This is a genomic window from Stenotrophomonas geniculata (genome assembly GCF_034508895.1).
Taxonomy (GTDB): Bacteria; Pseudomonadota; Gammaproteobacteria; order Xanthomonadales; family Xanthomonadaceae; genus Stenotrophomonas; species Stenotrophomonas geniculata.
This window is the reverse complement of the sequence record NZ_CP140571.1, coordinates 282395-389825: the sequence shown is the minus strand read 5'-3', so window position 1 is coordinate 389825 and position 107431 is coordinate 282395. Positions and strand designations below refer to the sequence as shown.

Below are 107431 nucleotides of genomic sequence, written 5' to 3'. Positions count from 1 at the left end.
CGGCGCGCTTCTCCGGCACCAGCTACCCGGTGCAGGTACCGATCAGCGCCGTGCTGGCCGTCTACGCCCGCGAGACCGGGCAGGGCATGGCATTGCCGGATGACATTCCGGGCAACGAAACCGCGCCGACCAGCGACGAGCTGCTGCACGAGGAAGGCACGCCGCCGGACGATACGCCGCCGGCCAGTCCGCCGCCGAAGGGGCGCCCGAACCTGCGCGTGGTCAAGTAATGTTTCCGACGCCGCCCCGATGGGCGGCGTTTTCCTTTGCAGGATTTATCGGCGGGTGCCGGAATTGTGTGGGTGCCGACCGTTGGTCGGCACACCTTCAGGTCCTACACATCCTCGGCATCGTCCACATCTGCGCGGATCTGGCTGATCCGCGCCGCGCCCGGGCCAGTGAATGAGATCAGCTGATCGCCGCGCAGCACCATGCGGCCTACATGGCGATCGATGCCATCGTAGGAATACTCGAACTTGAAGGTGCGCTCGAAGCCGAGTCGGCCATCCTCGCCGCGCGACAGGCGCAGGCCGGTGGCGTGCACCGCCTGGTCCAACCATTGCACATCGGCGGCGCGGCAGGCATTGCGCCCCAGTTCGACCGCGCGCTCGGCGGCCGAACGTGCGGCATTCCAGAAGAAATAGATGATTCCGCCGGCAATCAGCAACAGCAGCAGGGTGGGCATGGCGTCAGCCGTCAGAGGTCGATCCCGCAAAGATGGCGGCGAACGCGCGCTGGATCAAGCGCCTCGCATCACCGCGTCGGTTGTGGACCAGCAGAGACTGGTTGAGGCGGCATGACGACCGGCTGCGGTGGCGCGGACTGCATTGGCGTCGCAGTTGGCGACGGCATCACCAGCGGTGATGTGGCGGTCAACTGCAGCAGCGCTGCCCAGTCCTGGCGGTTGAAGCTGCATTCGTCCTCGCGGCCGGGCGTGCAGCTGGGGTCGATGCCGGTGCTGTTGCGTTCGCGTGCCGGAGGCAACTTGATCAGCCCGGTGCGGTCCAGCTGCAGCAACCGCATCGCCACGGTGTTCATGACGTTGCCACCGACCAGGTACAGGGTCTGGTCGCCCCCCAGGTTGGCAGCCACCACCACTTCGCAATGCGATTTCCAGTGGCCCACCGAACCGTTGCCCAGCGCCTGCACCAGCCCGCTGTAGCTGAGCGTGGTGCTGCGGTCGCGCAGGAAGCACAGCAGGTCGCCGGGCGCGGGCTTGGCGGTGGCCGGGTCGACCAGCCGGTAGGGCACGGCCGAGGGGCCGCCCTGGTACGCGGCACGGATGTAGTCGATGTGGCGTGGCGACGTGTTGAAGCCGGGAACGCCGGACTGCACCATCACCCAGGAAATGAACGCGGCTGACCACGGGTTGTCGATCAGGAACGCGCGGCAGTCGCTGTCGGTGTAGCGCGTGCCCAGCGGCGCCAGGCAGCTGCTGGCGCCCGCGATGCTTCCCATTGCGTTGAGCGTGCCGCTGTTGCGCCAGTAGCCTGCCACGCGCTGCCAGGCGATCAGGCCGTTGTCGGCCAGGTGATCGCTTTCGGCCTCGGTGACACTGAGGCTGGCGGCGCGGCCATCGCGGTCGATGAAGGGCCGGTGCCAGAGCCGGTGCTCGTTGCAGGCAGTGTTGCGGATGGCCACCGCCAGCGGACTCAGGCCGAAGCGCGGTGGCACATCACAGGCTTCGGCGGCCGTTGCGGACAAGGGGGCTGCCGCGAGCAGCAGACAGGCAGGCAAGAGCATCCGGCGCATGCGCGGCTCCTGTGGGGGATGCCGGCAGCGTCGCAGAGGCAGGCGTGGCCGAGCCGTGAAGGCGTCCCGGATCGTGTAGAGTCGAGCCCATGCCCGGCTTATCGCGCGAAGCGCGTGCAGGGCGCGCCGCAGATCGAGAAGCAGCCGAGCGTGGGCTCGGCGCTACAAGGTCCCGTAGGCCTCAACCCGGCGGCGGGCCCAGCTTCAACGACAGGTCAATCGCCTGCACGTGCTTGGTCAGGCCACCAATGGAGATGCAGTCCACGCCGTCCTCCGCGATCGAACGCAGGCCACCCAGGCCCACGCTGCCGGACACTTCCAGCGGAATGCGGCCCGCCGTGATGCGCACGGCCTCGCGGCGCAGGTCCGGGCTGAAGTCATCCAGCAGGATGCGTTCGCAACCGGCTTCCAGCGCCTGGCGCAGCTGCGCCAGATCCTCCACCTCGACCACCAGCGGCAGCGCGGGCCATTGCCGGCGCGCGGCAGCCACGGCTGCGGGCAGCGAACCGGCAGCACGGATGTGGTTTTCCTTCAGCATCACTGTGTCGTACAGACCGAAGCGGTGGTTCTCGCCGCCGCCACAGCGCACTGCGTACTTCTGCGCCAGGCGCAGGCCGGGCAGGGTCTTGCGGGTATCGAGAATGCGCGTGCCGGTGCCGGCCACCGCCGCCACGTAACGCGCGGTGGTCGTGGCGGTGCCGGACAGCGTCTGCAGGAAGTTCAGCGAGGTGCGCTCGGCGCTCACCAGGCTGCGGCTGCGCCCATGCAGCAGGGCCAGCACGGTGCCGGCAGTGACCGCGTCACCTTCGGAGACACGCCATTCAATGCGCACCTCCGGGTCGAGCGCGCGGTGGGTGGCGTCGAACCAGGGGCGACCGGCGATCACCCCGTCCTGCTTGCACAGCAGGTACGCGCTGTCAGCCTGGTCGGGCAACAGCGCAGCGGTGACGTCGCCGCTGCCCAGGTCCTCGGCCAGCGCACGCGCGACATCGGCGGCGACAACGGCCGCATCCGGCGTCGGCAGCGCGCTCATGCGGCCGGGAAGTCGGCGATCTGGGCGGTGGGGATGGCTTCCTCGGCCAGCAGCACCGGGATGCCGTCGTCAACGCGGAAGACCTGCTTGCGGTCGCGGGTGACCAGCGCTTCGCGCAGCGGCTGCGCCAGCGGGTTGCCATCGGCCTTGTTCACCGCGCCGGCGGAAATGGCCTTGTTGAGGGCTTCCAGGCCCTTGCCATCCAGCAGGGACAGGGGCTGGCGGGTGTCCGGCGACACCAGCAGGTCGAGCAGCTTGCGATCCATGGTTCTTCGTCTTGCGTGGAAGATGGCTAGAATACGTCTTTAAGGCAGGTGACGGCCAATGACCCCCAACCCGATCGCGCCGCTTGTCGGCATCGTCATGGGTTCCCGTTCCGACTGGGAAACCATGCAGCACGCCGCCCAGAAGCTTGAAGCCCTGGGTGTTCCGTTCGAAGTGAAGGTGGTGTCCGCGCATCGGACGCCGGATGTGTTGTTCAGCTACGCCGAGCAGGCGGGCCCGCGTGGCCTGCGCGCGATCATCGCCGGAGCCGGCGGGGCCGCGCACCTGCCGGGCATGATCGCCGCCAAGACCGCCGTGCCGGTGCTGGGCGTGCCGGTGCAGTCCAAGGCCCTCAACGGCATGGATTCGCTGCTGTCGATCGTGCAGATGCCGGCCGGCATTCCGGTCGCCACCTTCGCCATCGGCAATGCCGGCGCCTCCAACGCCGCGCTGTTCGCCGCAGCGATGCTGACCAGCGACCAGCCGGCGATCGGCCAGGCGCTCGACGCCTTCCGTGCACGCCAGACCGAAGACGTGATGGCCCACGACGATCCGCGCCAATGAGCCTGACCGTCGGCATCCTGGGCGGCGGTCAGCTCGCCCGCATGATGGTCCTGGCCGGTGCGCCGCTGGGATTGCGCTTCGAACTGTACGACCCGGCAGCCGACGCCTGCAGCGGCCCGCTGGCGCCGCTCACCGTCGGTGCCTTCGATGACCGCCAGGCGTTGGCGGATTTCGCCGCCAAGGTGGACGTGGTCACCTTCGATTTCGAGAACGTGCCGGCCGACAGCGCGCAGTTCCTGGCCGACCGCGTGCCGGTCTACCCGCCGCCGGCTGCGCTGGCGGTGGCCCAGGACCGGTTGAGCGAGAAGACCCTGTTCCAGCAGTTGGGCATTCCGCTGCCCGCCTTTGCCGATATCCGCAGCCGTGACGAGTTGGCCGCGAAGGCCGCCGAGTTCGGCCTGCCGTGCATCCTCAAGACCCGCCGCCTCGGTTACGACGGCAAGGGCCAGTTCCGCCTGCGCAGCGAAGCCGACATTGATGCCGCGTGGGATGCGCTGGGTGCGCAGGTCGAACGTACCGGCCTGATCCTGGAAGGTTTTGTCGCCTTCCAGCGCGAGGTCAGTGTGGTCGCGGTGCGTGGCCGCGATGGCAGCTTCCAGGCCTGGCCGGTCACCGGCAACTGGCATGTCGACGGCGTGCTGTCGGCCAGCGTGGCCCCAGCCGTGCTGTCCGATGCCGAGCAGCAGGCCGCGATCGGCTATGCCCGCCGCGTTGCCGAGCACCTGGAGTATGTGGGCGTATTCGCGCTGGAGCTGTTCTGCCGTGACGGCGAACTGCTGGCCAACGAGATGGCGCCGCGCGTGCACAACTCCGGCCACTGGACCATCGAAGGCAGCGAGACCTCGCAGTTCGAGAACCACCTGCGTGCCGTGCTGGGCCTGCCGCTGGGCAGCACCCGCATGCTCGGCCATGCCTGCATGCTGAACTGGCTGGGTGCAATGCCGGACCCGTCGCCGGTGCTGGCCCAGGCCAGCGGTCATTGGCATGACTACGGCAAGGAGCCGCGCGAAGGTCGCAAGGTCGGCCACGCCACGTTGCGCGACGATGATGCCGCTGCATTGGCCGATGCGCTGGACCAGGTCGGCCTGGAGCTGGACCGCCAGGCCCAGGTGGCGCCGGCGGTACACGCGCTGCGCAATCGCTGAGCCCGGTAGTGCCGGCCGTTGGCCGGCAGTGCAACGCTGTGACGCGCCGGTGCAGGCATCGGCGCAACATTCCCGGTGGTAGCGTGGAGCTCCTTTCACAGGAGTCATCCCCATGCTCGACTGGAATGCCTACCGCAAGGAGCTTAAGGGCCGTATCGGCGAGATCGGCAAGCTCTCGCCGGACACGGTCAAGGGCTATGCCACGCTGGCCAACGCCGGTGCCCAGACCAACCACCTCGATGCCAAGACCCGCGAGCTGATCGCGCTGGCGGTGGCCGTGACCACCCGCTGCGACGGCTGCATCACCGTGCACGTGGATGCCGCGCTGAAGCACGGCGCCAGCCGCGAGGAGATCGCCGAGGCGCTCGGTGTGGCGGTGTCGCTGAACGCCGGTGCGGCGCTGGTGTACTCGGCGCGGGTGATGGACGCCGTGGCCGCGCACGAGAGCGCGTGATGCCTGATCTGTAGAGCCGAGCCCATGCTCGGCTGGCCGGACAGCAGCCGGGCATGGGCTCGGCTCTACAGGGCTCAGCGCAGCTGGCTTTCGGCAAATTCCCAGTTGACCATCTGCCAGAACGCGTCCAGATACCGCGCGCGATCGTTCTGGTAGTCGGTGTAGTAAGCGTGCTCCCAGACGTCGCAGCACAGCAGCGGGGTGCTTTCACCGGTCAATGGCGTGCCTGCATTGCGGGTGGCCTGCAGGCCCAGCTGCCCGCCCGGATGCTGCACCAGCCAGACCCAGCCGGAGCCGAACAGGCCCAGCGCGGTGCGGTTGAATTCCTCGCGCAGGCGCTGCACGTCGCCGTACTGGCGCTTGACCAGTTCGCCCAGTCGCCCCTGCGGCTCACCGCCGCCGCGCGGGCGCAGGCACTGCCAGTAGAAGGCATGGTTCCAGGCTTGGGCGGCGGCATCGAACAGCGTGCCCTGGGCGTGGCGGACGATCTCCTCCAGCGACGCTTCCTCCCACTCGGTGCCGAGAATGCCGGCGTTGACGGCATCCACATAGGCGCGATGGTGGCGGCCGTGATGCAGTTCCACGGTCTGTGCGGACAGGTGCGGCTGCAGGGAGCCGGGAAGATAGGGCAGGGCGGGCAATTCGACAGGCATGGACAGGTTCGTGGCCAGGGGGCGGCGGCAGCCGGTTCCATCCGCTTACAATGGCGGCTACCGTGGGCAGTCTAGCCGACCATCACGGTCGGTTTGTCCGGCGAAGCAAGGAGTGTGGTTGTGGCGGTAATGCAGCAAATCCAGGCCGAGGTCGATCGTTACCCGCTCGTGCTGTTCATGAAGGGCACCCCGCAATACCCGATGTGCGGCTTCTCCAGCCGCGCCGTACAGGCGTTGATGGCGGCCGGCGCAGTCACCCTGCGCACCGTCAACGTGCTGGAAGAGCCCGAGATCCGCGCCAACCTGCCGCGCTTTTCCAACCTGCCGACTTTCCCGCAGCTGTTCATCAACGGTGAGTTGATTGGCGGCTGTGACATCGTGCTGGAGCTGTTCGAAGCCGGCGAGCTCAAGCGCATCGTCGAAGAGGCGACCCAGGGATGAGTGCCTGGCCATCGACGTCACCGACCGACGGGGCGCTCGATGGCCGCCCGTTGCAGGATCGCGTGGTGCTGGTCGCCGGTGCCGGTGGCGGATTGGGCAGTGCGGCGGCAGTGGCTGCTGCGGCCGCCGGGGCCACCGTGGTTCTGCTGGGCCGCAAGCCTCGCCGCCTGGACCGTGTCTACGCCCAGGTGCAGGCGGTCGGCCCGGAGCCGCTGCTGTATCCGCTGGACCTGGAAGGCGCGGGCCCCGACGACTATGCCGAGCTGGCCCAGGCCCTGCAGCGCGAGCTGGGGCGCCTGGATGGCCTGCTGGTCTGTGCCGCTCACTTCCCGGGCCTGACCCCGTTTGAGCTGGCAGACCCAGCGAGTTTCGCCCGCGCGGTGCACGTCACCCTGACTGCGCCCGCGTGGCTGGCCCAGGCCTGCCTGCCGCTGCTGCGGCAGCGCGAAGATGCGGCGCTGGTGTTTGCGGTCGATGCCCCCGAGCGGGTCGGTCAGGCCTACTGGGGCGGTTACGGTGTGGCCCAGCACGGCCTGCGTGGCCTGATCGCCAGCCTGCACGACGAGCTCGGCCGCAGCCCGGTAAGGGTGAGTGGCCTGTACCCCGGCCCGCTGCGCACGGCCCTGCGGGCCCGGGCCTATTCCGTAGACCAGGACCCGGCCGCGCAAGGCCCGGAGGCCGCCGCCGCCGCGGCCGTGACCCTGTTGTCCGGTGCTGGCGCTACCTGGCGCGGCCAGATTCTCGATGCCAGCGAGGCGCCCCCCGGCGAGTAAATTCCGGGGAAAGGCGGAGTGAAGAACCCGTCACGATTGCGTTGCGATCCGGTGCCGTTTGTCGCACAACCGTCACATTGATGGCGTAGCGTGTTAATCTAGTGTTAACCGTTGTGGCTTCCTTCAGCCAAGCGGTAGGGAACCCCAGATAAATGTCCGACCAGCCACCCGCAGGGCTGTTTGGATGCGCTTTTTTTCCGCCATCGCCAACTCGCATCGAGGCTACCGAAAAATGACCCACCCACTCCGGATGTCCAAGCTCACCCTTGGTCTTGTGGCTGCGCTCGCCGCCGCTCCCGCCTTCGCCCAGAGCACCTCTGCCGGTGTCGGCGGCCAGGTGATGTCCGCCGCAGGCCAGCCTGTTGCTGGTGCTGAAGTCACCATCACCCACACCGAGTCGGGCACCGTTTCGCGTGCCACCACCGATGCGTCGGGTCGCTACAACGCGCGCGGCCTGCGCGTGGGTGGCCCGTACACCATCACCATCACCAAGTCCGGTGAAGGCACCAAGACCGAAGAAGGTGTCTACCTGAACCTGAACCAGGTCAACACGGTCAATGCCAACCTGGGCGGTGACCTGGCTGCCACCAACCTGGACGCCGTGAACGTTGTCGCCACCGCCGGCGGCCTGGACCTGTTCAGCGCCACCAAGATGGGTACCGGCACCAACGTGACCCGCGAAACGATGGACGCGCTGCCGTCGGCCAACCGCAACATCCAGGACTACATCCGCCTGGACCCGCGCATCTCGCAGGTCAGCAAGGCTGACGGTGCGATCTCGGCCGGTGGCCAGAACACCCGTTACAACGCCATCCGCATCGACGGCATCAGTGCCTCCGACCCGTTCGGCCTGGGCTCCAACAACCTGCCGACCGAGCGTCAGCCGGTGTCGATGGACGCCATCCAGGAAATCAACATCGACCTGGCCAACTACGACACCACCATCGCCGGTGGCACCGGTGCGGTGATCAACGCCGTGACCAAGTCGGGTACCAACGAATTCCACGGCACCGTGTACGGTTCGTACCGCGACAAGGACATGGTCCGCTCGCGCCTGGAAGGTGATCGTACGGATTTCAACGGCTTCAAGGACGAGAAGACCTACGGCATGACCTTCGGCGGCCCGATCGTCAAGGACAAGCTGTTCTTCTTCACCAACTACGAAAAGTATGAGCGCAGCGGCGGCGGCGTCAGCCTGAGCGAAAGCCCGTACAACAAGGATCCGGCGAAGGGTGGCATCAGCGACGCCGACATCTCGGCCGTGCAGAAGCGCATGGCGGAACTGGGTCATCCGGTCGGTAGCGTCAGCGACCTGAACAACAAGACCGAGATCGAAGAGTACGCGGTCAAGCTGGACTGGAACATCAACGAGAACCATCGTGCAGCCCTGCGCTACAACAAGATGAAGCAGGACGTCGTCCGCTTCCCGCAGGTCAGCAGCAGCGCGCTGTCGCTGAGCGACTTCTGGTACACCCAGCCGACCGAATACGAAACCTGGATGGGTGAACTGTTCAGCGACTGGTCCGAGAACTTCTCGACCGAGTTCAAGGTTTCGCACAAGGACTACTCGTCCAACCGTGTTGCGGCTTCGCACCTGCCGCAGATGCGCGTCCGCTTCGGCAACAACTCGCTGTACCTGGGTACCGAGCAGAACACCCACACCAACCTGGTCGAGTCGAAGGAACTGAGCGCCTTCGGTGCCGGTACCTGGTACGTCGGTGACCACACCATCAAGTTCGGTTTCGATTACACCGACAACGACCTGATGAACTTCTACGGCCGCAACCTGTACGGCGCGTATGACTTCCGTGACCTGGCCTCGTTCCTGAAGGGCACCGCGAACGGCTACCAGCTGCGCGTTCCGCGTCCGGGCGGCAGCCTGGATGACATTCCGGCCAAGTTCCACCTGAAGAACACCGGTCTGTTCATCCAGGACACCTGGGCGATCAACTACAACCTGAGCCTGATGTTCGGTGTCCGCGTGGACATCCCGGATTTCACCAGCCAGACCAAGTACAACGCGGACATCCAGTCCCGTTACGGCTATGACAACACCAAGCTGGTGGACAAGAGCCTGATCCAGCCGCGTGTTGGCTTCAACTACACCTTCGACAGCGATCGCCCGACCCAGCTGCGCGGCGGCGTGGGCCTGTTCGGCGGTGCTGCCCCGAACGTGTGGCTGGCAGGTGCGTACCAGAACACCGGCCTGAACTACGTCGAGTACAACGTTCCGGGTAATCCGGGTGGCTTCAGCGTCGATGCCGACAATCCGTTCATTCCGGACCCGTCGCGTATCGTTGCGCGCCAGAACGTCGACATCATCAACCCGGGCACCCGCCTGCCGTCGGTTTGGAAGGCCAACCTGGCGTTCGATCACGAGCTGCCGTGGTACGGCATCGTGGCGTCGGCCGAACTGCTGTTCACCAAGGTCAAGGATGGCCTGTACTTCGAGCGTCTGGACCTGACCGATGGCAAGGGCAATGGCCCGACCTACGTGTCCGCACAGGACGGTCGTGAGATCTACTGGAACGACAAGGGCCTGAACCAGGCCAACAGCAAGATCGACAACCGTACCGGTGACAATCTGGGCATGGAGAACGGCACCAATGGCGTGCTGAACCGCAACTACCGCCCGAACAACATCGGCGACGTGCTGCTCCTGCGCAACACCAACAAGGGCCGTGGCAGCCAGGCGACCTTCTCGCTGGCCAAGCCGCTGACCGAGAACTGGGGCTGGTCGCTGGGTTACACCTACACCCAGTCGAAGGAAGTGAGCCCGCTGACCAGCTCGCAGAACACCTCGAACTGGAACAACACCCAGATCCTGAACGCCAACGAGAACATCGCGTACAACTCGCGCTATGCGATCAAGGACCGTATCACCGGTACTCTGGAGTGGAAGCACAACTTCTTCGGTGACAACGCCACCCGCGTCGGCCTGTTCTATGAAGGCCGTTCGGGCCGCCCGTACAGCTACGTGTTCTACAACGATGCCAACGGCGACAGCGCAATCGGCAACGACCTGTTCTACGTGCCGAAGGGCCCGGGTGACGTGCTGTTCGTTGGCGGCGTGGACATGGAGAAGAAGTTCTTCGACTGGCTGGCGCAGAACCCGGAACTCGATGCCTATCGTGGCAGCACGGTGCCGGCCAACCAGCATCGCGCCAAGTGGGTCAACAGCTTCGATGTCCGCATCAGCCAGGAGTTCCCGGGCTTCGCGAAGACCCACAAGGGTGAGATCGCGCTGGACATCATGAATGTCGGCAACCTGCTCAACAAGAAGTGGGGCCTGATCGACGACTACGGCTTCTACGCCACCCGTCGCGTGGGCAACTTCGCGGGTATCGATCCGGCCACCGGCAAGTACGTGTACTCGTTCACCGGTGCGGACGATTCCTCGGTCCAGGAAAACAACAACGACAAGGGCAACACCGCCGTGTCGCGCTGGTCGATGCAGCTGACCGTGAAGTACAAGTTCTGATCCATCAGAGCTTGAAGCAGTAAGTGAAAACGGCCGGGGAAACCCGGCCGTTTTCCGTTCAGGCGAAAGTCCTTGCAGGTCACCTGGCATCGGCGTAGCATCCAGAAATGTGCGCGGTGCCAACGCCGCCGATGCGGTCCCGGAAAGGCGAACGCGGGAAGCACACATCCAACGGTCGGGCTTCCCGGCCGTTTTGCTTTTTAAGGGGGCGGCAGTACAGTCGGAAACCTTGAAGGAAGCGAAAAATTGGACATGACCACGAACGAAAAATCAGCCCGTGCACTGCCGGTGCAGGACGCGCGGATCTACCCGCGCGGTGGGCTGGATGTGCTGTCGCGGGCCGAAGTGGCCCGGCTGCGCGATGCGTCTGCCGGCGGCATGCACGAGCTGCTGCGCCGCTGCGCACTGGCCGTGCTGACCAGCGGCAGTGCTTCTGACGATCCGCGCGCGGCGCGCGATCTGTATCCCGATTTCGACATCCAGGTGGCGCAGCAGGATCGCGGCGTGCGCATCGACCTGGTCAATGCACCGGCGATGGCTTTCGTCGACGGCGAGATCATCCGGGGCGTCGCCGAACTGTTGTTCGCGGTGGTGCGTGACCTGGCCTACATGGCCATCGAGATGGGCCCGGCCTACGCGGCCGAGCTGGAGTCGTCCGAGGGCATCACCAATGCGGTGTTCGGCCTGCTGCGCAACGCGCGCATCCTGAACCCGGGTGACCCGAATCTGGTCGTCTGCTGGGGCGGCCACTCGATCTCGCGCGACGAGTACCTGTACACCAAGCAGGTGGGCTATGAGCTGGGCCTGCGCGGCCTGGACATCTGCACCGGCTGCGGTCCGGGCGCGATGAAGGGCCCGATGAAGGGCGCCACCATTGCCCATGCCAAGCAGCGCCGTACCGTGACGCGTTACATCGGCCTGACCGAGCCGGGCATCATCGCGGCCGAGTCGCCGAATCCGATCGTCAACCACCTGGTGATCATGCCGGACATCGAGAAGCGCCTGGAGGCCTTCGTCCGCATCGGCCACGGCATCATCGTGTTCGCCGGTGGTGTCGGCACCGCCGAGGAAATCCTGTACCTGCTCGGCATCCTGCTGCGCGAGGAAAACAAGGACCTGCCGTTCCCGCTGATCCTGACCGGCCCGACGGTGGCGGCGCCGTACTTCGAGCAGATCGACCGGTTCATCCGCCTGACCCTGGGTGATGCGGCCGCCGAGCGCTACGAGATCGTCATCGGCGACCCGGTGGCGGTGGCAAAGAAAATGGCCAACGGCATCAAGCGCGTGCGCGAGCACCGCCTGGCGCAGAAGGACTCGTTCTTCTTCAACTGGTCGATCGAGATTCCGTGGGAGTACCAGCAGCCGTTCGTGCCGACCCACGAGGCGATGGCCGCGCTGGACCTGCACCACGGGCGTGCCCCGCACGCGCTGGCGGCCGACCTGCGCCGGGCGTTCTCGGGCATCGTGGCCGGCAACGTGAAGGAAGACGGCATGCGCCGCATCGAGCAGTTCGGGCCGTTCCAGATCCATGGCGACCCGGACATGATGCAGGCCCTGGACGCGCTGCTGCGTGCCTTCGTCGAACAGCGCCGGATGAAGATCTCCGGCGAATACCAGCCCTGCTATCAGGTGCTGGCCTGAGTCTGCGCCGGCGCGATGGGGATCGCGCCGGTACAGGCAGGGGAGGGCGGGTCGTCAAGGCCTTGACGCCCGTCGCCCCGGAATGACCGTTCATCCTGCCGCCGCTTGCCGGTGGCAGGGCGATGGCCCATCGTGGCCATCAACACGCTGGGGAGCGTCCAATGTCTTTACGCCGGCAAAACGGCTTTACGCTGGTTGAGTTGATGGTCACGATCATGGTCCTGGCCGTGCTCGCCACGATCGCCTTTCCCAGTTTCCAGGGCACCCTGCGATCCAATCGCATCGCTACCGCGAGCAACGAGTTGATCGCTTCACTCGCATTGGCCCGCAGCGAGGCGGTAAAGAATCGTCGTGGTGCGGGTGTCTGTGCGTCGTCTGCGGGCAGTACATGTGATGGCAAAAGCTGGGCTGACGGCTGGCTGGTCTGGGCGGACACCAATGGAGATGGTGCGCTGAGCGCTGGGGAGACCGTGCTCCGCTACAGCGCCGGTCGGCCGGGTCTGACTACGGCGGGTACGCCGGATCTGTCCGTGGGTTTTGACCCACGTGGTCGCAACCGCGCGAATGCATCGCTGGACCTGACCCTGCGCCCGGACACCTGCGGCAAGCAACCGCTGCAACGAACGTTGCGCATTTCGCCGACCGGACAGGTCCGGCTGTTGAAGGAGGATTGCAAGTGAGGCCGTCCCGATCCCGTTCCCCGCGCGGCGTGCAAGGGGGCTTCAGTCTGATCGAAGTGCTGATCGCCATTCTCGTGCTTGGCGTTGGCCTGCTCGGTTTCGCGCTGATGCAGACCATGAACGTACGCTTCGTCCAGAGTGCCAACTACCGCACCCAGGCGACCAATCTGACCTACGAGATGCTGGACCAGCTGCGGGTGAATCGGAAGATGGCGCCGGTCTATGTCGGCGACTATACCGCCACCACGTCCAGCAAGAACTGCTTACCTCCCACCGGCAAGGACATCAGCAAAGACGCCTTCACCCTGGATTGGAGGTGCCGCCTGGGCAAGGCGCTGGGCGACGGCGCTACGGGGAAAGTAACCCGGAACGGTGACCAGTACTCGGTCAGCGTGAGCTGGGGGGATGAGCGCTGGAATGCCGATGCCGGTGACACCACGTTCACTGCCAGGAGCGGCTTGTGATGCGCGCCTCATGCTCTTCATCCCGACACATGTCGGGTCTTTCCATGGTTGAGCTGATGATCGCACTGGCCATTGGTGTGATCGTCATGCTCGGCGTGGTGCAGGTGTTTGCAGCATCGAGGGCGGCCTACCAGCTGTCCGATGGCCTGGCGCGGGTGCAGGAAAACAGTCGCTTCGCGATGGATGCCCTGCAACGCGAACTTCGCATGGCCGGGCATTTCGGCTGTGTCAATGACCAGGGGCGAAATACACCGGACAATGCCTCGCTGTTCAGTACCTTCGCAACGGCTCCGCATCCGGCGCTGGACTTCCAGACGTCGATCCAGGGCTTTGAAGCTACCGGAACCGCGCCGGGAGCGGCGGTTACCCTGACAGCCACACCCGCAACCGGCGGAACCGACTACAAGCCCGCGCTGCCTGCCGAGTTTGCTGCGGCCATGCCCAACCGAGTCAATGGCAGCGACATCGTGGTGCTGCGTTACCTGATGCCGGATGGTGTGCCGATCACCGCCATTGGCGGCGTTCCAGGCAAGCCGATTTTCAGTTTTGACAAAGCGCGCCTTGCGGTACTGCAGAGTGGTGTCTCCAACCCGGGGCTGTATGGTGCGGCCGACTGCGCCAGCGTCACGATCTTCCAGGCGCGCGCGGTGGACAAGGGCGCCGGCACCGTCACCTTTGGGGATGCGCCGAACAATGCAGGGAACTTCACCCGCCCGGTCACCACCGGTCAGGCGATGCTGCACCGTGCAGAAAGCGCGCTGTACTACATCGGCTATGACGCCGCCATTGCCCGTTCTTCGTTGTATCGCGTGCGCTTCACCGCCATCCCCAATGGCGCGCTGGTGGCCAATGCGCCGGAGGCACTGGTGGAGGGCGTAGAAAACATGCAGTTGTTGTATGGCCAGGACCGCGGGCTTACCGACGTTTATCCAACCGGTTTCATTGATCGCCAGGGCACTGCCGAAACGGTGCAGGGGTCTACCAATCCGGCCGCGAATGGTTGGCGTCGTGTCGGCGCCGTGCAGCTGGGGATGGTGATGTCCAGTCCGGATCCATCGGCGGCGCCGCAGGCCGACCAGAACGCTGCGCTCACTTCGCTGGGCGTGACGTTCACGGCGCCGGCAGACGGTCGCATGCGCGCTGTCTATCAAACCACCATCGCCCTTCGCAACCGCCTCTTTGGCAACTGAGGCTCGCATGTACACACGCCCGCGTCTTCCTTCCTTCACAGCACGCCGGCAGCAGCGAGGCGCTGTGCTGTATGTCGCCCTGATCATGTTGATCCTGCTGGCTCTTATCGGCATCGCCGGCATGCAGGTTACCGGTATGCAGGAGCGCATGGCGGCCAACTACCTGCGTTCCAATCAGGCCTTCCAGAACGCCGAAGCCGACGTGCGTACCCAGGAGGCGGCCATCAAGACAGCCATCGAAAGCGGCGGCGTTTTCGAGGCCAACCAGGAAGAATGCAGTCCGGTATTCGACCCGGCAACCTGGGCCGATGGCAAGACTGCGGCTGCGGCAATCCATACCCGGCGCCTTGATAAGTGCGTGATGGGCGGCGGAGGGACCGGCCTCGGGGGCCGGAAGAACGAAGAGACCGAAAACATCTACCAGATCACCGTCCTGGCCAGTGACGATCCGGCCAATCCATCTTCCAGCGCTGTCATCGATACGATCTTCATTCCATGAACACTTCGCGCCGCTTCTCCCGCATCGTCTCGACTCCCTGGCTGCGCGCGGGCGCTGCCGTTGCCGTGCTGGCTGGGGTGGGGGCGTTGGTCTACCCGCTGTTCGCTGCGCTTGGCGACTACGACATCGCGCAGGAGCCGCTGTACAGCAAGAAGACCCAGCCGCCGCTGATGATGATGGTGATGTCGCGCGACGAGCAGCTGTTCAACAAGGCCTACAGCGATTACAGCGACCTGGATGAGGATGGCACCCTCGACACCACATACCAGGATAAGTTCGATTACTCCGGTTACTTCGATTCCAACCTCTGCTATTCCTACGCCAGCGGCCAGTTCAAGGCCAGTGCACAGGCCGGCGGCACCTGGAAGCACAGCTGCGGTGGAAGCTGGTCCGGCAATTTCCTGAACTGGGCAACGATGAGTCGCCTGGACGTGATGCGCTACGTGCTGTACGGCGGCCATCGCATCACCGACAGCGCCGCCAGCACCGTGCTGGAGCGCGCGCAGATCCCCAACGATCTGCACGCGTGGGTAAAGGTATACAGCGGCAGTGATATCAACAGTTTCACCCCGTACAAGACCACCATGTCCTTCTGCAACGCCACCATCGAATCCGGTGGTGCACCGCTGATGCGCGCTGCGTCGGGCAACTGGGGCGAGTGGGCGGCCACCGCCAGCCGCCAGTGCATCACCGGCCGAAGCGATGAAGGCAAGGCTGATTCACCTGGCTCTGCCACCAACTTCAACGTCCGGGTTGAGGTCTGCGCCAGTGGCAGCGGAGCTTTCCCGGAGGCGTTCTGCCGCAAGTACAACGATGGCACAAGGGACTATCTGAAACCGGCTGGGCTGCTGCAGTCGTATGGCGAAAGCGGCCGTCTTCGCTTCGGTCTGGTCACGGGTACCTATGTCAATCCGCGCGATGGTGGCGTGGTGCGGCGGAACATCGGAAAGATCGCAGGCAACGGCACCGGATTCTGTGCGGCCGGCGACGAAATCAACTTGTCCAACGGTCAGTTCTGTAACAGCTTGTCCGGTGGTGCGGAAGGCATCATCAATACCATCTCCAACTTCCGTATCGACCAGTGGAACTGGAGCAATAACTGGAATGACTGCAACGACTACAGCATCCTCAACCGACAGGGCTTCGGTGACAGAGGTAATCTGACCGATCCGGGCAATGCCTCGAAGAAGTGCAGTGCCTGGGGCAATCCCCTGGCCGAGATGTATGCCGAAGCTGTGCGCTACATCAAGGGTGAAACCAAGGGCATCTACAGTGCGTCCGGAGACCTGAGCGGGCTGCCCAATGCGGTTGCCTGGAAGGATCCCTACCGCTCCCCGAACGATGGCGGCAACTCCTACTGCGCCACCTGCAACATCCTGGTGATGTCCTCAGGCCTGCCGTCGTTCGATAGCGACAACATCGGGTCGATCAATGGCCTGGCACCTGCGGCGTCGGCAACGGATGCGATCGGCAATCTTGAAGGCATTACTGGTGGCAGTTACATGGCTGGCCGCGTCGGCCTGACCGAGCGCTATGCCTCGATCAATACCCATGAGGACATCTGTCGCGCGGCCAAGGTTACTGGCCTGTCGCTGGTGCGTGGCATCTGCCCGGATGTGCCTTCCACGGAAGGCAGCTACCTGATGGCGGGCTTGTCAAAGGCCGCGGCCGAGACCGACCTTCGTCCGGGCGTGCAGAACAAGCCGGATACCTACAAGCTCACTGCGACCACCTATACCGTGGCCATGGCTGAGAGCCTGCCCAAGTTCGAGATTCCGGTGGGCAACGGCAAGATCACCCTGGCCCCACTGTGCCAGGCCAACAATACCGGTACGGCAAAAATCACCAGCAATGGCTGGCGCAGTTGCTTCCTCGGTTCTGTTGGTATCGGCACCAAACAGTCTACGGTCTCGCCGAATTTCGTCTATGGACGAACTTATCGCGCAGACGGCAAGGCTGGCAGTTTCTCGCTGGTATGGGAAGACTCGTTGTGGGGCAATGACCACGACAACGACGTTGTCTCCATGCTCAGCTACTGCGTGGGCGCTACCTGCAACGACGGCGACAACACGAATTTCCGCAACATCTGCTGGCGCTCCAGCAGTGCGGAGTGCAGCAACAATGCTGTACGCAATACCGTGGGCAGCGATGAGGTGCTGGTCCGCATTGAGAATCTTTCTGCCTATGCCGGCAACGCGATGCTCACCGGCTACACGATCGTGGGTTCGAACGCGGCCGACAACGTGCAGCGACTGGTACTGCGGCCCGGCGACAAGAACGGTTCGGTGCTGACGACCACCTCGGCTCCTCCGGCAGAATGGACAGGTGCCATTGTCCTGCGCTACCGCCTGGGAAGCGGCCAGGCCAATCAGTTGGAGAGCCCGCTGTGGTACGCCGCCAAGTATGGCGTGCCGGCTGGCAAGAAATGGGACAGCAAGGTGCCTGGCGTGCCGGACAACTATTTCCTGGCGCGCAATCCGGCCAAGCTGAAGTCTGCGCTGGAGTCGATCTTCGACAGTGCTGCCGCGGGCGAGGCGCCGGTGGGGGGCAGCGCGACTGGCGCCCGGGTCAACGCAGGTTCCTTCACCGTCTCGGCGCACTACACGGTACCGTCGGGATCCAATGACTGGACTGGCGATCTCATCGCCCGTCAGACCCTCTCCAATGGCGAAGTCGGCCCTGAGCTGTGGCGGGCGTCGACCAGGATGAGCGCTTCGGGCCGCAATATCGTGGTGTCGACTGCGCCGACTTTTGTGAACAAGTCCAATCAGTTGATTCCTGTAGCAGCGGCAGATTTCACTGCGGACAACATTCCCGGCCGCGACCGCGCCGAGAAACTGGGCAACCTGGGGCTCAATACCGTTCCCAACTGGTTCGGTTCGCATACGGTTGCCGATCTCGTCAGCTATCTGCGTGGTTCACCGGTCAGCGGGTTCCGTCCGCGCAGTGTACTGCTCGGCGACATCGTCAATTCCAGTGTCGAGATTGTTTCCACCCGGGATGACTACGGCTATACATCCTGGAAGGAGCAGGGCGGGATAGGCTGGAAGACCACACTGGGTACCCGCTACAAGGCCTATCTGACATCGAAGACTGCGTCTGGCGGCCCGCCCTCGATGGTCTATGTCGGGGCCAACGACGGCATGCTGCACGGATTCAATGCCGGCACCGGAACCGCGGCCGGCACTGAACAGTTCGCCTACATTCCCTCCACGTCGCTGCAGCACATGGCCGAACTGGCCAACCCTGCCTATGGCCATCGCTACTACGTTGACGGCGGACTGACGGCATCCGACGTCCACTACGGCGAGGCGTGGCATACGGTACTGGTAGGGACCACCGGCGGTGGCGGTGCCACGCGCGGCCCGTCCGCCACGGCAGTCGGTAACGGCTCGGTGTTTGCGCTGGATATCAGCAATCCAACGGCGTTCAACAGCGGCAACGTGCTGTGGGAGATTTCCGGCAAGACCGAATCGGACATGGGCTTCGCGTTCGGCAAGCCGGTGGTGGTGCCTGTCGCTGGCACTGATCCGAACGGCGCGCCGCGATTTGTTGCACTGTTCGGTAACGGCGTCAATTCGAGTACGGGCCGTCCTGTGTTGTATGTGGTCGACATCCAGAGCGGTGAGGTACTCAAGCGCCTGTATCCGAGCGGGGGCAAGTACGCGATCGCCAATGGCCTCAACCACGTCACAGCGGTGGCACTGCACAACAGCAGCAGCCTGGCCGATACCGTGTACGGTGGTGACATGCAGGGCAACATCTGGCGCTTCGATCTGCGGGGGGGCGACCCCACGGCATGGAATGTGTCGCTCAGCGGTACACCACTGTTCACCGCCATGCGCAGCGCGGTGGCGCAACCGATCACCGGAGCGATCCAGACGTCTGCGGGGCCGGGTGGGGGCGTCAGCCTGTTCTTCGGTACCGGTCGTTATTTCACCGCCGATGACAACGCCGTTACCCGCAATTCACCTGTGCAGACGCTGTACGGAATATGGGACAACCTCAGCGACGCGATCTCCAGCCGCGACGTGCTGGTGGGGCAGTCGATCAGTGCCAATGGTGCAGCATTCCGCGACATATCCAGCAACGCGGTGGACTATTCAACAAAGCGTGGCTGGTACGTTGATCTGATCGTGGATACCACGGTGGAGGGTGAGCGCTTCTTTGGATATCCGACGTTGCAGGGTGGCACCGTGATGTTCACCACGTATGTGCCTGGACAGTCCGTCTGCGGTACAGGTGGTGGCGTCAACTGGCGCTATCGGCTGAACATGGCCACCGGCCAGCCCGCGATGGGCGGCCTCACCGACGAAGTGGGGGGGGATCCGCTGTGTGGCGCGAATTGTGGCGCCGGGGCGTTGACTCGCGGCGGCGACGTCGCGACGGGGGCTCCTGTGCTGGATACACAAGTCAGTACATCGATGCGCAAGGGCTGCGACCCCAGCGATCCGAAGTGCTCGGTCGATGGTTCGATTGACCGGTGCATCGTGACGCTGAACACTCCGGGCGCGGATACTGCATACGGCCAGCGTGCCTGCGGTCGCCAGTCCTGGCGGCAGATCCGCTGATGACCATGAACATGAGATCGCCCATGCACGCACCCTCAAGCCGCCGCTTTGCAGCTGGGTTCACCCTGATCGAGCTGATGATCACCGTAGCCGTGATCGCCGTTCTGGCAGCCGTAGCCCTGCCGTCCTACCAGCGTCATGTGCTGAAGACCAACCGGGCCCTGGCCAAGGCTGATCTGGTCGAGATCGCACAGCTGCTCGAGCGCTACCATACGGTGCAGAACAGCTATGACGGTTTCTCACTGCCGTTCAACCAGTCGCCGCGCCAGGGCAACAAGCGCTACACGCTGTCCCTGAACGGCAAGGCCACGGCCAGCACCTACACGCTGCAGGCGGTGCCGGAAACCGGCCAGGACAAGGATGTGTGCGGCACGCTGACGCTGGATCAGGCCGGACGCAAGACTCCGGACAAGAAGACCAATGCGGAGTGCTGGTAGCGGTTGAGCATCGCGGCTGGAAAAAGGGCTTGCGCTGGCCGCCAAACGCTGGCTAAAATGCGCACCCCGCCCGAATAGCTCAGCCGGTTAGAGCACTTGACTGTTAATCAGGGGGTCGTTGGTTCGAGTCCAACTTCGGGCGCCAGATTCGAAAAAGCCGCGAGAAATCGCGGTTTTTTTCGTTTCCGCGATGGCATTTCAGTTTTCAGCAGGGGATCGGCCTGCGCGGGCGCTGGCTCCTGACCCGCCCGGGGACGCTGATGATGACGCGGCTGTGCTCCTGTCCATTCATGCACAGCACGATGGACTGGTTGGTGCCGGCATTGCGGCCGTCGGGCCGGAACCGGATGTCGGGCCGATGATCGCTGGTGCGCAGGTCGACATGACGCTGGCGTGCCCTGTGCACATGCAGTTCCCTTGCGGCGCCGGTCGCGCTGTTGGCCGGTTCGACCTGCACCCGCCAGCCCTGGCTCCATGCCTGGTCACATCTCATGCCATCCGACGAACCGCAGACCGTCACGCGGCGGCGTTCGGTGATGGCGGCGTTGCGTGCCATCGACAGGCTCGCGACCAGTTCGGCGCGCAGCGTTTCCGCCTGGAAGTGCCGCAGCGTGCGTTGCCAGGGGCCCCACGCCAAAGCCAGCAGGACAGACAGCACCATGACGGCGGTCAGCAGCTCGATCAGATGGAGGCCGCGGTGGAGCCGGGCAGGGCGAAGACGAAGAGACATGCCTCCAGCCTCGTTCCGTGCTCGCGCATTCACCATCGGCCAACGCCGCGGCTGCCTGCCCGGAAACCCCTCAGCTGGCCGTCACCGCTTGCCCCGTATACTCACCCTTCCCGGGAACTGGCAACACCATGAGCGACCGTTTTGAACTCGTCTCGCCGTATTCGCCGGCGGGCGACCAGCCTGATGCCATCGCAAAGCTGACCAGCAACTTCGAAGCGGGCATCGCCAAGCAGACCCTGCTGGGCGTCACCGGTTCGGGCAAGACCTACACCATCGCCAACGTCATCCAGAACGTGCAGAAGCCGACGCTGATCATGGCGCCGAACAAGACGCTGGCGGCGCAGCTGTATGGCGAGTTCAAGGCATTCTTCCCGCACAACGCGGTGGAGTATTTCGTCAGCTATTACGACTACTACCAGCCGGAAGCCTACGTGCCGTCGTCGGACACCTTCATCGAGAAGGACAGTTCGATCAACGAGCACATCGAGCAGATGCGACTGGCGGCGACCAAGACCCTGCTGTCGCGCCCGGACGCGATCGTGGTGGCGACGGTATCGGCGATCTACGGCCTGGGCGCGCCGGAAGACTACCTGTCGTTGCGCCTGATCCTGTCCAAGGGCGAGCGCATCGACCAGCGCGATCTGATCAACCACCTCACCCAGCTGCAGTACACGCGCAACGAGTACGAGCTGCAGCGCGGTACGTTCCGCGTGCGTGGCGAAGTGATCGACGTGTTTCCGGCCGAGTCGGACAGCGAAGCCCTGCGCCTGGAACTGTTCGATGGCGAGGTCGAGAAGATCACCCTGTTCGACCCGCTCACCGGCGAGACGCTGCGCAACATGCAGCGCTTCACGGTCTACCCGAAGACCCACTACGCCACCACGCGCGAGCGTGTGCTGGCAGCGATCGAGACGATCAAGGTCGAGTTGAAGGAGCGGCTGGAGCAGCTGTACGCACAGAACAAGCTGGTCGAAGCACAGCGCCTGGCGCAGCGCACCCAGTTCGACCTGGAAATGATGGCCGAGGTCGGCTTCTGCAACGGCATCGAGAACTACTCCCGGCACCTGACCGGCAAGAATGCCGGCGAACCGCCGCCGACCCTGTTCGACTACCTGCCGGCCGACGCGCTGCTGGTGATCGACGAATCCCACGTGACCATTCCGCAGATCGGTGCCATGTTCAAGGGCGACCGTTCGCGCAAGGAAACGCTGGTCGAATTCGGGTTCCGGCTGCCCTCGGCGCTGGACAACCGGCCGCTGCGCTTCGAGGAGTGGGAGGAGCGCTGCCCGCGCAGCATCTATGTGTCGGCCACGCCGGGCCCCTACGAGTACCGCGAGGCCGGTGACGAGATCACCGAGCTGGTCGTACGTCCCACCGGCCTGATCGACCCGGTGGTGGAGATCCGCCCGGTGGGGACCCAGGTCGACGACCTGATGAGCGAAGCCAACGCGCGCATCAAGGCCGGTGACCGGGTGCTGGTCACGACGCTGACCAAGCGCATGGCCGAGAACCTCACCGAGTACCTGACCGAGCACGGGATACGCGTGCGCTACCTGCACTCGGACGTGGACACGGTCGAGCGCGTGGAGATCATCCGCGACCTGCGCCTGGGCAAGTTCGACGTGCTGGTGGGCATCAATCTACTGCGCGAAGGCCTGGACATGCCGGAAGTGTCGCTGGTGGCGATCCTGGATGCCGACAAGGAGGGCTTCCTGCGCTCGACCGGCTCGCTGATCCAGACCATCGGCCGTGCCGCGCGCAACGTGCGCGGCAAGGCGATCCTGTATGCGGACAAGATCACCCGTTCGATGCAGGCCGCGATCGATGAGACCGACCGTCGTCGCGCCAAACAGGTCGAGTACAACGAGGAGCACGGCATCGTGCCGCGCTCGGTGGCGCGCCCGATCGTCGACGTGCTGGAAGGGGCGCGTTCGGACGCCGCCGAGAAGGAAGCAAAGAAGGGCAAGGGCAAAGGCAGGCCCGGCGTTGCCGAGGAGGGGAGTGACTATCGATCGCTCAGCCCGGCCCAGCTGGCGTCCCGTCTCAAGGCACTGGAACAGCAGATGTACCAGCACGCCAAGAACCTGGAGTTCGAGGATGCCGCCCGCGTGCGTGACCAGATCCGGCAGCTGAAGGAAGCGAGTCTGGGCTGAACGCGGCAGTGCAGCATCTTCTTCACAAAAGTGTTGCGCTTCACGGCCGGCATCCGTAATATACGCGGCCTGCACCGACGCAATCGCGGACGTTCAGAAGCAAAAACGGGCGGTTAGCTCAGCGGTAGAGCACTACCTTGACATGGTAGGGGTCACAGGTTCGAACCCTGTACCGCCCACCACGAAGTCTCCGGAAGGGGGCTGTCGTGAACAGCAAAGCCCGGCCCTGGCGCCGGGTTTTTACGTAGCAAGGCCAGCTTTCGGGCGGCAAGAACAAGATGGGCGGTTAGCTCAGCGGTAGAGCACTACCTTGACATGGTAGGGGTCACAGGTTCGAACCCTGTACCGCCCACCACCTGGCTCCCGGCATTGCCGGTGCAGCGGTGGATCACGATGGAAGCCGGCCCTGGGCCGGCTTTTTTCGTTTGCGCCGGTGGGTTGCAACCCGCGATCAGTGTTGGGCCACCCATTCGTCGATGCTGATCATGCGCTGCAGCCGCCAGTGCCCGTCCACGCGTTCCCAGACCTGCGCGAATCGCGCCGAGCCGGCGTGCCGCTGTGGGGCGTCGGCCTGCAGCGGCTGATTGTCCACGCGCAGTACGCGATCCTGGCGCAGCCGGTACAGCTGCAGGGGGGCCGGGGCCGCTTTCCGATCCGGCATCGATGATGTTTCTGCCTGCCCAGCGTCGGCCTGCAGGATCTGGCTGCGCAGGGAGGGATCCCCTGCGTCGGTATCGCAACCGAACAGGCCAGCGCACAACAGCAGCAGGGCAAGCATCGGCATGGCACGGTGCTCCGGAGAAGGGAGTCCAGCGTGGCACTGCCCCCTGCGGTGTGAAACCGGTATGCGACGAAAGCCGGTAAAGCGCGCGCCAAGGCGCCCGGGGAAGGATGAATCCGGGGCCGGAAGTGCCGGGCCGCCCCTGGAGGCGGCCCGGCGCGGTGCCCAATGTGCGGGTGGGCACCGATCATCGCCGCAGGGCTGGCTCAGCGCTGCGGCACCTGCAGCAGATCAGCGGGGCCGACCTGCGGTGCGGCTTCGATTACAGCGGATCACAGCACAGTAGCTGGCCAGGCTTGCCCGAGTTGCCGAACGGGCAGCTCGGATGCGGCTCGCACCCGGGCGCATAGCCGGTTTTGGGGGCGACGGCGAAGGCCTGGCTGGCACCGAATGCCAGGGCCGCAACAACGACGATACCGGCGACGGACGAAAGTACGTTCTTTCCGATCATGTGTATCTCCTTGGTTGGCGTTGTGGTGTTGCAGTTGCCGCAGGCACCGGGGTGCCGGTTGTGGCGCGGATGCGGTGAACGATGACGCGCGCCGACGCGGCGCGCGGCAATCAGGGCAGTGCAGGGGCTGGCGTCAGCGAGTTCATGGCGGCGCGCACCACCTGCTCATCAAGCTGGCCCACATGCTTGTAGGTCACGCTGCCATCGGTGGCCAGCACCATCAGCATCGGCGTGACCGTGGCGCGGTAGCGCTTGGACGCATCGCCTTCACTGTCAATGGCGATCGGGAACTGCAATACATGCTGTCCGGCGTAGTCGGCCAGTTGGTCGTAAGGGGGGAGTCCCACGCCGATCAGTTCACTGCGGCCGCGTGCTGCTGCGATCTGTTGCAGCTGTGGCATCGAGGCCAGGCAGTAGCGGCAGGTGGTGGAGAAGAAGTAGAGGATCTGAGGTGCGTCGCGCGCGCCGCCGATGTTGACGTGAGTGTGCTGGGTCGTGCGCAGCGCCAGTGCTTCCGGGCGACTGCCCAGGCCGAGACCATGTGCTTCCAGCCGCATGTTCTGCAGTTGGGCAGCCATCTGCGCGTTGATCTGCCGGAGCTGGTGGTTCTGCCATCCCAGCGCGACGATCAGCGCGGACAGCAGCAGGGCGACAACGGGGAACAGGACGCGCTTGAGCATCGATCATCCTTGAACACAGCGTTGGGCCGAACATACCGGAACGGGCGCGCGGATTGTTAAGGTGTTGCCCGCACGTCCGCAGAGGCGCCGCGTGTACTAGAGTGGTGCCTGCGCGGTCAGGCACGCGCACCCCGCAACCACCACCAGGACCAAACACCGATGAGCGATCACGTTCCGGTTTCCCGGCCCAATCCCATCCTTGAGCTGCTGTTCGGCGGCAACATGCTGGAGGGTACCTTCAAGGCGGTGATCTGGGTGGCCCTGCTGGCGGCCGTGCTGGCGTGGACCACATTCCGCTGAGTCTTCCCGCTGCCCTGCAGCGCCGGCAGCGTTGCTGGCCTGCGCTCAGGCGCTGAAGGCCTGGCGCAGACTGCGCAGGGTGGCCTGGCGATGTTCCTTTGCGGTTGCTTCGCCCATCTCAAGCTCCTGCAGGCGCAATCCCACCAGCATCATCGACAACGCATAGCCGCGTGCCGCATCGGCAGCACGCGAAAGGCCAAGTGCGCGGCGCGTCAACGCGTTTACGTGTTCCAGGTCCGGCAGCAGCCCCAGGTAGGCGCGCTCGGCGCTGTCCAGGTCCGGGGCACGCAGGATCGCGTGCGCTTCAGCAGCAGGGGAGACGGAGGCCATGGGGGGTCCTTGTCCGTTGCGGGCGCTCGATCAGAACGAGCGCATCAGGGAAATGAAGGCCGACGTCTGCGTGCCGCGACGGGCCATCGGGCTGTCCTCTACGGCATCGCCGAACCACTGGTTGGCGACGACGCCGGTCGCGCGCCACTTCGTGCCCAGGGGCGTGCTGACCGCGATCTGCAGGTTCGGTGATGTCGCGCTGCCCGGGTTGTACGCGGCAAGTCCCGAGCGCAGCGCTTCTTCGTCGGTGATGCCGTAGTAGTAGTCGAGCAGGCGCGCACTGGAGTGCACCACGCCGACCTTGGGCACCCAGGTGAAGCGACCGGCCTGGATCGGATAGCTGTAGTGCAGGCGCGATTCCATGCCACCTCCGTGGCCCGTGACCTCGCGCATCACGCTGGCCTCGACGATGCCCCAGTCGGCGCTGTATTCACCATTGATGCCGGCCATGGCGGACATCTGCCGGCTGTGCAGGCGACGCAGCTGAGGATCGTTCACGTCGTCGGTCTTGAAGCGCAGCGTGTAGGGCGTGACCGCCGCCGACAGGCGCAGGCCTTCGCGCTTGTACAGATACATGCCCAGCGAGCCCGGGCTGGCGAAGAAGCGCTCGCCCTGCCAGGCAATGGACGGTACGACCAGCGGCTTGACGTCGTAGTGGGCGTAGGCCCCTGAGGTCGCGCCGGCACTGATACCGGCCTGCACCCCCGGGTTCCGGTCGGCGGCGTGGGTGATCAACGGGAGGCCGATGGCAGCGGAGAACAGCAACGGGCGCAGCAGGGTCGGGGACAGCGACGGCATCGATCAGCCACTTTGCGGGGGATGGCTGTGCATGGTGCGGGCATAACATTGTCAGAACATTGCGCCTTGGCATTCGGCACGCGAAGGCGCCCAAAGCCGGCGCCAGGCACTATGATCGGCACCGTTTCCGGTAGCCGAGCCCCTGATGCGCATCCTCCTGGTCGAAGACGATCCCGATCTGTCCCGTGCCCTGCAATCGGGCCTGGAGCGGCAGGGCGTGGTCGCCGACGTGGTCGGCAGCCTGGCCGAAGCCGCGATCGCGCTGCGCGAGCCGGTGCACCAGCTGATGCTGCTCGACCGCCAGCTGCCCGATGGCGATGGCGTGGCTTTCGTCGCCACCGCGCGCGCGCTGCGCCCGAACCTGGCGGTGATCATGCTGACCGCCAAGGGCACGCTGTCGGACAAGGTCGAGGGGCTGGACGTCGGTGCCGATGACTACCTGGTGAAGCCGGTGGCGATCGAGGAGCTGATGGCGCGGATCCGCGCGGTCTCGCGCCGGCCCTCGGCGATGGTGACGCCAAGCCTGCATCTGGGCCGGCTGGAATTCGACTTCGAATCGCTGCAGGCGCAGGTGGAGGGCCAGCTGTTGGCGCTGCCCCGGCGCCAGGTGCTGGTGCTGCAGGCGCTGGCGATGCGACAGGGACGCACCGTCACCCGCAGCGCGTTGGAGGCGGCAGTGTACGGCTTCGATGACGAGATCCAGTCCAATGCACTGGACGCGCATATCTCCAAGCTGCGCAAGGCGCTGCAACAGGCCGGGGCCGGCGTGGAGATCCATGTGATCCGCGGCGTCGGCTACCTGCTGGCGGAGGCCTGAGATGGCACGTCCGATCCGCTCCATCACCCTGGGCCTGGCCTGGCGGTTGTTCCTGGCGCAGGCCTTCACCGTGCTGTTCGCTGTGGTTGCGTTGATCCTGACCTGGGGTGACAAGGACACCTGGGGCATGGACATGTTCATGGCCGAGGCGGTGGCCAAGGCGGTGCACAGCGATGGTGGCCGGCTGGTGCTGGACCAGGCGCGCTGGGAAAAGCTCGATGCCAGTGCCGGCGGCAACCTCTGGTTCGCGGCAGTCGACGACAAGGGGGTCTGGTTGGAGCGCGGCACGATTCCGGCGATCCACGCGCCGCTGCTGGCGCGGTTGCCGACGCTGGGCGCGACCGAACTTGGTTCGCTGGTTCCGCCCTACCTGGATGTGGCGCGGGTGATGATCCGCAACGAGGATGGACGGCGCATCACGGTGATGGTGGGCGGGGCACCGAAGGGCGGGCTGCTGGATGGCGCGCTGATGGTGCTGCGTCTGATCGGCCTGTGGTTCTTCCTGCCGCTGATCGTGGTCACGCTGCTGGTGATGCCGACCGTGATCCACCGCGCGATGCGTGGCGTGCGCCGCTCCGCGCAACAGGCCAAGGAGCTGGATATCGGCCAGCCGGGTGCGCGGCTGGATGCGCAGCTGGTGTCGACCGAGGTCGCGCCGTTGGTCGAAGCCTTCAACGACGCGATCGACAAGGTGCAGCAGGGCTATGCGGCGCGTGACAAGTTCCTTGCCGATGCCGCGCACGAGCTGCGTGTGCCGATCGCGGTGGTGCAGGCGCGTCTGTCGCAGCTGCCGCAGGGCGAGCTGAAGTCGCAGCTGCTGACCGACGTAGCGCGGCTCGGCAACGTCGCCGAGCACCTGCTTGACCTGCAGCGACTTGATCGCAATGTCGGCGCACTGCAGCGGCTGGATCTGGCGCTGCTGGTGCGTGAAGCGGCCGCCGATCTGGCGCCGCTGGTGGTCGGTGCCGGCTACGGCTTCGAAGTGGATGCACCTGAGATGCCGGTGTGGATCCACGGCGACAGCCTGGCGTTGGGACGGGTGATCGCCAACCTGGTGCACAACGCCATTGTCCACGGCGGCGGACGCGGCACCATCTGCGTGCGCCTGGATGCACGTGGCCTGCTGGAAGTCAGCGATCAGGGTGCCGGTATTCCGGTGAGCGATCGTGAAGCGATCTTCGAGCCGTTCCATCGCCTGCGCGCGGCGGGCAGTGGCAGTGGCCTGGGCCTGCATCTGGTGAAGGAAATCGTGCAGCACCACGGCGGCTCGGTCAGTGTCGGCGAGGCCGCTGGCGGTGGTGCCAGCTTCCGGGTCAATTTCCACCGCGGCACCGTCCGGCGCTGACAGCCGCGCGGGGAAAACCCCGATAGGCAACTGTCGCGCCCGGCGGCAGGCTGCTGGAATGGTTTCCGAACGTTCCGCGCCGGCCCTGTTCGGCCCCGGCTGCGCCGCCGGCCTGGTGCTGGGCGCGCTGGCCTGCGTGCAGATGCCGGCGTTGCTGCCGCTGTGGCTGAGCGTGCCGATGGCGGTTGCAGGCGGCGCGGGCTGGCTGCTGCGCTGGCGAGGCCGCACCTGGGCTGCAGTCATGCTCGGCCTGGCATGGGCAACAGTGCACGGGCAGTGGGCCCTGCACGACCAGCTTCCACCCGACGCGCCGCCGCAGGATGTGCAGGTGCGCGGGCGGGTGGCCGATCTTCCGCAGAGAGGCCCCGGTTACACGCGTTTCGTGCTGCACGTGGAGGAGGCCGATACGCTGCCAGTGCTGCGCGGCAAGCGCCTGCAGGTCACCTGGAACGACCCGTGGCGCGGATCGTCAGCGCACGAGGCCGGCGGGCGCCATGCGGTTCGTGCCGGGGCGCATTGGCAGATGTCGTTGCGCGTGCGTGCGCCACGCTCGCGGATCAATCCCGGCGGCTTCGATGGCGAACGCCATGCATTGCTGCGTGGTATCTCCGGCAATGGCACGGTGCGCGACCCGGGCGCTGCCCGTGAGCACGCGCCTGCGCAGGGCCTGCCGGCCTGGCGCGAGCGCAGCAGTGATGCCATCGCCACGCAGGTGGCACATCCTGCCGCGCGGTTCGTGCAGGCCTTGGCCCTGGGCGACACCCGCGGCCTGTCCGATGCCGACTGGGAACACCTGCGCGCGCTGGGCCTGACCCATCTGGTCGCCATTTCCGGATTTCACGTGGGCGTGGTGGCGGGTTTCGGCGTGCTGCTGTGCCGCGTGTCGTGGTGGCTGTGCCCAGTGCTGGGACGGTACTGGCCACGGCCGCAGGCGGCGGCATGGGGCGCGGCGCTGGCCGCAGCCGCCTATGCCGTGGCAGCCGGCGGCGCGCTGCCAACGGTGCGTGCGGCGCTGATGATCGGGCTGGTGGCACTGGCCCGTGCCGGACGTCGCCCGGTGGGTGCGGGGCAGGGGCTGGCCCTGGCCGCGATGGTGATGCTGTTGCCGGCGCCGCTGTCGGTGCTGTCGGCCGGGTTCTGGCTCAGCTTTGGCGGCGTGCTGTGGCTGCTGTGGTGCCTGCCGCGAACCGGGCCGGAGGGCGCCGGTGGGGGCCTGCGTGGCTTCCTGGCCGCGCAGGGCGTGGCCAGCCTCGGCCTGTTGCCGCTGTGCGTGGCCCTGTTCGGCGGCACCGCGCGCTTGGGGCCGCTGGTCAATCTGCCGATCATTCCGTGGTGGACCCTGCTGGTGGTGCCGTTGTCGTTGCTGGGTACCGCGCTGCAGGTGCTGCACGACGGTGCCGGGCGCTGGGCTTGGCGTGCCGCGGCCTGGCTGTTCGAGCTGAGTTGGCAGGCGCTGCAGCCACTGGCGCTGCACCCGCAGGCCATGTGGTGGTTGGCTGAGGCGCCGCGCTGGGCGGTACCGGCGGCACTGGCCGGGGTGTTCTGGTGGCTGCTGCCACGCGGCGCCGGCGGTGGCCTGGCGGGCCTGCTGCTGTGCCTGCCGCTGCTGTGGCCCGCCCGGCATGCACCGGCCGAAGGAGAACTGGAGCTGCTGGTGCATGACGTAGGGCAGGGCGCTGCGGTGCTGGTGCGTACGGCGCGGCACGCGCTCTGGTACGACGTGGGGCCGCCGACCGGCGGCGAAGGCAACGAGCGGATTCTGGTCCCGGCGCTGCGCGCGCTCGGCCAGGGGCCGCCCCGGCAGGTGATGCTCAGCCATGACCATCTTGATCACACCGGCAGCCTGTCCAGCCTGCGACGGCAGCTGCCCGGACTGCAGCTGCTGGCGCCACCGGGCAGCGCCATCGCTGGCGCCACGCCCTGCCAGCAGGGGCTGCGCTGGCAGTGGGACGGGGTAGATTTCCAGGTCCTGCACCCGGCGCCGGGCAGCCGTCAGGCCGAGAACGAAGACAGCTGCGTGCTGCGCATCGCCAGCCGCCACGGCGTGGTCCTGCTGCCGGGTGACATCGGCCGGCCGGCCGAGCGGACGCTGCTGGAGGCGTCTCCGGCAGCGCTGAAGGCGGATGTGGTGCTGGTGCCGCACCATGGCAGCGGCGGCAGCTCCAGCGCGCCGTGGGTCGAGGCTGTAGCGCCACGGCTGGCGGTGGTCTCGGCCGGGCACCGCAACCGCTTCGGGCATCCTCGCCAGGACGTGGTCCAGCGCTGGCAGGCGCAAGGGGCCGAGGTACTGGCCACGGCCGATTCCGGGGCGATCCGCATATGGCTTGGCGCACAAGGGCTGCAGCTGCGTGAACAGCGCATCCACGCATCCCGCTGGTGGGATGCCGCTGGGCGGGCGCGGTCGGCTGCTATCCTATCGCCGATCGAACAAGCGGCCGTTGGGCCGGAGGGTTGAAACGTGTGGGAACTGGTCAAGGCCGGTGGCTGGCCGATGGTGCCGCTGCTGCTGTTGGGCGTACTGGCTTTGGCGATCATCCTGGAGCGTTTCTGGTCCCTGCGGCGTACTGAAGTGCTGCCGCCCGGCCTCGGCCAGGAAGTGCGCAACTGGGCGGCACGCGGCAAGCTCGACCCGGCCCACCTGCAGACGCTGCGCGCGAACTCGCCGCTGGGCGCGCTGCTGGCTGCCGCACTGGAAGCCCGCAACCGCCCGCGCGACCAGATCCGCGAGCGCATCGAAGACACCGGCCGCCACCTGGTGCACCGCATGGAGCGTTTCCTCAACGCGCTGGGTACCATCGCTTCGGCCGGGCCGCTGCTGGGCCTGCTGGGCACGGTGATCGGCATGATCCAGATGTTCCTGGGCATCCTCGACCACGGCGTGGGTGATGTGAACCAGCTGGCCGGTGGTATCGGCAAGGCGCTGGTGTGCACCGCCACCGGCATGATCGTCGCCATTCCGGCGCTGATGTTCCACCGCTACTTCAAGGGCCGCATCCACGGTTACGTGGTGGAGATGGAGCAGGAAGCCAGCGCGCTGCTGGATACGCTGGATGGCCGACCCGGGGTGATGAACCCTGCTGCTGCCACGCGCCCGGCCGGCGCGGCGACGGCGAAGGCCTGATCGATGCGTATCGGCAACGACCGATCCCAGGATGAGCCGCATATCGACCTGGTGCCACTGATCGACGTCATCCTGGTGTTGATCATCTTCTTCGTGGTCACCACCACCTTCGACGCGCGCTCGACACTCCAGGTGGAGCTGCCCACGGCCAGCCAGCAGCCCAGCAATGAGCCACCGCGCTCGTTGAGCGTGCTGATCAACGCCGAAGGCCGCTACTTCATCAATGACCAGGAAGTGCTGCGCAACGACGTCGAGTCGGTCAAGCAGACCATCGCGGCCGTTGCCGGCAGCGACCGCACCCAGCCGGTGCTGTTGCGTGCCGATGCCCGCACGCCCTATCAGGCCGTGGTGACCGCGCAGGATGCGCTCGGTCAGCTCGGCTTCCGCCGTATTGCCATTGCAACAGCACCCGAGGTGCGTCCATGAGTTCCAAACACGCGCCGGTGTGGCCGATCTACAAACGTCTGCTGGGATACACCCGTGCCTACTGGGGCATGATGGTCGCCGCTGTCATCGCCATGGCGGTGGAGTCGGTGGCCGGCTACCACTTCACCAAGCTGATGGAGCCGCTGGTCAACCGCGGCTTCGTCAATCCCGAACCGAAAATGGCGGTGATCCTGCCGCTGACCATCCTTGGCCTGTTCCTGATGCGCAGCGCCGCCACCTGGGTGAGCGACTACGCGCTGGCCAAGACCGGTCGCAGCGTGGTGCGTGACCTGCGTGAACAGGTGCTGGCCAAGTACCTGCACCTGCCGTCCTCGCATTTCGATACCGAATCGACGCCGGTGATGGTCAGCCGCCTGAACTTCGATACCGAACAGGTCACTCAGGCCAGTGCCGATGCGCTCAAGACCGTGGTTGCCGACACCCTGACCATCATCGCCATGCTGGCGGTGATGCTGCAGATGAGCGTCAAGGTGACCGTGGCCATGCTGGTGGTGGTGCCGATGATCGGCGTGATCGTGTCCTACGTCGGCAAGCGCTACCGGCGCATCAGCCGTGGCATCCAGGACGGCATGGGCACGATGGCGCAGACCGCCGAGCAGTCGCTGGCGGCCCAGCAGGAAGTGAAGGTGCACGGCACTCAGCAGCACGAAATGTCGCGCTACTCGCGCCTGGCCAACCGCATGCTGGCGCTGAACATGAAGGTGGAAATCACCCGTGCCGGTGCCTCCAGCGTGGTCCAGTTCCTGGCCGCGCTGGCGCTGGCGGTGATCGTCTGGGTGTCGACCCGCGAAGCACTGGCAGGCCGCCTCAATGCCGGCCAGTTCATGGGCCTGATGATCTCGATGACGGCGATCATCCCGTCGCTGCGCCGCCTGACCAGCGTGCAGTCCTCGATCTCCCGCGGTGTGTCCGCCGCCGAGCGCCTGTTCGACATCCTCGACATGCCGGTCGAGCGCGACGATGGCCGCAACACGGTGCAGCGCGTGCGCGGCGAACTGGCCTTCGAGCACGTCATGCTGCGTTACCGCGAAGACAGTGGCATCGCCCTGGACGACATCAGCTTCGTGGCCAAGCCGGGTACGGTCACTGCCATCGTCGGTCGGTCCGGCAGTGGCAAGACCAGCCTGATCCGGCTGGTGCCGCGCTTCTATGAACCCAGCGGCGGGCGCATCACTCTCGATGGCGTGGCACTGGATGACTATCCGCTGGCCGACCTGCGTCGCCAGGTGGCGATGGTCGGGCAGAAGGTCATGCTGTTCGATGACACCATTGGCGCCAACATCGCCTATGGCATGGACGCGACCGATGAACAGATCCGAGCGGCGGCCGAAGCCGCAAACGCCTGGGAGTTCATCGCGCGCATGCCGCAGCAGCTGCAGACCCCGGTGGGCGAGAACGGCGCGCTGCTGTCCGGCGGCCAGCGCCAGCGCCTGGCGATCGCCCGCGCGATCCTGCGCGACGCGCCGATCCTGATCCTCGATGAAGCCACCGCAGCGCTCGACAACGAATCGGAGCGCCTGGTGCAGGACGCGCTGCAGCGATTGATGCCCGAGCGCACCACGCTGGTCATCGCGCACCGCCTGTCGACCATCGAGCATGCAGACCAGGTGCTGGTGATGGACCACGGTCGCATCGTCGAGCGCGGTACCCACAAGGAGCTGCTCACCATGGGTGGCCTCTACCAGCATCTGCACAGCATGCAGTTCCGCGAAAGGCAGGACTGATGGCCGGCAAGGGTACCCAGACCCCGCCGTACTGGTACGACGGCAGCCCGGTTCCGTGGGCGATGCGCCTGCTGGCGCCGCTGTATGCCGGCGTCACCGCGCTGCGCCGGCGCGCCTATCGGCGTGGCTGGCGCAAGCGCTACACGCTGCCGGTGCCGGTCATCGTGGTTGGCAACATCACCGCCGGTGGGACTGGCAAGACGCCGCTGACCATCGCGCTGGTGGAGCGCCTGCGTGCCGCCGGCTGGAAGCCGGGCGTGGCCAGTCGTGGCTACGGCCGCGAAGATGCCGACAAACCGCTGTGGGTGAAGGCCGATACGCCGACTGCCAAGGGCGGTGACGAACCGGTGCTGATTGCCTGGAAGACAGGCGTGCCGGTGCGCGTGGACAGTGATCGCGTTGCTGCTGGCAAGGCGCTGATCGAGGCCGGCTGCGATGTGATCGTCTGCGACGACGGCCTGCAGCACTACCGGCTGGCGCGCGACATCGAGATCGAAGTGGTCGATGCGCAGCGCCGCTACGGCAATGGCCGGATGATTCCGGCCGGACCGCTGCGCGAGCCGGTCAGCCGCGCCAGCGAGTGCGATTTCCGCGTGGTGAATCTCGGCCAGGCCGATGAGGAATCTGCGGCCCAGGCCTGTGGTTTCGGCCAGTGGCCGATGGCCCTGCACATCGACAGCGCGCAGCCGCTGGCCGGTGGCCGTGCCCGTCCACTGTCGTACTTCAAGGGCCAGCGTGTGCACGCCGTGGCCGGCATCGCCCACCCGCAGCGCTTTTTCGACATGCTGCGCGCGCGAGGCATCGGCGTGGTGCCGCACGCCTTCGCCGACCATCAGGCCTATCAGCCGCAGGACCTGTCCTTTGGCAGCCAGCTGCCGGTGCTGATGACCGAAAAGGACGCGGTGAAATGCCGGGCGTTCGGCAATGACTGGCACTACGCGGTCCCGCTGCGCGCCGAGCTGCCTGCCGCGTTCTGGGTGGCGCTGACCGACCGCCTGGACAAGCTGCGACCGAACTGAGTGGCACGGCGGCGCTTGCATTCATGCGCCGCCGGCCGCATTCCCGTTGTAACGAGCCTGCCGAGTACCGCCCCATGACCGAATTCGTCGTCGCCATCCCGGCCCGCTATGCCGCCTCGCGGCTGCCGGGCAAGCCGCTGCGCCTGCTGGGCGGTGAGCCGCTGGTGCTGCATGTGGCGCGCCGCGCGCTGCAGGCCGGTGCCGGCGAGGTCTGGGTCGCTACCGACGATCAACGCATTGCCGACGCACTGTCCGGCCTGGCCGAAGTGAAGGTGGCAATGACCGCCACCTCGCATGCCTCCGGCACCGATCGCCTGGCCGAGTGCGCGCGCATCGCCGGCTGGGCCGATGACACCGTGGTGGTCAACCTGCAGGGCGACGAGCCGTTTGCACCCGCTGCGGGTATCCGTGCGGTGGCCCAGGCGCTGGTTGACGGCAATGCGCCGATGTCGACCCTGGCGACCGCCGTGGAGGATGCAGAAACCCTGTTCGATCCGAACGTGGTGAAGCTGGTGCGCAACGCGCGCAACGAGGCGATGTACTTCAGCCGCGCGCCGATCGCCTGGCATCGCGATGGCTTCGCACGCAGCCGTGACACGTTGCCGGCCGGTCACAACTGGCTGCGTCACATCGGCATCTACGGTTATCGCGCCGGTTTCCTGCAGCAGTTCGCGGCGATGCCGCTGGGCCAGCTGGAGCAGGTCGAATCGCTGGAACAGCTGCGCGTGCTGGAAGCGGGCTTCCCGATCAGCGTGGCGATCTCGCCCGAACCCTTCCCGCCGGGCATCGACACGCCCGAGGACCTGGAGCGCGCCGAAGCACTGCTGCAGACGCTGGCGGCACGATGAAGCTGCTGGTCGTCTGCCTCGGCAACATCTGCCGTTCGCCGATGGCCGAAGGTGCGCTGCGCGCACGCCTGGAGGCCTCGCCGCTGGCCGGACGGGTGCAGGTGGATTCGGCCGGCACCGGCGACTGGCATGTGGGCGAGCCGCCGGACCGGCGTGCGATCGCCTGCGCGGCCGGGCACGGCGTGGACATCGGTGGCCTGCGTGCACGCCAGCTGCAGGCTGTGGATTTCGAACGTTTCGACTGGATCCTGTGCGCCGACGAGGCCAACCTGCGTGATGCCGGCCGTATCGCCACGCCGGCCCAGCGCGAACGCTTGGCACTGTACCTGCCATGGTCGGGCGGAGAGGGCCGGGTGACGATCCCGGATCCCTACACCGGCGGCAGTGATCATTTCGAACAGGTCTGGACATTGGTGGACAATGCTGCAAAACGTGCCGTGGCACGACTGTTGCATGACGCCGACTCCGGCATAATCGGGCCATGAACGTCCAGCCCGTCCCGGACCTGCCCGAGTTCGCCACCTGGCTCAATGCCACCCCCTGCACCCTGACCGAACTGCGCGGTCGGCCGGTGGCGCTGTTGTTCGTCAACGCCGCCTCTGCGTGGAGCGCGCAACGCCTGGCCGAGTTCGGCCAATGGCTGTCGCGCCACCCCGGCAAGCTGCAGCCGCTGGTGCTGCAGGTGCCGCGCTTCGACTTCGAGCGCGACGCCGGTGCCGCACTGAAGCTGTTGCGTCGCCAGGGCCTGACGATGCCGGTCCTGCTCGATGCGGACTGGGATGGCTGGCGCCGCTTCGGCGTCACCGCCTGGCCAACCCTGGTGCTGCTGGATGCGCAGGGCCGCGAACAGCAGCGGCTGGTCGGGCAGGGCGCACCCGGCGAACTGGAGCGTGCCTTGAATGCGCTGTGCGAGGGTGCGCCGTCGGCGCCGCCGCGTGGCGGTAGCGAGCTGCATCCGGAGCCCCGCCAGGCACTGTGCTTCCCGCTCGGCCTGGCGGTCAGTACCGAGCGCCTCTACATCGCCGACAGCGGCCATCACCGCATCCTCGAATGCAGCCATGGCGGCCGCATCCTGCGCCAGTTCGGCCTCGGTACCGCCGATTTCATGGACGGCAACCTCGCCGAAGCGGCGTTCCACCGCCCGCAGGCGCTGGTGCTGGAGCGCGATGCGCTGTACGTGGCCGACACCGGCAACCACGCCGTGCGCCGCATCAACCTGCTGACCGGCATCGTCGACACGCTGTGCGGCAATGGCCGCCCCGGTGCGCCGGTGGAAGGTCCGGTCGCGCAGGCCCGGCAGGTCTCGCTGGACCATCCGGTCGGCCTGGCCATCGCCGACAACCAGCTGCACATCGCCATGGCCGGCGACAACCGCATCTGGAGCTACCACCTGGGCCAGCGCAGCCTGCAACGGCGCGCCGGCAGTGGTTCCATCGACGAGCGTGATGGCAGCGGCCATCTGGCCGCGTTCGCACAACCGACTGCGCTGGCCGTAGTGCAGCAGGCGCTGTACGTGGCCGATGCACTGGGTTCCTCGATCCGTGCACTGCAGCTGCGCGGCGACCTGGTGCAGACGCTGGTCGGGCAGGGGCCATGGCGCTTCGGCAGCGAAGACGGCCCGCGTGCGGACGCCAGCCTGCAGTTCCCGCAGGCGATCGCGCTCAGCCCGGATGCGCCGCTGTTGTGGATTGCCGATACCGGCAACGGTCGCCTGCGCACGCTGCGCCTGGGCGGTGGCGAACTGACCACCCAGCCGCTGCCGCGCCGCCTGCATGGCCCGGCTGGACTGGCGGTGGGCGCAGGTGCGGTGTGGATCGCCGAGACCGACGCCCATGCCGTGCTGCGCTTCGATCCCGACAGCGGCGTGCTCAGCGAAGTGCCGATCAGCGAATGACCGACGTTCCCGCTCCGGTCTTCGACGGCAAGGCCTTCGCGGCCCAGCTCAGCACCGCTCCCGGCGTGTACCGCATGTACGCGGCCGACGACACCCTGCTGTACGTCGGCAAGGCCCGTGCGCTGCGCAACCGCGTCGGCAGCTATTTCAACGGCAGCCCGAAGAACGCACGAATCATGTCGATGATCTCGCAGATCACGCGCATGGACGTGACCGTGACGCGCTCGGAAGCCGAGGCGTTGCTTCTGGAAAACCAGCTGATCAAGTCGCTGTCGCCGCGTTACAACGTCTCGCTGCGCGACGACAAGACCTATCCGCATGTGCTGCTGACCCGCGAGGACTGGCCGCGCATCGCCCTGCATCGCGGCCCGCGCGCCATTCCCGGTCGCTATTTCGGGCCGTATCCCGGCGTTACGGCGGTGCGCGAAACGCTGAACCTGATGCACAAGCTGTTCAAGCTGCGCAGCTGCGAGGACAGCGTGTTCCGCAACCGCTCGCGGCCGTGCCTGCAGTACCAGATCGGCCGCTGCAGCGCGCCCTGCGTGGAGCTGGTACCGGCGCCGGACTACGCCGAGTCGGTGCGCCGCGCTGCGCTCTTCCTGGAAGGCAAGAGCGACGAACTGACCCGCGAGCTGGGCGAGCAGATGCAGTCCGCCAGCGAGGCGCTGGAGTTCGAGCAGGCCGCGCGCCTGCGCGACCTGATCTCCTCGCTGCGCAGCATGCAGACCCGCCAGTACGTGGACGGCCGCGCCGCAGATCTGGACGTGCTGGCGGTGGCCATGCATGGGTCTCAGGCCTGCGTGCTGCTGCTGGCCTTCCGCGATGGCCGCAATCTCGGCACCCGCCCATTCTTCCCGCGCACCAACGGTGAGGAGAGCCCGGAGGAAGTGCTGGCCGCCTTCGTCTCGCAGTACTACATCGAATTCGAGCCACCGCGCGAGATCCTGCTGGATCGCGAGATTCCCGACGCCGACCTGCTGGTCGCCGCGCTGTCCGCCTCGGCCGAGCGCAAGGTGCAGTTGAAGTGGAACGTGCGCGGCGAGCGTGCCGGCTACGTGGAGCTGGCCAGTCGCAACGCGCAGCTGACCCTGGCCACCGAGCTCAACAGCCGCAACGCGCAGCACGCGCGCAGCGATGCACTGCGCGACATGCTGGGCCTGGCCGAGCCGGTCAAGCGTGTCGAGTGTTTCGATATCAGCCACACCCTGGGCGAGGCCACCGTGGCCTCATGCGTGGTGTTCGACGCCGTCGGTCCGGTGCGCGCGCAATACCGCCGTTTCAACATCAGCGGCATCGAGCCGGGTGACGACTATGCCGCCATGCGCCAGGCCATCGACCGCCGTTTCCGCCGCGCGGTGGAAGAGCAGGGCGTGCTGCCGGATGTGCTGCTGATCGACGGCGGCGCCGGCCAGCTGGCACAGGCGCAGGCCGCACTGGCCGACCTGGGCGTGGAGGGCGTACTGCTGGTGGGCGTGGCCAAGGGCGTGGAGCGCCGCGCCGGCCACGAGGCGCTGGTGATGCCCGACGGCCGCGAGCTGCGCCCGGGCGCGGCCAACCCGGCGCTGCAGTTCATCCAGCAGGTGCGCGACGAGGCGCACCGCTTCGCCATCACCGGCCACCGCGGCCGCCGCCAGAAGGCGCGGATGACCAGCAAGCTGGAGGACATCCCCGGTATCGGCCCCCGCCGCCGCGCCAGCCTGCTCAAGCATTTCGGCGGCCTGGTCGGCCTGAAAGCCGCTGGCGAAGCGGAAATCGCCAAGGTGGAAGGCATCAATGACGCCCTCGCGGCACGTATCTACGCTAACCTGCACGGGTTGGCCACGCCTGATGCGGCCGAGTAGAGAGAGAAGCACGCAAGCATGAAGTTGACCCTGCCCACCTGGCTGACGTTGTTGCGGATCGTGATGATCCCGGTGCTGGTGCTGGTGTTCTACCTGCCCTACACCTGGACCAACTTCGCTTCGGCGGCGATCTTCGGCCTGGCCGCGATCACCGACTGGCTCGATGGCTGGATCGCCCGCCGCTACCAGTTGGAGTCGGCATTCGGCGCCTTCCTCGACCCGGTCGCGGACAAGCTGATGGTGGCAGTGGCACTGTTCCTGATCGTGCAGGGCCACCCGACGCCGTGGATGGCGTTCTGGGCGGCGGTCATCGTCGGCCGCGAGATCGCGGTGTCGGCGCTGCGCGAATGGATGGCCGAACTGGGCCAGCGCGCGAAGGTACGCGTGGCGATGATCGGCAAGGTCAAGACCACCGCGCAGATGGTCGCGCTGCTGTGCCTGCTGTATTCGGTGGCCCCCAACGTGCCGGTGGAAGACATCTGGATGGGCTGGCCGGTGTTCCACATCGGCGACTGGACCCTGGCGATTGCCGCGGTGCTGACCCTGTGGTCGGGCCTGCAGTACCTGCACGCCGCCTGGCCGAGCCTGCGCGAAGACGAGCGCGCCGCACGCGAGCGCTCGCGGCAGAAGAAGCTGGGCAACTGACCCCATCGATGCGCGTATCCACGCATGGCGCGGATACGCGACGCCGGGCACCTCGCAGACCCTGAAAAAAGCGCTTGACGGCATCCTTGGAATAGGTAAAATTTCGCCTCCCAAGCGGGAATAGCTCAGTTGGTAGAGCGCAACCTTGCCAAGGTTGAGGTCGCGAGTTCGAGTCTCGTTTCCCGCTCCAGATTCAAGAAAGACGCTCCCGCAAGGGGGCGTTTTTCGTTTGCGTAGAACCCGCTTCATCCCCACTTCACCGTCACTCCTTCGCCTCACCACGCGGCAGTTCGAAGCTGCATCTCCGTTCCTCCAGGACGATGCAGCCATGCTCCACACTCCTTCCGCCTACGATCACGACGTGGTCATCGTCGGCGCCAGTTTTGCCGGTGCCGCCTGCGCACTGGCTGCTGCCCAGTACGGCCTGCGCGTCTGCGTGCTGGAACGCAAGGCCGACCCCGGCGAGCGCCTGCACACCACCGGCATCGTGGTGAAAGAGGCGATGGAGCAGACCTGGCTGGGGCGCATGCCCGAACATCTCGTGCAACGCGTCGCAAACGTGCGCCTGTATGCGCCGAATCTGCGCAGCGTGTTGCTGGCCGCGCCGGGCTATTACTTCCTCACCACCGATACGCCGAACCTGATGCGCTGGCTGGCCAGCGAGCTGCGCGCGAACGGTGTCGACCTGCGCCTGCAGCAGTCCTTCACCGATGCACATCGCAATGGTGACGGCTGGCTGGTGGATGGGGCGGGGCGATGTGCCTATCTGGTTGGCGCTGATGGCGCACGCTCACGTGTGGCACAGCGCACCGGGCTCGGCCAGGTGCGTGACAACCTCTACGGCGTCGAACGTGAGTTCGCCGGCCTGCATGTCGCGCAGGGCGACGCGCTGCATTGCTTCGTCAGCAAGCGCTACGCGCCGGGTTACATCGGCTGGGTCGCGCAGAATCCGACCGGCCTGCAGGTCGGGTTGGCGTTGCGTCATGACCCGCAACAGGTGCGGCCGCCGGATATTGAAGGTTTCCTCGGCCACGTGCGCGATGGGGTCGGCATTCCGCCTTCGGCGCGTCCCTCGGCCACCCGCGCCGGACTGGTGCCCTGCGGCCGGCCGGATGGGCCGATCACCGGCCAACGCGTGATCCTGACCGGCGACGCGGCGGGCATCGTCTCGCCGCTCTCCGCCGGGGGCATCCACTCCTCGTGGCGGCATGGCTGGGCGGTCGGCGAGGCGATGGCCCGCCATCTGCGTGGGCAAGGACCGGAAGCGGAACGGGTGGCGCGGCAGGTGGCTCCGGCGTTCCATGGCAAGCGCCTGCTGCGCTGGGCGATGGATCATCTGCAGGCCGATTGGCCGCTCGATGCACTGCTGCATACAGCGGCCATGCGCCGCATCGCCGAACAGGTCTACTTCCATCGCCGCGGGCTGCGCACGTGAAGGGAACAGGCAGGCGCGCCTGAACGCCATCCTTCACGTCACGTGAAAATTCCTGTTGACGCCGTGCAGCAATATCGACACAATAGCGCTCCTTCGACGCAGGTCGAACGGAATCTGCGGGAATAGCTCAGTTGGTAGAGCGCAACCTTGCCAAGGTTGAGGTCGCGAGTTCGAGTCTCGTTTCCCGCTCCAGATTCAAGAAGAACGCTCCCGGAAGGGGGCGTTTTTCGTTTGTCATGAAGTTGGCCGGCAGGGCCGCTACAGTCGCGCCAAGGCATCTTCATGGCGGGCGTGATATCAGTGGCCCGGCGTGACGAATCCGACGTCAGTGTCGCAATCGGAATGGCGGGGCGTATCGGTCGTGGGGATGGCCGCAGGCGCGGGGCTCGGGGAAGGTGGCAACAAGACGCAATGGCCTGGATGTCGCACCAGCGTTCCGTGCGTCGCATGCAGTGAAAGGCTGGCGAAAGGCCAATGCCATCGTTGCCTGAACCGCACGCGTGCTGTGACCTTTTTCGGACGATTTCTCCATGTTCGCTCCACAATCGCACGGTAGCCTTCATGCTCCTTCTACACGTTGGCGGGCTGGTGGTCAGGCGTATCACTTCAGTGGCAGTGCCCAGGACAGGGCGTGGACTCTCCCTGCAGGCAGTGCTGCGCCCCGGCGCGTTGTTGGCAACCCTGGCCCTGGCGGGTTGCATGTCGGTGTCCGTCCCGGACTTGCCTGATCGCACACCCAGCGCCTGGACCCAGGTGCCGCAGGGGCAGGGTGTGGCGGTGGACGCCAGGCAGTGGTGGAAGGTGCTGGCCGACCCGGCGCTGGACGGACTGGTGGACCAGGCCATCGCCGGCAACCTCGACCTGCAGCAGGCCACGCTGCGGCTGCAGGCCGTGCGGATCGTCGCCGGCACCTCCGACTCGCGTTTCCTGCCGGAAATCTCGGCCAGCGCCAAGCAGGTGCAGGACGCCGCCGCCGTCGATACCTACTTCCATGCCGGCATCGAAGCGATCTGGGACCTGGGCCTGTTCGGCGCCGCCGAAAGCGCGCAGCTGAGCGCGCAGGCCTCGGCCGGCAACGCCGAGGCGCTGCGCAATGCCGCACAGGTGGCGGTGATTGCCGACGTGGTGCGCAGCTATCTGGACCTGACCGTGGCACAGGCCCAACAGGACCTGCTGGCCCGGCAGCAGACCGTGGACGACCGCGGTGAACAACTGGCCCTGGTCCGCCAGCGCCTGCGCCTGGATGAGCCCGGCGAGCTGGACCGCCTGCGTGCACGCCAGGCCGCCACCCGTGCCGCCATCGCACAGGCTCGGGAAAACGCCGACAACGCGGCCCGCGCGCTGGCATTGCTGCTGGGCCGTGACGGCCCGGATCCGGCCTGGCGCGCGTATCGCACGCCGCCGAAGCTGGGCACATTCTCGCTGCAGCAGGTTCCTGCGGATCTGTTGCGCCATCGTCCGCAGATCCTGTTGGCCGAGTCGGAGGTGATGCAGGCTGCGGCCAGCAAGGGTTCGGCACGCGCCGCGATGTATCCGCGGGTCAGCCTTGGCGGCTCCATCCTGTATGCCTACAACCTTACCCAGAACGCCCGCTCCAATTCCGATTCCAGTCCGTCGATCGGCCCGTACGTCGATATTCCGCTGTGGGACTGGGGTCAACGCCGCGCGCGCTTCCAGGCCGATGAGAAGCAGCTGGACGCCGCATTGCTCGGTTACCGCAAGGCGGTGCTGGAAGGCGTGAGCGAAGTGGAAGGTGCGCTCGGCAGCCTGGCGCGCCAGGGCAGCAGCATCCAGTCGCTGCGTGTGGCCAATGATGCCGCCGACCAGCAGGTCAAGCGCCAGGCGCGGCAGGTGCAGCTGGGTTTGTCCAGCGAGTTCGATGGGCTGGACACGCAGCGTGCGGCACTCGCCTCGCAGGCCGACCTGATCGGCGCGCAGGGTGCACGCGTGCTGGCCTTTGCGTCGCTCTACCGTGCCCTCGGCGGCGCACCGCTGCCGGTCGAGGGGGAGGGCGAGCAGCAATGATCGCGCTGGCCCGCAAGACCCTGGCCTATGAGTGGCGCCGGTTCCTGCCGGTGGTGCTGGCGATGTGTTTCGCCGGCGTGCTGCTGATCGTGCAGGCCGCACTGGTGCTGGGCATCTTCGGTACCGCCGCGATCTATGTGAAGGCATCGTCGGCCGACATCTGGGCCGGTTTCCCCGGCACCCAGAGTGTCAACTACGGTCATGCGATCAGCGCGGATGTTGAAAGCCACCTGCGCATGGACCCGGATGTCACCCGCGTCGAACCCTACGAGTGGGTGGATGGCGAGTGGCGTTCCAGTGCGCAGGGCACCGGCAATGTGTCGGTGTACCTGTCCGGCATTTCCACCCGCGACGACGCGATGATGTTCGCGCGCATCCTGCCCGCCGACCTGCGCGCGCAGCTGCGCGAGCCGGGTGCGGTGATCGTCGACAGCGCCGACCTGGACACGCTGGGCGTTGACCTGCAGAACAACCGGGCCTGGATCAACGGCAAGGCGGTGCGTGTGGTTGCCGCGCAGCCGGGCCTGCGTGGCCTGGGGGGCGTAAACGTGCTGGCCTCACTCGACACCGCGCGTGCCATCGCCGGTACCGACCCGCATGAAGGCAGTACCTACTTCTTGGCCGGGCTGCGCTCGCCCGATCTGGCTGACCGGGTGCGAGACCGCTTGTCCGCGTCGATGGGTCGGGCCACGCCGGTCGAGTTCTGGACCGCGCCGGCGTTCGCCAGCCGCTCGCAGCAGTACTGGCTGTTCGATACCGGCGCCGGCATCGCGGTGTTGTTCATGGCCGTCATCGTCTGCTTCGTCGGCGCGGTGATCACCAACCAGTCGTTCGCCTCTGTGGTGGCCGGCTCGGTGCGTGAGTACGCCACGCTCAATGCACTCGGTGCAGGCCGCTATGCGCTGGCGCGGGTGGTGTTCGAGCAGGCCTTGCTGATCGGCGGCGTGGGTATGTTGCTGGCGGCGGCCTTCAGCACCGTGGTGCTGTTGATCGCGCAGACCCAGCGCGTTCCGGTGCAGCTGACACCGATGGTGATCCTCGGCTGCGTGGCGCTGGTGGCGGTGATGGCCATGCTCTCCAGCATCATGGCGGTGCGCAGTGTCGTCCGCTCCGATCCATCGTTGCTGCTGCGTTGAGGACCGGCCGATGACTTCCTTGCGCGCCGTCGCCCCGACTCTGCGGGCCGATGCACTTGAAAAGGGCTTCATGTCCGGCGACGTGCAGGTGCCGGTGCTGCGCGGGCTGTCGCTGGACATCTACCCCGGCGAGCTGACCCTGGTATCGGGCCCGTCGGGTTGCGGCAAGAGCACGCTGTTGTCGCTGCTGTCCGGCTTGTCCGCGCCCGATGGTGGCCGTGTGCACGCACTCGGCCAGGATGTGGGCCACATGAGCCGCAGCGAAGTGGAGCGTTTCCGCCTGCACCATGTCGGCTTCGTGTTCCAGGGCTTCAATCTGTTCCCGGCACTGACTGCGCTGGAGCAGGTGCAGCTGCCGCTGGGCTACCGCGGGATGAGCAATCGCGAAAGCGAGCCGCTGGCCCGCCGTGCGCTGGAAGAGGTTGGCCTGAGCCACCGCAGCCACATGCGACCGGCGCAGCTGTCCGGTGGTGAGAAGCAGCGTGTAGCCGTTGCCCGCGCCTTCGCCAAGTCGCCGACGCTGATCTTCGCCGACGAACCCACCAGCGCGCTGGACGCCGAGAACGGCCAGCGCGTGATCGACATCCTGCATCGCTACGCACGTGCGCATGGCGCCACCGTGCTGTGCGTGAGCCACGATCCGCGCCTGATCCGGCACGCCGATCGGGTGATCGCCATGGAAGACGGCATGGTCCGTGACGACCGCCGCCAGAACGAAACTGTAGAGTCCGCCCCATGACCAAGACGTCGCACCTGCTTCCCCTCAGCCTGGCCCTGTCGGCGGCATTGCTGCTCGGTGCCTGCTCCAGGGAGGCGCCCACCCCGGCATCTGCACCCTCAGGCAAGGCGGACACTGCCGTCGCCAGCAAGGTCGCCGTAGCGCGGGGCATCATTGACGTCGAAGGCGGGCTGATCGCACTGGCGCCGCCGGTGGATGGCTCGATCACTGCCGCACCGGTGAAGGAAGGTGCCACGGTGAAGAAGGGGCAGCTGCTGCTGTCGCTGGATGGCGCCCTGCTGCAGCAGGAAGTGGCAATGGCCACCGCCGATCTGGCGTTGGCCAATGACCGCCTGAAAGGCAGCCAAGCGCAGCTGCGCGAACTGGAGCGCAACGCCACCCGCCTGTCCACGGGCGCCAGAGAAGGTGTGTCCTCGAACCAGCAGGCCGACGCGGCCAAGCAGCAGTTGGCCGGTGTGCGCGCCGACGTCGACGTGGCCGGTGCGCAGGTCGACATGGCCCAACACAAGCTGGAACACGCCAGACTGAAACTGCAGCAGATGTCGTTGAGTGCACCGGAAGCCGGCACCGTGGTCGGCCAGGTACCGGGCCTTGGCGCATTCGTGCAGGCCGACAAGCCGGCGATCTCGCTGTTGCCGGCGCGTCCGCTGCAGGTGCGTGCCGAACTGAGCGCCGCCTATGCCGATGCCGTGCAGGTGGGCATGAAGGCTACCGTCGTGCCGGACAGCGATGGCGCCGAGAACACCGGCACGCTGCCGCCGGCACGCGTGGTGCGCATCAGCCCGGTGTTCGCGCAGGCGCGCCTGCCTGAAGACGCAGGGCGTGGCGTGGCCAAGGTGGTGGAGTGCGTGCTGGAGTTCGACGGGCAAGCCAAGGCGCGCTTCGGCCAGCACGTGCGGGTGGAGTTCCTGAAGTAGGCCGGGCGTTGGGTGGGGCCGTCTATGGGCCCTTTCGATGCCTGAGTGCCCGCCACGCGCTCACCGCCGACACCGCGCACAGTGCCAGTAGCAGGCCCACGTCCAGCAGCAGCAACCACAGCAGGTGCATGCCATGCACCGGCGGCTGGTGCATGGCCGACAGCATCCACGGTACCGACCACGCCAGCAGCAGAACGAAGGCGATCAACAGGCGCAGCCACAGTCGTTTCAGTCGCCACGGCCGCACGATCAAGGCGGCCACCACCAGTTCAACCGTACCCAGCAACGCGAACACGATGACGGTGCTGGTCGGGTAGGGCAGCTCGGCGCCTTCCAGGTGATGCAGCAGCCAGTAGTCCGGGGTGAAGCCGACATTGACCAGCGCGGCGATCAGCGCCAGCCATGTGAGCGCGACCAGCAGCCAGAACAGGCGGACGTAGCGTCTAGGCATCGGCGGTGCCCGTGGTGGTGGGCAAGTGGCTACGTGATGCATGGCGCACGGATATGGCGATCGCGGCCAGTGCCAGCAGGCCGGGCCCGACCGTGAAGTACAGCAGACGCAGCGGGTGGTTGTGCATCAGTGTCCAAGTTGCGAATGCCAAGGGAATGGCCAGCACCAGCAGCTTGGCGAAGAGCGGCCGCAGCACTGCGATCAGCGGCTGCGCGCCAATGAACATCCAGAACAGATAAAACTGGGCGATGCCCAGGCCGATGTCCCGATGGGAAGTGAAGCCGAAATGGTCGCGATACCCGTTCATTCCCAGTGGTATCAGTGCCCAGTACAGCAGGGCCACCAGCAGATGCAGCAGCAGGGCGATCAGCATGGGCGAGCCGCGAAGGAGCATGGGCGCAAGGGGCTGGGCGGGGCAGCGTACCTCAGTGCGGACGCCTGTGACCGCATGGTGTGAAGACTGTTGACGGCGTGAAGGAATTTGGACACAATAGCGCTCCTTCGACGCAGGTCGAACGGAATCTGCGGGAATAGCTCAGTTGGTAGAGCGCAACCTTGCCAAGGTTGAGGTCGCGAGTTCGAGTCTCGTTTCCCGCTCCAGATTCTACAGGGCCCCGGTAGGGGCCTTGTTTTTCTCTCGCCACGGCAAGGCGGGGCACGTTGGGCCACAAGGCTTTACGCGCAGTCAGAAAAGTGAAATCGCTGGTGTGTTTTCCGGATTTCCGGTAACATGTCGGCTTACGCGGGAATAGCTCAGTTGGTAGAGCGCAACCTTGCCAAGGTTGAGGTCGCGAGTTCGAGTCTCGTTTCCCGCTCCATGTTCCGACAGGCCCCATCTTGGGGTTTTGTCTTGTCAGGGCTACGTTCCTGGCGCGCAGTACGTTGGCCTCATGGCAGAGTGGCTATGCACCGGATTGCAAATCCGTTTACAGCGGTTCGATTCCGCTTGAGGCCTCCAAATAAACCCCTGATTCGTCAGGGGTTTTTCTTTTTCTGGCGTTTAGGGGGAATCTGATGATCCCCTGATTTGGCCGTGAAATCATCGGTCTGCCACCCGTCGTTGGGTGGCAAACTCGCGTTAACATGTGTCGAGTGCGTTTACGTCAGTGCCCGCGGTCTAGCTCATTGGCCTTAGGGCTGTGCTACTGCCCTCGGCAGGGGGCAAGGAGATGGGTCACAGGAGCGTCGGCCGCAGTCGCCAGTGGCGTGATCCTGAAAGCGGGTCAGTATGAAAATTGAACATGGAGAGTACGTATGGCACTCAGTTCCAACAGCATCATTCACTTCACCGACTCTCTCGAAAAATTGCTGGGAATTCTTCAGCAAGGATTCATTGTCAAGTATTGTAGGGAAACGTTCTCCCTAAAGGGTGAAGAGGAAACGCTACATGTCCCGATGGTGTCCTTCTGCGATATTCCGTTTTCTCAAATAAAGAATCACATCGATAGTTACGGGTGCTACGGTGTTGGACTGAGTAAAGATTGGGCAATAAGGAACCGACTTAATCCCGTTCTGTATGTCCAGGATGAATCCAACTTGGCCAGAAGCTACTATGCATTGATGACGTTTCTTCATTCGAAGGAGACGGCTGGCGAGATCGATAAAGTCCCACGTAGACTGGGTATCGATATCGTTAGATACATAAAAAATTACGAAGGGATTCTTGCAAGAAGGGGAAAGGAGCCCATTCCCTACCGATTCTCGGATGAACGAGAATGGCGCTATGTTCCAGAGATTGTTGATGGTGAGCATCCGGTTTACACGAGCGATGATTTCGACGACGCGACAGCCAAAACTGCGAACGAGTCTCTGAGAGAATTGACGTTGACCTTTGAGCCGGGCGACATAAGCTACATAGTCATTGCTCGGGATGAGGAAATAAAGCGCGTGGCGGCTCTTCTTAACGAGAAAAATTACGAAGCCTACACGGTGGCCCAAGCGCAGCGGCTAATGACAAGAATTATTACCAATGAGCAGATTCAGGGTGATTTCTAGTTGGCCGGTGCCATTTGTTTGTGGTTCGGGGCTGCGGTCTACACTTGTAATTGAACTTTGAGCTCGGAGTAGATGGTAACCAAGCGGCGCCGGGGCGAGTCCTGGCAGTACACGATCAAACGGGCGGGCCTGCTTCCCCAGCCGGTCTACCTGAGCTTTTCCTCGGAGGCGGAAGGCGACGAGTACGTGCGCCGCCTCGAGGCGCTGCTCGACCGTGGGGTGGTGCCGGAGGAGCTGACCAACACCAAGGCAGCCGAGAAGGATCTACGCAGCCAGGTCAGCGAGTATCGGAGTGCGCAGCACATCTCGGTCGATGACGAGCAGCTGCTGCCCGTCCTGCTCTCGCGGCTGCCAATCGGCATTACCTTGCCGCAGCTGACATTTGCGTGGGCGACCGAGTGGGTCACCACCATGAAGCGTGAGCAGAACCTCGCGCCTTCGACCATCCGGCACTACGTGGGTGCCCAGTCGCGCGCCTTGGATTGGCTGGCTGTGCACGGGGCGTTGCCAATGAATCCATTGCGGCTTCTGCCCCGGGGCTATTCGACGTACACTGCCGACGACAAGATAGCTGTGAAGCGCATCGACGGTGAAGCGAAAACTGACCAGGAGCGTGATCGCCGTCTGGAACCTAGTGAGGAAGAACGCATCCGCGAGATCCTAGCCGGCGCAAAGCCGCCGGGACGGCAGCGGCCGCTCGATCTGCCGCAGCGAGAGGCGTTGATTTTGATGTTCGACATGGCGTTGGAAACGGCCATGCGCATGCGGGAGATCTACACGCTAGAGCGCAGCCAGCTCGATGTGGCGCGGCGCACTATCTTCTTGGACAAGACAAAGAACGGTAGCAAGCGTCAGGTACCCATGACCTCGGTACTGCTGGCGAAGCTTGCGGCGTATGAGGGTGATTACGATGGCCGGCTATTCCCATTCTGGGCGGGCGAGCGTAGCCCGCTGGCCCTGCGGCGAGTATCGAGCAAGTTGTCGCGCCAGTTCGAGCGCATCTTCGTCGCGGCCGGATGCGCGGATCTGGGCTTTCACGATCTGCGTCACGAAGCGACGAGCCGACTGTACGAAAAAACCACACTGACGGACATCAAGATCGCGAGCATCACTGGGCATCGCGATCCGCGTCAGCTGAAAAGGTATGCCAACCTGCGTGCTTCCGATTTGGCCGATCAGCTCTGGTGATCGGCCTGCTCGTAGGCGCGAAGGTCGGGCAGCTTGATGCGACGCGAATTGCTCGCACGTCTTGTCTGCCCTAGTGGGGGTGAGTTCGCTGTAGGCCGCATGCCGATCGCCGACTTCTTTCGCTCGGCGGCCTGCCTGCGCCCTTCCGAACGCAGGAACTCGATCAGGTCCTCGCGTAGCATGACTGTGTGCTTCTGGTTAAGGCGCACAGCGGGCACTTCGTCTCGATTAATCAGATTTATCATTGCTTCATGGCCAAGCCGCAGCAGAGTGGCAGCTCCATCCAATCCCAGGGTCTCCTCCTTGGAGTTCTGCATGTATCGAGCACTAACCTTCATAGCGCTACCCGATGTGATGCCTGTGATCTAACTGAAGTAACAGCCTCATCCTTTGCTGATGCCGACGGGAATTGATGTCGAGGCCAAACGAATAACGTGGCAGAATGTAAGTTGGATGAAGGGGGGGCTTGGAATGGAATTCGTTGATGCGCTGAGTGAATGCTGGTGGCTTGGAGAGAGTTGCGTTCCTAGGTGGGAGGCATGGGCTGCACTTGGTGGGATTGCTGCTGCGATTGGCAGCCTCGCCGCTGCGACTGCGACGTACTTTGCTGTGGTGCATCCGCATCGGCGGCGCCTGCTTGAAGCACAGTCCGCACTTGTTGCTGCGCTTAGGGCATTTGTCCCTGAAATGAGTGCGATGTTGTTCGATGTTGAACGCTCCAAGTTCATCTTGGATGAATTCAATAAGGCGGGAGATAGACGGGATGTCTTGCGAATGCTTCGGGCGCTTCCCTTGAATGTGAGTTTTCCCGCCATCTCTCCGACTCCAGAACATTTGGAGATAGTTGATAAGCTCAACGCGCTCCAGGCGGTAGTTCGCCGGTGGAACACGTTTATTGGCGGAATTCCTGAGCCTAACGATGAAAATTATGGCTATCTCGACCATCTCAAAGAGTTTCTTCCAAGGCATTTTGAGTTCGCTCGTAACGATCTCGTCTCGTCGATTCGTGATGTCGCGGAATTGATTCAAGAGGAGCTGCCTAATCAAGAGCTTCGCATCACTCACCTCCTTGAGCGTGCTAAGGAAATGGATGGATCCAGAGTCGCTTGATTGAGCCGCTGTGCTGCGCGCTTCAGCATTGAAGTGAGTCATGCGCGCCTCTGTTCCGTCTGAACATTCGAGTCTGGATTCGCGGTTAGGATGGCCCGGAGAGGGGGCGGGCTCACGCTGTTGCCCACCATTGCGACGGCGCGGCTGTTGCTGACCTGTCGTCCATCCTGCGTGCGATCGATGATGTAGCTGGCCGGGAAGCCCTGGGCGCAGAACAACTCGCGCGGCTTGAGCATGCGCAGCCCGATATCCACGATCACATACGGCACACCGCTCAGGTGCACCGTGACCAGCGCCTGCCGGTCCTTCGTGGTGATGGTCGCCAGCGGCTCGCCAAGGTCGCCATGTTGTCCGCCCGTGCCGTAGTAGCGCATCAGGAAAGCGGCAACGCGCAGTGCGCCGGCTTCCTGCTCAGGGCTAAGGACGCACTCGATCACCCCATGATGAGTTGCACCAGCGCAGATGGTGCTAAGCGGGTCAGTCGTGGTCGGGCCGTCCAGGTTCCTGCGCAGCGTCACCAGGTGCGCGGTCGTGAGACGCTGGTGGCTGCCATTAGCGCAGATGGTCGGCATCGGCTCATCGGCGGCACTGCCGGCGCCCTGGTAGAACCCGCCGTTGGCATGTTCCAGAAACGCTGCCATGACCCCCATGGCATGGGCGGCGTCGGCCGGCCGGCCGAGCTGCGCCAGCGCCGCTGGTGATGGTCGGCATCGGGCGGCCTGTATGCGCGCCATCGCTGGTGCCCCGGAACTTGACGAGGGAGGCTGCGGCGAGGGCATAGCCGCCGCTGCCACTGGCGGTGATGGTGCCAGCAGGCTCATCGGTCGGTCGAACCCCGGCGCCCCAACGCTTTACGCCTCCCGGCTCGCCTTCGCCGTGTGCGGCCTGCACCAGCATCGGCGCCACGATCGCGTGTGAGCCGCCGCGCGGCCAAGCCGTGATGGTGCCCAGCGGATCGCCTCCGGAAGCGACGCCGTTGGCGGACGCGTTCGCGCACTGCACTATGTTGGGCGACACGATCATCATCTCGCCAAGATCGGCAGCAGTGATCGTAGGCATCGGTTCTCCGCTTGGCGAACACCGTGATCGAGTGCCTGTCATGGTAGGAGTGCGTGCGGCGCTACGATCGCCCTGGCACGCTGTTCTACCTCGATCCGCCGTATTGGGAAACGGAGGGTTACGGTGTCGAGTTCCTCTTCGCGGAGTATGAAGCCATGGCCGAGCTGATGCGCACCTCGGCCGGGCGCTTTGTGGTCTCGATCAGCGACCACCCTGAGATCCGCGAAGTGTTCGCCAGCTTCGACCTGGTGCCGCTGCAGCTGGATTACACCATTGGGGGTGGACAGGGCCGGGGGCGCAAGTTCAGCGAGTTGATCATCAAGAGCTGTGATGATCGCCAGGCCGCGCTGCTGTAGGGCTCAAGCGACTGGTCCCAGCTGCCCTTGGTCTTCAGCCCCTAAAGAAATGTCGGTGGTTGCGGCCGAGATCGACCGGGCTGCGCTTCCCTTCCCTGAACCGGCAGTTGCCCTCATCATCAAACACCGTGGTATGTATTGGCAGATCTGTTCAAAGGGAGGTATGTGTGAAGATTCTAAAAAAGGACGCTTATGTGGTTGCCGCTGCCCCAATTTTTGCGCTACTTGGTGCCTATTTCTACGAGTTGGGTCGCTATGCATTTTTTGATGTTTCCCCGATACTCATAGATCTGCCGACCATTCGGGTTCTAGTTGCTGGGCTCTTCGTTGCCGCGTTTTTTGCTATCTTGTCCAGCTTCATTTTGTCCGTAATTAGGCGTCTTCGTAAGCGCGGGGTCGTGTCAAACTTTGTTAGCTGGTTTATCGCTACGTACCTTTGGCTAGGCTTGCCACTAGCGTTGGTGTCTAAAACTCCCTATGCCTTCTTTTCGACATTCGTCCCGCCTTTGGTTATAGCGATTTTTCCTGCGGTGGAATATTGGAACAATGAGCGAAAAATCAAGAGGGGGCCGCTGGACTCGGTAGAAGTGGAGGGTGAAAAAGAGGATGAATCTCCGTCATCAAAAATCACACTGGTTTCCTTTTTGATCTTCTATGGCCTTGCTCTGATTAGCTCTTTAGGTATCGCTCGCGAGAGGTTCTTTGCGAACAACGCGTGCACGGACGGAAAGATCGTGGTTGCGATAAATGGAGATAACATGATCTTGAAGAATTTTGATCCAGCGACGGGCGCTCTATTGGAGGGCGCGGTCGTGAGGAAATTGGAAGGCGCTGAGTTGCGCAAGTGTTCGCCAGGAATTGAAGGGAAGGCTGGATTTGAAGGGTGGATGCACGATGGGATGCTTGTGGGGAAAAAAGCGAATTAGTGGAGCATGGTCGGCGCAATTTCTGATCTGCCCGTAGTCGAACCCTGCAGGCCCTTGGCAATGGCCCAGAACGGCAGCAGGCCCCCCAAGCCAAACGGGCCACCTGCCGGGCTTCGCCGCGATCCAGGATCACCGTTGCGCGCTGAGTCGGGGCCAGGTTGTAGCTGGGCTGGATCTCTGCCAGGTCAGGGGCAAGGTCAACCAGCCCCGGTTGGCCGAAGTCGATCACGGGGAGCTGGACGAATCGGCCGCACATGGCCGGGTCGCCGACGCGTTCGCAGGATCTGCGACGGCCGGTCCTATCCTTCCGGCCATGCTCCCCTCGCGCGGCTACCAAGGCTTCCGCTCAGCACCGCCACCCTCTGGCTGGGTCCAGATGGAAGACGGCTGGGTGCTGTGGTGGAGCGGCCGGCAGATCGCCCACGTCGTGCCGGCAAAGGACGGCGGGGTTCGTGTGCACCTTGATGCCAGGAAGATGCGGGATACCGAGGACGTGCGGGCCGCCAGCATGGCCCAGGGCAAGCGCTACGCAGAGCGATGGTGTGCGATCAGGCTCTACCCCGAGTTGCGCCTGCGCGCGGCTGTGGCCCGGTTGTTGGACGCCAGGCCGAGCGAACCGCTCGATCCGCTGCCCGGCTTACCGCAGACCCGAGAGCAGCAGCAACAGGCCCGGCGTCTGGCCGAGGCCGGAGCTGCAGAGCTGGCGCGAATCAAGGAAGCGCTGGAACCGCGCCGACCGCCGAAGGAGACCAAGCCCCGCCCGAAGGACGCCCGCAAGGCTTGGATGAGGGCTGGGTTCCGGGGAATGCGCGGTTGGTAGTAGGTTCCCGAATACAAGGTTCCGTCCCATTGCAGGAGTAGGTCCTTGGCACCCTGCCTCCTGAATTGAACTCAATCTAAGCTATTGACTGCAATGCACAGTCCGCCAGCCTTCTAAGCTGGCTGCCAGTCGGCTATTCTCCGTCCTGATCAAGTGCAGGGGGCGGGGCGTGGATTTCCCGGGCGAAAAACTAATAATTCGTTTGTTGGACATCATTGAACGCAATGGCATATCGCCATTTGTTGATTCATTGAAGGCGAGGCGCGATGGCATGGCAGCTATCGATGTCCAGCGAGAGCATATGCTAATGCTCGCAAAGGTGGAGGATGAAATAGCCGTCCTCAAAAGCAAGAGCGTCGCTTCTGTAAGCGGGGAGGGTAGTCCTGCGCCACTAAAGTTGGCCCCGCCTCAAGTTCCGGCTTCTGATGGGCCGCTTCGCACCCTAGCTGGTCACGCCAATGCCGCATTTACTTACCAGGCAGTGCGACAGCTTCGTAAGGAGATCAACGTCGGAAAGGCGATCGCATATGCTGCAGATGCCTTGATGGAGGGTGACGTCCAGACACCCCGGGAAGATCCAAGTCCAGACTGGTTGGAGCGCTGGCGTGAAAACGCTAGTGGTGTTTCCGTCGAGAAGATGCAGGAGCTTTGGGGGCAAGTGCTGGCGCGCGAAGTTCGGAAGCCTGGATCGATGTCGCTCAGGGCAATGGAGGTGCTCAAGAACCTGGAAAGCAGCGACGCAGCGCTAATCGAGAGGTTGGCGCCATTTGTTGTCGACACTAGATTCGTACACAAGAGTAAAAATGCAGCCCAGAGTTGGCTTGCCTTCGGCGAGGCCTTGGCGCTTCAAGAGCTAGGGATAATCGTGGGCGTGGGATCCGTTGGGGTGGCTTTGACACTCACATCAGCGTCGGATAGCAGGTTCGAGCTGGGGGTGTCATTTGGTAAATATGCTTTGAATTTGATTGCAGATGACCCGAGTACTGAGCTGAAGTTGGTAGGCTATAAGGTCACCAACATCGGGCGGGAGATCATGGCGCTTGTGCAGTTTGAACCTAATCTTGACTACGTGAAAGAAGTCGCTTCCGTATTCAAGAGTCAAGGTGTATCCGTTCACTTTGGCCTAGTTGATTCCGATGACGGCAATGAGACCTATTTCCTCCGCGATCCAGTTTTACTTTAGTGCTATCCGTAGTTGACATTTCAACGTTTGTAAGTGTGGGTGGGTGGACTTTCAATCTCTCGCTCATCCTCCGCTTGAGGATTTCCCAATCATGAAGTTAACGAATCCGCTGCAGGCCACGAGCATGAATTTTGCATCAACAAAAGTCAGGTTGTCCTCCTCCATCATGGCATGGCGAATTCCTTGAGCGTCTGAGGTGTATCCGTAGAGCGACGAAAGGCCCTTTCGGAGTGCGTTATGCATTTCGCCATTCTTCTCAATAACGTTAAGCGCTTCGCCAAGGCTGGCTTTGGGGTTATTGGTGATGTGCTTTGCCATAGTCTCTACTGCTGATATTGACTCCTTGATCGAATTTCTGTAATCGGGGTTTGTCCGGTCAGACATCAGGGCAAGGGCTGTGCGTAGATGTAGGGTCGCACCTGTAGGGGTATCTTCGCGATTTATTGCTTCTTCGATGCTTGATATTTCTTGGGTGTCTGTGATGGCCGTAAACTTGTTATCGACAAGTCTATACCCTGACATTTCTCTGCTGAGTGCGGGGCTGATTCTTGCCCTAAGCATCGTTTTGTAATAATCTGGAAGTGTCCCGGTAAGCGAAAATTCCAGAAGCTCATAAACGTCGTTCCATTCAATTTCGAAGAAGTAAGTTCGAACGTCTTGTGCCAAGCTATCGTAGCCTTGGGGAATCTTATCAACTGGCTCATGAAGCAATTCATCCCACAGTGCACGAAAATACGGCATGAGCAGAGAACTGTTCGAGAACGCCGTGTTCTTCCCCGGGCCAATGACGCTGCCCTGATATGCGTTCCACAAAGCGACTCGCAGAGCTCTATCCATACCGTTGAGCTGGATCTCAACCCTCACCGGCTTCAAACCCATTCGTTGCGAGAAGAGCATTTGAACGTTCCATTTTGGCAGGCGTGTAGCGAGTCTAGACGTTGAGGCACGATCACTCCATGGGCTTACAAGCATTGGGTGGCAAATGGGGCGTCAGGCTTCCGTATGTTGTGGAATTTTAAGAATTAACTGTGGATTGCAAATCCGTTTACAGCGGTTCGATTCCGCTTGAGGCCTCCAATTGAAAAGCCCTGACCTCGGTCAGGGCTTTTTGTTTGCCTGGATACCAGCACGCGCCCGGATCGATACCCGCTACAGCCGGGCCAGCGCCTGCACCGTGGCCTGGGTCAGCGGCTGGGGCAGGGCATCCAGCGCGAACCAGCCCAGCCCGGTCTGAACCCCCGGCTCCTGGATGGAGGCCTCGGCACCCGCAGCTGCCCGAGCCTCGAAGATCGGCGCGACCCAGTGCTGCGCGAGCGCCGGCTCGAAATGATCGGCCACGCACAGCAGGCGCAGCAGCGTCACTTCCAGCGCCGTTTCCTCGCGGATTTCGCGGACCACGGCGGCCTCCACCGTTTCCATCCAGTCGACTTTGCCGCCGGGCAGGCCCCAATGCCCGCGCTCCGGATCGCGTCCGCGCTGGATCAGCAGGATGCGGCCGTCGGCATCACGGACGACGGCGCCGCATCCAACGCGGGGAATCTGCAGTTCAGTCATGGCGGAGAAGGAGAATGAAAAAGGACGTTCCACATTCTTGCATGCACGCCGCATCAGTGGACCCGCGCTACGCTGGGCACCTGTGCATCAACAGCTTCACGAGGGTGTCGCATGCTCATCCGGCAACTCAGCGCTGACGACGCCGAGATTCTCTGGCAAGCGCGGTTGCAGGCGCTTTGCGAGTCGCCTGCGGCGTTCCTGTCCACGCTGGCCGAGGCGCAGAATGACTCGGCGGAGGTGATGCGCGCCCAGCTTGCTGATCCCGGCACGCGCCACTTCGGCGCTTTCATCGACGGCATGCTTGCGGGCTTCCTGCGTTATGTACGCCCGATGCGAATGGCGCGACGGCATACGGCAGAAGTGCACAGTGTCCATGTGGACACCGACCATCGTGGCCAGGGTGTCGCCCGCCAGCTTCTTCTTGCAGCGTTCGCGGCTGCGCGCGCGGAAGGCATTGAATCGCTCTCCCTCACGGTGCTGGCGGACAATACTGCCGCGCGCGCGCTGTATGAATCGCTGGGCTTCAGCGTAATTGGCACAGAGCCGCGGGCAGTCAAACGCGCGGGCAGCTACGCGGATATCGTCTCGTACTGGATCTCGCTGTGCTGATGGTGAAATGTTGCCGCGGGTACGGTCATGTTTCCGTGGCACGATGAGGCTGGACACATGTTCCAGGAAGACAGGGCAATGCACGTTCAGGTATCCAGCAGGGAGCGCGTGGCGCCGGATCACCGTCACCAGGCGGAGGATCTGCTCCGCGAGGCGTTCCCGGACATGCAGGGCGACGGCTATGCCATCCCGGGGCCGGTCGCTCTGGTCCTGGCGATGGAAGGTGATCAGGTGGTCGCCCACCTCGCACTGTACGAACGCAACGTATTGCTGGACGGCGAGCCGGAACGCATAGGCTTGATCGGCGGCGTGGTGGTACGCGTTGACGTTCGCAGGAAGGGCATCGCGTCACGCTTGATCGAAGCTGCGCACGCCGAGTTGCGCCAACGCGGTATCGATTTCGCCGTGCTGTTTGCCCTGGATCATCGGCACTACGCCTCTGCGGGCTATGTGCCAATGCAGAACGAGACCTGCTTCATCGAAGGCGGTCACGCGCGCCGTTTCGTCTATCGAGGCGGCATGGTGGCCGCGCTGGGGGAGCGCCGCTGGACCACGGCCTTGCTCGATCTGCAGGGCGAAACGGTCTAGAGAGCTAGACAGAAGCCCCCACGGGCGTCTCCGCGCGGAAGTTGCGCCCGACCGGTTCGCTTACGCCCAGGTAGTGGCGGAACAGGTAGATCAGCGGTTTCCAGTGCGCAACGTCGATGTGCTGGGTGCCCGCCACGGTGATCGCTTCGTGCGCATGCACGCAACGGATCCGTCCCTCAACGATCACGAAGCCCTGGCCGTCATCCTCGCCGGGCGGGTGCATCGCCATCACGCTGACTTCCACCTGCAGCGGGCACTCGGCAATCGCCTCTGGCGCGACGTGGGTGGAGGCGACTGCGCTGAAACCCCCCAGCGCGAACTTGTCGCGCACGTGCACGTAGCCCACCGCCTGTTTGGCAGTGGGCACCGGATCGCAGCCTGTCGCCCGCGCGATGGCCTCGACCTGTGCGGCCTGCGCGGATGAGGGGAAGTTCATTACGCACTCGTTGCGCAACTGCAGGTTGCGATAGCCCTGACCCTGCACGCCGATGCCCAGCACCACCCGGTTGCCCAAGGCCCAGAACGAAGACAACGGACTGATGTTGCTGCTGCCATCGTCGTTCAGCGTGGTCATCAGCAGCACCGGTGTGCCGGGATACAGGACCGAAGGGGTGATGCGGCGGCGGGGGATCGGAGCGGCTTTCACGGCAGGCCTTGCACTATCGGGGTGTCCACTGTGCCGTGGCAGCGGGTGCCGATGCTTCGGCCTGCATCGAACTGTCGGCGCGCAACGGCGTGCCACAATGCGGGCATGGTCCACACCTCCGGTTCCCTTGTCAGCGTCGGTGCCCTGGTCGGTGACCAGGCGCGCGCGGCCATGCTGCTGCAGCTGATGGATGGGCGTGCGTATACCGCGACGGAGCTGGCTCGTGTGGCCGGAGTGACACCGCAGACGGCGAGCACGCATCTGCGCAGGCTGATTGAGGGCGATCTGCTGGTCGCCGTCGCGCAGGGGCGACACCGCTACCACCGGCTGGCCTCGCACGAGGTTGCCGACATGCTGGAGGGCATCCTGCGCGTTGCCGACCGCACGCCGTCCTGCACGGTTTCCGCATCACGCAGCATGCCGGCGTTGCGTCAGGCGCGGAGCTGCTATCGGCATCTGGCCGGCGTGCACGCGGTGGCGATCACCGACCGCTTGCTGGGGGCAGGACACCTGGTCCCGCACGAGGGGCATTGGCAGGTGAGTGTGGAGGGTGCAGCGTTCCTGCGGGAGCTCGGCCAGCCGCTGACTGAACTGTTGCGGCTTCCCGTGACGGTCAAGCCTGCACGCTATTGCCGAGGATGCCTGGATTGCACCGAGCGGCGCCCGCATCTGGCCGGGCTGGTCGGCGAGGCGATGCTGGACAGCTTCGTGAAGAACGATTGGCTTCGGCGGATTGAGGGCCGACGCGAACTGCGGCTGACGCAGCCGGGGCGGGAAGCACTGTGGAAGCGGTTCGGCCTGGCGACATAAGTGCCCTGCCAGTCTCATTCGCCCACGACATGGCAAGGCGCTATGGTCGAGTTCCAAGTCTTAGGGAGCTGCAATGGCGAGCAAGGACATGAACGATCGCGGCACGCTGGCGGTACGCCGGCAATGAGCAAATCTTCTGTGGAAGTACGTTGGCTGACGTTCCGGCTGATGAACGGCCAGTCGATTGGACCGGATCGACTGAAGGATGGATGGGTGATTGCTTCGGAGACCCGCCACTGCGGGGTACGCCGCGAGTCCATCGAAGGCGCGGGCGTGGTTTACGCGCTGTATGCACCGGCCAACCTCGCCTCACCGCGGCGCGCGGAGATGCGCATGCGCGAATTCCTGATGAGCTCCGGCTACACCTTCACCATGGGCACGCTGGGCGGCTGACGCCGCTGGATCCCATGCGGGCATTGATTCCGGCGCTGCAATGGCAGCGATCGGCGTGCCGGCGATGGCCTGCGTATCGTTCGGGCGCATCAACCATGCACGCACGCGCAGCGCCGGGCGATCGTCATGACGCAGCGTAGCTTCGACCAGTTCGATGGTGCGACCAGCGCGCAGCACCTGTACGTCGGCCTCCATCGCTTCGATCGGAATGGTGCCGAGCAGTCCTTTGGGTGGGTCCCTGATGAACTGCGGCACACGCCGGCTCAGTGCTGGACCGTCTTCAACGCATCGACAATCTGTGATCCAGAGAAGCCACAATGCCCTTCGCCCACTGGCGGCAGCACGCGCGGCAATGGTCGCGCGCCAGCCCGTGCGGCCATCTGCGGATACACCGCCTGCATGTGCGGCACGATGGTGGGGTCGTTGTGGTTGAACTGGATCGCCAGCGGTCGCTTCACCGCGCCGGTCAATGCGAGCGCATTGCGGACATGCGCCTGCGCCGCAGGCACGGGATCGATGCGTTGCACGCCGGCATTGAACGCGGCGTCGTCACCGAATCCGCTGTACATCACACCAAGGTTGCCGACCGGCATGCCGCCGCTGCGCGTGGCCAGTTCATGCAGGACCAGTGCGTGCAGGCTGATCGTGCCGGCCAGTGCATCAGCGGAGACCTGCAGCCGCTGCGCCAGCAATGCAGCGTGCAACGGATCGTGTTGCAGAGCATTGGCGATGCCCTGGTACAGCTCACCCTGCGGCAGCATGGCTGCTTCGCGCGATACCAACCCGGTGCCCGGCAGCCCCTCCGCCTTGGGGAAGAAGTAATCGAATGCGACCAGCGTGGTCAGCAGATCGGTCGCGATCTGTTCGCCACTGAGATTGGCGCCGCATAGCGACACACCACCGGCGTAGTGTTGCGGGAAGCGCTCGAGGCTGCCAATGGTCACGGCACCGCCCATCGAGAATCCCAGCATCCAGGTGTGGCGTACATGCTTGAGTTCAGCCACTACCTGCTGGCGCAGGCGTTCCGTATCGGTGATCGCATCGGCCACCGCCCAGCCCTGGCTGGCATAGGCACTCTGCGCGACCGCGTAACCTGCTGCCAATAGTGGCGCAGTGCTGTCATTGGCCGCCATGGGTACGGTGCGCGGCACGCCGACCGGTTCATAGCCATGGGCCAGCATCACCAGCTCGCCATTCCAGTTCGCTGGCACATCCAGCCGCCAGGGCGCGCCCTGCAGTTCGCCGCTGAGCATGCGTGCCGCCGTCGGCGGTGCAGCCAGCGATGTCATCCAGGGCAGCAGGCAGAGGGCAACAGCGCATCGAAGCAAGGGACGCATCGGGGTCATTCCATGCGGGAATGGCGCCGAGCATAGATCCCTGAGCCACCTTGCGCGCGCTGCACTGCCGCAGGGCATTGCCGGCCGACCGTGCTGCGCTCTACGCTGGCGGCATGGCCCTGCACAGCACTGCGTCGATTATCCGCATTCCCCACGGGAAGGCGGGGTAGCGCGCGGTCGTCACGGCCATGCAGCCCGCCCGGGAAGGCGGGCTGCATGCAGCGCTCTCCCGGGTAGTGGAATCCACCCAGGAGAACGCAGATGCACGACTTTTCATCGAACGACCCTGCGCCGACCCTGCACCTGGTGTGCGGCAAGATCGGTGCCGGCAAATCCACCCTGTCTCAGCAGCTGGCATTGGCGCCGCGCCACGTATTGATCAGCGAAGACGCATGGCTGGCGGCGCTGTACCCGGGCGAAATCCATTCCATTGCCGACTATCTGCAGCGCGCAGCTACGTTGCGCACCGTGCTGGCCGATCATCTGCGTGCATTGCTGCAGGCGGGTGTTTCGGTGGTGCTCGATTTTCCATTCAATACGCCAGCCAGCCGCGCGTGGGCACGTGAAGTGTTGTCGCCGGCTGGCGCTGCATATCAACTGCATTTCCTCGATGTTGCCGACGAGGTCTGCAAGGCGCGGCTGCGCGCGCGCAATGCACTCGGCGAGCATCCGTTCCAGGTCAGCGACGAGGAGTTCGAGCAGATCACCCGCCACTTCGTTGCACCAGCTGCGGAAGAGGGCTTTGTGGTGACGCGCTACACCCAGGCAGGCCCGGCATAGCGCGGTCGGTTCAGTCGACGAAGGCCGGCTTGCCCTCGGTTGTTTCGGTGGTGCTCGATTTTCCATTCAATACGCCAGCCAGCCGCGCGTGGGCACGTGAAGTGTTGTCGCCGGCTGGCGCTGCATATCAACTGCATTTCCTCGATGTTGCCGACGAGGTCTGCAAGGCGCGGCTGCGCGCGCGCAATGCACTCGGCGAGCATCCGTTCCAGGTCAGCGACGAGGAGTTCGAGCAGATCACCCGCCACTTCGTTGCACCAGCTGCGGAAGAGGGCTTTGTGGTGACGCGCTACACCCAGGCAGGCCCGGCATAGCGCGGTCGGTTCAGTCGACGAAGGCCGGCTTGCCCTCGGTAGCGGTCTGCACCAGCGTCCCGCGGAAGGTCTCGACCAGCGGGCGCAGGTTGATGCGGTGCCAGGCCGCCCACAGCGGTGTGCGGTAGCTGAACCACGGCAGCTCGCGCAGCACCACGCCCGCCGGTGCCTGGTGGTCCAGGCTGCGCTGAATGGTGGTCAGGCCCAGCCCGGCGGCGACCAGACCGAGCGCGGCCAGCGGCTCGGTCGCCTCCATGGCGATGGTCGGGGTGAAACCGGCCTTCGCGCAGGCGGCGATGAAGGTGTCATGGCGCAGCGCGCTTTCCTTGTGCATCACGCCGATCCACTGCTGGCTGGCCAGATCCTCGGGCGTGATGGTCTCTGTACTGGCCAGTGGGTGGCCGGCCGGCAGCGCCAGCAGCATCGGATCGTTCAGCACCTGCGTGGCGTCCAGGTCCGGATCGTCGAACGCCGGTGGTTCGCAGACCAGGGCGATGTCCAGGCTGCGTTGGCGCAGGCCTTCCAGCTGCACGTCCGACTGCTGGTTGTACAGCGCGATGTGTACCGCCGGGCGGTCGCCGCGCAGTTCGCGCAGGGCGGTGGGCAATACGCCGGAGTGCATCGCGTATTCCAGATAGCCGATGCACAGGCCGCCTTCGTCGCCGCGGCCCAGCCGACGTGCCAGCGATTCCAGCCGGTTGGCGTGGGTCAGCAGGGCGCGCGCCTCGGCCAGGAAGGTGCGGCCATCGGCGGTCAGCCGGATGCGCTGCTGCGAGCGTTCGAACAGCTGCAGTTCCAACCGTTCCTCCAGCTGGGCGATCTGCCGGCTGAGCGGGGATTGGGAGATGTGAAGGCGCTCGGCAGCGCGGCCGACGTGTTCATCTTCGGCGACGGCCACGAAATAGCGCAGTTGGCGGAGATCGAGCATAAGACCATTCGGGACTCAAGATTGATAAATTATGTCTTGGACAGTCTGATCGGGCAAGCCTAGCCTGTGCCTCAACCTCAACAACCTCCCCAAGGGGAACCCCATGAGCATCAACACTCTGCTGGCTGGCAAGACCCTCGGCTTCGGTACCGCGCCGCTGGGCAACATGTTCCGTGACATCCCGGAAGCCGAGGCCCGGGCCACGGTGGACGCGGCCTGGGAACAGGGCACCCGCTACTTCGACACCGCCCCCTTCTACGGCGCCGGCCTGGCTGAGATCCGGCTCGGCGACGCGCTGGCCAAGCGCAACCGCGACGACTTCGTGCTCAGCACCAAGGTCGGCCGGCTGATCCTGGATGAAGTGGAAGACACCAGCACCCGTGATCTGGGCGAGAAGGGCGGCCTGTTCGTCGCCGGCCGCCCCAACAAGCTGGTCAATGACTATTCGGCCGATGCCACCCTGCGCTCGATCGATGACAGCCTCAAGCGTCTGAAGACCGATCGCCTCGATATCGTCTGGGTGCACGACATCGCCCAGGACTTCTACGGTGATGAGTGGCTGTCGTACTTCGAGACCGCACGCCGCGGCGCCTTCAAGGTGCTGACCCGCCTGCGCGAGGAAGGCGTGATCAAGGCCTGGGGCCTGGGCGTCAACCGTGTTGAGCCGATCGAGTTGACCCTGGACCTGGATGAAGCCCGTCCGGATGGCTTCCTGCTGGCCGGCCGCTACTCGCTGCTCGACCACGAGCGTGCGCTGCAGCGGGTGATGCCCAAGGCGGCCGAACGCAACACCGGCATCGTGGTCGGCGGTCCGTACAGCTCTGGCGTGCTGGCCGGTGGCAGCCACTACGAGTACCAGAAGGCGTCGCCGGAGATCTTGGCCAAGGTCGAGCGCATCAAGGCCATCGCGGCCGAGTGCGGCATCAGCATCAAGGCGGCCGCCCTGCAGTTTTCGCTGGCCAACCCGGCAGTGGCGGCGGTGATCCCGGGCGCCAGCCGTCCCGAGCGCATCGCCGAAGACTACGCCGCACTGAAGGAAGTCATCCCGGCCGGGTTCTGGCAGGAACTGCGCGCCCATGGCCTGGTTGCGGCCAACGCCCCGCTGCCGATCGACAACATCTGAGTACCAAGGAGATCTTCCCATGGCAACTGCATCTGTATCCATCACCGTGCCGACCCCGGCCGACCTGGTCTGGAACCTCATCGGCGGCTTCGATTCGCTGCCCGACTGGCTTCCGTACATTCCCCGGAGCGCGCTCAGTGAAGGTGGTCGCGTGCGCCATTTGGCCAATCCCGATGGCGATGCCATCGTCGAGCGCCTGGAAGCCTTCGACCAGGCCGATCGCAGCTACACCTACTCGATCCTGCAGGCGCCGTTCCCGGTCACGGGCTACCGTTCCACCCTGCGCGTGGTCGAGCAGGGCAGTGGTTCGAGGATCGACTGGTCCGGTGAGTTCACCCCGGTGGACGTCAGCGACGAAGCGGCGTCCGCGCTGTTCGAGGGCATCTATCGCGATGGCCTGAAGGCACTGGAAACCACGCTGGCCGGGTGAATGCCCGTGTGGTGTTGACCGCATGCAGACGCCCCGGCCGGTCCGGGGCGTTTGCGTGTCAGTGTGTGGGCGCCGGTCCACCGCAGGCGACGCGATGCATGGGAAAGTCCATTGCCTGCTTCGGATTGTCCTGCGCAATCTCGATGCGCGCATGCGCGCGCTGGTCGTCGAGGCGCTGGTAGTGGATACGCTGCGGGAAGTCGTTGGCGGGATTCTCGAACACGGCTTCATTGCCATCGACCCGGGTGGCGTTGAAGTCTGTGGCGTTCTGGCCAGAGGGCAGGGCGGTCAGCACCAGGCGTCCATCATCATGCTGGCGCAGCTGCATGAACTCGAAGCCCACCGTGCGGCCGTCCCGCAGGGTGCGGCTGCTGCCGAACAGGGTGTTGCCAGCCAGGGTGGACCACTGCTCGCCGGCACCGGCCGGCTGGCCATCAAGCTGCCAGCAACCGGCCAGCCAGGCCAGGTGTTCGATCTTCGAGGGTGAGGCGGACAGTGCGTGCGGGGCCGCGAGCAGCAGCGGCAACAGGGCCAGGGCGATGCGGAGCGACATCGGTGCCTCCATGCGCGGGAATGTGCGGCCTGTATAGCGCCCGGGGGATCACGCGGCCAGTGCCGTCCCTTCCAGTGCTGATTCCGATACGATCTGTCGCATTGAGCCATTTTTGATTGACCCGGAGTCCCGCCATGGTCGACCGCCTCGCCATCCTTCTTGAACGCTTCGCGGTCACGGCTTCGGTGTTCCATGCCGGCGCGCTGTGCGGCATCAACACGCTGGAGGGTGAGGATGAGGCGGGTCAGTTGCACCTGGTGCGGCGCGGGCCGCTGCAGGTCAGTCACGGGCAGCAGACCGTGCAGGTCGAAGTGCCGAGCCTGCTGCTGTATCCGCGGCCGATGCCACATCGCTTCAGTACCGACCCGCAGCAGGGCGCCGACATGGCCTGCGCCAACCTGCATTTCGAGGGCGGACGGCTCAATCCGATCAGTGCTGCGCTGCCCGATTTCATCTGCTTGCCGCTGGCCGACCTGTATGGAGGCAACGCGGCGCTGGAACTGCTGTTCGAAGAGGCGTTCGAGCAGCGCTGCGGGCGGGCAGCGATGGTCAACCGGCTGTTCGAGGTGGTGATGATCCAAGTGCTGCGCCAGCTGATGGAAGGTGGCGAGATGCGCGGCGGCCTGTTCGCCGGGCTGGGTCATCCGCGGCTGCGGCTGGCATTGGTGGCGATGCATGAAGCGCCCGCACAGTCCTGGACCCTGGAAGACCTGGCCGAGGTCGCCGGCATGTCACGCAGCGTGTTCGCCGCCAGCTTCCGCGAGGCGATGGGCACCACGCCAGGCCAGTACCTGCAGGGGTGGCGGGTTGGGCTCGCGCAACAGGCGCTGCGGCAGGGGCGGCCGCTGAAGCGGATCGCCGACGATGTGGGCTATGGCAGCGAAGCGGCGTTGTCGCGCGCGTTCAAGGCGCATACCGGGCAGTCGCCACGGGAATGGCGCGGGCAGGCGCGGGCCAGCGCGGCCTGATCGGTCAGCCCAGCACCAGCCGGACGAGCTTCATGCCACCGAACAGACCGGCCAGGCCCAGCGCCACCGAGCCACCGGCATACAGTGCCGCCAGCCCATGCTGGCCACGCTGCAGCAGCAGGCCGATCTCCAGCGCGTAGGTGGAAAACGTGGTGTAGCCGCCGAGGATGCCGGTGGCCAGCAGCAGGCGCAGCTGCGGCGAGGCGCCATTACGCATGGCGAAGACCTCGACCACCACGCCCATCAGCAGCGCACCGCTGATGTTGATCAGGAAGGTCGACCAGGGCCAGGGACTGCCGACCGCCACCCGCGCGCCGATCAGGTTGCAGGCGTGGCGCAGGCAGGCGCCGATGCCGCCGCCGACGAAGACCAGGAAATAATTGTTCAATGCTTGCATGGCGTGCCTCGAATGCGGGTTCGCAGGGTCAATGGCGAACGCCGAGGGCAGGCACGACCTGCCGTCGACGAACACCGGGTTCGTCCTGGCAGGAGCCATCAGCCTTCTCAGGCGGTTATCGGGGGAGCCCCATCCCCATCGTGGTCCATGCTATCAGCGGCGGTGCATTCACGTCATCGAGGTCGTCAGAACGCGAGCCACCTTGCTGCGGCTGAAGCCATCCATCAGCAGTTCGAACGCGAGCAGATCCAGCGCCGCATGGCGGCGGTGGTCGATCTCCAGCCCGTTCTCGGCCACCAGATGGCTGACCAGCTCGTAGGCGTCCTGCCAGACATCCAGATGGGCCTGGCTGGGGATGTAGGCACTGCCGGGCTCACCGACGCCGAGCCCGCTGACCCCGTACAGCAGTTCGCGGGCGTCCAGCTTGGCCGCATCTGCGATGCGGAACAGCTGTTCGGCTTTCACGTGCGAGGCGCTCACGTGATCGTTGAGCCAGTTGCTGATGGTTGCTGTCGTTGATTTGGCGGCGCGTGCCAGATCGGCCGGGCGTGGGTGCCCCGCTTTCTTCATGGCTGCCGCGAGTCGTTGGCCGAGAGTATTCATCTATGCAAGCCAGCTTAACGCGTGGATTGCGAAGAAGCCTTGTCGCAAGAATCAGTCTGGTTAACAGAAGGACCGACCGTGACCGAATTCTGGAGCAAGCGGCAGGTGCGCACCCGGCTGGGATTCCGCACCGACGCCGAACTGGCACGCTTCTTTGGCATAAGCCGTTCCGCAGTGTCGCAATGGCCGAGGGACTTCCCGATTCCGGCCCTGCGGCAATACATCCTGCATCAGCGCTATCCGAACCTGTTCCCCAGGACAGAAGCGTCGGTGGGCGAATCCATCTGACTTGCGCCGCCTTTTGTCGCATCTAGCACGCTAAGCGCCTTCTGCTAAGTATGCTTAGCAAAATAGGTAAGATCGATCGATCTGAGAATCACAATCGGCGCCATCTACTGGAGGTGTCGGTCTCTGGGTCCCGCTTACTGTCGGCTTCACCCCATCCGGGGGGGGCGGGTCCCCGTATGTAGTTTCGTGAACGATTAATAATTTCAATCACGAAAGTCGCTGCATGTAATTGACCTGTCGTGAAATCTATGACTAATTGGAGTCAACCAAGCGTGAAGCCTGGGAGTCTTTCAGTAGCACGCAAGTGAGTCGGTAGACCGTCAACAATGCAGAACAAGTCCAACGGAGGTCGTATGGAATACGGCATGCATGGCTTGGCTGAACGGGTACGCCGCGAACTGGAAGCCAGTTACCACAAACACGGATGCGGTCCGGCGTTCTGGGATACCTACCAGCAGGTGCTGGACCGTCTGGTCCCGCAGGGGACCGAGCGTACCGAAGTCACCAACGAAATGGCGCTGATCATCGAACAGCTGGGCATCGTCCGGCGTGCGCAGCTTGTGCCGCCGCACGCCAACGGGGCGCGTTGATTCAGAGCAGGCGCCAGGCGCCGCAGGCAAGCAGCGCCAGCAACAAGGACAGCAGGGCCAGGGTCCGGGGTCGCCACAGGCGCTTCGGTTGTCCAGCCATCGCCTGCGGACTGCAGTAGCGCACCAGCCCCGGACCGAAACCGGCCCGGTGCTGTTGTTGTGCGCAGGCCTCCAGGCAGGCGCCGCAGGCCAGGCAATCGGCCTGCGGCCCCTGGCGGATGTCCAGCTGCATCGGGCAGGCGGTGACACAAGCAGCGCAGTCGATGCAGTCACCGAGGCGGTCGGCGCTGAAGGTCGGCATCGGTCCGGCCAGCAGCGGATGCGCGGCGCGGAATACGTAGTCCTGCGCAGTGGTCGGGTCGAGCAGGCCGCGGCCACGGCCCAGTACTCCGCCAAGCCCGGACGGACGTGGCCCGCGCGGCTCACCGCGACGGGCGTCGTACAGCATGCGCGGTGTGTGCGGATCGGTCAGCAGCGGCTGCATGCGTGCGAACGGGCACAGCGAACGGCAGACCTGCTCGCGCAGGAAACCGGCATTGCCCCAGGTCGCGGCTGCATAGAACAGCACCCAGAAGGTTTCCCAGCGGCTCCAGCCGGCGTGGGGCGCAGCGGTCACCAGTTCGGCGATGGGGCTGAACAGGCCGACGAAGGTGATCCCGGTCCACAGCGACAACAGCCCCCAGGCCAGCTGGGTGGCCGGGCGTACAGCAGGTGCAGGCAGCATGCGGGCCGCGCTGCGGGCGATCCAGTCGAAGGCGCGCCGCCACAGGGTCTGCGGGCAGGCATGGCCGCACCAGATGCGCCCGGCGAGGTGGGTAAGCAGCGCAAGGCCCACCGCCAGCACCGCCAGCAGTCCGATCAGCACGCCGGCGTCGCTGGGCCACAACGTCCAGCCAAACAGGTCGAATCGCCGCGCGTTGATGTCCAGCAACAGCGCCTGGCGACCCTCCCAGCGCAGCCACGGCAGTGCGTAGAACAGCGCCAGCAAGGCGGCGCTGAGCGTGCCGCGCCAGTGCCAGGGACGAGGGATCCGGGTGCAGGACGTACTCATCCCAGCGGCAGCTCGTCGTCGTCATCGCTCGGCATCGGCCGCTGCAGGTACCAGGTGACCGCGCTGGACAGTGCCGTCACCGACCAGAACATGAAGAATCCCGCCGTATAGCCCAGTTCGCGACTGATGGCCGTGCCCGGGAAACTGATGGCCTGCAGGCGCAACGGATCGACGAAGGCGAAGAACACCACGCTGGCAACGCCGGCGGCGATGAAGCTGGGCCAGAGGATGGCGCCCCACTGCTGGATCAGCCTCTGGCGGCGGTTGGGAGAAGGTCTGTTCATGCTGTCCCGGATCGAAAAGTGGGCGGCGCGTATACTTCGCCAAGGCTGGCGCGGCATCCGCAGGGCATGCTTCCTGCAAGCGTGCCAGCCTAGGTGCAGCGGACTGCGCCGACATTGATCTGGATCAACGGCGCTGCCGCCTGGGTGCGGCACACTGCCGGCACGCTTTGGGTACCCCGATGAACGCAACACCGCCGCCTGTCCTCCCCGTCGCCTCGCCCGGGTTGTGCACCGAGCAGGAAGTGACCCGCCTGGTTCACGATTTCTATGCCCGCGTGCGTGAGGAAGAACGGCTGGGACCGGTGTTCGAGGCGCACGTCCACGATTGGCCTGAGCATCTGGCGCAGCTGGTCGACTTCTGGTCGGCGATGCTGCGCGGTACCCGCCGCTTCAAGGGCTCGCCGATGTCCAAGCACATGGCCATCGAGCTGGACAAGGACCTGTTCGACCGCTGGCTGGTGCTGTTCCGGATCACCACTGCCGAATGCAACAACCCGCCGATGCAGGAACTGGCCAACGACGTGGCCGCGCGCATCGGTGACACCTTCTGGAAGCGCTACCAGATGCTGCGCTGGCCGCAGGTGGGCCTGCCGGTGCTGGGGATCCCCGGCAAGGATTGATCTGGGTCAAGGCGGCGCAGGCCGCCCGGCGCGATGCTGGCGGCATGGACACGTTCTCTCCCGCCGCCGGTGGCCTGGCCTGGACCTTCGACCCCGACCTTCTGCGCCGGCACGACCGGCCGGGCCCGCGCTACACCTCGTATCCGACCGCGCCGCATTTCCATGATGGCTTCGACGCGCCGGCGCTGCGCCAAGCGATCTCCGACAGCAACCAGCTGGCCCGCGCGCTGTCGCTGTATGTGCATGTGCCGTTCTGTTCCAGCCCCTGCTTCTACTGCGGCTGCAACCGGGTGATCACCCGCGATCGCGGTCGTGGCCACAGTTACGTCTCGCGCGTGCTGGCCGAGGCCGACCTGTTGGCGCCGCAGTTCGATGACGGCCGCGAGGTGATCCAGCTGCACCTGGGCGGTGGTACGCCGAACTTCCTCGATGCCGAGGCGATGACCATGCTGGTGGAAGGGTTGCGCCGGCGCTTCGATTTCAGTGATTCGCCGCAGCGCGATTTCTCGATCGAACTCGATCCGCGCTTCATCGACACCCGCGACGTCGCCATGCTGGCGCGGCTGGGCTTCAACCGGGCCAGCCTCGGCGTGCAGGATTTCGACCCGCAGGTGCAGGAATCGATCAACCGCATACAGGGTGTGCAGCAGACGCTGGATATCCTGCGCGCCTGCCGCGACAGCGGCATGCGTTCGGTCAACGTTGACCTGATCTATGGCCTGCCGGGGCAGAGCCTGGAAGGATTCGGCCGCACCCTCGAACGGGTGCTGGCGCTGCGCCCGGATCGCCTGGCGGTGTATGGCTACGCGCATCTGCCGCATCTGTTCCGCGCGCAGAAGCAGATCGACGAAAGCCGCTTGCCTTCGCCGGAAGACAAGCTGGCGCTGCTGGGCCTGGCGGTGGAGAAGCTCTCCGCGGCTGGCTACCAGTACATCGGCATGGATCACTTCGCACTGCCGGAAGAGGATCTGTCGCGCGCACAGCGCGCCGGCCAGCTGCATCGCAACTTCATGGGCTATACCACCCACGCCGATACTGATCTGCTTGGCCTGGGCGTGAGTGCGATCAGCCACATCGGTGCCACCTACAGCCAGAATCCGCGCGATCTGCCGTCGTGGGAGGATGCGGTGGACCAAGGCCAGCTGCCGGTCTGGCGCGGCGTGGCGTTGAGTGCCGACGACCAGCTGCGTGCGGAACTGATCCAGCAGCTGATGTGCCAGGGCGAGGTAGATGGCGTGCTGCTGGGGCAGCGTCACGGTGTGGATTTCGAGCAGTACTTCGCCGAGGACCTGCGTTCGGTGCAGCGGCTGCAGGAAGACGGCCTGGCCGAATACCGCGATGGCGTGGTGCGTGCCAGCGAACCTGGGCGGCCATTGCTGCGGTTGCTGGCGATGTGCTTCGACCCGTACCTGCGTGCCGCACATGAGCAACCGCGTTACTCGCGGGCGATCTGAAGGTAGCGTGTGCTGCGCTCGCGTGGTGCCCGGAGCCGGAATCGAACCGGCATGGGGTTGCCCCCGGCGGATTTTAAGTCCGATGCGTCTACCAGTTTCGCCATCCGGGCCTGCAGCGCGGCGCCGATTGTAGCCCACCTGCGGTGCCGCGACCGGATTGCATCACGGCGGCGGCGTGCTTAACTGTCGATCGCATTCATGTCATAGTCCCTGCCATCGTTCCCAGGGGGGGGAGCCACCTGATGTCGCTGCACGCGATTGCCTATGCCAGTGAGGCCCGCGCCGATCTGCAGACAACCGATCTTGACCGCCTGCTGGCCGACGCCACGGCATTCAATCGTGTAGCCGGTGTCACCGGTGTCCTGATGTTCGACGGAGCACGCTTCCTGCAGTATCTCGAGGGCCCGGAGGACGGCATCGATTCGGTGTTCCAGCGCATTCTCAACGCGCGCAGCCACGTGCAGCTGAAAGTGCTGTGCCGTGCACCCGTGGTGCAGCGCGCATTTCCGCGCTGGTCGATGGGCACGCGGCGGATCGAGCCGGAGCTGCTGGCGCAGATTGTCGATGCCGCGTGGCCCGGCTTCCTGCTTGGCAGTGGTGGATTCGAGCGCCTGCTGCAGGCCTGGACCGGCGCCGACGGTGAACTGGAACCGGCCGCGGTGGCGTTGGGGTCCTGAGCCCGCCTTGGCGGCAGGGCGCCGGGGCCGGTAGGCTGTAGCCTTTCTGGCGCAGGTTTTCCGGAGTGGTGCAGCAGATGAGTGTGTTGGCCGAAGCCATGGCAGCGTATGTGCGATCGCATCCGTTGCACGGGATGTGCCGATGAGTGCGCCGGTTGCGGCGGCCAGCGCCCCCCGGTTTGCGGTGATCGGCCTGGGTTATGTCGGCCTGCCTTTGGCGGTGGCGTTTGGCCGGCAGTGGCCGACGTTGGGCTTCGATATCGATGCCGGTCGCATCGCCGAGCTGCGCAGCGGCCAGGACCACACGCTGGAAATGGAAGCCGACGAGCTGGCCAGTGCGCAGCGGCTGCAGTTCGGCAGTGATCCGGCATTGCTTGATGCCTGCAATGTCTACATCGTCACCGTGCCGACCCCGATCGATGCATACGAGCAGCCCGACCTGGAGCCCCTGCGTTCGGCGACACGACTGATTGCCAGTCATCTTCGCGCCGGCGATCTGGTGATCTACGAGTCCACGGTGTACCCCGGCACCACCGAGGAAGTGTGCGTGCCGCTGCTGGAGCAGGGGTCGGGCCTGCGCTTCAACGAAGACTTCTATTGCGGCTACAGCCCGGAACGGGTCAGTCCCGGCGACCGCCAGCGGCGCCTGGCCGACATCCGCAAGATCACGTCCGGCTCGACACCGGAAGTCGCTGCGGTGATTGATGGTCTGTACCAGCGCATCATCGCCGCCGGTACGTTCCCGGCACCTTCGATGCGCGTGGCTGAGGCGGCCAAGGTGGTCGAGAACATCCAGCGCGACGTCAACATTGCGCTGGTCAACGAGCTGGCCCTGATATTCGATCGGCTCGGCATCGATACCCAGGACGTGCTCGACGCCGCCGGCAGCAAGTGGAATTTCCTGCCGTTCCGGCCGGGGCTGGTCGGCGGTCACTGCATCGGCGTCGATCCGTATTACCTGCTGCACAAGTCCGAGAGCGTGGGCTACCACCCGGACCTGATCCACACCGCACGGCAGGTCAACAACCGCGTCGGCGAGCATGTGGCGGCGCGGGTGCTGGCGATGCTGGCCGAGCGTGGCCGTGTGCCGGCGGACGCACGCATCCTGGTGCTGGGCGTGACCTTCAAGGAGGATTGCCCGGACCTGCGCAACAGCCGCGCGCTGGAACTGGCGCAACGGCTGCGCGATGCCGGCGCGCAGGTAGAGGTCAGCGACCCGTGGGTCGGCCCGGCGGCATTGACCGGCGAGGGCCTGGATTGGCTGGCCGAGCCCGGGGCAGGGCGCTATGACGCAGTGGTGCTGGCGGTGGCCCACGCCCGTTTCAAGGCGATGGATGAATCCGCAATCCGGGGGCTGTTGGCGCCGGGTGGCCTGGTCTACGACGTGAAATCGGCCTGGCCGCGCAACGTGGTTGACGACCGCTTGTAAGCCCGGGCAGTGAACGGCGCGGTAGACTCGGGGGCAGTTGCAACCGAGGAAAGCCATGCACCGGTATATCGTCTACCTGCTCGCCATCCTGATGTTCCCGATATGCCTGTGGCTGGCCACGATCTGGCCGGCCTGGTATTGGGGCGTCGGCCTGACTGCCGCGATGGTGGCGCTGGGGACCTGGGATCTGCTGCAGAAGCGCAGCACGCTGCGCCGCAACTATCCGGTGATGGCGCACTTCCGCTACGGGCTGGAATCGATCGGCCCGGAGATCCGCCAGTACTTCGTGCAGAGCGACCTGGAAGACGTGCCGTTCTCGCGCCAGCAGCGGGCACTGATCTACCAGCGCGCCAAGAACGAGATGGACACGGTGCCGTTCGGCACCCTGCGCAGCACCTATGCGGTGGACTACGAGTGGATCAATCATTCACTGGCACCGACCGCCATCGCCAAGCATGACTTCCGCGTGTTGATCGGCCCGAACTGTGCCAAGCCCTATTCGGCCAGCGTGTTCAACATCTCGGCGATGAGCTTCGGTTCACTGTCGGCCAATGCCATCCGCGCGCTGAACGAAGGCGCGCGCCAGGGCGGCTTCTATCACGACACCGGCGAGGGTTCGATCTCGCCCTACCACCGCGAGATGGGCGGTGACCTGGTATGGGAGATCGGCTCGGGCTACTTCGGTTGCCGTGACGAGAAGGGCGGTTTCAGCGAGGAGCGCTTCGTTGCCAATGCCACCCATGACCAGGTCAAGATGATCGAGATCAAGCTGTCGCAGGGCGCCAAGCCGGGCCACGGTGGCGTGCTGCCGGCGCCGAAGGTGACCGCCGAGATCTCGGTGACGCGTGGCGTGCCGATGGGGGTGGACTGTGTGTCGCCGTCGCGTCACTCGGCGTTCTCGACGCCGGTCGAGCTGCTGCAGTTCGTCGCCCGCCTGCGCGAGTTGTCCGGTGGCAAGCCGGTCGGCTTCAAGCTGGCCATCGGCCACCCGTGGGAGTGGTTCGGCATCGCCAAGGCGATGCAGGAAACCGGGTTGCTGCCGGATTTCATTGTGGTCGACGGCGCCGAGGGCGGCACCGGTGCGGCACCAGCCGAATTTGTCGACCATGTCGGCGTGCCGATGCACGAGGCGCTGCTGCTGGTGCACAACACCCTGGTCGGCCTCGATCTGCGCGATCGCATCCGCATCGGTGCGGCTGGCAAGATCACCAGTGCGTTCGACATCGCGCGGACCATCGCGCTGGGGGCCGACTGGTGCAATGCCGGCCGAGGCTTCATGTTCGCGCTGGGCTGCATCCAATCACTGAGCTGCCATACCGACAAGTGCCCGACCGGCATCGCGACCCAGGATCCCGCACGCTGGAAGCATCTGGATGCACCGGACAAGGCCACTCGTGTGTACAGCTACCACGAGCACACGCTGCATGCCTTGAAGGAACTGCTGTGTGCCGCGGGCCTGAACGACCCGGCTGAACTTGGGCCGGAGCACATCCTGCGTCGTGTTTCGCCGGTGGAGATCCGTTCGCTGGCCTCGCTGTACCGTTACCTGGAACCGGGCGAGCTGCTGCACAAGGTGCCCGACCATGCGGTGTTCCATGCGTTCTGGGCCGATGCACGCAGCGATTCCTTCCAGCCGCCGCCGAAGATCCAGGCACTGCGCGCCAGCAAGTCGCGATAACGTGTTGTGTTGTAGAGCCGAGCCCATGCTCGGCTGATCTTCGTTCCAACATCGCGATGCGTGATCGAGAAGCAGCCGAGCATGGGCTCGGCTCTACAAGGAGGCGCCATGCAGTTCAGGACCGGCACCATGGATGACGTGGCCATGTTGTGGGCGCTGCGCACGCGTTGCGTGCGCGAGACCTGCAGCAGCCATTACCCGCCCGAAGTCATTGCGCCCTGGTCTGCCTCGCCGCCACCGTCGCAGTACGCGCGGCTGTTGTCGCAGGGTGGCTGCGTAGTGGCCGAGGACGAGCAGGGCAGTCTGCTCGGCTTCGGCGTGTTTGATGCCGATGCCAATGAAGTCGACGCGTTGTTCGTCGATCCGGATCGTGGCGGCAAGGGCATCGGCCAGGCGCTGATGCAGCGCCTGCTGGCGATGGCCGATCCTGAGCGTGAGGTGGTGCTGTCGGCCTCGCTCAACGCCGTGCCGTTCTATCAGCGGCAGGGGTTCATCAGTGTGCGCGAAGAGGCCTACCCGCATCCCAGCGGCATGGCGCTGGCTTCGGTGAGCATGCGCCGGCCGTGGTGAGTGCTCGTTTTCTGCGTTCTGTAGAGCCGAGCCCACGCTCGGCTGCTTTTGATTCAAGCCGAGCGTGGGCTCGGCTCTACAGGTAGCGCAGCCGAGCATGGCTCGACGCTACAAGGCCGGTTTCAGCGCCCGGCCAACCACCCGATCACGCCTTCCGCAGCACGCAGGCCACTGGCGTAGCACGCGGTCAGCAGGTAGCCCCCCGTCGGTGCCTCCCAGTCCAGCATCTCGCCGGCACAGAACACCCCGGGCACTGCCCGCAGCATCAGGCCATCATCCAGCGCACCCAGGCGCACGCCACCGGCGGTGCTGATCACTTCGGCCATTGGCCGGGGACGCAGCAGGCGCAGCGGCAGGCGCTTGAGCGTAGCCGCCACAGCCGGCAGGTCGTTGCCCGCTTCTTTACCCAGAATCTCGAACACCAGTGCGGCTTTCACTGCATCCAGGCCGGCCTGGCGGCGCAGGTGCTCGCCGAAGCTGCGGCCCTTGCGCGGGCGTGACAGATCGGCCAGCAGGCGCGTCTCGTCACGGCCCGGCACCAGGTCCAGCCACAGCATCGCGTGGCCATCGCGGTTGATGGTCTCACGCAGGTCCGCCGCCAACGCGTAGATCAGGCTGCCTTCGATGCCGTACTCGCTGGCCACGCATTCGCCCTGCAGCGACTGTGGCTGTCCGGCCAGGTCGATCCAGTGCGCGACCACCGGCTTCAATGGCGCGCCGGCATTGCGCTGGGCGAAGAATGGGGTCCAGCCCACGTCGAAACCGCAGTTGGCCGACTGCAGCGGTGCGATGTCCACGCCACGGGCCTGCAGTGGCGCGACCCAGGCGCCGTCGCTGCCCAGCTGCGGCCAGCTGCCGCCGCCCATGGCCAGCAGGGTGGCATCGGCATGTACTTCAACGGCGCCGTCTTCGGTTTCAAAGCGCAATGCGCCTTCATCACTCCAGCCGATCCAGCGGTGGTTGGCGTGCAGGCGCACACCCTGCTCCTTCAACCGACGCACCCAGCCGCGCAGCAGCGGCGCTGCCTTGCGGTCGACCGGGAACACGCGGCCAGAGCTGCCCACGTAGGTCTCCACGCCGAAGCCGGCGGCCCAGTCACGCAGTGCCTGCGCGTCGAAGCCATCCAGCCAGCTGCAGACCACGGCAGCCTGCTCGCGGTAGCGGCTGTCGAACAGCGGGCGCGGATCGGAATGGGTCAGGTTGAGTCCGCCCTTGCCGGCGATCAGGAACTTGCGGCCGGGCGATCCCTTGGCCTCGTACAGGTCGACCTCCAGCCCAGCGGCGCGCAGGCGCTCGGCGGCGAACAGGCCGGCCGGGCCGCCGCCGATGACGGCGACCCGCTGGGGCAGTGCGGTATTACGGTTTGACATCGAGCAGCTCGACGTCGAACACCAGAGACGAGCCGGCCGGAATCGGGCCAACCCGGCGGTCGCCGTAGCCGTAGTCCGGTGGGATCATCAGCGTGCGCTTGCCGCCGACCTTCATGCCGGCCACGCCCTCATCCCAGCCGCGGATGACCTGGCCGGCGCCGAGTGCGAAGGTGAACGGCTCGCCACGGCTGACCGAGCTGTCGAAGGTCTTGCCGTGCTTGGTCTCGGTGCGGTTGTCATAGATCCAGCCGGTGTAGTGCACGGTGACCTTGTTGCCGGCAACGGCCTCGGTGCCGGTGCCTGGGACGGTATCGATGCGCTCGAAGGTGGTCAGGGTGCCACCCGGCGGCGGGCCGGACGGTTCGGTCGAGCAGCCAACGGCGGCGAGGGACAGCAGCAGGGGAAGCAGCAGGCGGCGCATCGGGCGTCTCCGGAAGGGCGCAGGGCGAGGGCGGCAAGGGTAGCGCATCGGCGCCGGGTATCATGGGGGCATGGCAAAACTCCTGCTCAATCTGCGCAATGTCGGCGACGACGAATATGCCGATGTCTGCACGCTGCTCGACCAGCACGGCATCGCCTGGTATCGCACCGAACCCAGCCCCTGGGGCATTTCCAACGGCGGCCTGTGGCTGCGCGAGGACGCCGATCATCCGCGTGCGAAGGCGCTGATGGCGGAGTACCAGGCCGAACGCGGGCCGCGCATCCGTGCCGAGCGCGAGCAGGCGTTGCGCGAGGGCACGGCGGAGACCTTCGGTAGCCTGTTCCGGCGCCGACCGGGGTATGTGGTGCTGGTGCTGCTGGCGATGGCCGGTGCGGCGGCGCTGGTGCTGCTGCCGTTCGTGCTGTTGCGGGGGTAAGGGGGTTCGGCCGGGTTGCACCCGGCACCCGCAGAGGCAACGGCAACGTCAAAAGCCGGGCTTCAGTGGGAGGGCGGGGCGGTGTGGGCACGCGGGGGACGGCAAAAGCTGCTCCTGCGTGCCTCGTAGAGCGCCTTGCTCGTGTGCGCTGTCCTGCGCACACGGCAAGACCGGGGTTGGGCATCCTGCCCAACCCGCCCGGCGCATGCCCCGGGCCCATGGCGCTCTGCGCCCCCGCCTGCCCACACCGCCCCACCCCTGACAGATTCCGGGTGTCTGCCGGGCTTGGGGTCGGATCCCTCTGCCGTGCAGAGGGCTCTGATCCCTGAATCTGTCTGTGCGGGCAGGAGGCGCTAAAATGGCAGGATGATCGCCAATACCGCCGCTTACCATTTCGCCGTCATCGACGCTCCCCAGGCCCTCTGCGACCAGCTGCTGGCGCGTGCCGAGGCGGCGGAGCTGCGCGGCACGATCCTGGTGGCGGGCGAGGGGCTGAACCTGTTCCTGGCAGGTGCGCCAGAGGCGGTCGAGGGTTTCTACGTGGCACTGCGTTCCGACGCGCGCTTTGCCGATATGCGGGTCAAGACCAGCCTCAGTGAGCATCAGCCGTTCGCGCGGCTGAAGGCCAAGGTGAAGGACGAGATCATCAGCTTCCGCCGTGACGACGGCCAGCCATTGGACTATCCGCGCGCGCCGGCGATCGATCCGGCCACGGTGCAGCGCTGGTTGCGCCAGGGGCATGATGACGCCGGCAAGCCGGTGGTGATGCTCGATACGCGCAACCTGCAGGAAGTGGAGTACGGCACCTTCAAGGATGCGCTGGTGCTGCCCATCCACAAGTTCACCGACCTGCCCGAGGCGCTGGCGCCGCACCGCGAAGCGCTGAAGGACAGCACCGTGGTCAGTTTCTGCACCGGTGGCATCCGCTGCGAGAAGGCCGCGCTGTGGATGGTCAATGACGGCATGGACAATGTGCTGCAGCTCGATGGCGGCATCCTCGGCTACTTCGAGGAGGTGGGCGGCGAAGGCTACGAAGGCCGCTGCTTCGTGTTCGATGAGCGCGTGGCGCTGGACGCCGAGCTGAAGCCGATGGTGGACCAGCCGCTGCCGGAGCCGCGCCCCAGCGCGTTCTGACCGCGCTTCTGTAGCGCCGAGCCCATGCTCGGCTCTACACGATCCGGTGGGCGCTGAACCTGCCCCCACGGGAATCAGCATCCCGCCACCGTCACTGGCCGCGGCGCCGGGCCGTCCCCATGCATGGGGGATCCTGTGACGGAAAAACGCCTGATGATCCCGTTGTCGATCCTTGACCTGGCCCCGGTCTGCGAGGGCAGTGACACCACAGCCGCTTTCGCCAACATGCTGGAACTGGCCCAGCACGCCGATGCGCTGGGCTACCGCCGCTACTGGCTGGCCGAACACCACAACATGCCCGGCATCGCCAGCGCGGCCACCGCTGTGCTGATCGGCCATGTGGCCGGGGGTACAAAGCGCATCCGCGTCGGTGCCGGCGGCATCATGCTGCCGAACCATGCCCCGCTGCAGGTGGCTGAGCAGTTCGGCACGCTGGCCTCGCTGTATCCGGATCGCATCGACCTCGGCCTGGGCCGCGCGCCGGGCACCGATCAGCCGACCGCGCGTGCACTGCGCCGCTACTTCGACAGCGCCGACCAGTTCCCGCAGGATGTGCGCGAGCTGCTGCACTACTTCGAGCCGGTACAGCCCGGGCAGGCGGTGCAGGCGGTTCCAGGTGGTGGCCTGCGGGTGCCGACCTGGATCCTCGGTTCCAGCCTGTTCGGTGCGCGCATGGCCGCCTCGATGGGCCTGCCGTATGCGTTCGCCTCGCACTTCGCGCCCGACGTGATGGACGAAGCGCTGGCGGTGTACCGCCGCGAGTTCCGCCCTTCGGCCGCGTTGAAGCAGCCGCACGCGATGCTGGCCCTGAACGTTGTCGCCAGCGACAGCGAAGCCGAGTCACGCCGCCTGTTCACCAGCCAGCAGCAGAGTTTCGTCAATCTGCGCCGTGGCCGGCCGGGCAAGATTCCGGCGCCCATCGACGACATCGAATCGTTCTGGGAACCGCATGAAAAGCTGGGGGTGGAGCGGGCATTGGCCTGCACCGTGCTGGGTGATCCGCAGCAGGTGGCCGAGGGCATCGCCGCCTTCGTCGAACGGCACAAGCCCGACGAACTGATGCTCACCGCCAATCTGTACGACCACCGCGCACGCCTGCGTTCGTTCGAACTGGCGATGCAGGCCTGGCACGCCCGCCACGCGGGCTGAACAATTGCGTCACGGCCTGTTGCGGCCGATCCGCGTCTGATGGGGGCTCCCACTTCTGGAGTCCCCACCATGGCCGAGACCCGTGCCGAACACATTGCCCAACTGGCCGAGCTGATCAAGGACGTGGAGGTGGCCATGTTCACCACCACCGGCGTCGACGGGCGACTCTACAGCCGGCCGCTGGCCACCCAGCAGGTCGCCTTCGACGGTGACCTGTGGTTCGTGATCACCGGCGACAGCCCGAAGGTGGCCGAGATCGCGCTCGATCCGCGGGTCAACGTGGCCTACGCCTCGCCCTCGAAGAACACCTACGTGTCGGTGGCGGGGCGGGCACGCGTGGTCGATGATCGCGCGAAGATCGAGGAGCTGTGGTCACCGGCGATGAAGCTGTTCTTCCCCGGTGGCAAGGATGACCCCAACCTTCGCCTGATCCATGTGCGCGCCGACAGTGCCGAATACTGGGATGGCCCGGGCACTCTGCTGGGCACGGCGCTGAGCTTCGTGCTGTCTGCAGTGCAGGACGAGCCGACGGCGTTGGCCGACAATGGATTCATCGATCTGCGCTGAGGGCTTCGGCCCGCCGGGCCATGCCCGGCGGGCGCTGCAACAGCAATCAGAACCAGCGCTGGAACAGTTCCACCGTATAGCCCACCAGCTGCCCCGAACTGAAACCGAAGAATGCGATCGCTGCCAGCGCCGCGATCCAGTTGAACAGCATCAGCGCGCCATCGCGTTCCAGCAGCGCCAACGAGAACAGCAGCAGCTGGAAGCCGAACAGGAAGTTGGTGAAGGGAATCGGCAGCGACAGCAGCAGGCCCAGCAACACCAGCAGCAGGCCGCTGAAGGCGTGGGCGGGCAGCGGTGTCAGCAGTTGCGGCATGCGTGGTTTCAGCATCTTGTCCAGGCGCCGAAGCGGGCGGTCGATGCGGTCCAGGAAACGGTGCATGGTGCCGCGCTTTGGCCCGCGGCGGGCGATGAAGCCCGGCAGCCAGGGGCGGCGCAGGCAGCACAGCATCTGCAGGCCGATCAGCATCACCAATGGACCGCTGACCGCGCCGCCCATGCCCGGAATCGGAATGAACGAGGGCAGGATCGCCACGAACAGGAACACGCCGAACGCGCCCTGCTGCAGGTTGCACAGGATCTGGCCCAGCGGCATGTGCTCGGCCGGATCGCCGGAGGCGAACATCTCCAGCAGGGTGCGGATGCCCTCGTTGCGGTAGGCCGGGCGCTGGGCGCCCGGGCCCTGGCCGGCCTCAGGCGGTGAGCTCATCGGCCTGCTCGTCGGACAACGTGCGCAGCAGCAGCTTGTCCACCCGCGCACCGTCCAGGTCGACCACTTCGAAGCGCCAGCCGGCCCAGTCGAAGTACTCGCCCGCGTGCGGAATGCGGCCGAAGTAGTGGATGCACATGCCGGCCAGCGTGTAGTAGTCGCCGTCCTCGGCGTCGGGCAGGTCGTTGCTGCCGATCAGTTCGCGCACGTCTTCGATCGGCAGTGAGCCGTCCACCAGCAGCGAGCCGTCCTCGCGGGTCACCACCAGCGCATCTTCGTCGGCGTTCTCCACCGCCTGCAGGCGGCCGACCACGGCACCCATCAGGTCACTGATGGTCACCAGGCCCTGGATCTCGCCGTACTCGTCCACCACCAGCGCCATCGACTGCTGTTCCTCGCGGAAGATCTCCAGCAGCTTCATCGCGTGGGTTGATTCGGAAACGTACAGCGGTTCCCGCAGGGTCTGGAACAGCGCGTTGTCGCCGCGCGCCATGCGCGTGGCCAGCGATTTCAGTTCGAGCACGCCGACCACGTCCATGTCGTTGTCGCGGTACACCGGGTACCGCGAGAACTCGTGCTCGGCCATGATCTCCAGGTTGCGCTCCAGCCCGGCCTGGGTGTCGAGCCAGGCGATGCGGTTGCGCGGGGTCATCAGGCTGTCGGCGGTGCGGTCGCCCAGGCGCATCACGCGGTTCATCATGTCGCGCTCGTGGGCGTCGATCACCCCGGCCTCGTGGCTCTCGGCCACCAGCATGCGGATCTCTTCTTCGGTCACCGAGGCGACTTCATCCTTGCCCAGGCCGAACAGCCGCAGGACCAGCTGGGTCGTCTTGGACAACAGCCAGACGAAGGGCAGGGCCAACCTGGCCAGCCAGCTCATCGGCATGGCGACCAGGCCGGCAATGGCCTCGGAGCGGGTCAGGGCCAGACGCTTGGGAACCAGTTCGCCGAAGATCAGCGTGATGAAGGTGATCAGCGAGACCGCCAGGGCGGTGCCTACCTCGCGCGCGTACGCAAAGCCGGGCATCAAGCCCTGCAGCCAGCCGGCGATCGCGTCGCCGATCGCATCACCGCCGAGGTAGCCGGTCAGCACGCCGATCACGGTGATGCCGATCTGCACGGTGGACAGGAAGCTCTCCGGCTTCTCCGACAGCTCCAGTGCCTTGGCGGCGCGCTTGGAGGTGGCGGCCATCTGCTTCAGGCGGCTCTTGCGCGAGGTCATGACCGACATCTCGGACATGGCGAAGAAGCCGTTCAGGAGAACCAGCGCGAAGACAATCAGGATCATTTCAAACACGGGCATCGTCCCCGGTTGGTGGCAGGGAGGGCGGGTGCTTGCGATGGCGGCTGGCGCTCAGGAACAGGGTCCGGCGCGGCGCAGGGGGATAAGGGTCGTCGTCCATAAGGTGCGCCCGAGGGCGCGCTGGCATCTTAGCAAAGGGGCGTGGCAGGGTGGCAACCGCCTGTTCAGGTTGGGGGCTCCAGAGCCCCGAAAGGGTACGGGGATACCCGTGATGGTCATCTAGCCGTCATAATTCCGTCTGGTGCCGTCCTTCCCGCGACGGCTGACAGGTTTCTCAATGTTCTCTCTGCAGACCATTTTCGGTTCCGGCAAACAGTTCTACACCCTGCTTGATGAGGCTGCCGTCGCGGCCTCCGACGCCGCCAAGGCGCTGCATTCCATGCTGCGCGAGGCCGACCGCCAGCCCGCGCTGGACGCCTTCAAGCTGGCCCGCCTGCGCGAGCGCGCGGCCTCGGACAAGATCAGCCAGGCGCTGGTAGACAGCTTCATGACCCCGATCGAGCGCGAAGACATCGAAGCGCTGGGTTCGGCCCTGTACAAGATTCCGAAGCAGATCGAGAAGTTCGCCGATCGCTATTCGCTGGCAACGACCCACCTGGAGCACATCGACTTCGCGCCGCGCGCGGCGATGCTGGAACAGGCTGCCGGCGTGGTGGTGGAGATGGTCGCCGACCTGCGCCACATGAACCTGGACCGGATGACCGCGCTCAACGAGAAGCTGCGCTCGCTGGAGAACGAGGCCGACCGCCTGATGCTCGAGCTGTACCGCGACATCTATTCCGGTCGCCTGGACAACCTGCAGATGTTCCTGCTGAAGGAATTCTTCGAGATCCTGGAAAAGGCCATCGACCGATGCCGCGAGGCCGGCGTGGTGGCGTACCAGATCGTGTTGAAGAACAGCTGACGGACGCCGCCGCATGTTGACCCTTGTCCTGGTGGTGATCCTGGCCGCGCTCGTTTTCGAGTTCATCAACGGCTTCCACGACACCGCCAACTCCATTGCCACCGTGGTGGCGACCAAGGTGCTCTCGCCCGGCTGGGCGGTGATGCTGGCCGCCTTCATGAACCTCATCGGCGCGTTGACCGGTACCGCGGTGGCGCTGACCATCGCCTCGGGCCTGCTCAACACCAACGTGGTCGACGTCACCCCGCAGGTGATCCTGTGCGCCCTGCTGGGCGGCATCATCTGGAACCTGATCACCTGGTGGAAGGGCCTGCCGTCCTCGTCCTCGCACGCCCTGATCGGTGGCCTCTGCGGCGCCGGCCTGGCTGCGGCCCACAACAACTGGGACGCTCTGATCTGGTCCGAGCGCCTGGGCAGCTGGGCGCAGAACAAGGGCCTGCTGTGGAAGGTGTTCGTGCCGATGATCACCTCGCCGATCGCCGGCTTCCTGCTCGGCATCGTGGTGATGGTGCTGCTGTGGGCGCTGATCGCCGGCCTGGCCAAGATCGGTGGTGCCATCGGCCGCCTGGCCCGCCCGCGCATCGTCAACGCGTTCTTCGGCAAGGCGCAGATCGCCTCGGCGGCCTACATGGGCTTTGCTCACGGCCACAACGATGCGCAGAAGACCATGGGCATCATCGCCATGACACTGATCGGTGCAGAAGCCACCGGCGCACTGAACGACCTGCCGTCCTGGCTGGCCTTCATGCACCCGGATGCGCATGCCGGTGACGGCATCGCGATGTGGATCGTGCTGACCTGTGCGGTGGTGATGGCTGCCGGTACCGCCTCGGGTGGCTGGAAGATCATCAAGACCCTGGGCCACAAGATGGTCAAGCTGCACCCGATCCACGGCTTCGCCGCGGAGACCAGCTCGGCCACCATCCTGACCCTGGCCGCCCACTTCGGCATGCCGGTCTCGACCACGCACAGCATCTCCACCGCGATCATGGGCGTCGGCTTCGCCAAGAACCCGCGCTCGCTGAAGTTCGGCGTGATCGAACGCATCGTCTGGGCCTGGATCCTGACCATCCCGGCAGCAGGCGGTTGTGCGTACCTGATCCTGAAGCTGTTCGAGCTGGTCGGCTGGACCTGATCTGCACGCACACGTTGCACAAAAAAAGCCCGCCGTATTCCGGCGGGCTTTTTTCATGGGCAGATCATTCTTCCGTATCAAGCGTGTCGACCAAGGTCGACACCCACCAGAGCAGTGCACGACGCCGTTCCGACAGTTCGCGGAGATCTGTCGAAGGCGGGGCGGGGCCGGTTGTGGGGGTGTCCGCGGCATGGATGCCGCGGACAAGCCCCCAGGGACGGGTTTACGGCGTCCCCCGCAACCGGCCCCACCCCGCCCAACCACGGAAAGCCCGCTTTTGCCGTTGCCGTTGATTCGGCGGGTGCCGGGCCGCAGGCCCGGCCGAACCCCTCAATTACGCTGGAACAGCGCCTGCACATCCTTGCGGAACGCCGCCTGGCTGTCGGCCCGGCTGTAGAACATGTGCCCACCCGGATAACTACGCACCTGCACCCGGTCCGGATTGCTGCCCATCACCGGCATCTGATCCACCGTCAGGATCGACCCCATGAACGGGCACGACAGGTCGTTCCACCCATGCACGATCAGCACCTGGAGGTGCGGGTCGATCGCCACCGCCTGGCGCAACTGGGTCACCGCGCCCTGGCGCAGCTCGCCGTTGCGGTCCCACAGCCGGTTCACGTCGTAATTCAGCGCCTGGTAGCGCGCATCCACCTTCCAGCCGACCACGCGCGTCACGAAGTCGACCATCGCCGTGGTGGTCGGTGCAATGATGCTGTCCAGCAGCGGATCATTGGCGCGCTGCTCCGGATCATTCGGGAACGGATCGAACGCGGTCACGTTCGAGTCGTAGCGGCTGCCCAGCGTGCCCTTGTCGCGGAACACCTCACGCAGATAGGCCTGCGTCTCCAGGCGGCCACCGGCGCGGCGCACGAACTGCGGGTCCAGCCCGGTCAGCTCGGTTACCCGGTGCAGCATCGCCTCGGTCGCCTGCGGGTCGCTGCGGCCCTTCATCAGCGCGGTGGCGTAGTCGCCACGGGTGTACTCCACCACGTCACGCATCGCTGCATCCGTCAGCTTGCCCTGGCGCTCCAGGTGCGCTGCAGCGATCGACGGCAGCGTCTGCATCCACGCCATCGGCGAGACATCGGCGTTGTCTTCCAAGGTCGGGCTCAGGTAGGGCGAGACCAGCACCAGGCCGTTCATCGCCACGCCCAGCCGGGTCTGCAGGAAGTGGGTGATGCGGGGGCCACGGTAGCCACCGTAGCTCTCGCCGGTCAGGTACTTGCGTGCGCCCATGCGCTGGTTGCGCAGCAGCCAGTCGTAGATCGAGCGCGACAGGTATTCGATGTCAGCGCCGGGGTTGTACAGCTGCTTCTTCGCCTCGTCATCGCCGATGCGCGCGCGGCTGAAGCCGGTGCCGACCGGATCGATGAACACCAGATCGGTGAAGTCCAGCCAGGTGCCGGGGTTGTCGTGCAGGGTGGCGGGTGCCGAGGCGCTGTCACCCTCCGAACCAAAGGTGACCACCTTGGGTCCGATTGCGCCCATGTTGAGGTAGACCGACGATGCACCCGGGCCGCCGTTGAGCGCGAAGGTCACCGGCCGGTCCTTGCCCGGCATCGTATAGGCGGTGAACACCACATCGGCGATCACCTTGCCTTTCGCATCACGCACCGGCAGGGTACCGACGGTGGCGGTGTAGTCCAGGGTGCGGCCCGCCAGGCGCATGCTCTGGCGGGCCGAGGCATCGGCGGGCAGCGCAGTCGCTTCGGTCTTGTCGTCTTTCGGATCGGCCTTGGCCTCGGCGTCAGGCGCGGCCAGCACGCTTGCAGGGGCGATGAGCAGGCCGACGCAGAGCGCGGCAGTATGCAGCAGGGACTTCATGGCACCGGATTGGCAGCGGAAGGGGGTTCCGATGCTAGGCCGGTGGCGGGCATGCCGTATGTGTCCAAAGGCATGGCCGCGCGTCGAGGCCGCCACTGGCCAGATTGGGTCAAGCGGGCAGAGGAGTGCGCACGTCGTCGTCGGCCAGCAGGCCGTATACCGCCGAATCGGACAGTTCGCCCTGGATGCGCCAACGCTGCCGCAGCACGCCCTCCAGGTGAAAGCCCAGCCGTTCAAGCACGTGTGCCGAGGGCCGGTTGCGCGGGTCGACTTCGGCTTCCACGCGATGCAGGTGCAGGGTCTGGAACAGGTAGTCCAGCAGGTGCTGAAGCGCTTCGTGCATGTAGCCCTGGCCCTGCCTGTCGGGGGCCAGCAGGTAGCCGATCTCGGCACGTGCGGCATCGCGGTCCAGGGCGAACACCACGCAGATGCCCAGCAACGGTCCGTCCAGCGTTTCGCGCACGGCCAGCTTGAGCTGGGTGCCGGTGGCCTGTGCGGCCAGGTCATCGTCGATCTGCGCACGCGCCTCGGCCGGTCGTGTCCACGCCGGGTGGTTCCAGAACCGCATCACGTCCGGATCGGACTGGATCGCGAACAGGGCGGCCGCATCGTCGCGGCGGATCGGGCTCAGGACCAGGCGTGCGCTGTGCAGCGGCAGGCCCGGGAACAGCAGCGAGTGGCTGGCCAATACGATGATCCACGCGGATGGACGCGCATTATGGCGCCGCCGGGTTTGCCGATGGGGGCGGGATCTCTGTAGAGCCGAGCCGATGCTCGGCTGCCCGGCACGGCGCGGAATGCAGCCGAGCGTGGGCTCGGCTCTACAGGAGGGCTGCGGGAGTCAGACTTCCAGCGAAGCCAGGTCGCCCTTCGACTCCAGCCAGCCCTTGCGGTCGGATGCACGCTTCTTGGCCAGCAGCATGTCCATCAGCGAGCGGGTCTGCTCGCCGTCGTCCACGGTCAGCTGCACCAGGCGGCGGGTGTCGGGGTGGATGGTCGACTCGCGCAGCTGTGGCGGATTCATCTCGCCGAGGCCCTTGAAGCGGGTGACGTTGATCGCACCCTTGATCTTCTCGCGTTCGATCTTGTCCAGCATCGAGCGCTTTTCTTCCTCGTCCAGGGCGTAGAACACTTGCTTGCCCACGTCGATGCGGAACAGCGGCGGCATGGCCACGAACACGTGGCCGGCATCGACCAGCGCCGGGAAGTGCTTGAGGAACAGCGCGGTGAGCAGGGTAGCGATGTGCAGGCCGTCCGAGTCCGCGTCGGCCAGGATGATGACCTTGCCATAGCGCAGGCCGGCAATGTCGTCCTTGCCCGGGTCGCAGCCGATGGCCACGGCCAGGTTGTGCACTTCTTCCGACGCCAGCACGCTGTTGGAGGACACTTCCCAGGTATTGAGGATCTTGCCGCGCAGCGGCAGGATCGCCTGGAAGTCCTTGTCGCGCGCCTGCTTGGCGCTGCCGCCTGCCGAGTCACCCTCCACCAGGAACAGCTCGGTGCGCGACAGGTCCTGGCTGATGCAGTCGGCCAGTTTGCCGGGCAGGGCCGGGCCTTGGGTGACCTTCTTGCGGACGACCAGCTTTTCGGTCTTCAGGCGCGCACTGGCGCGTTCGATGGCGATCTGGGCGATCTTCTCGCCCAGTTCCACGTTCTGGTTCAGCAGCAGGCTGAAGGCATCGTGGGCGGCGCCTTCGATGAAGCCAGCAGCCTGGCGCGAGGACAGGCGTTCCTTGGTCTGGCCGCTGAACTGCGGGTCGGTCATCTTCAGCGACAGCACGAACGACACGCGGTCCCACACGTCTTCCGGGGCCAGCTTGACGCCACGCGGCAGCAGGTTGCGGAAGTCGCAGAACTCGCGCAGCGCCTCGGTCAGGCCGGTACGCAGGCCGTTGACGTGGGTGCCGTGCTGGGCAGTGGGAATCAGGTTGACGTAGCTTTCCTGCACCAGCTCGCCTTCCGGCAGCCAGGCCACGGCCCAGTCAACAATTTCGGTGTCCTTCTTCAGGTTGCCGACGAACAGCTCGGCCGGCAGCATCTCGCGATCGCCCAGTTCCAGCTTCAAGTAATCGCGCAGGCCGTCTTCGTAGTACCAGGTATCGACTTCACCGGTGGCTTCGTCGGTCAGCTTCACGGTCAGGCCCGGGCACAGCACGGCCTTGGCGCGCAGCAGGTGCTTGAGCGCGCGCACCGCGAACTTGGGCGTGTCGAAGTACTTCGGGTCGGGCCAGAAGCGCACGCGGGTACCGGTGTTCTTCTTGCCGACGCTGCCGACCACTTCCAGCGGGGTGGCACGGTCGCCGTTGCGGAAGGTGATGCGGTGTTCGGCACCTTCGCGCTTGATGTGCACTTCCACCAGGGTCGACAGCGCGTTGACCACGCTGACGCCGACGCCGTGCAGGCCGCCGGAGAAAGTGTAGTTGTTGTTGCTGAACTTGCCGCCGGCGTGCAGGCGGGTGAGGATCAGCTCGACGCCCGGGATCTTCTCTTCCGGATGGATGTCCACCGGCATGCCGCGGCCGTCATCGCTGACCTCCACGCTGCCGTCCTTGTACAGGGTGATCTCGATCGAGCGGGCGTGGCCGGCGAGGGCCTCGTCCACCGAGTTGTCGATCACTTCCTGCGCCAGGTGGTTCGGGCGCGCGGTGTCGGTATACATGCCGGGACGGCGCTTGACCGGGTCAAGGCCGGACAGGACTTCAATATCGGCGGCGTTATAACGGGCGTTCATCTGTCTTCGAAAGCTTGGAGCGACGGGCAAGTGTGGGGTCTGGCACGGGATTTTGCACGCCTGCGGTTCAGTCTCGGCGACGCAGAGGGGGTAAAATGGCAGCCGCTGGAATCTGAACGCCGGCGACCCCCGTTGGGTCGAAACATCCAAGCCATACCGCGAGGAGGACCTCATGAAGAAGTTGCTGACCATTGCGATCCTGGCCGCTGCCGCCGTTGCGGTGCCGCTGGTGATGGCGCAGAACGCCGGCCAGCCGGCCCCGCAGCAGGGTGACCAGGCCGACAAGGCGCAGGCCGAGGCCGATGCCAAGGCCAAGCGTCGGGCCCAGGCCAATGCCGAAATGAAGGCGCAGGGCCAGCCGGCCCCGCAGCAGGAAGAGGAAGAGGAAGCGCGCAAGAAGCGCTGATCCCGCAACCTGCCAGGCGCCCTTGCGACAAGGGCTGCGCTCCGGAACGCCCCGCATTGCGGGGCGTTTCTTGTTAGTGGCGTGCCATCTGCCTCTTGGGTTGGCGGCCATCAATCTGTAAACTATGGCTTTCCGGGAGTAAGTGCGTGTCCACCCTTTGCGAATGGGCTGGAGCGGCCAAGCGTGGCTTCCAGCATGGCGGGTCGCAGGTGACGGTCGATTTGACCGGCACGGCCGCCCCGACCTCGCACGGTGGTCCCTGTCCGGCGCCTGCCGCCGCACGGATCCGCACCTCCCTCGCTGTCCCAGCGAACCGGAAAACCCCCTCTGAGCACCATGCCTGCCCTCCGGGCGCGCGTGGTGCTGCCGTTTTCCATTTCCATACAGGATGCTTGCAGCCATGACTCCCTTGATTTTCGTAACCGGCGGCGTGGTGTCCTCGCTCGGCAAAGGCATTGCCGCTGCGTCACTGGCCGCCATTCTCGAAGCCCGTGGCCTGAAGGTCACGATGATGAAGCTCGACCCGTACATCAACGTCGACCCGGGCACCATGAGCCCGTTCCAGCACGGTGAGGTCTACGTCACCGACGACGGCGCCGAGACCGACCTCGACCTGGGCCACTACGAGCGCTTCGTGCGCACCCGCCTGAGCCGCAAGAACTCGGTCACCACCGGCCGCATCTACGAGAACGTGATCCGCAAGGAGCGCCGCGGCGACTACCTGGGCGCGACCGTGCAGGTCATTCCGCACATCACCGATGAAATCCGCCGTTGCATCGACGAAGCCACCGAAGGCTACGACGTGGCGCTGGTCGAGATCGGCGGTACCGTCGGCGACATCGAGTCGCTTCCGTTCCTGGAGGCGATCCGCCAGGTGCGCACCGAGCGTGGCCCGGAGAAGGCGCTGTTCATGCACCTCACCCTGGTGCCGTACATCGGCGCCGCGGGTGAGCTGAAGACCAAGCCGACCCAGCACTCGGTGAAGGAACTGCGCTCGATCGGCATCCAGCCGGACGTGCTGCTGTGCCGCTCCGAACAGGCGGTGCCGGATTCGGAGCGCCGCAAGATCGCCCAGTTCACCAACGTTTCCGAGCGCGCGGTGATCAGCGTGCCGGACGTGGACGTGCTGTACCGCATTCCGTCGGGCCTGCACGCGCAGGGCCTGGACGAAATCGTGGTCAACCAGCTGAAGCTGGCCGACAAGGCCGGTCCGGTCGATCTGTCGATGTGGGAAGACGCGGTCGACGCCACCCTGCACCCGTTGGACGAAGTGACCATCGCCGTAGTCGGCAAGTATGTGGACCATCAGGACGCCTACAAGTCGGTCGGTGAAGCACTCAAGCATGGCGGCCTGCGCCAGCGCACCAAGGTCAACCTGAAGTGGCTGGAAGCACAGGACCTGGAAGGCACCGACATGGCCGCACTGGCCGATGTTGACGGCATCCTGGTGCCGGGTGGCTTCGGTGACCGTGGTTTCGAAGGCAAGGTGCAGACTTCGAAGTTCGCCCGCGAGCAGCACGTGCCGTACTTCGGCATCTGCTACGGCATGCAGGCGGCCGTGGTCGATTACGCGCGCAACGTGGTCGGCCTGGAAGGCGCCAACAGCACCGAGAACGACCGCCAGTCGCCGAACCCGGTGATCGGCCTGATCACCGAATGGCGCACCGCCACCGGCGATGTCGAGAAGCGTGACGACAAGAGCGACCTGGGTGGCACCATGCGCCTGGGCCTGCAGGAGCAGCGCCTGAAGCCGGGCACGCTGGCCCGCGAGCTGTACGGCAAGGACGTGGTCGCCGAGCGCCACCGCCACCGCTACGAGTTCAACAACCGTTACCGCACCCAGCTGGAAGACGCCGGCCTGGTGATCGCCGGCAAGTCGATGGACGACACCCTGGTGGAAGTGGTTGAGCTGCCGCGCGATGCGCACCCGTGGTTCCTGGCCTGCCAGGCGCACCCGGAATTCCTGTCCACGCCGCGTGACGGCCATCCGCTGTTCATCGGTTTCATCCGTGCCGCGCGCGAGCGCAAGGCCGGTGGCAAGCTGCTTTCCGAAGCGCGCGCCTGACTTGTGAATGGGGGCTTCGGTCCCCATCCTGCATGCTTCAACCCCCAGCGCACCGGCCCGGCCGGTGCTGCGGACAACAAGGAAACGCCATGAAACTGTGTGGATTCGAGGTCGGGCTGGACCAGCCCCTGTTCCTGATCGCCGGCCCCTGCGTGATCGAGTCGATGCAGCTGCAGCTTGATACCGCCGGCAAGCTGAAGGAGATCACCGACAAGCTCGGCGTCAACTTCATCTTCAAGTCCAGCTTCGACAAGGCCAATCGCACCTCGGGCACCGCCTTCCGCGGCCCGGGCATGGAAGAAGGCCTGAAGGTCCTGGCCGAAGTGAAGAAGCAGATCGGCGTGCCGGTGCTGACCGACGTCCACGAATACACCCCGATGGACGAAGTGGCCTCGGTGGTGGACGTGCTGCAGACCCCGGCGTTCCTGGTCCGCCAGACCGACTTCATCCGCAAGGTGTGCTCGGCCGGCAAGCCGGTCAACATCAAGAAGGGCCAGTTCCTGGCGCCGTGGGATATGAAGCCGGTCGTGGAGAAGGCCAAGGCCACCGGCAACGAGCAGATCATGGTCTGCGAGCGCGGTGCCAGCTTCGGCTACAACAATCTGGTCAGCGACATGCGTTCGCTGGCGGTGATGCGCGAGACCGGTTGCCCGGTGGTGTTCGACGCCACCCATTCGGTGCAGCTGCCGGGTGGGCAGGGCACCAGTTCCGGTGGCCAGCGTGAGCACGTGCCAGTGCTGGCCCGTGCCGCCGTGGCGGTGGGCATCTCCGGCCTGTTCGCCGAGACCCATCCAGACCCGTCCAAGGCACTGTCCGATGGCCCCAATGCATGGCCGCTGGACCAGATGGAAGCGCTGCTCGAGACCCTGATGGAGCTCGACGCGGTGACCAAGAAGCACGGCTTCTCGCGCTTCGCGTGAGTCGTGACCCGTGGCTGGCGCTGGAAAACCAGCGCCGCCGCCGGCACTGGAAGCAGTGGCCGTGGGGCTTGATCGCACTGGCCCTGGCCGCGCTGTTCACCGTGGGCATGTTCGGGCTGGTGCTGATCGGCGCCGCGTCCGTGCGCCCACCGGGTGATGGCGGCAGCGCGCTCAATCTGCGCGCGTACTTCATTGCGCTGCTGGTTGCAGAGCTGGTCGGCGCCGTGGGATGCGTCGTTGCCGCCGTACTGGCCTGGCGCCTGAACCGTGGCAAGGTGGCCGCCGGGTTGGCGATCATCCTGCTGTCGCTGTGGCTTGGTGCCCTGTTCTACGGGCTGTTCTGATGAATGCGACCCTGGCAACCCGTGATCGGCCCTGGGGCCTGATCGCGCTGGCGCTGGCTGTTCTTGCCTGGGTCGGCCTGGTGGCAGCTGTATTCGCCTTTGCCGCCAGTTTCGGTTCGCCCGGGGATGGCAGCCATGGCATGCAGGCCATGCAGTACTGGATCCTGGCTGCACTGGCCGTGCTCGTGCTGTCCTTCGTTGGCAGCCTGGTGGCGATGGTGATGGCCTGGCGTTGCCGCCGCGGCGGCGTAGTGGCCACCATTGCCGGTGGCCTGCTGGTGGTGATGATGTCGTTGATCCTGATGGTGATCGGGGCCACTCTGGCCTGACGGCGCCCGCGCCATTTGGCAAGTGGCGGGCAGCCGGGGATAATCACGCGGCATTCGTTTTGTCGCCCCCTCTCCAGACAGGTAACCGGCCCGACCATGAGTACGATCCGCAGCATCCACGCCCGTGAAATCCTCGACAGCCGTGGCAACCCCACGCTGGAAGCCGAAGTCATCCTGGAGGACGGTTCGTTCGGTCGTGCCGCGGTTCCCTCCGGCGCCTCGACTGGCACCAAGGAAGCGGTCGAGCTGCGTGACGGCGACAAGACCCGTTACCTGGGCAAGGGCGTGCGCAAGGCCGTCGACAACGTCAACACCACGATTGCCGCCGCGCTGAAGGGCTTCGAGGCCACCGACCAGGCCGGCCTCGACCGTCGCCTGATCGACCTCGATGGCACCGAGAACAAGGGCCGCCTGGGCGCCAACGCACTGCTGGGTGTTTCGATGGCCGCCGCGCACGCCGCCGCCGCATCGAGCAAGCAGGCACTGTGGCAGTATCTGGCCGCCAAGACCGGCGTGAGCCCGTCGCTGCCGGTGCCGATGATGAACATCATCAACGGCGGTGCGCATGCCGACAACAACGTCGACTTCCAGGAGTTCATGGTGCTGCCGGTCGGCTTCACCTCGTTCTCCGAAGCGCTGCGCGCCGGTACCGAAATCTTCCATTCGCTGAAGTCGGTGCTGAAGGGCCACGGCCTGAGCACGGCGGTCGGCGACGAAGGCGGCTTCGCGCCGGACTTCCGCAGCAACGTCGAAGCGCTGGACACCATCCTCGAAGCGATCGGCAAGGCCGGCTACACCGCCGGTGAAGACGTGCTGCTGGGCCTGGACGTGGCTTCCAGCGAGTTCTTCGAGAACGGCAAGTACAACCTGGTCGGCGAGAACAAGCGCCTGACCTCCGAGCAGTTCGTCGACTTCCTCGCCGACTGGGCCGCGCAGTACCCGATCATCACCATTGAAGATGGCCTGGCCGAGAACGACTGGGCCGGCTGGAAGCTGCTGACCGACCGCATCGGCAAGAAGGTGCAGCTGGTCGGCGACGACCTGTTCGTGACCAACCCGAAGATCTTCCAGGAAGGCATCGACTCGGGCACCGCCAACGCGATCCTGATCAAGGTCAACCAGATCGGTACCCTGAGCGAAACCCTGGAAGCGATCGCCATGGCCGATCGCGCCGGCTATGCCGCCGTGGTCTCGCACCGTTCGGGCGAAACCGAAGACACCACCATCGCCGACATCGCCGTGGCCACCACCGCCACCCAGATCAAGACCGGCTCGCTGTGCCGCAGCGATCGCGTGGCCAAGTACAACCAGCTGCTGCGCATCGAGGAAGCCCTCGGCGCCGGCGCGCGTTACGCCGGTCGTGACGCGTTCGTTTCGCTGAAGCGCTGAGCCGATGCGCGACTGGCGCTGGATGCTGCTGGTGCTGGCCCTGCTGCTGGGCTGGCTGCAGTACCGCTTCTGGTTCGGTCCGGGCAATTCGGGTGAAGTGATGATGCTCGAAGCCCAGGTCGCCAACCAGGAGCGGGACAATGAGGGCCTGCAGCAGCGCAATGATGCGCTGGCTGCCGAAGTGAAGGACCTCAAGGAAGGCCAGTCCGCCATCGAGGAACGCGCGCGAAGCGAGCTGGGCATGATCAAGCCTGGCGAAAAGTTCTACCGCGTGGTCGAGGATGCGCCGGTGCATCCGGCGCAGCCTGCGGCGAGCGTCAGCGCGCAGGTCGGCGAGCACCCGGCGGACGTGCCATGAGTGCGGCGATCTGGGTCGTGGTTCCGGCTGCTGGCCGTGGCACCCGCTTCGGCGCGCCGTTGCCCAAGCAGTACCTGCAGGCAGGTGGACAGATCCTGCTCGCCCATACCCTGGACGCCCTGCTGGCGCACCCGGCTGTGGCCGGTGCGATGGTGGTGATCGGCCAGGACGACGCCGACTGGCCGGGCTGGAACGAGTGGGCGGGCAAGCCGGTGCTGACCTGTGTCGGGGGGGCGACCCGTGCAGCCTCGGTGCTGGCCGGGTTGCAGGCGCTGCCGGAGTCGGTGCGCGCCGATGAGTTCGTGCTGGTACATGACGCAGCCCGACCGAACCTGTCCCTGGCCGATCTCGGCCGCCTGCTTGAAGTCGGCCGTGCCGACCCGGTTGGCGCGATCCTGGCCGCCCCGGTGCGCGACACCCTCAAGCGTGCGGGTGACGACGGTGGCATCGACGGCACCGAGCCGCGCGAGCGCCTGTGGCGCGCACTGACCCCGCAGCTGTTCCGTCGCCATCAGCTCAGCCGCGCGCTGTCCGAAGCTGCCGCCGCCGGTGTTGAAGTCACCGACGAGGCCATGGCCATGGAGCGCCAGGGCCAGCGCCCGCTGCTGGTGGAAGGCAGCGAGGACAACTTCAAGGTCACCACCCCGGCCGATCTGGACCGGTTCGAATTCGTACTTTCCCGCCGCGCCAGCTGATTGCCCGCGCGGCCCTGCTGCAAGGGTTGCATCCATGAGCACCGCACCGTTCCCGCCCGTCCGCATCGGCCAGGGCTATGACGTCCATGCCTTCGGTGAAGGCGATCACATCATGCTCGGTGGCGTGAACGTACCGCACAGCTGCGGCGTGCTCGCACACAGCGACGGCGACGTGATCCTGCACGCTCTGTGCGACGCGATGCTGGGCGCACTGGCGCTGGGTGACATCGGCCAGCATTTCCCGCCAAGCGACAGCCGCTGGAAGGGCGCCGACAGCAGTGATTTCGTGCGCCACTGCGACAGCCTGGTACGTGAGCGTGGCTGGCGTGTCGGCAACACCGACATCACCGTGATCTGCGAGCGGCCCAAGGTTGGCCCGCATGCGCTGGCCATGCGTGAGCGCATCGGCGAGCTGCTGCAGTTGCCGCTGGATGCGGTCAGCGTCAAGGCCACCACCTCGGAAAAGCTGGGCTTCACCGGCCGTGGTGAAGGCATCGCCGCGCAGGCCGTGGTGCTGCTGGTGGCCGCATGATTCCCCTGCCGCTTGCATTCGGTGCGCCATTGCTCACGGCGCGCATCCGCACCACGCCGGACGATTTCCAGGTGGACGAACTGCCGGCCTTCGAGGCCACCGGCGAAGGTGAGCACCTGCTGCTGCACATCCGCAAGCGCGGCGCCAACACCGTGCATGTGGCCAAGGTGCTGGCCAAGTGGGCCGGCCTGCCGGAAATGGCGGTCAGCTACGCCGGCATGAAGGATCGTCACGCGGTCACCACCCAGCGTTTCAGCGTGCACCTGCCCAAGCGCATTGCGCCGGACCTGGCCGAGTTGGCCAGTGATGAGATCGAAGTGCTCGAAGCGACTTGGCATAACCGCAAGCTGCAGCGTGGCGCACTGGCCGGCAACCGCTTCAGGCTGGTGCTGCGTGAAGTGCAGGGCGATGCCGCCGCGATCAGCGAACGCCTGCAGCAGATTGCCGAGCGCGGCCTGCCGAACTGGTTCGGCGAACAGCGCTTTGGCCGCGACGGCGGCAACGTGCCGGCGGCACTGGCGATGTTCGGTGGCCGCCGCATGCGCAACGATCAGCGTTCGCTGCTGCTCTCAGCCGCGCGTTCGGCGCTGTTCAACCGCGTGCTGGCCGCACGCGTGGAGCAGGGCAGCTGGGATCAGCCGCTGGACGGTGAAGTGTGGATGCTCGATGGCAGCCGCAGCGTGTTCGGACCCGAGCCGTACACCGACGTGCTGGCCGAGCGCCTGGCGCGTTTCGACATCCATCCCAGCGCGCCGCTGTGGGGCGAAGGCGAGCTGCGCAGCACCGATGCGGCACGCGAGCTGGAGCTGGCCGCGCTGGACGACGAAGAGTCGAAGGCACTGCGGGCCGGCCTGGAAGACGCGCGCCTGAAGCAGGAGCGCCGCGCGCTGCGCCTGCGCCCGGCGCTGCTGCAGCACCAATGGCTGGCCGGTGACGTGCTGGAGTTGTCGTTCGCGCTGCCGCCGGGCTGCTACGCCACCGCCGTGCTGCACGAGCTCGGCCCGGTCGAAGACGCCTCGCAGGCCTGACAGAAAAAGGGGACGGAGGCGAAGAGCATCCACGCATGGCGTGGATCTACTTTCCTCCGCTCACCACAGTAGATCCACGCCATGCGTGGATGCGTTACCTCACCGCCGTGCCAGCAGCACCAGTACCGCGCCGGTACCGCCTTGCCCGGTTGGCGCCGAGTGGAACGCCAGCACATCGTTGCGCAGCCGCAGCAGGCGGTCGACCAGGTTCTTCAGTACCGGCGCACCGCCATCGGACTGCAATCCTTTGCCGTGGATGATGCGCACGCAGCCATAGTCGTGTGCATGCGCTTCCAGCAGGAACTGGCGCAGCAGCGTCTCCGCCTGCGACGCGGTGGCGCCGTGCAGGTCCAGTTCGTCCTGCACCGAGTACTGGCCACGCTTCAGCCGCTGGAACAGGCGAGGTGGCAGGTTGTCGCGGCGATAGCTGGCCACGTCGCCGGCTTCCAGCGGCGTGCTGTCGCGCAGCAGCCGGGCGAACTCGCCGGCGGCTTCGGCCTCGTCACGTTCGGCCATGCGCGCGCGCGGCTTCGGCCGGGGCGCAGCCGGTGCCGGCTCGGCATCCTTGCGCAGCGGCGTCACTTCGCCGATGGCCGCACGGAACAATGCGGCCGGGTCTTCGTCTTCAGGGTGCGACATGCGCACAGGGTAAACCGCCGGCGCAGGTCTGCCTATGACGGTTCGATGTCGGCCGTGACCGCAGGCAGGGTAGGACCGGCGGCTCGCATGCGGCACAATAGACGATGCCCTTGCAGGGTCGACGGCTTCCGCAGGGGAGTACGACGGTCCCGCCCACACTGCACGGTGATGGAATCGAATTCTTGGAAAATCAAGCGGTTAAATCGAAGATGCGAATCCTGGTCAGTAACGACGATGGCGTCGACGCCGCAGGCATCCGGATGCTTGCTTCGGTGTTGCGCGAGGCCGGACACGAAGTCACGGTGGTGGCACCCGACCGCGATCGCTCCGGCGCCAGCAACTCGCTGACCCTGGACCTGCCGATCCGCCTCAAGCGCATCGACCATTACACCGTCTCGGTGGCCGGCACCCCGACCGACTGCGTGCACCTTGCGCTGACCGGGCTGCTCGAGTTCGAACCCGACATTGTCGTGTCCGGCATCAACAATGCCGCCAACCTCGGCGATGACGTGATCTATTCCGGCACCGTCTCGGCGGCGATGGAAGGTCGCTTCCTCGGCCTGCCGGCGGTGGCGGTCTCGCTGGTTACCCGCAACCATGATCCGAAGCACTTCGAGACCGCCGCGCGCGCCGCGGTGGAGATCGTCGCCCGGCTCAAGGCCGATCCGTTGCCGGCTGACACCATCCTCAACGTCAACGTGCCGGACCTGCCGTGGAGCGAGGTCAAGGGCTTCGAGGTCACCCGCCTGGGGAACCGCCATCGCGCCGAAGGCTGCATCGCGCAGAAGGACCCGCGCGGCAACGAGGTGTACTGGATCGGCCCGGCCGGTCGTGAGCAGGACTCCGGTCCCGGCACCGACTTCCATGCGGTGCGCACCGGCCACATCTCGATCACTCCGATCCAGGTCGACCTGACCCGCTACCAGGCACTGGAGAAGGTGGCCAGCTGGGTTGGCGGCCTCAGTGCGGCGCTGGACCAGCCGGCATGAGCCCACGCCTGCGCCTGCAACCGGAAGCCGTCGGTATCGGCATGACCTCGCAGCGCGTGCGTGACCGCCTGGTCGATCGCCTTCGCGAAGCCGGGATCGTCGACGAGCCGACCTTGAACGCGATCCGGGTGGTGCCGCGCCATCTGTTCATCGACGAGGCACTGGCCTCGCGCGCGTATGAAGACACCGCGCTGCCGATCGGCCACGGCCAGACCATCTCGCAACCCTGGGTGGTCGCGCGGATGACCGAGGCGGTGCTCCAGGTCGCGCCGAAGCGGGTGCTGGAAGTCGGCACCGGTTCCGGTTACCAGGCCGCCATCCTCGGTGCGCTGGGCCTGGAGGTCTACACCGTGGAGCGCATCGGCGATCTGCTGCGCCAGGCCCGCAAGCGCTTCCGTGCGCTGGGCATGAACATCCGCACCAAGCATGACGACGGCCGCGTCGGTTGGGCCGAGCACGGTCCGTTCGACGCCATCGTGGTCACTGCGGCGGCGCCGGCACTGGTCGACGCCCTGATCGAGCAGCTCGCCGAGGGCGGCCGCCTGGTGGCGCCGGTCGGTGGCCCAGGGGCGCAGTCGCTGGTACAGCTGGACCGCAAGGCCGACGGCAGCATCGAACAACACGTGTTGGCGCCGGTCACGTTCGTGCCGCTGCTGTCTGGCATGCTCGACTAATCCACGGAGCAGGGTTGCATGAAGATTTTCGGGCCGCTGTACGAGCGGGCGATGAAGTGGGCGGCGCACGAGCGCGCGCCGACCTACCTGACGGTGTTGAGCTTCTTCGAGGCGATCATCTTCCCGGTGATGCCGGAGGTGATGCTGGCGCCGATGTGCGTGGCCCAGCCCAAGCGCGGCTGGTGGTTCGCCACCCTCAGCCTGGCCGGCTCGATGGTCGGCGCGCTGGTTGGCTATGCACTGGGTCATTACGCCTTCGAGGCGATCAAGCCGCTGTTCGAAGCGCTGGGCATGCTGCCGGCGATCGAGCAGGGCATCATCACCGTGCAGGCGAAGATGGCCGAGTCGCCCTGGGCGGTGTTCACCTTCCTGGTGCTGGGCGGATTCATGCCCATCCCGATGAAGGTCTTCACGTGGGCATCGGGTATCGTCGGCGTACCGATGCCGCAGTACCTGCTGAGCATGCTGATCGGTCGCGGCAAGCGCGTGTTCGTGCTGGCTGCGGTCATCCGTATCGGTGGTGCGCGTGCCGAAGCGGCACTGCGTCGCTGGATTGAACCGCTGGGCTGGATCGCCACCGCGCTGGTGGTGGTGCTGATCGCCTGGCTTGTATGGAGGTCGAAGTTCGCATGAATCCTGATCGTCTGAGCAAGGGAGTGCGCATCGGCGCGCTGGCGTTGCTGGTTTCCACACTGGCCGCCTGCGGTACCGCCACCGTGGTCCGCCCGGGCGGCGGCAACGCTGGTGGCGTGACCACGCCGAAGACCTCGGTGCCCAAGCCCGGGCAGACCGTGGTGGTGCGCAAGGGCGACACCATCTATGCGCTGGCCCGCATCCATGACATCACCCCGGCCGACCTGATTGCCTGGAATCGTCTGGACAACCCGTCGACCATCTACCCCGGCCAGGTGATCCGCCTGTATCCGCAGGGGGCCACCAGCGGCCGTGCGCCGACCACGGTGGTCACCCCGCCGCGTTCGGCTGGCAGCAGTGGCGGCAGCACCGCGCCGGCCCCGGCGCCGGTCGGGCCGGTCAAGAGCAACATCGCCTGGCGCTGGCCAGCCGATGGCGCGATCGTCGGCCGCTACGTGGCCGGTGACGCGACCAAGCAGGGCGTAGACATCGCCGGCACCAGCGGCCAGCCGGTCAAGGCAACCGCCAACGGAGTGGTGGTGTACTCCGGTGCCGGCCTGGTCGGCTACGGCGAACTGATCATCATCAAGCACAGCGACCAGTGGCTGTCCGCCTATGGTCACAACCGCAAGCGCCTGGTCAATGAAGGGCAGAGCGTGAAGGCTGGCGAGCAGATCGCCGAAATGGGCCGCACCGGTGCGAACCGCGACATGGTCCACTTCGAGATTCGCTACAACGGCAAGCCGGTCGACCCGCAGCAGTATCTGCCGGCACGCTGATCACCGTGTGATCGGGTAGCGCCGGGTCACGCCCGGCGGCTTTCCGCGCCGCGACGCGGCGCCGCCCGAGCATGGGCTCGGGCGCTACAGAGTAGGTGTGATCCAGGGCACCGCCGGGCCATGCCCGGCGACGCCACGTCAGCCTTCGAGAATGAAGGCGGCGGCGACCTTGCGGCCTTCGCCGGCCAGGATGTTGAAGGTGCGCGCGGCGGCCGGATTGTTCATCACTTCCAGGCCGATGCCGCGTGACAGGCAGGCGGCCATCACCACCGCCGGCGGGAACACCTGGCGGTCACCGGTGCCGAGCACGATCAGCGCCGGGTTCAGCGCCAGGATCGGCTCCAGGTCGGCCAGCTGCAGTTCGGTGGCCTGCTTCACCGGCCAGCGCTCGACCAGCTGGTCCGGGGTCAGGAAGAAGCTGCTGCCCAGCACCAGCTCGTTGACCCGGGCCGAGCGGCCATCGGCGGCGCGCAGGCTGTAGGCGTAATCCGGCGGTTCGTGGTTCAGCTGCATGGCAGTAGGGCGATCAGCCGCGCGGCAGCACGATCTGTCGCTGTTCCTTGCTCGGGCGGTACAGCACGGCGACGTGGCCGATGCGCTGCACCAGCGCGCTTTCGGTGGCTTCGACGATCTCGCCGATCATCACGTCACGGGCGTCGCGGTCTTCGGCAGCGACCTTCACCTTGACCAGCTCGTGGCGCTCCAGCACTTCGTTCAGCTCAGCGATGAAGGCCGGGGTCACACCCTTGCCGCCGGTCTGCAGCAGGGCCTTCAGGTCGTGGGCTTGGCCGCGCAGGAAACGGGTCTGGGAAGCGGTCAGGGCGATGGACATGCAGGAAAACACGGTTGAATGGGGCGATCAGGGTATCATGAGGACCCCATCAGCCCCTATTTTCAATGGCTACCCGCAGCAAAAGCAGCCAGCGCTGGCTCAAGGAACACTTCTCCGACCCCTTCGTGAAGAAGGCCCAGGCCGAAGGCATGCGTTCGCGCGCCGCCTACAAGCTCGAAGAGCTGCTGGAACGTGACCGGTTGCTGAAGCCGCACATGGTGGTGGTCGACCTCGGCGCGGCCCCGGGCGGCTGGTCTCAGCAGGTTCGGAGACAGATCGGCGACACCGGCCGCGTGCTGGCCCTGGACATCCTGGACATGCCGCCGCTGGCCGGCGTCGAGTTCCTTCATGGTGACTTCAGGGAAGAAGCCGTTCTATCACAGTTTGAAGCCATGCTCGGGGATCAGCCGGTAGACCTTGTGCTGTCGGACATGGCCCCCAATAAGAGTGGTGTGGGCGCGGTCGACCAGCCGCGGATGATGCACCTGGCGGAGCTGGCCCTGGATTTTGCCGACAACCACCTGAAAACCGGTGGGGCATTCCTGATCAAGCTGTTCCAGGGCGAGGGCTTTGACGACTACGTGCGCGACATGCGCCGCCGGTACGACAAAGTCTCCATCCGCAAGCCGGAAGCCTCGCGCAAGCGCTCTCCCGAGGTGTATGCCTTGGGTCAGGGAAAACGCGCCCACATGAAGTAAGCTCGCAACGTACGCAAGTTCGACCCCAACGCAACGCCAGCACTGAGAGGAACACCGGAGCCAATGAGGATGAACGACTTGACCAAGAACCTCCTGCTATGGGTGGTCGTCGCCGTCGTGCTGATGGTGGTCTTCCAGAGCTTCTCGCCCAAGTCCTCCGGGGCCGGGGCGCAGGGCGCGTCGTATTCGCAGTTCCTGGACCAGGTGGACAGCGGCAACGTGCAGAAGGTCGCCTTCGGCGGCGACATGCGCGGCGGCACCAGCCAGCTGACCTACACCACCCGCGGTGGGCAGTCGTCCACCATCACCGCGCCGTTCGATCGTGACCTGATCAACGTGCTGCGCACCAAGAACGTGGAGATCGTGCAGGAGGAGCCGTCCAGCGGCATCTCCCTCGGCGCGATCCTGATGAATTTCCTGCCGGTCATCCTGATCATCGGCTTCTGGTTGTTCATCATGCGCCAGATGCAGGGCGGTGGCGGCGGTGCCAAGGGCGCGATGTCCTTCGGCAAGTCGCGCGCCAAGCTGCAGGGCGAAGACCAGATCAAGGTCACCTTCGCCGACGTCGCCGGCTGCGACGAGGCCAAGGAAGAAGTGGGTGAACTGGTCGACTTCCTGCGCGACCCGTCCAAGTTCACCAAGCTGGGCGGCAAGATTCCGCGCGGCGTGCTGATGGTGGGCCCGCCGGGTACCGGCAAGACGCTGCTGGCCAAGGCCATCGCCGGCGAAGCCAAGGTGCCGTTCTTCTCGATCTCCGGTTCGGACTTCGTTGAAATGTTCGTCGGCGTCGGCGCCAGCCGCGTGCGCGACATGTTCGAGCAGGCCAAGAAGCACGCGCCGTGCATCATCTTCATCGACGAAATCGACGCCGTCGGTCGCCACCGTGGCGCCGGCCTGGGCGGCGGTCACGACGAGCGCGAGCAGACCCTGAACCAGCTGCTGGTCGAGATGGACGGGTTTGAAGGCGGAGAAGGCGTGATCGTGATCGCCGCGACCAACCGTCCGGACGTGCTGGACCCGGCGCTGCTGCGCCCGGGCCGTTTCGACCGCCAGGTCGTGGTCGGCCTGCCGGACGTGAAGGGCCGCGAGCACATCCTGAAGGTCCACATGCGCAAGCTGCCCCTGGCCGACGATGTCGAGCCGATGGTGATCGCGCGCGGTACCCCGGGCTTCTCCGGCGCCGACCTGGCCAACCTCTGCAACGAGGCCGCCCTGTTCGCTGCGCGTGGCAACGAGAAGGAAGTCCGCATGGACCACTTCGACCGTGCCCGCGACAAGATCCTGATGGGTGCCGAGCGCCGCTCGATGGCCATGAGCGAAGAAGAGAAGACGCTCACCGCCTACCACGAGGCCGGTCACGCCATCGTCGGCCGCCTGGTGCCCGAGCACGACCCGGTCTACAAGGTCACCATCATTCCGCGCGGCCGTGCGCTGGGTGTGACCATGTACCTGCCGGAAGGCGACAAGTATTCGATGAACCGCGTGGCGATCAAGTCGCAGCTGTGCTCGCTGTATGGTGGTCGCGTCGCCGAGGAGCTGATCTTCGGTGCCGACAAGGTCACCACGGGCGCCTCCAACGACATCGAACGCGCCACCAAGATGGCTCGCAACATGGTCACCAAGTGGGGCCTGTCCGACCAGCTCGGCCCGATCGCCTATGGCGAAGAGGATGACGAGGTGTTCCTGGGCCGTTCGGTCACCCAGCACAAGAGCGTGTCCAACGACACCGCGCGCCGCATCGATGAGGAAGTGCGCAAGATCCTCGACGAAGCCTACGCGCGCACCACCGAGCTGATGACGGCCAACCTGGACAAGTTGCACGCGATGTCCCAGCTGCTGCTGCAGTACGAGACCATCGACGCGCCGCAGATCGACGCCATCATGGAAGGCCGCGATCCGCCGCCGCCGGCCGGCTGGAGCAAGTCGAACAAGGATGGTGGCAACGACAAGGGCGGCGACGCCCGCCCGCTGCCGCCGATCGCGGGCCCGGCCGAATCGCACTGACGGCCCGCTACGCGTGACACCAGACGAGGCCGGGGCAACCCGGCTTCGTCGTTTCCGGGCTACCGGCCCATTCCGAAGAACCGAACTGACGCTGGAGCCCGCATGTCCGCCCCGAAGCCCGAACCGATTTCCCACACCGCCGAAATGGTCATCGCCACCGTGGTCGGCGTGGGTGTGGGCCTGGGGGCCGACAATCTGCTGCTGGGCTGCGTGGTGGGTATCGCCGTTGGCATCGTGCTGAGCATCGCCAGGACCCTGTACGTGGATCGCAAGCGCCGCCGCCGTTGAGGGGTATCGGCAGGGCTGCGCCCTGCACCCGCGGTAGTGCCGGCCGCTGGCCGGCAACCTCAGCAGCAACAGCAACAGCAACATTCCGTGGTTTGGCGGGGCGGTGTCGGAGGGCGGGGACGCCGTGAACCCGTCCATGGGGGCTTGGCAGCCGCATCCATGCGGCTGACACCCCGCCCTCCGACACCGCCCCACCTCTGACAGATTTCTGCTGCTGTTGGTGGGTGTCGACCTTGGTCGACACGGTAGATCCACGCCATGCGTGGATCAATCTCCATCGAATTCGAATTTCTCGAGAATTGAACGAAGAGCATCCACGCATGGCGTGGATCTACTGAAGATCGCGGAAGACTGTCGAAGGCGGGGTGGGTCCGGTTGCGGGAGTGTCCGCGGCATGGATGCCGCGGCCAAGCCCCCATGGACGGGTTCACGGCGTCTCCCGCAGCCGGACCCACCCCGCCTACCCTCAGGAAACCAGCTTCTGCTGTTGCTTGGGCTTTTGCTGTGGCCGTTGCCTCGGCGGGTGCAGGGCGCCGCCCTGCCGAACTAAACTACCTTTCGTTGTCCCAGCAGGATTGCCCATGTTCGATACCTCGCCCCAGCTCGACTGCGCCGGCCGCATCCTGCGCCTCGACCGTGCCCAGGTCATGGGCATCGTCAACGTCACCCCGGACTCGTTCTCCGATGGCGGCGCGCACGACACCACCGAGGCGGCCGTCGCCCACGGTCTGAAGCTGGTCGAGGAGGGCGCCGACCTGCTCGACATCGGCGGCGAATCGACCCGCCCGGGCGCTGCGCCGGTGTCGATCGAGGATGAGCTGCGCCGGGTGATTCCGGTGATCGAGCAGCTGGCCGCCCGCACCCAGGTGCCGATCAGCATCGACACCTTCAAGCCGGAGGTGATGCGCGCGGCGGTGGCCGCTGGCGCCGGCATGATCAACGACATCTTCGGCCTGCGTCAGGACGGGGCGCTGGACGCCGCCGCTGCAACCGGCGTGCCGGTGGTGCTGATGCACATGCAGGGCGAACCGGGCCACATGCAGGCAGATCCACACTACGGCGACGTGGTCGCCGAGGTGCACGGTTTCCTGGTGCAGCGCCTGTTCGCCGCCGAGATGGCGGGCATTGCGAAGAAGAACCTGCTGATCGACCTCGGTTTCGGCTTCGGCAAGAGCACCGCCCACAACATGACCCTGCTGGCGCGCTCGGAACGCTTCCTGGAACTGGGCGTGCCGATGTTGGCTGGCCTGTCGCGCAAACGCAGCCTGGGCGAACTGACCGGCCGCGATACGCCATCCGAACGGGTGGCGGCTTCGGTAGCCGCACATCTGATCGCGGTGCAGCGCGGCGCACGCATCGTGCGCGTGCATGACGTGGCCGCCACCGTCGATGCGCTGAAGATCTGGCAGGCAGTCGAGGCTGTGCCAACGCCGCGCGCCGACGCCACGCCGACGATCCGCTGGCCGGACGAAGACTGATGGGCATCGACCGGCGGCCACTGGCGATCGCCGTGATGGGGCCGACCGCCAGTGGCAAGACCGCCACCGCGATCGCCCTTGCGAAGCAGCTGGATGGCGAGATCGTCAGCGTCGATTCGGCGCTGGTCTACCGGCATCTGGATATCGGCTCGGCCAAGCCGGATGCGGCCGAGCGTGCGCAGGCGCCGCACCATCTGCTGGACCTGCGCGATCCGTGGCAGACCTATTCGGCGGCCGAGTTCGCGGCCGATGCCAGCCGGGTCGTGGCCGACATCGTGGCGCGTGGCAAAACGCCGATCCTGGCAGGTGGTACGGGGCTGTACTTCCGGTCCCTGCTGCAGGGCCTGTCGCCGATGCCGGAGGCTGACCCGGTAATGCGCGAGGCGCTCAGCGCCGAGGCGGCCGAGCGTGGTTGGGCGGCACTGCATGCGGAGCTGGCCGAGGTCGATCCGGCAGCGGCCGCGCGCATCCATGCCACCGACCCGCAACGCATCCAGCGGGCGCTGGAAGTCTACCGCCTGACCGGTACCCCCATCACCGAATGGCAGCGTCGGCCGGGCGTGGCGCCGTTGCCGGTACGCACCCTCAAACTGATCCTGGCCCCGCGTGACCGCGCCGTCCTGCACCAGCGCATCGAGGCCCGCTTCGACGCCATGCTGGCGCAGGGCTTCCTGGACGAGGTGCGGGC

118 protein-coding genes, 10 tRNA genes, 1 pseudogene and 1 riboswitch (2 of these 130 cut by a window edge) are annotated in these 107431 nt (G+C 65.6%); of the genes and pseudogenes, 91 read left to right on the top strand and 38 right to left on the bottom strand.

What is annotated here, in order from left to right:
• Nucleotides 1-230 carry the 3' portion of a ClpXP protease specificity-enhancing factor gene (locus tag RI032_RS01945; protein WP_005412806.1) on the top strand. 223 nt of this gene lie to the left of the window's left edge, so only the last 230 of its 453 coding nucleotides appear in the window; the start codon falls outside the window, past its left edge; the stop codon is at nucleotides 228-230.
• Between the two features lie 104 nt (nucleotides 231-334).
• Here the strand turns inward: RI032_RS01945 and RI032_RS01940 are convergent, their stop codons facing one another.
• From RI032_RS01940 to RI032_RS01925, 4 genes are all read right to left on the bottom strand, one after another.
• Entirely contained in the window at nucleotides 335-685 is a 351-nt protein-coding gene (locus tag RI032_RS01940; protein ID WP_005408844.1) for a DUF3301 domain-containing protein, read from the bottom strand.
• A gap of 68 nt (nucleotides 686-753) precedes the next feature.
• Nucleotides 754-1752 (bottom strand): DUF2272 domain-containing protein, encoded by a 999-nt coding sequence (locus tag RI032_RS01935; RefSeq protein WP_322547777.1) that lies wholly within the window; start codon nucleotides 1750-1752, stop codon nucleotides 754-756.
• Between the two features lie 181 nt (nucleotides 1753-1933).
• Nucleotides 1934-2785: a carboxylating nicotinate-nucleotide diphosphorylase gene (nadC, locus tag RI032_RS01930; protein WP_197601909.1), complete on the bottom strand. Its 852-nt coding sequence runs from the start codon at nucleotides 2783-2785 to the stop codon at nucleotides 1934-1936.
• The gene (locus RI032_RS01925; RefSeq protein WP_005408847.1) at nucleotides 2782-3051 is read right to left on the bottom strand and encodes a Trm112 family protein; all 270 of its coding nucleotides are present in this window, start codon (nucleotides 3049-3051) and stop codon (nucleotides 2782-2784) included. Before RI032_RS01925 ends, nadC begins: the two co-directional genes overlap by 4 nt.
• Nucleotides 3052-3109: 58 nt before the next feature.
• On the opposite strand from RI032_RS01925, the gene purE reads away from it, so the two are divergent.
• The 3 genes from purE (at nucleotide 3110) to RI032_RS01910 (ending at nucleotide 5212) form a co-directional block, all read left to right on the top strand.
• Nucleotides 3110-3613 (top strand): 5-(carboxyamino)imidazole ribonucleotide mutase, encoded by a 504-nt coding sequence (gene purE / locus RI032_RS01920; protein ID WP_197601911.1) that lies wholly within the window; start codon nucleotides 3110-3112, stop codon nucleotides 3611-3613.
• A complete protein-coding gene (locus tag RI032_RS01915; RefSeq protein ID WP_322547776.1) occupies nucleotides 3610-4758 on the top strand; it encodes a 5-(carboxyamino)imidazole ribonucleotide synthase in 1149 nt (382 codons plus the stop codon). The genes purE and RI032_RS01915 overlap by 4 nt, the downstream gene beginning before the upstream one ends.
• Before the next feature lie 112 nt (nucleotides 4759-4870).
• Nucleotides 4871-5212, top strand: coding sequence for a carboxymuconolactone decarboxylase family protein (locus RI032_RS01910; protein WP_004152082.1), 342 nt, complete (start codon nucleotides 4871-4873; stop codon nucleotides 5210-5212).
• A 74-nt stretch (nucleotides 5213-5286) separates the two neighbouring features.
• Here the strand turns inward: RI032_RS01910 and RI032_RS01905 are convergent, their stop codons facing one another.
• Nucleotides 5287-5865, bottom strand: a complete 579-nt coding sequence (locus RI032_RS01905) for a superoxide dismutase (protein ID WP_099559618.1) — start codon at nucleotides 5863-5865, stop codon at nucleotides 5287-5289.
• Nucleotides 5866-5985: 120 nt separating this feature from the next.
• On the opposite strand from RI032_RS01905, the gene grxD reads away from it, so the two are divergent.
• From grxD to RI032_RS01850, 11 genes are all read left to right on the top strand, one after another.
• The gene (gene grxD / locus RI032_RS01900) at nucleotides 5986-6306 is read left to right on the top strand and encodes a Grx4 family monothiol glutaredoxin (protein ID WP_005408852.1); all 321 of its coding nucleotides are present in this window, start codon (nucleotides 5986-5988) and stop codon (nucleotides 6304-6306) included.
• Complete coding sequence (locus RI032_RS01895; protein WP_049455524.1) at nucleotides 6303-7079, top strand: SDR family NAD(P)-dependent oxidoreductase; 777 nt, start codon at nucleotides 6303-6305, stop codon at nucleotides 7077-7079. Before grxD ends, RI032_RS01895 begins: the two co-directional genes overlap by 4 nt.
• A 232-nt stretch (nucleotides 7080-7311) precedes the next feature.
• The gene (locus RI032_RS01890) at nucleotides 7312-10560 is read left to right on the top strand and encodes a TonB-dependent receptor (RefSeq protein WP_241872548.1); all 3249 of its coding nucleotides are present in this window, start codon (nucleotides 7312-7314) and stop codon (nucleotides 10558-10560) included.
• A gap of 252 nt (nucleotides 10561-10812) precedes the next feature.
• On the top strand, nucleotides 10813-12201 hold the full coding sequence (gene ppnN / locus RI032_RS01885; protein WP_010486098.1) for a nucleotide 5'-monophosphate nucleosidase PpnN: 1389 nt from the start codon (nucleotides 10813-10815) through the stop codon (nucleotides 12199-12201).
• Between the two features lie 161 nt (nucleotides 12202-12362).
• Nucleotides 12363-12881 (top strand): GspH/FimT family pseudopilin, encoded by a 519-nt coding sequence (locus RI032_RS01880; RefSeq protein WP_049412580.1) that lies wholly within the window; start codon nucleotides 12363-12365, stop codon nucleotides 12879-12881.
• Nucleotides 12878-13345, top strand: a complete 468-nt coding sequence (pilV, locus tag RI032_RS01875) for a type IV pilus modification protein PilV (RefSeq protein ID WP_010486096.1) — start codon at nucleotides 12878-12880, stop codon at nucleotides 13343-13345. Before RI032_RS01880 ends, pilV begins: the two co-directional genes overlap by 4 nt.
• A 56-nt stretch (nucleotides 13346-13401) precedes the next feature.
• Nucleotides 13402-14535, top strand: coding sequence for a PilW family protein (locus RI032_RS01870; RefSeq protein WP_049412604.1), 1134 nt, complete (start codon nucleotides 13402-13404; stop codon nucleotides 14533-14535).
• Nucleotides 14536-14542: 7 nt separating this feature from the next.
• Nucleotides 14543-15034 carry a pilus assembly PilX family protein gene (locus RI032_RS01865; protein WP_029380064.1) on the top strand — a complete coding sequence of 164 codons (492 nt, stop codon included), beginning with the start codon at nucleotides 14543-14545 and terminating at the stop codon, nucleotides 15032-15034.
• A 182-nt stretch (nucleotides 15035-15216) separates the two neighbouring features.
• Nucleotides 15217-19605: a pilus assembly protein gene (locus RI032_RS01860; protein ID WP_253143285.1), complete on the top strand. Its 4389-nt coding sequence runs from the start codon at nucleotides 15217-15219 to the stop codon at nucleotides 19603-19605.
• A gap of 23 nt (nucleotides 19606-19628) precedes the next feature.
• The gene (locus tag RI032_RS01855; protein ID WP_134958929.1) at nucleotides 19629-20042 is read left to right on the top strand and encodes a type IV pilin protein; all 414 of its coding nucleotides are present in this window, start codon (nucleotides 19629-19631) and stop codon (nucleotides 20040-20042) included.
• A 68-nt stretch (nucleotides 20043-20110) separates the two neighbouring features.
• Nucleotides 20111-20187: transfer RNA gene (locus RI032_RS01850), tRNA-Asn, on the top strand.
• A 60-nt stretch (nucleotides 20188-20247) separates the two neighbouring features.
• Here the strand turns inward: RI032_RS01850 and RI032_RS01845 are convergent.
• Nucleotides 20248-20772 (bottom strand): GspH/FimT family pseudopilin, encoded by a 525-nt coding sequence (locus RI032_RS01845; protein WP_322547775.1) that lies wholly within the window; start codon nucleotides 20770-20772, stop codon nucleotides 20248-20250.
• Between the two features lie 128 nt (nucleotides 20773-20900).
• Here RI032_RS01845 and uvrB point away from each other — a divergent pair, with 128 nt between their 5' ends.
• The 3 genes from uvrB to RI032_RS01830 all read left to right on the top strand — a co-directional run bounded on the left by uvrB (nucleotide 20901) and on the right by RI032_RS01830 (nucleotide 23280).
• Complete coding sequence (gene uvrB / locus RI032_RS01840) at nucleotides 20901-22925, top strand: excinuclease ABC subunit UvrB (protein ID WP_057503595.1); 2025 nt, start codon at nucleotides 20901-20903, stop codon at nucleotides 22923-22925.
• A gap of 107 nt (nucleotides 22926-23032) precedes the next feature.
• Nucleotides 23033-23107 (top strand) — tRNA-Val (locus RI032_RS01835).
• Between the two features lie 98 nt (nucleotides 23108-23205).
• A tRNA-Val gene (locus RI032_RS01830) sits at nucleotides 23206-23280 on the top strand.
• A gap of 96 nt (nucleotides 23281-23376) precedes the next feature.
• Here the strand turns inward: RI032_RS01830 and RI032_RS01825 are convergent.
• From RI032_RS01825 to RI032_RS01815, 3 genes are all read right to left on the bottom strand, one after another.
• Nucleotides 23377-23709 (bottom strand): hypothetical protein, encoded by a 333-nt coding sequence (locus RI032_RS01825; protein WP_322547774.1) that lies wholly within the window; start codon nucleotides 23707-23709, stop codon nucleotides 23377-23379.
• Between the two features lie 259 nt (nucleotides 23710-23968).
• The gene (locus RI032_RS01820) at nucleotides 23969-24157 is read right to left on the bottom strand and encodes a hypothetical protein (protein WP_019337168.1); all 189 of its coding nucleotides are present in this window, start codon (nucleotides 24155-24157) and stop codon (nucleotides 23969-23971) included.
• Between the two features lie 110 nt (nucleotides 24158-24267).
• On the bottom strand, nucleotides 24268-24837 hold the full coding sequence (locus RI032_RS01815; RefSeq protein ID WP_109813805.1) for a TlpA family protein disulfide reductase: 570 nt from the start codon (nucleotides 24835-24837) through the stop codon (nucleotides 24268-24270).
• Nucleotides 24838-24996: 159 nt separating this feature from the next.
• Between RI032_RS01815 and RI032_RS01810 the strand changes: the two genes are divergently transcribed.
• The gene (locus RI032_RS01810) at nucleotides 24997-25137 is read left to right on the top strand and encodes a hypothetical protein (protein ID WP_010486087.1); all 141 of its coding nucleotides are present in this window, start codon (nucleotides 24997-24999) and stop codon (nucleotides 25135-25137) included.
• A 45-nt stretch (nucleotides 25138-25182) separates the two neighbouring features.
• On the opposite strand, the gene RI032_RS01805 is transcribed toward RI032_RS01810, so the two are convergent.
• On the bottom strand, nucleotides 25183-25467 hold the full coding sequence (locus RI032_RS01805) for a hypothetical protein (RefSeq protein WP_010486086.1): 285 nt from the start codon (nucleotides 25465-25467) through the stop codon (nucleotides 25183-25185).
• 30 nt (nucleotides 25468-25497) lie between these two features.
• Nucleotides 25498-26265, bottom strand: coding sequence for a MipA/OmpV family protein (locus RI032_RS01800; RefSeq protein ID WP_134958926.1), 768 nt, complete (start codon nucleotides 26263-26265; stop codon nucleotides 25498-25500).
• Between the two features lie 145 nt (nucleotides 26266-26410).
• Here RI032_RS01800 and RI032_RS01795 point away from each other — a divergent pair, with 145 nt between their 5' ends.
• The 19 genes from RI032_RS01795 (at nucleotide 26411) to RI032_RS01705 (ending at nucleotide 46218) form a co-directional block, all read left to right on the top strand.
• On the top strand, nucleotides 26411-27082 hold the full coding sequence (locus RI032_RS01795; protein ID WP_010486084.1) for a response regulator transcription factor: 672 nt from the start codon (nucleotides 26411-26413) through the stop codon (nucleotides 27080-27082).
• Between the two features lies 1 nt (nucleotide 27083).
• Nucleotides 27084-28427 (top strand): sensor histidine kinase, encoded by a 1344-nt coding sequence (locus RI032_RS01790; protein WP_010486083.1) that lies wholly within the window; start codon nucleotides 27084-27086, stop codon nucleotides 28425-28427.
• Between the two features lie 58 nt (nucleotides 28428-28485).
• Nucleotides 28486-30882, top strand: a complete 2397-nt coding sequence (locus tag RI032_RS01785; RefSeq protein WP_322547773.1) for a DNA internalization-related competence protein ComEC/Rec2 — start codon at nucleotides 28486-28488, stop codon at nucleotides 30880-30882.
• 3 nt (nucleotides 30883-30885) lie between these two features.
• Nucleotides 30886-31548, top strand: coding sequence for a MotA/TolQ/ExbB proton channel family protein (locus RI032_RS01780; protein WP_019337175.1), 663 nt, complete (start codon nucleotides 30886-30888; stop codon nucleotides 31546-31548).
• Between the two features lie 3 nt (nucleotides 31549-31551).
• Nucleotides 31552-31974: an ExbD/TolR family protein gene (locus RI032_RS01775; protein ID WP_010486080.1), complete on the top strand. Its 423-nt coding sequence runs from the start codon at nucleotides 31552-31554 to the stop codon at nucleotides 31972-31974.
• Entirely contained in the window at nucleotides 31971-33719 is a 1749-nt protein-coding gene (gene msbA, locus RI032_RS01770) for a lipid A export permease/ATP-binding protein MsbA (RefSeq protein WP_010486079.1), read from the top strand. The genes RI032_RS01775 and msbA overlap by 4 nt, the downstream gene beginning before the upstream one ends.
• Complete coding sequence (lpxK, locus tag RI032_RS01765) at nucleotides 33719-34738, top strand: tetraacyldisaccharide 4'-kinase (protein WP_049436561.1); 1020 nt, start codon at nucleotides 33719-33721, stop codon at nucleotides 34736-34738. The genes msbA and lpxK overlap by 1 nt, the downstream gene beginning before the upstream one ends.
• Before the next feature lie 74 nt (nucleotides 34739-34812).
• On the top strand, nucleotides 34813-35586 hold the full coding sequence (gene kdsB / locus RI032_RS01760) for a 3-deoxy-manno-octulosonate cytidylyltransferase (RefSeq protein WP_134959336.1): 774 nt from the start codon (nucleotides 34813-34815) through the stop codon (nucleotides 35584-35586).
• Complete coding sequence (locus tag RI032_RS01755) at nucleotides 35583-36071, top strand: low molecular weight protein-tyrosine-phosphatase (protein ID WP_257471840.1); 489 nt, start codon at nucleotides 35583-35585, stop codon at nucleotides 36069-36071. Before kdsB ends, RI032_RS01755 begins: the two co-directional genes overlap by 4 nt.
• Nucleotides 36068-37480: a hypothetical protein gene (locus tag RI032_RS01750; RefSeq protein WP_322547772.1), complete on the top strand. Its 1413-nt coding sequence runs from the start codon at nucleotides 36068-36070 to the stop codon at nucleotides 37478-37480. Before RI032_RS01755 ends, RI032_RS01750 begins: the two co-directional genes overlap by 4 nt.
• A complete protein-coding gene (gene uvrC, locus RI032_RS01745) occupies nucleotides 37477-39321 on the top strand; it encodes an excinuclease ABC subunit UvrC (protein ID WP_322547771.1) in 1845 nt (614 codons plus the stop codon). Before RI032_RS01750 ends, uvrC begins: the two co-directional genes overlap by 4 nt.
• A gap of 18 nt (nucleotides 39322-39339) precedes the next feature.
• A complete protein-coding gene (pgsA, locus tag RI032_RS01740; RefSeq protein WP_010486073.1) occupies nucleotides 39340-39966 on the top strand; it encodes a CDP-diacylglycerol--glycerol-3-phosphate 3-phosphatidyltransferase in 627 nt (208 codons plus the stop codon).
• Nucleotides 39967-40080: 114 nt separating this feature from the next.
• Nucleotides 40081-40156: transfer RNA gene (locus tag RI032_RS01735), tRNA-Gly, on the top strand.
• A 138-nt stretch (nucleotides 40157-40294) separates the two neighbouring features.
• The gene (locus RI032_RS01730) at nucleotides 40295-41401 is read left to right on the top strand and encodes an NAD(P)/FAD-dependent oxidoreductase (protein WP_197656378.1); all 1107 of its coding nucleotides are present in this window, start codon (nucleotides 40295-40297) and stop codon (nucleotides 41399-41401) included.
• A 116-nt stretch (nucleotides 41402-41517) separates the two neighbouring features.
• A tRNA-Gly gene (locus tag RI032_RS01725) sits at nucleotides 41518-41593 on the top strand.
• 369 nt (nucleotides 41594-41962) lie between these two features.
• Entirely contained in the window at nucleotides 41963-43426 is a 1464-nt protein-coding gene (locus tag RI032_RS01720) for an efflux transporter outer membrane subunit (protein ID WP_049455303.1), read from the top strand.
• Nucleotides 43423-44562 carry an ABC transporter permease gene (locus RI032_RS01715; RefSeq protein ID WP_322547770.1) on the top strand — a complete coding sequence of 380 codons (1140 nt, stop codon included), beginning with the start codon at nucleotides 43423-43425 and terminating at the stop codon, nucleotides 44560-44562. Before RI032_RS01720 ends, RI032_RS01715 begins: the two co-directional genes overlap by 4 nt.
• A gap of 10 nt (nucleotides 44563-44572) precedes the next feature.
• Nucleotides 44573-45301 (top strand): ABC transporter ATP-binding protein, encoded by a 729-nt coding sequence (locus RI032_RS01710; RefSeq protein ID WP_184013806.1) that lies wholly within the window; start codon nucleotides 44573-44575, stop codon nucleotides 45299-45301.
• Nucleotides 45298-46218, top strand: a complete 921-nt coding sequence (locus RI032_RS01705) for an HlyD family secretion protein (RefSeq protein ID WP_322547769.1) — start codon at nucleotides 45298-45300, stop codon at nucleotides 46216-46218. Before RI032_RS01710 ends, RI032_RS01705 begins: the two co-directional genes overlap by 4 nt.
• A gap of 22 nt (nucleotides 46219-46240) precedes the next feature.
• Here the strand turns inward: RI032_RS01705 and RI032_RS01700 are convergent, their stop codons facing one another.
• A complete protein-coding gene (locus RI032_RS01700; protein WP_322547768.1) occupies nucleotides 46241-46669 on the bottom strand; it encodes a hypothetical protein in 429 nt (142 codons plus the stop codon).
• Nucleotides 46662-47063 (bottom strand): hypothetical protein, encoded by a 402-nt coding sequence (locus tag RI032_RS01695; protein WP_322547767.1) that lies wholly within the window; start codon nucleotides 47061-47063, stop codon nucleotides 46662-46664. The genes RI032_RS01700 and RI032_RS01695 overlap by 8 nt, the downstream gene beginning before the upstream one ends.
• Before the next feature lie 130 nt (nucleotides 47064-47193).
• On the opposite strand from RI032_RS01695, the gene RI032_RS01690 reads away from it, so the two are divergent.
• From RI032_RS01690 to RI032_RS01670, 5 genes are all read left to right on the top strand, one after another.
• A tRNA-Gly gene (locus RI032_RS01690) sits at nucleotides 47194-47269 on the top strand.
• Nucleotides 47270-47411: 142 nt separating this feature from the next.
• Nucleotides 47412-47487, top strand: a tRNA-Gly gene (locus tag RI032_RS01685).
• A 66-nt stretch (nucleotides 47488-47553) separates the two neighbouring features.
• Nucleotides 47554-47627 (top strand) — tRNA-Cys (locus RI032_RS01680).
• A gap of 296 nt (nucleotides 47628-47923) precedes the next feature.
• Nucleotides 47924-48664: an abortive infection system antitoxin AbiGi family protein gene (locus RI032_RS01675; protein WP_322547766.1), complete on the top strand. Its 741-nt coding sequence runs from the start codon at nucleotides 47924-47926 to the stop codon at nucleotides 48662-48664.
• Nucleotides 48665-48736: 72 nt separating this feature from the next.
• Entirely contained in the window at nucleotides 48737-49852 is a 1116-nt protein-coding gene (locus RI032_RS01670) for a site-specific integrase (protein ID WP_322547765.1), read from the top strand.
• On the opposite strand, the gene RI032_RS01665 is transcribed toward RI032_RS01670, so the two are convergent.
• The gene (locus RI032_RS01665) at nucleotides 49840-50169 is read right to left on the bottom strand and encodes a hypothetical protein (RefSeq protein ID WP_322547764.1); all 330 of its coding nucleotides are present in this window, start codon (nucleotides 50167-50169) and stop codon (nucleotides 49840-49842) included. The genes RI032_RS01670 and RI032_RS01665 overlap by 13 nt on opposite strands.
• A gap of 154 nt (nucleotides 50170-50323) precedes the next feature.
• On the opposite strand from RI032_RS01665, the gene RI032_RS01660 reads away from it, so the two are divergent.
• Nucleotides 50324-50962 (top strand): hypothetical protein, encoded by a 639-nt coding sequence (locus RI032_RS01660; RefSeq protein ID WP_322547763.1) that lies wholly within the window; start codon nucleotides 50324-50326, stop codon nucleotides 50960-50962.
• Nucleotides 50963-51000: 38 nt separating this feature from the next.
• Here the strand turns inward: RI032_RS01660 and RI032_RS01655 are convergent, their stop codons facing one another.
• The gene (locus RI032_RS01655; protein ID WP_322547762.1) at nucleotides 51001-51696 is read right to left on the bottom strand and encodes a DNA cytosine methyltransferase; all 696 of its coding nucleotides are present in this window, start codon (nucleotides 51694-51696) and stop codon (nucleotides 51001-51003) included.
• 378 nt (nucleotides 51697-52074) lie between these two features.
• On the opposite strand from RI032_RS01655, the gene RI032_RS01650 reads away from it, so the two are divergent.
• Both RI032_RS01650 and RI032_RS01645 read left to right on the top strand, forming a co-directional pair.
• Nucleotides 52075-52377 (top strand): DNA adenine methylase, encoded by a 303-nt coding sequence (locus RI032_RS01650; RefSeq protein WP_322547761.1) that lies wholly within the window; start codon nucleotides 52075-52077, stop codon nucleotides 52375-52377.
• A 167-nt stretch (nucleotides 52378-52544) separates the two neighbouring features.
• Nucleotides 52545-53303 carry a hypothetical protein gene (locus tag RI032_RS01645; RefSeq protein ID WP_322547760.1) on the top strand — a complete coding sequence of 253 codons (759 nt, stop codon included), beginning with the start codon at nucleotides 52545-52547 and terminating at the stop codon, nucleotides 53301-53303.
• 35 nt (nucleotides 53304-53338) lie between these two features.
• Here RI032_RS01645 and RI032_RS01640 read toward each other — a convergent pair.
• Nucleotides 53339-53559 (bottom strand): annotated as a pseudogene (locus RI032_RS01640) (SOS response-associated peptidase family protein); the annotation flags it as partial.
• A gap of 57 nt (nucleotides 53560-53616) precedes the next feature.
• Here RI032_RS01640 and RI032_RS01635 point away from each other — a divergent pair.
• Complete coding sequence (locus tag RI032_RS01635) at nucleotides 53617-54123, top strand: hypothetical protein (RefSeq protein ID WP_322547759.1); 507 nt, start codon at nucleotides 53617-53619, stop codon at nucleotides 54121-54123.
• A gap of 169 nt (nucleotides 54124-54292) precedes the next feature.
• Complete coding sequence (locus RI032_RS01630) at nucleotides 54293-55306, top strand: DUF2806 domain-containing protein (protein WP_322547758.1); 1014 nt, start codon at nucleotides 54293-54295, stop codon at nucleotides 55304-55306.
• 63 nt (nucleotides 55307-55369) lie between these two features.
• Here the strand turns inward: RI032_RS01630 and RI032_RS01625 are convergent, their stop codons facing one another.
• The gene (locus tag RI032_RS01625) at nucleotides 55370-56203 is read right to left on the bottom strand and encodes an AbiJ-NTD4 domain-containing protein (protein WP_322547757.1); all 834 of its coding nucleotides are present in this window, start codon (nucleotides 56201-56203) and stop codon (nucleotides 55370-55372) included.
• A gap of 96 nt (nucleotides 56204-56299) precedes the next feature.
• On the opposite strand from RI032_RS01625, the gene RI032_RS01620 reads away from it, so the two are divergent.
• Nucleotides 56300-56383: transfer RNA gene (locus RI032_RS01620), tRNA-OTHER, on the top strand.
• Nucleotides 56384-56455: 72 nt separating this feature from the next.
• Here RI032_RS01620 and RI032_RS01615 read toward each other — a convergent pair.
• Nucleotides 56456-56914 carry an NUDIX hydrolase gene (locus RI032_RS01615; protein ID WP_029380061.1) on the bottom strand — a complete coding sequence of 153 codons (459 nt, stop codon included), beginning with the start codon at nucleotides 56912-56914 and terminating at the stop codon, nucleotides 56456-56458.
• Between the two features lie 57 nt (nucleotides 56915-56971).
• On the opposite strand from RI032_RS01615, the gene RI032_RS01610 reads away from it, so the two are divergent.
• Nucleotides 56972-57469 carry a GNAT family N-acetyltransferase gene (locus RI032_RS01610; protein ID WP_322547756.1) on the top strand — a complete coding sequence of 166 codons (498 nt, stop codon included), beginning with the start codon at nucleotides 56972-56974 and terminating at the stop codon, nucleotides 57467-57469.
• 57 nt (nucleotides 57470-57526) lie between these two features.
• On the top strand, nucleotides 57527-58057 hold the full coding sequence (locus RI032_RS01605) for a GNAT family N-acetyltransferase (RefSeq protein ID WP_322547755.1): 531 nt from the start codon (nucleotides 57527-57529) through the stop codon (nucleotides 58055-58057).
• A 4-nt stretch (nucleotides 58058-58061) separates the two neighbouring features.
• Here the strand turns inward: RI032_RS01605 and RI032_RS01600 are convergent, their stop codons facing one another.
• Nucleotides 58062-58703, bottom strand: coding sequence for a flavin reductase family protein (locus tag RI032_RS01600; RefSeq protein WP_322547754.1), 642 nt, complete (start codon nucleotides 58701-58703; stop codon nucleotides 58062-58064).
• 105 nt (nucleotides 58704-58808) lie between these two features.
• Between RI032_RS01600 and RI032_RS01595 the strand changes: the two genes are divergently transcribed.
• Together RI032_RS01595 and RI032_RS01590 are read left to right on the top strand one after the other, a co-directional pair.
• Nucleotides 58809-59513, top strand: a complete 705-nt coding sequence (locus RI032_RS01595) for an ArsR/SmtB family transcription factor (RefSeq protein ID WP_010486056.1) — start codon at nucleotides 58809-58811, stop codon at nucleotides 59511-59513.
• A 123-nt stretch (nucleotides 59514-59636) separates the two neighbouring features.
• A complete protein-coding gene (locus RI032_RS01590) occupies nucleotides 59637-59906 on the top strand; it encodes a hypothetical protein (protein ID WP_029380059.1) in 270 nt (89 codons plus the stop codon).
• Here the strand turns inward: RI032_RS01590 and RI032_RS01585 are convergent.
• Both RI032_RS01585 and RI032_RS01580 read right to left on the bottom strand, forming a co-directional pair.
• Entirely contained in the window at nucleotides 59823-60101 is a 279-nt protein-coding gene (locus RI032_RS01585; protein ID WP_322548253.1) for a thioesterase family protein, read from the bottom strand. The genes RI032_RS01590 and RI032_RS01585 overlap by 84 nt on opposite strands.
• Nucleotides 60102-60169: 68 nt before the next feature.
• The gene (locus tag RI032_RS01580; RefSeq protein ID WP_134958228.1) at nucleotides 60170-61243 is read right to left on the bottom strand and encodes an alpha/beta hydrolase family protein; all 1074 of its coding nucleotides are present in this window, start codon (nucleotides 61241-61243) and stop codon (nucleotides 60170-60172) included.
• Between the two features lie 261 nt (nucleotides 61244-61504).
• Here RI032_RS01580 and RI032_RS01575 point away from each other — a divergent pair, with 261 nt between their 5' ends.
• Complete coding sequence (locus RI032_RS01575; RefSeq protein WP_322547753.1) at nucleotides 61505-62023, top strand: P-loop nucleotide/nucleoside kinase family protein; 519 nt, start codon at nucleotides 61505-61507, stop codon at nucleotides 62021-62023.
• A 29-nt stretch (nucleotides 62024-62052) separates the two neighbouring features.
• Nucleotides 62053-62337, top strand: a complete 285-nt coding sequence (locus tag RI032_RS01570; RefSeq protein ID WP_425603821.1) for a P-loop nucleotide/nucleoside kinase family protein — start codon at nucleotides 62053-62055, stop codon at nucleotides 62335-62337.
• Nucleotides 62338-62347: 10 nt separating this feature from the next.
• Here RI032_RS01570 and RI032_RS01565 read toward each other — a convergent pair whose 3' ends face one another.
• The gene (locus tag RI032_RS01565) at nucleotides 62348-63265 is read right to left on the bottom strand and encodes a LysR family transcriptional regulator (protein ID WP_322547752.1); all 918 of its coding nucleotides are present in this window, start codon (nucleotides 63263-63265) and stop codon (nucleotides 62348-62350) included.
• 103 nt (nucleotides 63266-63368) lie between these two features.
• On the opposite strand from RI032_RS01565, the gene RI032_RS01560 reads away from it, so the two are divergent.
• Both RI032_RS01560 and RI032_RS01555 read left to right on the top strand, forming a co-directional pair.
• Entirely contained in the window at nucleotides 63369-64388 is a 1020-nt protein-coding gene (locus tag RI032_RS01560) for an aldo/keto reductase (RefSeq protein ID WP_322547751.1), read from the top strand.
• A 19-nt stretch (nucleotides 64389-64407) separates the two neighbouring features.
• Nucleotides 64408-64818, top strand: coding sequence for an SRPBCC family protein (locus RI032_RS01555; protein ID WP_322547750.1), 411 nt, complete (start codon nucleotides 64408-64410; stop codon nucleotides 64816-64818).
• 58 nt (nucleotides 64819-64876) lie between these two features.
• On the opposite strand, the gene RI032_RS01550 is transcribed toward RI032_RS01555, so the two are convergent.
• Nucleotides 64877-65371 (bottom strand): DUF6265 family protein, encoded by a 495-nt coding sequence (locus RI032_RS01550; RefSeq protein WP_057503616.1) that lies wholly within the window; start codon nucleotides 65369-65371, stop codon nucleotides 64877-64879.
• A 134-nt stretch (nucleotides 65372-65505) separates the two neighbouring features.
• Here RI032_RS01550 and RI032_RS01545 point away from each other — a divergent pair, with 134 nt between their 5' ends.
• Nucleotides 65506-66339 (top strand): AraC family transcriptional regulator, encoded by an 834-nt coding sequence (locus RI032_RS01545; protein ID WP_049413257.1) that lies wholly within the window; start codon nucleotides 65506-65508, stop codon nucleotides 66337-66339.
• A 4-nt stretch (nucleotides 66340-66343) separates the two neighbouring features.
• Here the strand turns inward: RI032_RS01545 and crcB are convergent, their stop codons facing one another.
• Both crcB and RI032_RS01535 read right to left on the bottom strand, forming a co-directional pair.
• Nucleotides 66344-66736: a fluoride efflux transporter CrcB gene (gene crcB / locus RI032_RS01540; RefSeq protein WP_322547749.1), complete on the bottom strand. Its 393-nt coding sequence runs from the start codon at nucleotides 66734-66736 to the stop codon at nucleotides 66344-66346.
• A gap of 82 nt (nucleotides 66737-66818) precedes the next feature.
• Nucleotides 66819-66882, bottom strand: a riboswitch (Fluoride riboswitch).
• Nucleotides 66883-66904: 22 nt separating this feature from the next.
• Complete coding sequence (locus tag RI032_RS01535; RefSeq protein ID WP_010486043.1) at nucleotides 66905-67306, bottom strand: transcriptional regulator; 402 nt, start codon at nucleotides 67304-67306, stop codon at nucleotides 66905-66907.
• Nucleotides 67307-67417: 111 nt separating this feature from the next.
• Here RI032_RS01535 and RI032_RS01530 point away from each other — a divergent pair, with 111 nt between their 5' ends.
• Together RI032_RS01530 and RI032_RS01525 are read left to right on the top strand one after the other, a co-directional pair.
• Nucleotides 67418-67627, top strand: a complete 210-nt coding sequence (locus tag RI032_RS01530; RefSeq protein WP_260364329.1) for a Cro/CI family transcriptional regulator — start codon at nucleotides 67418-67420, stop codon at nucleotides 67625-67627.
• Nucleotides 67628-67980: 353 nt separating this feature from the next.
• On the top strand, nucleotides 67981-68217 hold the full coding sequence (locus RI032_RS01525; protein WP_010486041.1) for a hypothetical protein: 237 nt from the start codon (nucleotides 67981-67983) through the stop codon (nucleotides 68215-68217).
• Nucleotide 68218: 1 nt separating this feature from the next.
• Here RI032_RS01525 and RI032_RS01520 read toward each other — a convergent pair whose 3' ends face one another.
• Complete coding sequence (locus RI032_RS01520; RefSeq protein WP_322547748.1) at nucleotides 68219-69268, bottom strand: 4Fe-4S dicluster domain-containing protein; 1050 nt, start codon at nucleotides 69266-69268, stop codon at nucleotides 68219-68221.
• Entirely contained in the window at nucleotides 69265-69552 is a 288-nt protein-coding gene (locus RI032_RS01515) for a hypothetical protein (RefSeq protein WP_010486039.1), read from the bottom strand. The genes RI032_RS01520 and RI032_RS01515 overlap by 4 nt, the downstream gene beginning before the upstream one ends.
• Nucleotides 69553-69731: 179 nt before the next feature.
• On the opposite strand from RI032_RS01515, the gene RI032_RS01510 reads away from it, so the two are divergent.
• Both RI032_RS01510 and hemN read left to right on the top strand, forming a co-directional pair.
• Nucleotides 69732-70172: a group III truncated hemoglobin gene (locus RI032_RS01510; protein ID WP_109813828.1), complete on the top strand. Its 441-nt coding sequence runs from the start codon at nucleotides 69732-69734 to the stop codon at nucleotides 70170-70172.
• A gap of 44 nt (nucleotides 70173-70216) precedes the next feature.
• The gene (gene hemN, locus RI032_RS01505; protein ID WP_322547747.1) at nucleotides 70217-71626 is read left to right on the top strand and encodes an oxygen-independent coproporphyrinogen III oxidase; all 1410 of its coding nucleotides are present in this window, start codon (nucleotides 70217-70219) and stop codon (nucleotides 71624-71626) included.
• A 23-nt stretch (nucleotides 71627-71649) separates the two neighbouring features.
• Here the strand turns inward: hemN and RI032_RS01500 are convergent.
• A tRNA-Leu gene (locus RI032_RS01500) sits at nucleotides 71650-71736 on the bottom strand.
• Nucleotides 71737-71868: 132 nt separating this feature from the next.
• On the opposite strand from RI032_RS01500, the gene RI032_RS01495 reads away from it, so the two are divergent.
• The 4 genes from RI032_RS01495 to RI032_RS01480 all read left to right on the top strand — a co-directional run bounded on the left by RI032_RS01495 (nucleotide 71869) and on the right by RI032_RS01480 (nucleotide 75980).
• Nucleotides 71869-72303, top strand: coding sequence for a BLUF domain-containing protein (locus RI032_RS01495; RefSeq protein ID WP_010486035.1), 435 nt, complete (start codon nucleotides 71869-71871; stop codon nucleotides 72301-72303).
• A gap of 142 nt (nucleotides 72304-72445) precedes the next feature.
• Entirely contained in the window at nucleotides 72446-73732 is a 1287-nt protein-coding gene (locus RI032_RS01490) for a nucleotide sugar dehydrogenase (RefSeq protein ID WP_049482979.1), read from the top strand.
• A gap of 55 nt (nucleotides 73733-73787) precedes the next feature.
• Nucleotides 73788-75410 carry an FMN-binding glutamate synthase family protein gene (locus tag RI032_RS01485; RefSeq protein ID WP_043402155.1) on the top strand — a complete coding sequence of 541 codons (1623 nt, stop codon included), beginning with the start codon at nucleotides 73788-73790 and terminating at the stop codon, nucleotides 75408-75410.
• A 108-nt stretch (nucleotides 75411-75518) separates the two neighbouring features.
• A complete protein-coding gene (locus RI032_RS01480) occupies nucleotides 75519-75980 on the top strand; it encodes a GNAT family N-acetyltransferase (protein ID WP_010486029.1) in 462 nt (153 codons plus the stop codon).
• A gap of 122 nt (nucleotides 75981-76102) precedes the next feature.
• Here RI032_RS01480 and RI032_RS01475 read toward each other — a convergent pair whose 3' ends face one another.
• Together RI032_RS01475 and RI032_RS01470 are read right to left on the bottom strand one after the other, a co-directional pair.
• On the bottom strand, nucleotides 76103-77350 hold the full coding sequence (locus RI032_RS01475) for a TIGR03862 family flavoprotein (protein ID WP_322547746.1): 1248 nt from the start codon (nucleotides 77348-77350) through the stop codon (nucleotides 76103-76105).
• A complete protein-coding gene (locus RI032_RS01470; RefSeq protein ID WP_004152813.1) occupies nucleotides 77337-77771 on the bottom strand; it encodes an FKBP-type peptidyl-prolyl cis-trans isomerase in 435 nt (144 codons plus the stop codon). Before RI032_RS01470 ends, RI032_RS01475 begins: the two co-directional genes overlap by 14 nt.
• 70 nt (nucleotides 77772-77841) lie before the next feature.
• Here RI032_RS01470 and RI032_RS01465 point away from each other — a divergent pair, with 70 nt between their 5' ends.
• From RI032_RS01465 to RI032_RS01450, 4 genes are all read left to right on the top strand, one after another.
• Nucleotides 77842-78207, top strand: a complete 366-nt coding sequence (locus RI032_RS01465; protein WP_010486017.1) for a DUF6164 family protein — start codon at nucleotides 77842-77844, stop codon at nucleotides 78205-78207.
• A gap of 366 nt (nucleotides 78208-78573) precedes the next feature.
• Nucleotides 78574-79341, top strand: coding sequence for a sulfurtransferase (locus tag RI032_RS01460; RefSeq protein ID WP_019338429.1), 768 nt, complete (start codon nucleotides 78574-78576; stop codon nucleotides 79339-79341).
• Nucleotides 79342-79494: 153 nt separating this feature from the next.
• Nucleotides 79495-80490, top strand: coding sequence for an LLM class flavin-dependent oxidoreductase (locus RI032_RS01455; protein WP_057502324.1), 996 nt, complete (start codon nucleotides 79495-79497; stop codon nucleotides 80488-80490).
• 69 nt (nucleotides 80491-80559) lie between these two features.
• Entirely contained in the window at nucleotides 80560-81057 is a 498-nt protein-coding gene (locus tag RI032_RS01450) for a pyridoxamine 5'-phosphate oxidase family protein (protein WP_010486012.1), read from the top strand.
• Nucleotides 81058-81103: 46 nt separating this feature from the next.
• Here RI032_RS01450 and RI032_RS01445 read toward each other — a convergent pair whose 3' ends face one another.
• Nucleotides 81104-81763: an exopolysaccharide biosynthesis protein gene (locus RI032_RS01445; RefSeq protein WP_322547745.1), complete on the bottom strand. Its 660-nt coding sequence runs from the start codon at nucleotides 81761-81763 to the stop codon at nucleotides 81104-81106.
• Nucleotides 81747-83051 carry a hemolysin family protein gene (locus RI032_RS01440; protein ID WP_032952709.1) on the bottom strand — a complete coding sequence of 435 codons (1305 nt, stop codon included), beginning with the start codon at nucleotides 83049-83051 and terminating at the stop codon, nucleotides 81747-81749. Before RI032_RS01440 ends, RI032_RS01445 begins: the two co-directional genes overlap by 17 nt.
• A 292-nt stretch (nucleotides 83052-83343) precedes the next feature.
• Here RI032_RS01440 and RI032_RS01435 point away from each other — a divergent pair, with 292 nt between their 5' ends.
• Together RI032_RS01435 and RI032_RS01430 are read left to right on the top strand one after the other, a co-directional pair.
• Nucleotides 83344-83970 carry a DUF47 domain-containing protein gene (locus RI032_RS01435; protein ID WP_004152833.1) on the top strand — a complete coding sequence of 209 codons (627 nt, stop codon included), beginning with the start codon at nucleotides 83344-83346 and terminating at the stop codon, nucleotides 83968-83970.
• A 13-nt stretch (nucleotides 83971-83983) separates the two neighbouring features.
• Nucleotides 83984-85105: an inorganic phosphate transporter gene (locus tag RI032_RS01430; protein ID WP_019338433.1), complete on the top strand. Its 1122-nt coding sequence runs from the start codon at nucleotides 83984-83986 to the stop codon at nucleotides 85103-85105.
• A gap of 330 nt (nucleotides 85106-85435) precedes the next feature.
• Here the strand turns inward: RI032_RS01430 and RI032_RS01425 are convergent, their stop codons facing one another.
• From RI032_RS01425 to parE, 3 genes are all read right to left on the bottom strand, one after another.
• Nucleotides 85436-86932 (bottom strand): S10 family peptidase, encoded by a 1497-nt coding sequence (locus RI032_RS01425; RefSeq protein ID WP_322547744.1) that lies wholly within the window; start codon nucleotides 86930-86932, stop codon nucleotides 85436-85438.
• Between the two features lie 109 nt (nucleotides 86933-87041).
• Nucleotides 87042-87620 (bottom strand): GNAT family N-acetyltransferase, encoded by a 579-nt coding sequence (locus RI032_RS01420; protein WP_010486002.1) that lies wholly within the window; start codon nucleotides 87618-87620, stop codon nucleotides 87042-87044.
• 153 nt (nucleotides 87621-87773) lie between these two features.
• On the bottom strand, nucleotides 87774-89663 hold the full coding sequence (parE, locus tag RI032_RS01415; RefSeq protein WP_019338185.1) for a DNA topoisomerase IV subunit B: 1890 nt from the start codon (nucleotides 89661-89663) through the stop codon (nucleotides 87774-87776).
• A gap of 172 nt (nucleotides 89664-89835) precedes the next feature.
• Between parE and RI032_RS01410 the strand changes: the two genes are divergently transcribed.
• The 10 genes from RI032_RS01410 (at nucleotide 89836) to truD (ending at nucleotide 97729) form a co-directional block, all read left to right on the top strand.
• Entirely contained in the window at nucleotides 89836-90069 is a 234-nt protein-coding gene (locus tag RI032_RS01410) for a hypothetical protein (protein ID WP_010485998.1), read from the top strand.
• A gap of 400 nt (nucleotides 90070-90469) precedes the next feature.
• Complete coding sequence (gene pyrG / locus RI032_RS01405; RefSeq protein WP_019338186.1) at nucleotides 90470-92134, top strand: CTP synthase; 1665 nt, start codon at nucleotides 90470-90472, stop codon at nucleotides 92132-92134.
• Nucleotides 92135-92223: 89 nt separating this feature from the next.
• Nucleotides 92224-93054 carry a 3-deoxy-8-phosphooctulonate synthase gene (gene kdsA, locus RI032_RS01400; RefSeq protein ID WP_010485995.1) on the top strand — a complete coding sequence of 277 codons (831 nt, stop codon included), beginning with the start codon at nucleotides 92224-92226 and terminating at the stop codon, nucleotides 93052-93054.
• Nucleotides 93051-93398 carry a hypothetical protein gene (locus RI032_RS01395; protein ID WP_322547743.1) on the top strand — a complete coding sequence of 116 codons (348 nt, stop codon included), beginning with the start codon at nucleotides 93051-93053 and terminating at the stop codon, nucleotides 93396-93398. The genes kdsA and RI032_RS01395 overlap by 4 nt, the downstream gene beginning before the upstream one ends.
• Nucleotides 93398-93727: a hypothetical protein gene (locus RI032_RS01390; RefSeq protein ID WP_322547742.1), complete on the top strand. Its 330-nt coding sequence runs from the start codon at nucleotides 93398-93400 to the stop codon at nucleotides 93725-93727. The genes RI032_RS01395 and RI032_RS01390 overlap by 1 nt, the downstream gene beginning before the upstream one ends.
• Before the next feature lie 96 nt (nucleotides 93728-93823).
• Complete coding sequence (eno, locus tag RI032_RS01385) at nucleotides 93824-95116, top strand: phosphopyruvate hydratase (RefSeq protein ID WP_019338190.1); 1293 nt, start codon at nucleotides 93824-93826, stop codon at nucleotides 95114-95116.
• Nucleotides 95117-95120: 4 nt separating this feature from the next.
• A complete protein-coding gene (ftsB, locus tag RI032_RS01380) occupies nucleotides 95121-95474 on the top strand; it encodes a cell division protein FtsB (protein ID WP_019338191.1) in 354 nt (117 codons plus the stop codon).
• A complete protein-coding gene (gene ispD / locus RI032_RS01375) occupies nucleotides 95471-96169 on the top strand; it encodes a 2-C-methyl-D-erythritol 4-phosphate cytidylyltransferase (protein ID WP_010485984.1) in 699 nt (232 codons plus the stop codon). The genes ftsB and ispD overlap by 4 nt, the downstream gene beginning before the upstream one ends.
• Nucleotides 96170-96203: 34 nt before the next feature.
• Nucleotides 96204-96701 (top strand): 2-C-methyl-D-erythritol 2,4-cyclodiphosphate synthase, encoded by a 498-nt coding sequence (ispF, locus tag RI032_RS01370; RefSeq protein ID WP_322547741.1) that lies wholly within the window; start codon nucleotides 96204-96206, stop codon nucleotides 96699-96701.
• Nucleotides 96698-97729: a tRNA pseudouridine(13) synthase TruD gene (gene truD, locus RI032_RS01365; protein WP_322547740.1), complete on the top strand. Its 1032-nt coding sequence runs from the start codon at nucleotides 96698-96700 to the stop codon at nucleotides 97727-97729. The genes ispF and truD overlap by 4 nt, the downstream gene beginning before the upstream one ends.
• A gap of 99 nt (nucleotides 97730-97828) precedes the next feature.
• Here truD and RI032_RS01360 read toward each other — a convergent pair whose 3' ends face one another.
• Nucleotides 97829-98368, bottom strand: a complete 540-nt coding sequence (locus RI032_RS01360; RefSeq protein WP_010485980.1) for a Smr/MutS family protein — start codon at nucleotides 98366-98368, stop codon at nucleotides 97829-97831.
• Nucleotides 98369-98577: 209 nt separating this feature from the next.
• On the opposite strand from RI032_RS01360, the gene surE reads away from it, so the two are divergent.
• The 4 genes from surE to RI032_RS01340 are packed head-to-tail and all read left to right on the top strand — an operon-like array spanning nucleotide 98578 to nucleotide 101443.
• Nucleotides 98578-99357, top strand: coding sequence for a 5'/3'-nucleotidase SurE (surE, locus tag RI032_RS01355; protein ID WP_010485979.1), 780 nt, complete (start codon nucleotides 98578-98580; stop codon nucleotides 99355-99357).
• Nucleotides 99354-100031: a protein-L-isoaspartate(D-aspartate) O-methyltransferase gene (locus tag RI032_RS01350; RefSeq protein ID WP_010485977.1), complete on the top strand. Its 678-nt coding sequence runs from the start codon at nucleotides 99354-99356 to the stop codon at nucleotides 100029-100031. Before surE ends, RI032_RS01350 begins: the two co-directional genes overlap by 4 nt.
• Before the next feature lie 18 nt (nucleotides 100032-100049).
• Entirely contained in the window at nucleotides 100050-100664 is a 615-nt protein-coding gene (locus tag RI032_RS01345; RefSeq protein ID WP_043402113.1) for a YqaA family protein, read from the top strand.
• Nucleotides 100661-101443, top strand: coding sequence for a peptidoglycan DD-metalloendopeptidase family protein (locus tag RI032_RS01340; protein WP_005416034.1), 783 nt, complete (start codon nucleotides 100661-100663; stop codon nucleotides 101441-101443). The genes RI032_RS01345 and RI032_RS01340 overlap by 4 nt, the downstream gene beginning before the upstream one ends.
• Before the next feature lie 138 nt (nucleotides 101444-101581).
• On the opposite strand, the gene RI032_RS01335 is transcribed toward RI032_RS01340, so the two are convergent.
• Together RI032_RS01335 and yhbY are read right to left on the bottom strand one after the other, a co-directional pair.
• The gene (locus tag RI032_RS01335) at nucleotides 101582-101956 is read right to left on the bottom strand and encodes an Mth938-like domain-containing protein (RefSeq protein WP_010485970.1); all 375 of its coding nucleotides are present in this window, start codon (nucleotides 101954-101956) and stop codon (nucleotides 101582-101584) included.
• A 13-nt stretch (nucleotides 101957-101969) separates the two neighbouring features.
• Nucleotides 101970-102275 (bottom strand): ribosome assembly RNA-binding protein YhbY, encoded by a 306-nt coding sequence (gene yhbY / locus RI032_RS01330; RefSeq protein WP_004152868.1) that lies wholly within the window; start codon nucleotides 102273-102275, stop codon nucleotides 101970-101972.
• Between the two features lie 65 nt (nucleotides 102276-102340).
• On the opposite strand from yhbY, the gene rlmE reads away from it, so the two are divergent.
• The 5 genes from rlmE to miaA all read left to right on the top strand — a co-directional run.
• A complete protein-coding gene (rlmE, locus tag RI032_RS01325; protein ID WP_005409014.1) occupies nucleotides 102341-102973 on the top strand; it encodes a 23S rRNA (uridine(2552)-2'-O)-methyltransferase RlmE in 633 nt (210 codons plus the stop codon).
• A 69-nt stretch (nucleotides 102974-103042) separates the two neighbouring features.
• Nucleotides 103043-104977, top strand: coding sequence for an ATP-dependent zinc metalloprotease FtsH (gene ftsH, locus RI032_RS01320; protein WP_057502978.1), 1935 nt, complete (start codon nucleotides 103043-103045; stop codon nucleotides 104975-104977).
• 102 nt (nucleotides 104978-105079) lie between these two features.
• A complete protein-coding gene (locus RI032_RS01315; protein WP_005416039.1) occupies nucleotides 105080-105265 on the top strand; it encodes a hypothetical protein in 186 nt (61 codons plus the stop codon).
• A 581-nt stretch (nucleotides 105266-105846) separates the two neighbouring features.
• Nucleotides 105847-106743, top strand: coding sequence for a dihydropteroate synthase (folP, locus tag RI032_RS01310; protein WP_322547739.1), 897 nt, complete (start codon nucleotides 105847-105849; stop codon nucleotides 106741-106743).
• On the top strand, nucleotides 106743-107431 hold the 5' portion of the coding sequence (miaA, locus tag RI032_RS01305; protein ID WP_260364342.1) for a tRNA (adenosine(37)-N6)-dimethylallyltransferase MiaA. It continues 265 nt past the right edge of the window; only the first 689 of its 954 coding nucleotides appear in the window; its start codon is at nucleotides 106743-106745; the stop codon falls past the right edge of the window. Before folP ends, miaA begins: the two co-directional genes overlap by 1 nt.

Coding starts and splice junctions, on each gene's coding strand:
- RI032_RS01315 (WP_005416039.1), top strand. CDS start 105,080: ATGTCCGCCCCGAAGCCCGAACCGATTTCCCACACCGCCGAAATGGTC.
- yhbY (WP_004152868.1), bottom strand. CDS start 102,275: ATGTCCATCGCCCTGACCGCTTCCCAGACCCGTTTCCTGCGCGGCCAA.
- eno (WP_019338190.1), top strand. CDS start 93,824: ATGAGTACGATCCGCAGCATCCACGCCCGTGAAATCCTCGACAGCCGT.
- RI032_RS01865 (WP_029380064.1), top strand. CDS start 14,543: ATGTACACACGCCCGCGTCTTCCTTCCTTCACAGCACGCCGGCAGCAG.
- RI032_RS01895 (WP_049455524.1), top strand. CDS start 6,303: ATGAGTGCCTGGCCATCGACGTCACCGACCGACGGGGCGCTCGATGGC.
- kdsB (WP_134959336.1), top strand. CDS start 34,813: ATGACCGAATTCGTCGTCGCCATCCCGGCCCGCTATGCCGCCTCGCGG.
- RI032_RS01590 (WP_029380059.1), top strand. CDS start 59,637: ATGAGCAAATCTTCTGTGGAAGTACGTTGGCTGACGTTCCGGCTGATG.
- RI032_RS01845 (WP_322547775.1), bottom strand. CDS start 20,772: ATGTCTCTTCGTCTTCGCCCTGCCCGGCTCCACCGCGGCCTCCATCTG.
- RI032_RS01825 (WP_322547774.1), bottom strand. CDS start 23,709: ATGCCGATGCTTGCCCTGCTGCTGTTGTGCGCTGGCCTGTTCGGTTGC.
- RI032_RS01665 (WP_322547764.1), bottom strand. CDS start 50,169: ATGCAGAACTCCAAGGAGGAGACCCTGGGATTGGATGGAGCTGCCACT.
- RI032_RS01340 (WP_005416034.1), top strand. CDS start 100,661: ATGAATCCTGATCGTCTGAGCAAGGGAGTGCGCATCGGCGCGCTGGCG.
- rlmE (WP_005409014.1), top strand. CDS start 102,341: ATGGCTACCCGCAGCAAAAGCAGCCAGCGCTGGCTCAAGGAACACTTC.
- RI032_RS01700 (WP_322547768.1), bottom strand. CDS start 46,669: ATGCCTAGACGCTACGTCCGCCTGTTCTGGCTGCTGGTCGCGCTCACA.
- ispF (WP_322547741.1), top strand. CDS start 96,204: ATGAGCACCGCACCGTTCCCGCCCGTCCGCATCGGCCAGGGCTATGAC.
- RI032_RS01905 (WP_099559618.1), bottom strand. CDS start 5,865: ATGCCTGTCGAATTGCCCGCCCTGCCCTATCTTCCCGGCTCCCTGCAG.
- RI032_RS01870 (WP_049412604.1), top strand. CDS start 13,402: ATGATCGCACTGGCCATTGGTGTGATCGTCATGCTCGGCGTGGTGCAG.
- RI032_RS01785 (WP_322547773.1), top strand. CDS start 28,486: ATGGTTTCCGAACGTTCCGCGCCGGCCCTGTTCGGCCCCGGCTGCGCC.
- RI032_RS01450 (WP_010486012.1), top strand. CDS start 80,560: ATGGCCGAGACCCGTGCCGAACACATTGCCCAACTGGCCGAGCTGATC.
- RI032_RS01520 (WP_322547748.1), bottom strand. CDS start 69,268: ATGAGTACGTCCTGCACCCGGATCCCTCGTCCCTGGCACTGGCGCGGC.
- RI032_RS01350 (WP_010485977.1), top strand. CDS start 99,354: ATGAGCCCACGCCTGCGCCTGCAACCGGAAGCCGTCGGTATCGGCATG.
- RI032_RS01425 (WP_322547744.1), bottom strand. CDS start 86,932: ATGAAGTCCCTGCTGCATACTGCCGCGCTCTGCGTCGGCCTGCTCATC.
- RI032_RS01750 (WP_322547772.1), top strand. CDS start 36,068: ATGAACGTCCAGCCCGTCCCGGACCTGCCCGAGTTCGCCACCTGGCTC.
- RI032_RS01635 (WP_322547759.1), top strand. CDS start 53,617: ATGCTCCCCTCGCGCGGCTACCAAGGCTTCCGCTCAGCACCGCCACCC.
- RI032_RS01715 (WP_322547770.1), top strand. CDS start 43,423: ATGATCGCGCTGGCCCGCAAGACCCTGGCCTATGAGTGGCGCCGGTTC.
- RI032_RS01605 (WP_322547755.1), top strand. CDS start 57,527: ATGTTCCAGGAAGACAGGGCAATGCACGTTCAGGTATCCAGCAGGGAG.
- RI032_RS01910 (WP_004152082.1), top strand. CDS start 4,871: ATGCTCGACTGGAATGCCTACCGCAAGGAGCTTAAGGGCCGTATCGGC.
- parE (WP_019338185.1), bottom strand. CDS start 89,663: ATGAACGCCCGTTATAACGCCGCCGATATTGAAGTCCTGTCCGGCCTT.
- ppnN (WP_010486098.1), top strand. CDS start 10,813: ATGACCACGAACGAAAAATCAGCCCGTGCACTGCCGGTGCAGGACGCG.
- RI032_RS01610 (WP_322547756.1), top strand. CDS start 56,972: ATGCTCATCCGGCAACTCAGCGCTGACGACGCCGAGATTCTCTGGCAA.
- RI032_RS01670 (WP_322547765.1), top strand. CDS start 48,737: ATGGTAACCAAGCGGCGCCGGGGCGAGTCCTGGCAGTACACGATCAAA.
- RI032_RS01430 (WP_019338433.1), top strand. CDS start 83,984: ATGTTGACCCTTGTCCTGGTGGTGATCCTGGCCGCGCTCGTTTTCGAG.
- RI032_RS01515 (WP_010486039.1), bottom strand. CDS start 69,552: ATGAACAGACCTTCTCCCAACCGCCGCCAGAGGCTGATCCAGCAGTGG.
- folP (WP_322547739.1), top strand. CDS start 105,847: ATGTTCGATACCTCGCCCCAGCTCGACTGCGCCGGCCGCATCCTGCGC.
- RI032_RS01455 (WP_057502324.1), top strand. CDS start 79,495: ATGATCCCGTTGTCGATCCTTGACCTGGCCCCGGTCTGCGAGGGCAGT.
- RI032_RS01535 (WP_010486043.1), bottom strand. CDS start 67,306: ATGAAGAAAGCGGGGCACCCACGCCCGGCCGATCTGGCACGCGCCGCC.
- RI032_RS01445 (WP_322547745.1), bottom strand. CDS start 81,763: ATGAGCTCACCGCCTGAGGCCGGCCAGGGCCCGGGCGCCCAGCGCCCG.
- RI032_RS01880 (WP_049412580.1), top strand. CDS start 12,363: ATGTCTTTACGCCGGCAAAACGGCTTTACGCTGGTTGAGTTGATGGTC.
- purE (WP_197601911.1), top strand. CDS start 3,110: ATGACCCCCAACCCGATCGCGCCGCTTGTCGGCATCGTCATGGGTTCC.
- RI032_RS01815 (WP_109813805.1), bottom strand. CDS start 24,837: ATGCTCAAGCGCGTCCTGTTCCCCGTTGTCGCCCTGCTGCTGTCCGCG.
- msbA (WP_010486079.1), top strand. CDS start 31,971: ATGAGTTCCAAACACGCGCCGGTGTGGCCGATCTACAAACGTCTGCTG.
- RI032_RS01660 (WP_322547763.1), top strand. CDS start 50,324: ATGGAATTCGTTGATGCGCTGAGTGAATGCTGGTGGCTTGGAGAGAGT.
- RI032_RS01730 (WP_197656378.1), top strand. CDS start 40,295: ATGCTCCACACTCCTTCCGCCTACGATCACGACGTGGTCATCGTCGGC.
- RI032_RS01485 (WP_043402155.1), top strand. CDS start 73,788: ATGCACCGGTATATCGTCTACCTGCTCGCCATCCTGATGTTCCCGATA.
- pyrG (WP_019338186.1), top strand. CDS start 90,470: ATGACTCCCTTGATTTTCGTAACCGGCGGCGTGGTGTCCTCGCTCGGC.
- RI032_RS01335 (WP_010485970.1), bottom strand. CDS start 101,956: ATGCAGCTGAACCACGAACCGCCGGATTACGCCTACAGCCTGCGCGCC.
- RI032_RS01525 (WP_010486041.1), top strand. CDS start 67,981: ATGGAATACGGCATGCATGGCTTGGCTGAACGGGTACGCCGCGAACTG.
- RI032_RS01440 (WP_032952709.1), bottom strand. CDS start 83,051: ATGATCCTGATTGTCTTCGCGCTGGTTCTCCTGAACGGCTTCTTCGCC.
- RI032_RS01855 (WP_134958929.1), top strand. CDS start 19,629: ATGCACGCACCCTCAAGCCGCCGCTTTGCAGCTGGGTTCACCCTGATC.
- RI032_RS01675 (WP_322547766.1), top strand. CDS start 47,924: ATGGCACTCAGTTCCAACAGCATCATTCACTTCACCGACTCTCTCGAA.
- RI032_RS01555 (WP_322547750.1), top strand. CDS start 64,408: ATGGCAACTGCATCTGTATCCATCACCGTGCCGACCCCGGCCGACCTG.
- RI032_RS01710 (WP_184013806.1), top strand. CDS start 44,573: ATGACTTCCTTGCGCGCCGTCGCCCCGACTCTGCGGGCCGATGCACTT.
- RI032_RS01775 (WP_010486080.1), top strand. CDS start 31,552: ATGCGTATCGGCAACGACCGATCCCAGGATGAGCCGCATATCGACCTG.
- RI032_RS01410 (WP_010485998.1), top strand. CDS start 89,836: ATGAAGAAGTTGCTGACCATTGCGATCCTGGCCGCTGCCGCCGTTGCG.
- RI032_RS01465 (WP_010486017.1), top strand. CDS start 77,842: ATGGCAAAACTCCTGCTCAATCTGCGCAATGTCGGCGACGACGAATAT.
- hemN (WP_322547747.1), top strand. CDS start 70,217: ATGGACACGTTCTCTCCCGCCGCCGGTGGCCTGGCCTGGACCTTCGAC.
- RI032_RS01720 (WP_049455303.1), top strand. CDS start 41,963: ATGCTCCTTCTACACGTTGGCGGGCTGGTGGTCAGGCGTATCACTTCA.
- RI032_RS01800 (WP_134958926.1), bottom strand. CDS start 26,265: ATGCCGTCGCTGTCCCCGACCCTGCTGCGCCCGTTGCTGTTCTCCGCT.
- ftsB (WP_019338191.1), top strand. CDS start 95,121: ATGCGCGACTGGCGCTGGATGCTGCTGGTGCTGGCCCTGCTGCTGGGC.
- RI032_RS01475 (WP_322547746.1), bottom strand. CDS start 77,350: ATGTCAAACCGTAATACCGCACTGCCCCAGCGGGTCGCCGTCATCGGC.
- surE (WP_010485979.1), top strand. CDS start 98,578: ATGCGAATCCTGGTCAGTAACGACGATGGCGTCGACGCCGCAGGCATC.
- RI032_RS01595 (WP_010486056.1), top strand. CDS start 58,809: ATGGTCCACACCTCCGGTTCCCTTGTCAGCGTCGGTGCCCTGGTCGGT.
- RI032_RS01545 (WP_049413257.1), top strand. CDS start 65,506: ATGGTCGACCGCCTCGCCATCCTTCTTGAACGCTTCGCGGTCACGGCT.
- ispD (WP_010485984.1), top strand. CDS start 95,471: ATGAGTGCGGCGATCTGGGTCGTGGTTCCGGCTGCTGGCCGTGGCACC.
- RI032_RS01345 (WP_043402113.1), top strand. CDS start 100,050: ATGAAGATTTTCGGGCCGCTGTACGAGCGGGCGATGAAGTGGGCGGCG.
- RI032_RS01615 (WP_029380061.1), bottom strand. CDS start 56,914: ATGCGGCGTGCATGCAAGAATGTGGAACGTCCTTTTTCATTCTCCTTC.
- RI032_RS01565 (WP_322547752.1), bottom strand. CDS start 63,265: ATGCTCGATCTCCGCCAACTGCGCTATTTCGTGGCCGTCGCCGAAGAT.
- kdsA (WP_010485995.1), top strand. CDS start 92,224: ATGAAACTGTGTGGATTCGAGGTCGGGCTGGACCAGCCCCTGTTCCTG.
- RI032_RS01705 (WP_322547769.1), top strand. CDS start 45,298: ATGACCAAGACGTCGCACCTGCTTCCCCTCAGCCTGGCCCTGTCGGCG.
- nadC (WP_197601909.1), bottom strand. CDS start 2,785: ATGAGCGCGCTGCCGACGCCGGATGCGGCCGTTGTCGCCGCCGATGTC.
- RI032_RS01480 (WP_010486029.1), top strand. CDS start 75,519: ATGCAGTTCAGGACCGGCACCATGGATGACGTGGCCATGTTGTGGGCG.
- RI032_RS01935 (WP_322547777.1), bottom strand. CDS start 1,752: ATGCGCCGGATGCTCTTGCCTGCCTGTCTGCTGCTCGCGGCAGCCCCC.
- lpxK (WP_049436561.1), top strand. CDS start 33,719: ATGGCCGGCAAGGGTACCCAGACCCCGCCGTACTGGTACGACGGCAGC.
- RI032_RS01550 (WP_057503616.1), bottom strand. CDS start 65,371: ATGTCGCTCCGCATCGCCCTGGCCCTGTTGCCGCTGCTGCTCGCGGCC.
- ftsH (WP_057502978.1), top strand. CDS start 103,043: ATGAACGACTTGACCAAGAACCTCCTGCTATGGGTGGTCGTCGCCGTC.
- RI032_RS01460 (WP_019338429.1), top strand. CDS start 78,574: ATGATCGCCAATACCGCCGCTTACCATTTCGCCGTCATCGACGCTCCC.
- RI032_RS01790 (WP_010486083.1), top strand. CDS start 27,084: ATGGCACGTCCGATCCGCTCCATCACCCTGGGCCTGGCCTGGCGGTTG.
- RI032_RS01695 (WP_322547767.1), bottom strand. CDS start 47,063: ATGCTCCTTCGCGGCTCGCCCATGCTGATCGCCCTGCTGCTGCATCTG.
- RI032_RS01435 (WP_004152833.1), top strand. CDS start 83,344: ATGTTCTCTCTGCAGACCATTTTCGGTTCCGGCAAACAGTTCTACACC.
- RI032_RS01795 (WP_010486084.1), top strand. CDS start 26,411: ATGCGCATCCTCCTGGTCGAAGACGATCCCGATCTGTCCCGTGCCCTG.
- RI032_RS01925 (WP_005408847.1), bottom strand. CDS start 3,051: ATGGATCGCAAGCTGCTCGACCTGCTGGTGTCGCCGGACACCCGCCAG.
- RI032_RS01940 (WP_005408844.1), bottom strand. CDS start 685: ATGCCCACCCTGCTGCTGTTGCTGATTGCCGGCGGAATCATCTATTTC.
- RI032_RS01915 (WP_322547776.1), top strand. CDS start 3,610: ATGAGCCTGACCGTCGGCATCCTGGGCGGCGGTCAGCTCGCCCGCATG.
- pgsA (WP_010486073.1), top strand. CDS start 39,340: ATGAAGTTGACCCTGCCCACCTGGCTGACGTTGTTGCGGATCGTGATG.
- RI032_RS01495 (WP_010486035.1), top strand. CDS start 71,869: ATGTCGCTGCACGCGATTGCCTATGCCAGTGAGGCCCGCGCCGATCTG.
- RI032_RS01860 (WP_253143285.1), top strand. CDS start 15,217: ATGTCGCGCGACGAGCAGCTGTTCAACAAGGCCTACAGCGATTACAGC.
- uvrB (WP_057503595.1), top strand. CDS start 20,901: ATGAGCGACCGTTTTGAACTCGTCTCGCCGTATTCGCCGGCGGGCGAC.
- RI032_RS01585 (WP_322548253.1), bottom strand. CDS start 60,101: ATGGAGGCCGACGTACAGGTGCTGCGCGCTGGTCGCACCATCGAACTG.
- RI032_RS01625 (WP_322547757.1), bottom strand. CDS start 56,203: ATGCTCTTCTCGCAACGAATGGGTTTGAAGCCGGTGAGGGTTGAGATC.
- RI032_RS01890 (WP_241872548.1), top strand. CDS start 7,312: ATGACCCACCCACTCCGGATGTCCAAGCTCACCCTTGGTCTTGTGGCT.
- truD (WP_322547740.1), top strand. CDS start 96,698: ATGATTCCCCTGCCGCTTGCATTCGGTGCGCCATTGCTCACGGCGCGC.
- uvrC (WP_322547771.1), top strand. CDS start 37,477: ATGACCGACGTTCCCGCTCCGGTCTTCGACGGCAAGGCCTTCGCGGCC.
- RI032_RS01580 (WP_134958228.1), bottom strand. CDS start 61,243: ATGCGTCCCTTGCTTCGATGCGCTGTTGCCCTCTGCCTGCTGCCCTGG.
- RI032_RS01820 (WP_019337168.1), bottom strand. CDS start 24,157: ATGATCGGAAAGAACGTACTTTCGTCCGTCGCCGGTATCGTCGTTGTT.
- crcB (WP_322547749.1), bottom strand. CDS start 66,736: ATGCAAGCATTGAACAATTATTTCCTGGTCTTCGTCGGCGGCGGCATC.
- RI032_RS01510 (WP_109813828.1), top strand. CDS start 69,732: ATGAACGCAACACCGCCGCCTGTCCTCCCCGTCGCCTCGCCCGGGTTG.
- RI032_RS01655 (WP_322547762.1), bottom strand. CDS start 51,696: ATGGCGCGCATACAGGCCGCCCGATGCCGACCATCACCAGCGGCGCTG.
- RI032_RS01360 (WP_010485980.1), bottom strand. CDS start 98,368: ATGTCGCACCCTGAAGACGAAGACCCGGCCGCATTGTTCCGTGCGGCC.
- RI032_RS01490 (WP_049482979.1), top strand. CDS start 72,446: ATGAGTGCGCCGGTTGCGGCGGCCAGCGCCCCCCGGTTTGCGGTGATC.
- RI032_RS01470 (WP_004152813.1), bottom strand. CDS start 77,771: ATGCGCCGCCTGCTGCTTCCCCTGCTGCTGTCCCTCGCCGCCGTTGGC.
- RI032_RS01805 (WP_010486086.1), bottom strand. CDS start 25,467: ATGGCCTCCGTCTCCCCTGCTGCTGAAGCGCACGCGATCCTGCGTGCC.
- RI032_RS01575 (WP_322547753.1), top strand. CDS start 61,505: ATGCACGACTTTTCATCGAACGACCCTGCGCCGACCCTGCACCTGGTG.
- RI032_RS01560 (WP_322547751.1), top strand. CDS start 63,369: ATGAGCATCAACACTCTGCTGGCTGGCAAGACCCTCGGCTTCGGTACC.
- RI032_RS01810 (WP_010486087.1), top strand. CDS start 24,997: ATGAGCGATCACGTTCCGGTTTCCCGGCCCAATCCCATCCTTGAGCTG.
- RI032_RS01755 (WP_257471840.1), top strand. CDS start 35,583: ATGAAGCTGCTGGTCGTCTGCCTCGGCAACATCTGCCGTTCGCCGATG.
- RI032_RS01390 (WP_322547742.1), top strand. CDS start 93,398: ATGAATGCGACCCTGGCAACCCGTGATCGGCCCTGGGGCCTGATCGCG.